Raw genomic sequence first — 99,493 nt, 5'->3', positions numbered from 1 at the left:
CGCGGGTCCAACTGAAATACGAGCTCGAAGCACCAAGTACGAACCGACCTCTGCGCCGGACGCCGCCCCTGAATTACACGCCCGTTTCATGGGTCGTGGGACGCGCGAAGCGCGGTGGAACAACTGAGATGAAGCGGCCCCTCGCCCAACCTCGCATCGCTGCACGCGAGCGAGTCTGGTCGGTCCCCCGGGGGGACGGCGATGCTTGCGGCATCAAGCCGCAAGCACATCGCCCGACGGGCCGGCTTGGGAGCGGCCCGGCGCTCGGCCCGAAACACATCAGCTTCACCCACTTCGGGTGGTACGCGGCAGCCGGCCTGCTGTGCGGCCTGGCACCGATGATGCCGGCCTTCGCGGCCAGCGCCACGGCCCAGGCCGGCGCGACCGTGGTGCTGCCCGCCAGCGTCAACGCCTGGCTGGGCGTGCCCGTCAGCGTGCAGGACCTGCTGCTGGCCCAGGACGCACCCGCCGGCCCCGCCACCGGCGCCCTGGTGCCGCGCGTGGCCAGTGCGTCGACACCGGCCAGCCTGCGCGCCCTGCCCGTGTGGATAGGCGCCGCCATCGAGAGCCGCCAGGCCTTCGGCATCGACATCGTGCCGGCAGCCGGCGCGGCCCTGCTGGCCCGAGGCCCGGCCGCAGCGGTGTCGGTGGCCGCCGCCGCGACCGGCGGTGATGGCGAGGCACCGCTGGTCATCACGGTCGCCTTCAACTGACCTGCCGATGCGCGTGCCGGCCCGCCGCCGTGCCCTGCACTGGGTCCTGCTGTTGGCCAGCGTCGCCGCGCCCGCGCAGACCCTGAACAACACCGCCGCCCTGTCCTTCGGCGCCTTCACCGCCGGCGGCGGCGGCACCATCAGCGTCGGCACCGGCGGCGCGCGCATGAAGACCGGCAGCGTCATCCTGGTCAACCAGGGCGGCGCGGCCAGCGCGGCGCAGTTCACCATCACCGGCACGCCGAGCGCGATGTTCGATATCTCGCTGCCGGCCGACGGCACCGTCTTCCTCAGCGACGGCGACAACGGCAGCATGGCCTTGAACGGCTTCGTCAGCAGCCCTGCCGCCGTGGGCGTGCTGTCGGGCGGCGGCACCCAGCAGATCAACGTCGGCGCGACGCTGAGCGTGGGCAGCTCGCAGGCCACGGGCAGCTACACCGGCAGCTTCAACGTCACCGTCAACTACCAATAAAGCCGGGCAACTCTGCCGCTATTACGCGCTTTGAAGCGCTCAAGTCCTGGCGACGATGGCGGCATGCGTGCATCGACCAAGCTCATCCGGCTGGCGGCCCTCGGGCTGCTGATGCTGCCCGGCCTCGCCTCGGCAGACCTGATGCTGTTCCCGACGCGCATCGTCTTCGACAAGCAGCAGCGCGCCGCCCAGGTCGAGCTGATGAACCAGGGCAAGAAACCCGAGACCTACCGCATCAATCTCGTCAACCGCCGCATGGGCCCGAACGGCGAGTTCATCGCCGTCGACCAGCCCGGCCCCGGCGAACAGTTTGCCGACGCGCTGCTGCGCTACTCGCCGCGCCAGGTCACCATCCCGCCCGGCGGCTCGCAGATCGTGCGCATCCTGCTGCGCAAGCCCGATGGGCTGGCCACGGGCGAATACCGTTCGCACCTGCAGTTCGACCGCGTCGCCGAGGCCACCGGCGCCAGCAGCGTCGAGGACGTTGCCAAGCGCGACGGCAAGACGCTCGGCGTCGTCATCCAGGCCCTGGTCGGCGCGTCCATCCCGGTCATCGTGCGCCAGGGCGACACCCAGGCCAGGCTAGACCTGACCGACCTGGCCGTGCAGCCCCCGTCCGCCCAGGGGCCCGGCGCCCTGTCCTTCCAGATGCGGCGCGAGGGCAACCGCTCCGTCTACGGCGACCTGCTCGCCACCTTCACGACGACGGCCGGGGTGACCTTCGAGGTCGCGCGCGCCGGCGGCGTGGCCGTCTACGCACCCAATGCGGCCCGGCGCGTGCAACTGCCGCTGCAGCTGCCGGCCGGCAACGCCCTGCCCGGCGGCACGCTGAAGCTGGCCTTCCACGAGCGGCCCGAATCCGGCGGCAAGCTGCTGGCCGAAACCAGCCTCTCTCTCCCCTGAGGGCGCCGGCGCCCCGCGCGCAACGCGCCATGGCCCTGTTCCGCACACGCCTCCTGGCCACGGCCCTGCTGCTCGCGCCGCTGCTGGCGCTGGCCGCACCCGACGACGCCCCAACGCCACTGCGCCGCCTGGAGGTGCAGCTCGACGGCCGCGCGCTGGCCGAGCCCATCGACGTCTTCCAGACCGACTACCAGGTGCTGCTGCCGCTGGGCACCGTGTCGCGCCTGCTCGGGCTGGACATCCGCGTGCAGACGGCCTCGGGCCGCGCCGCCGGCACGCTGCCCGGCTCGGGCGAGCCCTTCTGCCTGGACCTGGTCGACTCGACGATGCGCATCGGCGAGCGGCGCCTGGCCTTCGAGCCCCGCCTGGCCCAGGCCATAGGCAGCGACATCTACGTGTCCACGCAGTTGCTGGCGCGCTGGCTGAACCTGGAGCTGGCCGTCGACCTGCCGCATTGGCAACTGCGCCTGCGCGCCCGCGACGCCATCGCCGCCACACCGCCCCCGCCGCCCTCGCCTGCGGGGCCGCGCCGCCTCGACGACACCAACCTCCTCGTGCTGGAGGTGACGCTGGACGGCCAGGTGCTGTCCGACAGCTTCTCCGCCTACCAGGACGGCACGCAGACCCTGCTGCCGCTGGGCGAGCTGTCCCGCCTGCTGACGCTGGCCATCCAGGTCCGGCCCGACCGCGGCAGTGCCGAGGGCCGGCTGCCGCGCGAGCGCGGCTTCGCGCTGAACCTGGCCGAGTCGCTGGCCAGCGTGGGCGGCCGCGAGCAAGGCTTCGAGCCGCGCCTGGCCGGCGTCGTCGGCGACGACATCTACGTCTCCAAGCAGTTGCTGACGCGCTGGCTGCCGCTGGACCTGCAGGTCGACCTGGCCACGCTCAAGCTCAATGTCCAGCCGCGCGAGAAGCTGCCGCTGCAGCAGAAGTTGGAGCGCGAGCGCCTGGCCGCAGCGCTGGCCGGCCTGCAGCCCGCCGAGCGGCCCAACTATCCCTACGCCGCGTCCACGCCGGGGCTGATCGACGTGCCCTCCATCGACCAGTCCTTCGGCGCCGACGCCCGCTTCGGCCGCCATTCGCGCCAGTACAAGGCCGCCTACACGGCCTACATCACCAGCGACCTGCTCGGCATGGAGGGCTCGGCCTATGTGCTCAAGACGCAGGACAAGGCCCGGCCCGACCTGCGCCTGACGCTGGCCCGCAACGACCCCGATGGCGGCCTGCTGGGCCCGCTGCGCGCGCGTTCCGTTGCCTTGGGCAACCTCGCCCTGCCCAGCGTGCGCAACGTCATGCAGGGCAGCGCCAAGGGCAACGGCATGGCCGTCAGCAACCGGCCGCTGGAGCAGCCCAACAGCTTCGACCGCCACAGCCTGCGCGGCGACCTGCAGCCGGGCTGGGACGTGACGCTCTACTACAACGACCAGCTGCTGGGCTACCAGTCCTCGCGCGCCGACGGCCAATACGCCTTCGACGACCTGCCGCTGTCCTTCGGCGCCAACGAGTTCCGCCTCGTCTTCCACGGGCCGCTGGGGCAGCTGCGCGTGGAGAAGCAGAGCTTTCTGCTCGACCAGGCCAGCGTGAAACCCGGCGAGGTCTACTACACGCTGGCCTCGCAGGTGGCCGACGACGGCTCGGTGCGCAGCGTCGCGCAGGCGGACATCGGCCTGGGCAAGAAGTTCACCGGCAAGGTCGGCCTGGTGCGCCGGCCACGCCTCGTCAACGGCGTGGCCGCCGAGTCGCTGGACTATGGCCAGCTCGGCCTGCTCGCCTACCTCGACGCGATGATCGTCAGCGGCCAGCTCTCCACCATGCGCGGCGGCGGCGCCCTCGGCGAGCTGGGCGTGAAGACGCGCCTCGGCAGCTTTGCGCTGGACCTGCTGCACACCCAGCGCCAGGGCCGCTTCATCAACGACCAGTTCGCCGACGTGGCCGGCGGCGTGCGCCGGCGCGACGAGCTGCGCCTGCAGGGCAGCGTGCGCCTCGGCGGGCTGCCCCGTGTCGCACTCGACTTCAGCGCGCTGCGCAACGCGATGGAGGTCGGGCCCGAACATCTGCAACTGGGCCTGCGCACGGCGGCCATGCTCGGGGGCACGGCCATCTCCAACAGCCTGCGCTGGCAGCACAGCGGCGCCTTCACCGGCACCGACGGTGCGCTGCAGCTGAGCCGGCGCGTCGCCGACGTCGGCCTGAACGCGCAGTTCAACTACCGCCTGCAACCCGGCGCCAGCCTGCAGGCCATCGCCATCAGCGCCGACCGCACCCTGGCCGACGGCTACCAGGTCAATGCCGGCCTGCTGCGCAGCATGGACTCGGGCCTGACGCTGCTGTCCGGTGGCTTCAGCAAGAACCTCGGCAGCTTCGGCCTGGCCCTGAGCGCCAGCTACTCCAGCCAGCGCGAGCTGGCCCTGGGCCTGCAGCTCTTCGTGGCGCTAGACCGCGACCCGCGCAGCGGCCGCTGGCAGTTCGATGGCCAGCCGCTGGCTGGCAGCGGCGCCGTGTCGGCCCGCGCCTTCGTTGACCGCAACATGAACAGCATCCGCGACCCCGGCGAGGAGGTCGTGGCCAACGCCGGCTTCATCCTCAACGGCGGCGGCCGCCATCCACGCCTGACCGATGCCGGCGGCGTCGCGCTGCTGAACCGCCTGGCCCCAGGCCGTTACGCCGACATCGCGCTGGACCCGAGCACGCTGGAAGACCCGCAGTGGAAGCCGCTGGTGCCCGGCGCCCGCGTGCTGCCACGGCCCGGCCGCATCGAGCAGCTGGAGTTCCCGGTCATCACGACGTCCGAGGTCGAGGGCACCATCTACCTGGTCGAGGCCGACGGCAGGAAGCGCGGCATCGGCGACGCGCAGGTCGAGCTGGTCAATGGCGACGGCCAGGTCGTTGCGACGACGACCAGTTCAGCCGATGGCTACTACCTCTTCCACCAGGTCACGCCGGGCGCGCTGCGGCTGCGCATCGCGCCCGAGCAGGCGGCCAAGCTGAAACTGGTGGGCGCGCTGGAGAGAGCGGTGGAGGTGCCGGCCAACGGCGACTTCCTGAGCGGGCTGGACCTGGAGCTCAGGCTCTAAGGCAAGGTCCAGTGCTTGCACCGCGCCGTCGGCGCCGGCGCGGGGCGGCCTACCTGCTGCTGGGGCCGACGTGGTGAAGGCGCTGCGCCCGCAAGGCCTCGCGGTCGATTTGCAGCGCGAGTGAGGCGACGTCCGCCGCGCTGACGCCCACCGCGAGGAAGTGCGCCTGCCAGCCCGCCACCACCTCGGCCACATGGCGCAGCTCCTGCATCGCCTGGCCTTGCGTCAAGCCAAACGCAGCCACCTCGGAGAGCGCATTGGCAAGCGTCGAATCCGCCATGTCCCGGCCCACACGCATCTGCTGGTAGCCCAGCGCCTGGCCCGAGGGCAGCACGTCGAAGGCGGGCGACAGCGCGTAGTCGCCGGCATCGGTCATCAGCAGCACGTGGTTCTTCTCGTGGTCGTCGGTGTTGTCGATGAGGATGTTGAACACCATGCGGCGGAACAGCTCGCGCCGGTCGGCGGCGCTGCGCCCGCTCTCCACCACGCCGCGGCGGCGCAGCAGCTGGGCCAGCTCGGGGTAGCCCATGGACTCGCCCGCCGCGCGCAGCGCCACATGGGCGGACAGCGCATGCACGCGAGCGCCGCCCGGTGCGCGGTCGAAACGCCTCACCGCCAGCGCGTGCCGGCCACCCGGCAGCGGCAGCGCCCGCGTCTGGGCGACCGTGATGCCGGCCTGCGCCGCGAGCGTCATCGTGGCGTGCTCGACCAGCGGCGCATCCAGCACCTCGCCGACCTCGGCGAACTTCAGCACCCAGGGCTGGCCGTCGAGCTCGATCAAGGCCTTGGGGCGGGCGCCGCCCATGGTCGCGCCGGGCGCGATCAGGCGCTGCAGTTCGGGGGCCACCGGCTCGCCGGCCTGCACCTGGCGCACGAGCACGTCGATGGCCGCCAGCTCGCCCAACTGCGGCAGCGGACCGAAGGGGCGTGGCTGGTAGCGGTCGGCGGAGGTCGACACGCCCAAGGCGCCGAAACGCTGGTCACCGGCGAAAAACAGATAGTCCAGCAGCGCCAGACGAGGCGGTTTGTCGAGAAAGCGGATGACGCGCTCGCCCCAGCGGTCGGGTCGCGCATCGTCCACCGCGCCTGCAGCCGTCTCGCGCTCGGCAGGCAGCCATTCGTGGTCGCGCAGCGGCAAGTCCTCGCTGAGCGCAAAACCGTGTTGCTGCCAGCTGGCTGCGTAACGCAGCGACACGCCCTTGCTCGCCTGGACGACGGCCAGCGTGCCGACGAGCACGGGGCGCTGCGGCTGGCCCAGCCACCACAGGAACAGCGTCGGCGTGGGTGTGTAGGCCAGCGTCATGCGTCGCCCTTGCCGCCGGCTCCGGCCAGGCGCCGTGCGATGGATGGCGGCTTGCGGACGGCGCGCCACTGCGCGGCGCGCACCTCGTTCTCCAGCGCGCCGAGGTCATGCACGGGCGCGGCGATCTCGGCCAGTTCGCTGGAGCGGCCGATCAGCCACAAGGCCGTCGCATAGGCCGCCATCGACACCGAAGGATCGCCCCGCTCCATGCGCGCGAGCGTCGGCTCGGTCACACCGATGCGCAGCGCCCAATCCTTGCGCGACGCCAGCCGGCGCTTGCGGGCGATGGCCAGGTGCTCGCCCAGCGTGCGTAGCTGCGCCAGCACGAGCGGCGGCATCGCATCCAGTGCTTGGGAACGTTTCGGCATCCATTGATGTTATCAATTCAACCGAAAAACAAACATCTATTTAGTTTCAAGCAAGTGGGCAGCCAGGGCGAAGTCTTCCGGCCAGGTGACCTTGAAGTTGGCCATGGACGCCCGCACCAGCCGCGGCGCCAGGCCCAGCGCCTCGACGGCGCTGGCCTCGTCGGTGGCCGCAGCACCCATCGCGGTCAACGCCCTTTCCACCAGGCCGAGACGGAACATCTGCGGCGTCTGGGCCGCCCATTTGTCGCGACGGTCGACGGTGGCGGTGACGCGGCCCTCGGCGTCGCCGGCCTTCAGCGTGTCGGCAATCGGCTGGGCCAGCAGGCCGCCGACGGCGTCGTCAGCACAAGCGTCGATGAGCGCGTCCACCCACTCCGGGCGCAGCAGGCAGCGGGCGGCGTCATGCACCAGCACCCAGTCGTCGTCCGTCGCCCCGCGTCGCCTCAGCTCAGCCAGACCGCCGAGCACGCTCTCGGCCCGGCTCCCGCCGCCGACGCGGGCGACCCAGCCTTGGTGATGGGGCAATGCGGCCTCGAAGCGATCATCGTCCGGTGACAGCACCACCAGCGTATGCGCCACACGCGGCACGGCAGCGAGCGCCGCCAGCGTGTGGGCCAACATGGGTTTGCCGGCGATGTCCACGTACTGCTTGGGCATGCCGGCGCCGGAGCGTTCGCCGATGCCGGCGGCGGGGACGAGGGCGAAGAAGCGGGGAGTGGTCATCCCCGGGATTCTCAGCCTGTTGGATCGAGGCTCAGGCGTCGTGTCCAGGGTTCTGGCGCGCGAGACGCCGCAGCAAGCCCGGCCACGCCAACTCCGCCCCCGAGCCGCGCATGACCTTCTCGCTCTGCGCGCGGATGCCGGCCAGGATCTGCTGCGGGATGCGGATCAGCTCGCCGCCGCCCGCCTGCGCCGCGATCTGGATCTCGCAGGCCCGCTGCAGCATGAACATCTTCAGGAAGGTGTCGGCCGCGCTGCGGCCCAGCGTGAGCAGGCCGTGGTTGCGCAGCAGCATCAGCGAGGTCTTGCCGAGATCGCGCACGAGACGGGCCTTCTCGTCGGGGTTGAGCGCCACGCCCTCGTAGTCGTGATAGCTCAGCGACGCCAACGGAAACAGGCTGTGCTGCGAGATCGGCAACAAGCCCTCGCGCTGCGCGCTGACCGCCACGCCCGCCACCGTGTGCAGGTGCATGACGAACTGCGCGTCCTCGCGCGCCTCGTGCACGGCGCTGTGGATGATGAAGCCGGCCGGGTTGACGTTGTAGTCGCTGGGCGCGACCTTCTCGCCGGCGGGGTCCACTTTGACCAGGCTGCTGGCCGTGATCTCCTCGAACATCATGCCGTAGGGGTTGATCAGGAAGTGATGCGCCGGGCCGGGCACGCGGGCGGAGATGTGCGTGAAGATCAGGTCGTCCCAGCCGTGCAGCGCGGCCAGCCGGTACAGCGCCGCGAGGTTGCAGCGGACGGCCCATTCTTCGGCGGTGCAGGTCGGCGTCTGGCTCATGGATGTCTCCTCACGGGAAAGCGTTTTTGAGGATAGCGCCGACAATCGCGCAGCCCTGTCACCTCCGTTCCCATGCTGATCCCCGACCTCCGCCAGCGCCTGCGCGCGCTGGGCGCCAACCCCGACCACGAAAGCCGCGTACTGCGCCACTGGCTGCAGCTGCTGCCGCTGGACGGTGGCAAGCGGCCATTGCAGGGCTTCCTGCCCAAGGCGGTCATGCAGGCGCTGCCGGCGCTGATGACCGAGCTGGAAGGCCTGGTCGCGCTGCGCAGCGAGCACGCTGGCGGCGACGGCGAATCGGCGCGGCTGCTGCTGGGCTTGAACGACGGCCAGACCGTGGAGACGGTGCTGCTGCCGCGCGACGGCGTCTGCGTGTCCAGCCAGGTCGGCTGCGCGGTGGGCTGCAAGTTCTGCATGACCGGCGTGGACGGCCTCATCCGCCAGGTCGGCAGCGCCGAGATCGTGGCGCAAGTGGTGCTGGCGCGGCGCAAGAACGCCAAGCTGAAGAAGGTCGTCTTCATGGGCATGGGCGAGCCCTCGCACAACCTCGCCAACGTGCTGGACGCGATCACGCTGCTGGGCCGCGAGGGCGGCTTTGCGCACAAGCAGCTGGTGTTTTCCACCGTCGGCGACGAGCGTGCCTTCGAAGCGCTGAATGCAGCCGACGTGAAGCCCGCGCTGGCGCTGAGCCTGCACACGACCGACGCCGCCAAGCGCGCCGAGCTGCTGCCGCGCGCGCAGCGTTTGTCGCCCGAAGAACTCGTCGAAGCCGCCGACGCCTACGCCCGCGCCAGCGGCTACCCCATCCAGTACCAATGGACGCTGCTGGACGGCGTCAACGACGGGGCCGAGGAGCTGGACGGCATCGTCCGCCTGCTCAAGGGCCGCTACGGCCTGTTGAACATGATCCCCTTCAACAGCGCGCCCGGCCTGCCCTTCACGCGGCCGAGCTGGGAGCGCGCGCGGGCCATTGCGGCCGAGCTGTGCAGCCGCGGCGTACTGACCAAGCTGCGCGACTCCGCCGGTCAGGATGTGGAAGGCGGCTGCGGCCAGCTGCGCGCGCGTGAGGCGGTGGGCAGACCGGTGCGCGTGGTGAGGATTCACGCCTGACTTCACGGCTTAAAGAGGCAAACGCCACACCGGCAACTGCGGGTCGCCAAGCAGAATGCGCAGCGCCGCGCAAAGACGGCGCCCTACCTGGAAGAGACATGACTCAGCTCCAAGCCCTGGCCAGCGCCACGCGCAGCGCCCTGTTGATCGCCGCCACCACGGCCTGCCTTCAGGCCACGGCAGCCCCCACGGTCAACAAGTTCGAGCCCACGGCCCAGCTGGGCGGCAGCACGCTGCAGCTCAACGGCAAGGGCACGCGGGTGCGCCTGGTCTTCAAGGCCTACGACATGGCGCTCTACACGACCAAGCACGCGACCACGCCGGCCGAGCTGCTGGCGCTGCCCGGTCCCAAGCGCCTGCAGTTCACAGCGCTGCGCGAGCTTCAGGGCACGGAGTTGGGCCGCCTGTTCCTGCGCGGCATGGGCGACAACGCGCCCGCCGCACAGCTGACCCGCCACACGCTGTCCACCACGCGCCTGATCGAGATCTTCTCCGGCAAGCCCAAGCTGATGCCCGGCGACACCTTCGCGATGGACTTCATCCCCGGCAAGGGCACGCAGTTCTACATCTCGGGCCAGGCCCAGGGCGAGTCGGTGGGCGACGACGAGTTCTTCACGCTGGTGCTGCGCATCTGGTTCGGTGACGCGCCGGCCGACGCGAAGCTGCGTGACGCGCTGCTGGATGGCGGCAAGAGCTAGACCGAGAAACCCGCCTTCGCCAGCGGCAACTCCCTGATCCGCTGCCCCGTGGCGGCAAACAGCGCGTTCACCAGCGCCGGCGCCAGGCCGCCCACTGCCTCCTCGCCGGCGCCGCCCGGCTTCTCCTGGCTGTCGACGATCTGCACATCCATATTCGGCGTGGCGGCCAGGTCGAGCAGCCGGTAGTCGTGGAAGTTGGACTGCTGCACCGCGCCGCCGCGCACGGTGATCTCGCCATGGAAGGCCGCCGACAGCGCGAAGACGATGCAGCCCTCCACCTGGGCGCGCACGTTGCGCGGGTTGACCGCGATGCCGCAGTCGATGACGGTCCACACCTGGTGCAGCTTCACCTTGCGGCCGGCGTCCACGGACAGCTCCACCACATGCCCGACCAGGCTGCCGTTGGCGCGTGAGAACGCCAGGCCGCGGTGCCGCCCCGGCGCCGGCCCGCGCTGCCAGGCCGAGCGCTCGGCCAGCAGGTCCAGCACGCGCTGCTCGCGGCCACCCGGCGGCAGCAGACGGCGGCGGTAGGCCAGCGCATCCATGCGCGCGCCGTGGGCCAGCTCGTCCATCAGACATTCGTAGGCGAACACGTTCTGCGTCGCCGCCACTGCGCGCCAGAAGCCGACCGGCACGCCCACGTCGACGGTCGTGATCTGCATCTGGATGGCGGCAAGACGGTAGTAGTCGGGCAGGTCGCCGGCCGCGCTGTTGTCGACCGGGAGCGAGAACTCCCGCCACTCGCCCAGCCGCGAGTGCTGAAGGATGGACTGGCAGGCCGAGTCCACCCGCCAAGCCACGGGCATGCCGTCGCCGTCCAGGCCGGCCTTCACCTTGACCACGGCGGCGGGCCGGTAGAAGTCGTGCTGCATGTCCTGGGCACGGCTCCAGATCAGCTTGACCGGCGCGCCGCAGGCCTGGGCGATGCGGGCCGCCTGCAGCGCAAAGTCCAGCTCCATGCGCCGCCCGAACCCGCCACCCGCTAACGTCGTGTGCACGGTGACCGCTGCCGGCGGCAAGCCCAGCAACCTGGCCACCGCGTTCTGCGTGCCGGTCTGCGACTGGGTCGGCACCCACAGCTCCGCCTTGCCCTCGGAGACACGGGCGGTCGCGTTCATCGGCTCCATCGTCGCGTGCGCCAGGAAGGGCACGGCGTAGGTGCGCTCCACCGAGCGCCGAACCCGCCGCGTCGCCTGCGCGTAACGGGCCTTCACCTGTGCTGCCGTGGTGTTGGCGGGCAGGAAGGTCGCGCCCTCACCGCGCACCGCCCGGTGCAGCGCTGCCATGTAGCGGGCGCTGTCCGGCCGCCGGGCGCGCTGCAAGTCCCAGCGCGGCTGCAGCGCGTCCACGGCCTGCTGCGCCCGCCAGTACGAATCGGCCACCACCGCGACGGCGTCGTCCAGCAACACCACCTGGCGAACGCCGGGCATGCGCAGCGCGGGTGCGCTGTCCACGCCGGCCAGCCGGCCGCCGAACACGGGGCACTGCACGATGGCCGCGCTCAGCAGACCGGGCATACGCACATCGACGCCGAAGACGGCGCTGCCGTCGGTCTTGGCCGGGATGTCCAGGCGGGGCATGTCCCGGCCGATGTAGCGCAGGCGCTCGCGAGGCATCAGCGTTGGCTGCTCCGGCACCGGCTGGCGCGCCGCCTGCTCGACCAGCAGGCCATAGGCAGCGCGGCGGCCGCTGTCCCGGTGAACCACGTCGCCGTTGTCCGTATCGCAGTCGTTTGCGGCGACCTGCCACTCGCCGGCCGCTGCGGCGATCAGCATGGCGCGCGCCTGCGCGCCGGCACGCCGCAGCGGTTCCATCTGATACGCGACGCCGCCGCTGCCGTAGGTGCCGTACTCCGCCCAGTTCGGGTTGAAGTAGCGCTTCTCCAGCGGCGCCATGGTCAGGCTCACGCGGCGCCAGTCCAGGTCCAGCTCGTCGGCCAGGATCTGCGCAATGGCCGTGCCGGTGCCCTGGCCGATCTCGCTGGTGTTGGACAGCACCGTCACCGCGCCATCACGGGCGATGCGCACCCAGCCCTGCAGCTCCTGCCCACTCGCCGCGCCCGGCGCTGCGCCGAGCGGGGCGATGACCACCATCAGCCCACTCTGGAGCAGGCGTCGTCTGCCCAACTGAACACCGCTCATGCCGCCTCCACCGGCAGGCCGGCAGCCCGCTTGATGGCGCGCCGCACGCGGTTGTAGGTGCCGCAGCGGCAAAGGTTGGTCATGGCGGCGTCGATGTCCGCGTCGCTCGGCTGCGGTGTGGCCTTCAGCAGCGCGTCGGCGGCCATCAGCATGCCGGACTGGCAGTAGCCGCACTGCGGCACCTGCTCGGCGATCCACGCCTGCTGCAGGCGGTGCGAACGGTCCGGCGACAAGGCCTCGATGGTGGCCACGCGGGCCGCGCCCACCGCGCTGATGGGCACGGTGCAGCTGCGCGCGACCTGACCGTCCAACTGCACGGTGCAGGCACCGCACAGGCCGGCGCCGCAGCCGAACTTGGTGCCGGTCAGGCCCAGCGTGTCGCGCAGCACCCAGAGCAGCGGCGTGTCTGCCTCCACGTCCGCCTGCCGCATGTGTCTGTTGACGCTGATCGAGTAGGGCATCACGCCTCCGTGTCGTGGTTGATCGTGGCCAGAGGCAAGGTGATGGTGGCCACCAGCCCGCCCTCGTCGGCACGCGCGAGCGTGAGCGAGCCGCCGAAGCGCTCGCACACCGCCTGCGTGATGGCCAGGCCCAGGCCGCTGCCGGTGCCCGTGCCGCGCCGCCAGAAGCGCTCGGTGGCCATGGCCAGGCCTTCGTCGTCCAGGCCCGGGCCGGTGTCGGCCACCGCCAGGCGCACCTCGCCACACAGGCCGTCGACGTGCAGGTGGATATGGCCGTCCACGGGCGTGTGGCGGCGGGCGTTGTCCAGCAGGTTGCGCAGCGCGGTAACGGCCAGGGCTTCAGGCACGGCCACAGCGGCCTCCTCGCAGCGGTTGAAGACCTGCAGGCGTGGGTCGCCCGCCGGCGCGCAGTCGCGCACGGCCAGCGCCACCATGTCGGCCACGGCGGTGCGGTTCGTGCCCTCGCTGCCGCCATGCGCCTCCACCTGCGACAACGTCAGCAGCTGGCTCAATGCCGCCTGCAGGCGCGCCACGCCCTCATCGGCATGCGCCAGCGCGCGCACGGCGTCGTCGCCCTCGGACAGGCGCAGCACCTGCAGATGCACCTTGATGGCGGTCAGCGGTGTGCGCAGTTCGTGCGCGGCGTCGCTGGTGAAGCGGCGCTCGCGCTGCACGGTCGCGCGGATGCGGGCCAGCATGTCGTTGACGGTGTCGACGAAGGGCCGCAGCTCGCGTGGCCGGCCGCCGTCGGCAACCGGGGTCAGCTCGTCGATGGCGCGCGAGGCCAGCTCGCAGCGCAAGCGCTCCAGCGGCTGCAGCGCCTTGCCCACGGCCCACCACAACACCAGCAGCCCACCCAGCAGCGCCGCGCCGAACGGCGCCACGGCGGCCAGCACGGCGCTGTTCAGCAGCGTCGCGCGGTCACCAATGCGGTCGGCCGTGGTGATCGCCAGGCCCTGCGTGTTGATCGTGTAGGTGCGCCAGGTCAGGCCGTCTATCGTCTTGAACGCAAAGCCGGGCGCGGCGCCGTCGAGCAGCGCGCCGCTGGCGCCGGGCGTGCGCACCAGGATCTCGCCGCGCGCGCTGCTGACCTGGCAGACCAGGGGGCCGGTCAGCGTCAGCACGGGCTGCAGCGCCGCCCGCGTGTCGGCGCTCGCGCTCCACAGCGCCGGGTTCTGCGTCACCAGGTCCGACACCATGTAGGCCGCCGTGACCAGGCGGTCGTCCAGCATGCGCTGCATCTGCCGCTGGATGTCGCCATGCAGCCAGAAGGCGACCGCCCCCCACAGCAGGGCCAGCGCGCTGCCGATCATCAACAACAGGCGGACGCGCAGGCTCATGGCGAGTCCAGCGCGATGCGGTAGCCAAGGCCGCGCACCGTCTCGATTAGGCCGGCGTCCAGCTTGCGGCGCAGGTGGTGGATGTGCACGCTGACGGCATTGCTTTCGATCTCGTCGCTGAAGTCGTACAGCAGGCCCTTCAACTGCTCCGCGCTGAGGATGCGGCCCTGCGCGTTGAGCAGCGCGCTCAGCAGCGCCAGCTCGCGGCGCGGCAAGGGCACGACGCGGCCGTGCATCGTCACCTCGCCCAGGCTGGGCGTGACGCGCAAGGCGCCGCGCTCGATGACGTCAACGCAGCGGCCCGCCGCCCGCCGCGCGAGTGCGTGCAGGCGCGCCACCAGCTCGCTGAGGTCGAAGGGCTTGAGCAGGTAGTCGTCGGCCCCGCACTGCAGGCCCGCCACCTTGTCCGGCACGGCGTCGCGCGCGCTCAGGATCAGCACGGGCGTGGCGCAGCCCCGGGCGCGCAGGCGCCGCAGCAGCGCGAGGCCGTCCTCGTCCGGCAGGCCCAGGTCCAGCACGACGGCGTCGCAGGCCAGCGTGGCCAGGGCCGCCTCCGCATGAGCGGCTGTCGCCACCTGGTCCACCGTCATGCCATGCGCGCGCAGGCCGGCCAGCACGCCTTGCGCAATCAGCTCATCGTCTTCCACCAGCAAGACCCGCATCGCTCCTCCGTTGCCCAAAAGGATGAGGCGCGGACATTAACGGAACGTTATTGGCGCCTGCGGACTGGCTCATAGAATGCGCGCCCATGCGCCGCTGGTTCATCGCCCTGCTGACCTTGCTTGTCGCCGCCCAGTTGTCCTGGGCCGGCGCGGCGCTTTGCTGCGTCGATGAACTGGCCGAGCAGCAAGGCCAGCAGGTCGCGCTTGCAGACGCCGCGCCCGCCCATGCCGACAAGGCCGGCGAGGCGCACCCGGTCTGCGAGACCGGCCACTGCCATTGCCACCACGCTGCAAGCGCCACGCCTTCGGCCGATGGGCATGCGCTCGTGGCGCCACAGACGCTGGCGCCCGCCCCCACAGCGGCAGCGCCGCCCGCGTCACACATCCCTGCCGGGCTCGAACGCCCCAATTGGCTGCGCGCCTGATTCGGCGCGCCGCTTCCCCTCCCCTGCTGACCTGAAGCAAGGCACCCGCCGGGTGCCGGCTGCGCGCCGAACCGTCCGTTGTCCCAACAACCTGGAGAGTTCGATGCGAAGCCTTGTTGGCCTTCTTTGGATGACGCTGTTTGCCAGCGCATCCCATGCCCTGACCCTGGCCGAGGCGCAAGCCATGGCCCTCATTCACAACCCCGACCTCGCAGTCGCCCGCCTGGAGCTGCAAGCCCAGCAAGGCGCCGAAGCCCAGGCCGGCGCGCGGCCCAACCCCGAGCTGGGCGTGCTGCTGGAAGACACGCGCCGCGCCACGCGGACAAGCACCGTGCAGCTGTCCCAGGCCATCGAGCTGGGCGGCAAGCGCGCTGCGCGCCAGGCCGTCGCGGCGCAGGCCCGCGAGCAGGCGGCCGTGTCGCTCGCTGCCAGGCAGGCCGAGCTACGTGCAGCCGTGGCCGCCGCGTTCTTCGAGCTGCTCGGCGCGCAGGAGCAGCAGCGGCTGGCCGAGTCGTCGCTGGTGCTGGCCAGCAGCGCCGTGACGGCGGCGGACAAGCGGCTGCAGGCCGGCAAGGTGCCGCCACTGGAGCTGGCCAAGGCGCGCGTTGCCGAGGCCGGTGCGCGGGCCGAAGTCGCGCAGGCGCAGAGCGCGCTGCTGCTGGCACGTGGACGGCTGGCGGCCTTGTGCGGCCAGCAACTGCAAGCGGTGACGCAAGCCGATGGCGACAGCGCCGCCCTGCCCCACGCGCCGAGCGACCAACAACTGGGCGAATGGATGCTGGAGGCGCCCGCGCTGCGGCTGGCCCGGCTGGACATCGCCCGCCGCCAGGCCCTGAGCGACACGGAACGCGCGCGCCGCGTGCCCGACGTGACGGTCACGCTGGGCGCCAAGCGCGACGCCGAGCTGGGCCGCACGCAGGCCGTCATCGGCTTCTCGCTGCCGCTGCCCGTCAATGACCGCAACCAGGGCGGCCTGCTGGAGGCGTTGCGCCGCGAAGACCAGGCGCGCGAAGCGCTGGCCAGCGCGACGTTGAAGCTGCAGACCGACGTGGCCGACGCTAGCGCGCGGCTGCGGCTGGGCCGCGAGCAGGTGGCGCTGCTGCGTGACGACGCGCTGCCCACCGCGCAGGCGTCGTACGACGCGGCACTGAGGGGCTACGAGCTGGGCAAGTTCGCCTTCCTCGATGTGCTGGACGCCCAGCGAACGCTGTTCCAGCTGCGCCGCCAGTTGCTGCAAGGCAGCGCCGACACCCACCGCGCCGCCGCCGACCTGGACCGCTTGCTGGGCCGGTCCACCCAGAACGATCAAGAGGATTGAGCATGAACGCAAAGAAGAACGCCATCGCCATCGCGGCGGTGCTGGCCGTGGGACTGCTGCTGGGATTGGCCATCCTGCGCGGCGACAAGCACGGCGAGGACGGGCACGACGATCACGGCCATGAGCATGCCGAAGAGGTGCAGCATGCGCCCGCCAAAACGGCATCTACAGCGGCGTCGGCGCCAGCCGAAGCACCCCACCCCCGCTTCAGCGACGAGCAGCTGCGCCACAACGGCATCGCGCTGGCCGACGCCGGCCCGGCGCGCATCGCCACCCGCCTGCAACTGCTGGGCGAGGTGAAGCTGAACCAGGACCGCGCCGTCATCGTCACGCCGCGCCTGGCCGGGCTGGTGCAAGCCGTGCGCGCCAACGCGGGCGACCGCGTGAAGCGCGGCCAGGTGCTGGCCGTCATCTCCAGCCCCGCGCTGGCGGACCAGCGCAGCGAGCTGCTGAGCGCGCAGAAGCGACTGACGCTCGCGCGGACCACGCACGACCGCGAGAAGCGCTTGTGGGAGGACAAGATCTCCGCCGAGCAGGACTATCTGGCCGCGCGCCAGGCGATGCAGGAGGCAGAGATCACGGTCGAGAACGCGCGGCAGCGGCTGGCGGCCTTGGGCGCAACGGCCGGCGACCCGCAAGGCCTCACGCGGCACGAGATCCGCTCGCCGATCGACGGCGTCATCGTCGACAAGAAGCTCAGCGTCGGCGAGGCGCTGAAGGAGGACGCCGCCGTGTTCCAGGTGGCCGACCTGTCCAGCGTCTGGGTCGAACTGACCGTGCCGGCCAAGGACCTGAACCAGTTGGCCGAAGGCATGACGGCGCAGGTCCAGGCGACGACGTTCGAGGCGCAGGGCGAGGCCAGGCTGAGCTACGTCGGCGCGCTGGTCGGCGAGCAGAGCCGCAGCGCGACTGCCCGCCTGGTGCTGGCCAACCCCAAGGGCCTGTGGCGGCCCGGGCTGCCGGTGACGGTGGCGCTGACGGCCAGCGAGGCCGAGGTGCCGGTGGCCGTGGCGGCGGATGCGGTGCAGGTGCTGGACGGCGCCCGCGTGGTGTTCGTGCGCCAGGGCCAGCAGTTCGACGCGCGCCGTGTGGAGACGGGCCGCAGCGATGGCAGCCATGTCGAAGTGTTGAAAGGCCTCAACGCCGGCGAGCGCTACGCGGCGAAGAACAGCTTCCTCGTGAAAGCCGACATCGGCAAAGCCGCTGCGGAACACGCTCATTGAGGAACAACGATGTTTGAAAAACTCATCCGATTCGCCATCGCCCAGCGCTGGCTCATCATGCTGGCCGTGCTGGGCATGGCGGCGTTAGGCGTGTTCAGCTACCAGCGCCTGCCCATCGACGCCGTGCCCGACATCACCAACGTGCAGGTGCAGATCAACACCGAGGCGCCGGGCTATTCGCCGCTGGAGGCCGAGCAGCGCGTCAGTTTCGCCATCGAGACCGCGATGTCAGGCCTGCCCCGGCTGGAGCAGACACGCTCGCTGTCGCGCTACGGCCTGTCGCAGGTCACCGTCGTGTTCAAGGAGGGCACCGACATCTACTTCGCGCGCCAGCTCGTCAACGAGCGCATGCAGGAGGCCCGCGCGACGTTGCCTGCCGGCCTGGCGCCGTCGCTCGGCCCCATCGCCACAGGCCTGGGCGAGATCTACATGTGGACCGTGGAGGCCAAGCCCGGCGCGCTCAAGGCCGACGGCACGCCGTACACGCCGACGGACCTGCGCGAGATCCAGGACTGGATCGTCAAGCCACAGCTGCGCACCGTGCCGGGCGTGACGGAGATCAACACCATCGGCGGCCAGGCCAAGGAATACCAGGTCGCGCCTTGGCCGGACAAGCTGGTGGCGCATGGCATCACGCTGCCGGAGGTGGTGCAGGCGCTGGAGCGCAACAACGTGAGCGTGGGCGCCGGCTACATCGAGCGGCGCGGCGAGCAGGTGTTGATCCGCGTGCCGGGCCAAGTGACGGGCATGGCGGACATCGCCGACATCGTCATCCGTGGATCGGTGCGCGTGCGTGATGTGGCCGATGTGGGCTTAGGGCAAGAGCTGCGCAGCGGCGCCGCCACCGAGAACGGCCGCGAGGTGGTGCTGGGCACCGTCTTCATGCTGCTGGGCGAGAACAGCCGGCAGGTGTCGCTGGCGGTGGACCAGCGGCTGGAAGCCATCAACCGCAGCCTGCCCGCAGGCGTCATTGCGCAGACGGTGTACGACCGCACGACGCTGATCGACAAGGCCATCGCCACCGTGCGGACCAACCTGCTGGAAGGCGCGCTGCTGGTCATCGCCGTGCTGTTCGCCTTCCTCGGCAACCTGCGCGCGGCCGTCATCACGGCGGCGGTGATCCCGCTGTCCATGCTGTTCACGTTCAGCGGCATGGTGGCCAACAAGGTCAGCGCCAACCTGATGAGCCTGGGCGCGCTGGACTTCGGCATCATCATCGACGGCGCCGTCGTCATCGTTGAGAACTGCGTGCGGCGGCTGTCGCACGCGCAGGCTGCAGCGGGCCGGCTGCTCACGCGCCAGGAGCGTTTCGACGAGGTCTTCGCCGCCGCCCGCGAAGCGCGCCGGCCGCTGCTGTTCGGCCAGCTCATCATCATGGTGGTCTACCTGCCCATCTTTGCGCTGAGCGGCGTGGAGGGAAAGATGTTCCACCCGATGGCGTTCACCGTCGTCATCGCGCTGCTGGGGGCGATGCTGCTGTCGGTGACCTTCATCCCGGCGGCCGTGGCGCTGTGGATCGGCAACCGGGTCGACGAGAAAGAGAACCGCCTGATGGGCTGGGCCAGGCGTGGCTATGCGCCGCTGCTGGACCGCGCGCTGGCGCACCCGCCACTGGTGCTGACCATCGCCGGCGTGGCCGTCGCCTTGAGTGCGCTGCTGGCCACGCGCATGGGCAGCGAGTTCATCCCCAGCCTGGACGAGGGCGATATTGCGCTGCATGCCATGCGCATCCCCGGCACCAGTCTGACGCAGGCGGTGGAGATGCAGCGCGAGCTGGAGCGCACGCTGCTGCAGGCGCCCGAGGTAGCGCGCGTGTTCTCCAAGCTGGGCACGGCCGAGATCGCGACCGACCCGATGCCGCCCAACGTGGCGGACACCTTCGTCATGTTGAAGCCGCGCAGCGAATGGCCCGATCCCAAGCGCAGCACGGCGTCACTGGTCGATAGCCTGCAAGCCATTGCGGCGCAGGTGCCGGGCAACAACTACGAGTTCACGCAACCCATCCAGATGCGCTTCAACGAGCTGATCTCGGGCGTGCGCAGCGACGTGGCAGTGAAGGTGTTCGGCGACGACATGGCCACCATGGAGCGCACGGCGGAGCAGATCGCCAAGCTGCTGCAAGGCGTGGCCGGCGCAGCGGACGTGAAGGTCGAGCAGACGACGGGTTTGCCGCTGCTGACGCTGCAGCTGGACCGCGCCAAGCTCGCCCGCCTGGGCCTGAGCGTGGCCGACGTGCAGCAGACCGTGGCGGCGGCCATCGGCGGCCAGGAGGCCGGCGTGCTGTTCCAGGGCGATCGGCGCTTCGACATCCAGGTGCGGTTGCCGGACAGCGTGCGCAGTGACCTGGATGCACTGAAGCGCCTGCCCTTGCGGCTACCGAACGGCGCGCATGTGCAGCTCGGCGAGCTGGCGAGCTTTGACGAGGCGCCCGGGCCCAACCAGGTCAGCCGCGAGAACGGCAAGCGCCGCGTCGTCGTGACCGCCAATGTGCGCGGCCGCGACATCGGTTCCTTCGTGACCGAGGCGCAGGCGCGGCTGGCCGAGCGGGTCAAGGTGCCCAGCGGCTACTGGACGAGCTGGGGTGGCAGCTTCGAGCAGCTGCAGTCGGCCACGGCGCGGCTGAAGATCGTCGTGCCGGTGGCGCTGGGGCTGGTCTTCGTGCTGCTGTTCGCGATGTTCGGCAATGTGCGCGACGGCCTGCTGGTGTTCACCGGCGTGCCCTTCGCGCTGACCGGCGGCATCGTGGCGCTGTGGCTGCGCGACATCCCGCTGTCCATCTCGGCCGGCGTGGGCTTCATCGCGTTGTCCGGCGTGGCGGTGCTGAACGGGCTGGTGATGATCGCCTTCATCCGCTCGCTGCGCGACGAAGGCATGCCGCTCGAACGCGCCGTTCGGGACGGCGCACTGACGCGGCTGCGGCCGGTGCTGATGACGGCGCTGGTCGCGTCACTGGGCTTCGTGCCGATGGCGCTGGCCACCGGCACCGGCGCGGAGGTGCAGCGCCCGCTGGCCACCGTCGTCATCGGCGGCATCCTGTCGTCGACGGCGTTGACGCTGCTGGTGCTGCCGCTGCTGTACCGCTGGGCGCACCGGCGCGGGGTCACTCCGGCTTGAAGAGAACACAGCCACAGAGGCACGGAGGCACAGAGAGAAAGCGCTTGTTCTCTGTGCCTCTGTGTCTCTGTAGCTTGTTTTCTTGGATCTGGGCGTCAGGCGCCAGCGGCCAGCGCGGTCACTGCGCACGACCTCGCAGGCTGGCGAACCACGCTGGCGTCATCTCCACAGCCGGCGGTGATTCGGCACCGGCAAGCACTTGAACACGCAAGGCCTCCCGGCCTTGATCGCGCCGAATCAGCTCGCAGACGTACTCGCTGCCGCTCTCAAGGCCGCACTGGACCGCGCGTTGCTCAACGAAGTCGCGCATAGCCTGCGGCAAAAAGATGTTCATTCGTTGACCTCCGTTCGCAGCCTGACTCAACCGCGACTGTTCACCCACTCCATCACCAGTTCCCGCAACACCGGCAACGGCACCTGCCCCGCCGTCAGCACGACGCGGTGGAAGCCTTTGATGTCGAACTTGGCGCCCAGCGCTTTCTCGGCCTCGGCGCGCAGCTTGGTGATCTCCAGCTGACCGATCTTGTAGCCCAGCGCCTGGCCGGGCCAGACGATGTAGCGCTCGACTTCCGACACCACATCGCTCTCGGCCATGGAGGAGTTGTCCAGCATGTACCGAATCGCCTGCTCGCGCGTCCAGCCCTTGTGGTGCAGGCCGGTGTCCACCACCAGGCGCATGGCACGCAACTGCTCATCAGCAAGGCGGCCGTACCACTGATAGGGGTCGGTGAAGAGACCCAGCTCCTTGCCCAGGCTCTCGGCGTACAGCGCCCAGCCTTCCACATAGGCCGTGTAGTGGCTGCCGAAGCGGCGGAAGGCCGGCAGCGCCTGGTCTTCCTGCGCGATGGCGATCTGGAAGTGGTGGCCGGGCGAGGCCTCGTGCAGCGACAGCGTCTCCATGCCGAACATGGGCTGGGCCTTCAGGTTGAAGGTGTTGACGTAGAAGACGCCGGGGCGCGAGCCGTCGACTGCTGGCTGCTGGTAGGACGCACCGGCCGCACTCTCGGCGCGGAAGGCCTCGACCTCGCGGACCTCGTAGTCGGCCTTGGGCGTGATGTCGAAGAGCTTCGGGGTCAGCCCGTTGATCTTCTTCTGCAGGTCGCGGTAGCCGGCCAGCAGGTCCTCAGGTCTCGTGAAGTAGTACTTGGGGTCGTCGTTGAGGTGCTTGAAGAACGCCTTCAGGTCGCCCTGGAAGCCGACCTGGCGGCGCACGCCGTCCATCTCGCCGAGGATGCGCGCGACCTCCTGCAGGCCGATGGCGTGGATCTCGTCAGGCGACAGCGCCACGGTGGTCGACTGGCGCACGCGGTGGGCGTACCAGGCCTTGCCGTCGGGCAGCGCCGACCAGGCCGTGCTGGTGCGCGCCTTGGGCGTGTACTCGTCACGCACGAAGGCCAACAGGCGGCCGTAGGCGGGCAGCACCTGCTCGGCCAGCAGCTTGCGCATGGCGGCCGTGATGCGCTCGCAGTCGGCCGGCCCCACAGCGTCCGGGAACTTGTTGATCGGCCCCCAGAACAGGCTCTTCTCGGGGTCGGTCACGGCCAGCGCGGTCAGTTGCGGCAACACCTTCTCCATGACGGCGCGCGGCTGGGTCACGCCCGCCTTTAGGCCGGCGCGCATGTTGGCGATGGTGCCGTCGAAGGTGGGCACGGCCAGCGCCAGGCGCTTGAGCCAGTCGTCGTAGTCCTTGGTCGTCTTGAAGGGCTGGATGGACTGGCCCGTGCCCATCTGGACGAGGAAGTTCGGCAGGCCGCCGATCTGGCTGATGGGCTGCATCCACTCGGGGAAGCGGTCGCCGGCCAGGTCCTGCTCCAGGTCGAGCTTGAGGATGCTGTAGGAGATGCGGTCCTTGGGGTCGAGCTTGGCCTTGTTGAAGCCGGCCAGCGCTTTCAGCGTCTGCTGCAGCTCGCGTTTGGCCTGGGCGCGGTAGGCAGCCGTGGTGGTGTCGGGCAGGCGGTCGTTGTAGCGCGGGTCGCCCAGGGACGTGGCGAGGATGGGCTGGCGCTGCAGCGTCAGCTCCCATTCGGCTTCCAGCCATTGGTGGAAGCGTTGGCTCTCGGTGGTAGCAGCGAACGCAGGGAGGACGGAAAAGGCAAGGGACAGTGAGGTCGCAAGCAGGCTGATGGCGTGGCGGCGGCGCATGGAATCTCCGGTGGGAAGTGCCGCCATGCTATCCATGACCCCGGGCCGGAGCCAAAGGACACGGGCTCCTAGAATTCCGCCCAGCTCCGTTCCGGGGCTGTTGTCGTTTGTAGGCCCCCGATGTCGTTGCTACCGCTCGTCCAACCTGGCAAGAAGTTCACCCACCCCCGCCCCGTCGGCTCGGCCGATGCCCTGCTGCTCGCGCGCTTCGTGCAGCAGCAGCGCGACGCCGGCCGCATGGCCGCCATCTTCACGGCCGAGCCGGGCGACACGCAGCGGCTGGAGGACGAGCTGAAGGTGTTCGCGCCTGAGCTGAAGGTCGCCGTCTTCCCCGACTGGGAAACCCTGCCCTACGACAGCTTCAGCCCCCACCAGGACCTGATCTCCGAGCGGCTGGCGACGCTGTGGGAGCTGCTGCAGGCGCGCAAGACGAAGACCATCGACGTCGTGTTGATGCCGGCGTCGACCGCGCTGACGCGCCTGGCGCCACCGAGCTTCCTGGCCGGCACGACCTTCAATTTCAAGCAGAAGCAGCGGCTGGACGAGGCCTCGCTGCGCGCGCAGCTGACGCTGGCCGGCTACACCAACGTGAGCCAGGTCGTGCAGCCCGGTGAATACGCCGTGCGCGGCGGCCTGATCGACCTGTTCCCGATGGGCTCGGCCGTGCCCTACCGCGTCGACCTTTTCGGTGACGAGGTGGATTCCATCCGCACCTTCGACCCCGACAGCCAGCGCAGCCTCTACCCGGTGCCGGACGTGCGCCTGCTGCCTGGCCGCGAGTTCCCGATGGACGAGGCGGCGCGCAAGGCCTTCCGCAACCGCTGGCGCGAAAAGATGGACGGCGACCCGACCAAGTCGCGCATCTATCGCGACATCGGCGAGGGCGTCGCCTCGGGCGGCATCGAGTACTACCTGCCGATCTTCTTCGAGCAGACGGCGACCGTGTTCGACTACCTGGGCGATACCGCCGCGCTGGCCCTGCATGGCGAGGTGGACGAGGCCATCCAGCGCTTCTGGACCGACACCAAGGAGCGCCACCGCTTCCTGCAGCACGACCCCGAGCGGCCCATCCTGGCGCCGGCCGAGCTGTTCCTGACGATCGAGGACTTCTTCGGCCTGACCAAGCCGCATGCGGTGCTGTCGGTGCGCGGCATCGACCCCGTGGACTTCGCCCGGCCGCTGCCGGACATCAGCGTGGAGCGCGGCGTGCAGGAGCCGCTGGCGCGCCTGGAAGCGCACTTAAAAGCCACGCCGCACCGCGTGCTGCTGCTGGCCGAGAGCGAAGGCCGGCGCGAGAGCCTGCTGGAGCAACTGCGCGACCACAAGATCGAGCCGCCTTCGGCCAAGGACCTGGCCGAGTTCCTGGCGGGCGACGAGAAGTACGCCATCACCGCCGCGCCGCTGGCGTCGGGCTTCTTCTGGGTCGACGAGCACAAGCCGGTTCAGCTCTTCACCGAGACCGAACTCTTCGCCACGACGCCGACGACACGCCGGCGCCGCAAGCAGGAGCAGGTCAGCGACGTCAATGCGCTGATCAAGGACTTGTCCGAGCTGAAGGTGGGCGACCCGGTCGTGCACATCAACCACGGCATCGGGCGCTACCAGGGCCTGGTCAACATTGACCTCGGCGACGGGCAGAAGAGCGAGTTCCTGCACCTGGAGTACGCCGACAAGGCCACGCTCTATGTGCCGGTCGCGCAGCTGCATCTGATCGGCCGCTACACCGGCGTGAGCGCAGAGGAAGCCCCGCTGCACCGCCTGGGCTCCGGCCAGTGGGAGAAGGCCAAGCGTAAGGCCGCCGAGCAGGTGCGCGACACCGCCGCCGAGCTGCTCAACCTCTACGCACGCCGTGCCGCCCGCGAGGGCCATGCCTTCCGCTACTCGGGCCACGACTACGAGGCCTTCGCCGCGTCCTTCGGCTTCGAGGAAACGCCCGACCAGCGCGCCGCCATCCACGCGGTGGTCCAGGACATGATTTCGCCCAAGCCCATGGACCGCCTCGTCTGCGGCGACGTGGGCTTCGGCAAGACCGAGGTGGCGCTGCGTGCCGCTTTCGTCGCCGTCATGGGCGGCAAGCAGGTCGCCATCCTGGCGCCGACGACGTTGCTGGCCGAGCAGCATTACCAGAACATCGCCGACCGCTTCGGCGCCTGGCCGGTGAGGGTTGCGGAGATGAGCCGGTTCCGCTCCGCCAAGGAGATCAAGGCCGCGATGGAAGGCCTGGCCGACGGCACCATCGACATCGTCATCGGCACGCACAAGCTGCTGTCGCCCGAGGTCAAGTTCAACCGCCTGGGCCTGCTCGTCATCGACGAGGAACACCGCTTCGGCGTGCGGCACAAGGAGGCGATGAAGGCCATGCGCGCCGAGGTGGACGTGCTGACGCTGACCGCCACACCGATTCCAAGAACCCTCGGCATGGCGCTCGAAGGCCTGCGCGACCTCTCGGTCATCGCCACGGCACCGCAGCGCCGCCTGGCCATCAAGACTTTCGTGCGCGCGGAGAGCAGCGGCACCATCCGCGAGGCCGTGCTGCGCGAGTTGAAGCGTGGCGGGCAGGTCTACTTCCTGCACAACGAGGTCGAGACCATCGAGAACCGGCGCCAGAAGCTCGAAGAGCTGGTGCCCGAGGCGCGCATCGTCATCGCCCATGGCCAGATGCCCGAGCGCGAGCTGGAGCGCGTGATGCGCGAGTTCGTGGCCGGCAAGCACAACCTGCTGCTGTGCTCCACCATCATCGAGACCGGCATCGACGTGCCGGCCGCCAACACCATCATCATTGCCCGCGCTGATAAGTTCGGCCTGGCCCAGTTGCACCAGCTGCGCGGCCGCGTCGGCCGGTCTCACCACCAAGCCTATGCCTACCTGATGGTGCCGGACATCCAGGGCCTGACCAAGCAGGCCACGCAACGGCTGGACGCCATCCAGGCGATGGAGGAACTCGGCTCGGGCTTCTACCTCGCCATGCACGACCTGGAGATCCGTGGCGCCGGCGAGGTGCTGGGCGACAACCAGAGCGGCAACATGATGGAGGTCGGCTTCCAGCTCTACAACGACATGCTCAACGAGGCCGTGCGCTCGCTGAAGGCCGGCAAGGAGCCCGACCTGCTGTCGCCGTTCGCGGCCACCACCGAGATCAACCTGCACGCCCCGGCGCTGCTGCCCGACGCCTACTGCGGCGACGTGCAGGTGCGCCTGAGCCTCTACAAGCGCCTGGCCTCGGCCGAGAAGAACGAGCAGATCGACTCGATGCTCGAAGAGATCACCGACCGCTTCGGCAAGCTGCCCACGCAGGGCCAGACGCTGTTCGACACCCACCGCCTGCGCGTGCTGGCCAAGCCCTATGGCGTCAGCAAGATCGACGCGGCGCCGACGCTGATCAACATCAACTTCCGCCCCAACCCGCCCATCGACCCGATGCGGGTCATCGAGCTGGTGCAGAAGAACCGCAACATCAAGCTGGTGGGCAACGAGAAGCTGCGCGTGGAGAAGGCCTTGAGCAGCCCGCAGGACCGGGCGCAGGCAGTGCGTGAGGTGTTGCGGCTGCTGGGCGCGCCCGTCAAGGGCTAGCGCAGCGTTTCACGCTATCCGGCACTGATGCGGCCACGTCTTCGGCCCCCTGGCGTCGTTCACATCAAGGGCGGCCGCGCCCATCGACGATGGGTTCGCCCAGGTCGCCAGGCTTGAACGGCACGCGCATCGGGTCCATGGGCCGGATGGCCCCGTCCGCAGTGAACTCCATCCTCGCGAGCACCGTCTGGCGCTGAAAGCCGCCTCCTTCCGGCAGCGCATGGCGGTGATAGGCCGCATACCAGCGATCGGTACCCGGCACGTTGACGACGCTGTGGTGAGCCGTTCCCACGGCGCTGCCGTTCCTCTGCAGCACGATGAAGCCGTCCTGCGGCGACGTCACCGGCCCGAGCGGTGAATCGGCCGTGCCCCAGCCCACGCGGTAGTTGGGGCTGCGGGCATCGTCGATGGACCACATGAAGTAGTACTTGCCCGCACGCTTGAACACGACGGCACCTTCACGATGTTCCTTCAACGCGATGGTCTGCACCGGCCCGTCCAGCGTCACCATGTCGGGCTTGAGCCTGACGACATTGCCCATCTTGCCGTTGCCGAAATAGAGATAGGCCTGGCCATCGTCATCGATGAAGGGGAATGGGTCGATAGTGTTGGTTTGCACACCCATGCCCTTGGTGAGCAGGGGCTTGCCCAGCGCGTCGACGAACGGGCCTAGCGGCGACTTGGCGGTCGCAACGCCGATGGAACCCTGGGCGCAGAAGTACATGAAATAGGTGCCGTTGCGCTCGATGACATCCGGCGCCCAGGCCTCGATGCGCGCCCATCTCAGATCGTTGGCGACGTCCAGCACCTTGCCTTCGTTCTTCCAGTCGACCAGGTTCCTGGAGGACCACACCGAGAAGTCCGTCGTCTGCCAGTTGGGTTTGTCTGAGGTCGGATAGATGTAGTAGGTGTCGCCGAACACGCGGATGGCGGGATCGGCCGTGTAGCCCTCCAGCGCGGCCGGGGGCGCGGGCACGGGCACCACCGGCTGGGCTGACGGCTGCGCGCTCTCCAGGTTCCTGGCCAGCCACGCAGGCACCGCCAGCACCGTGCCGTGGCGCTGACCCTTCGCCACGGCGAGACCCTCCGACACATCGGTCCAGGTCAACCAGTCGGTGGTCTCGAAGGCGCCGTAGCGGGCGTCGGCGTAATGGTCCACATACAGCCGCACCTTGTCGCCTGCAACGGCCAGGGTCGGGCCTTCGACCCGCTTGCCGGCCACCAGCGGATTGGGCATCAGGCGGTAAGGCCCGAGGACGGAGTCCGCCACCGCCCAGCGAATGGCGCCCCAGGCCTTGGACTTCTGGCGGTCGCCCTCCTTGAACACCGCGATGTAGCGCTTGCCGCTGCGCACGAGGGTGGTGTCGATGTGATCGAAGCCGGGGTCGATCAGCAGCTGCGGCGCGCTGAAGGTCTCGAAGTCCTTCGTCGTGACGAAGTAGGTGCGGTTGTTCATCCGCTCGGAGGACGTGGTCTCCTTGAACCGTCCATCGATGTCGGACGACCACGTGATGACGTACTGTTGCCTGGCCTCGTCGAAGAAGGTTTCAGGCGCCCAGGCGTTGTTCGTGCCGGGCACCTTCTCAAGCAGGGGGAGGTACTGCTGCCGGGACCAGTTCACCAGGTCGCTGGACGACGCGTAGCCGATGCCCTTGTCCTTCCAGCCGGTCGTCCAGACCATGCGGAAGATGCCATCCGGCGCGCGCAGGATGTGCGGGTCGCGCATCAGGCCGCTGCCGACCGAGGGCTTCAGGAAGACCTTGCCCAGGTCCTTCCAGCTGCGGCCATCCTCGCTGGTCGACAGGTGCAACCCGTCCCCATTGCCCTGGAACGAGGTGAACACCCAGGTGTTGATCGGCCACTTGGTCTGCGCTGCGGCCAAGGTGGCGGACGCAGCGAGCAGGACGGCCGCACAGAACTTCAATCGGAACGAGGCAATGGGCATAGCGGCACTTTCAGGGAGGGTGCCCGGCGGAGGCGGCGACCCACTCGATCGCCGGACCGCGCGGCGGCATGGATAGTCACGAACGCCAGGCTCAGCGGGTGGCTGCGCCTCGCTGCAGGCCCTCAGGCCTTGGTGATCTGCACCTGCACCTCGCCCGCGCCCGCAAACACATGCCGCGACTGCTGGCCGATGCGGATGTCGTGCACGCCGGTGATCATGCCGGTGGAGATGACATCACCGGCCTTCAGCGTCTGGCCTTGCTGAGCCCGCTTGTTCAGCGTGAACGCCAGCGCACCGAGCGGGCCCGGCTTGATGCTGACCTTGCCGGTGCCGACCGACTGGCCGCCGATGAAGGTCTCGACATCGATGGTTTCCAGCTCGCGCCAGTTGGCGATCTCTGCACCGACGACGACGCCCCAGTTGTTGCCGAAGTCGGAGATGACCGCGCCCGGGCCGATGTCGTTCAGCGTCGCCAGCGGGCTGCTGGCGACTTCGACGCCGATGTGCATGGACTTGACGAAGGGCAGCACGGTGTCGGCCGTCCAGTCGGCCTTGCCGGCCGGCTGATCCTCGGCCACAACGATGACAACCTCCGCCTCCACGGCCGCGAAGCCGCCCTCGAACACCGGGCAGGTCGCCGTGCCGCCGGCCTCGACGTGATGCACATTGGGCGCGAACGCGGGGCCGATCAGGCGCTCCTCGGGGAACTGGGCCGCGAAGGCCGGGTTCACGCGGGCGACCTTCCAGCCCTTGACGGCGTCGGGCCAACGCGCGATCGCGGCGGCCTGGATCTCGTAGGCCTCGGCCAGCGTGGCGGGCGGCGTGCCGGGGTAGGCGTCGATCGCACGGCCGGCGGCGCGGGCGGTGGTGAAGGCTTCGGCGATCTGCAGGGTGGCGCTCATGGAGTTCTTTCTGTGCGCCGGCCGGCGCGGTGAAACATGCGGCCGGCAATGTACCGCGTCAAAACGAAACGCGGTTTTACTTTTCCGAAAGAGATCCTATCTGTCAGCCTGATCCATGCGCACCGCGAACAGCGCCAGCTCCACGTCATTGCGCACGCCGATCTTCTCCAGCACACGGGTGCGGTAGGTGGACACGGTGTTGGGCGACAGCACCAGTTGCTCGGCGATCTCGCCCACGCTGCGGCCGGCGGCGAGCAGCTTGAAGACCTGGTATTCGCGGTGTGACAGCAGTTCGTGCAGCGGCTGCTCGTCGTCGGCCCGTCCTCGACCTGGACCGCCCGCACCGACCGCACCAGCCAGTTGCTCGGCCACGCTGGGCGTGATGAAGAGCCGGCCGCGCGCCACGCTGCGCACCGCGTCGATCATCTGCTCGCTGTCCGCGCTCTTGTTCAGGTAGCCGGCCGCGCCGAGCTTGAGGCTGCGCACGGCGTACTGGCGGTCGGGGTAGGTCGACAGCATCAGCACCGGCAGCTTGGGGAACTCGGACTTCAACGCCTTCAGGATGTCCAGGCCGTCGCGCTGGGGCATGGCGATGTCCAGCAGCACCACGTCGACGCCACCCGCACGGACCTGCTGGATGGCATCCGGCCCGTTGGCCGCCTCGCCGACGACGCGCAAGTCCTCGGCCTCGGCCAGCACCTGCTTGATGCCCTGGCGGACGATGAGGTGGTCGTCGCAGATGAGGACGCGGATCATGTCGCGGCCTCCAGAGGCATGACGAGGCGAACCGTCGTGCCCCGCCCGGGAAAGCTCTCGATGCCCAGCCGCCCGCCGAAGTGCCCCGCCCGCTCACGCATGCCCAGCACGCCGTAGCTGCGCGCATCCGTCAGCGCCTCGGGCGCCGCGCCCACGCCGTCGTCGCGCACCTGCAGGTAGAGCACCGGCCCCGGCGGCGCGTCCACGTCGATGCGGATGGCGACATGGCTGGCGCGCGCATGCCGGGCGATGTTGGACAGCACCTCCTGGAAGATGCGGAACACGGCGATGGCGAGGCCACCCTCGGGGGGCACCACGTCGGCAGCGATGTGCATCTTGAAGTCCACCTGCCGCTCGTCGCTGCCGGCCAGCTGGAACTCCTGGGCCTGCCACTCCAGCGCCGCCCACAGCCCCTGGTGGTCGAGGATGCTGGGCCGCAGGTCCGTGATGATGCGGCCGACCGCCTCGACGGCCGTGTCCACCAGCCCGCCCATGCGCTGACATTTGCCCACCATGGGCTCGCGCTGCGCCGCATCGCCCACGCGGCGGGCCAGCCAGTCCAGGTCCATCTTCAACGCCACCAGCAGCGAGCCCAGCTCGTCGTGGATCTCACGGGCGATGCGCTTGCGCTCGGTCTCGCGCACGGCCTCCAGGTGGTGGGCCAGCTCGCGCAGCTCGGCCGTGCGGCCCGCCACGCGCTGCTCCAGCTCGTCGTGGCTGGCGCGCAGCAGCGCCTCGGCCTGGCGGCGGGCCGAGATGTCGACGAAGGTGACGACGGCGCCCTGCACCACGCCATGCTCGATGACCGGGTAGCTCGAATACTCGGCCGGGAAGGCGCTGCCGTCGGCCCGCCACAGCACCTCGTCGTCGATGCGGCAGGGGTCGCCGCGGCGGAAGGCGTTGAAGATCGGGCAGTCGCACTCGGGGTAGTGCGCGCCGTTCTCGCGCGAGTGGTGGATGAGCTCGTGCATGTTGCGGCCCAGCACCTCGTCCGTGCGCCAGCCCAGGGCCTCGCAGGCGGCGCGGTTGACGAAGGTGCAGCAGCCGGCCATGTCGATGCCGAAGATGCCTTCGCCCGTGCTTTCCAGCAGCAGCGAGGCGGTCGAGGGGTGTTCAAGGGCGAAGGGCATGCGCATGAGATTAGCAAGCTGCAAGCCTGCAAACACCAGGGATCGAATAAGGAAATAAGAAAACTATCCTTCCGCGAATAAGAGACTTTGGGCACTCTCGCGGCTTCGTTCATTCGACGGCCCCGCCATGTCCACCTTCCTGCCTTCCCGCCGTGCCCTCGTCGCGCTGCTTGCTGCTTCTGCTGCGCTGCCCGCCTTCGCTGCCGACCCGACGCTGCTGAACGTCTCCTACGACGTCGCCCGTGAGCTGTACAAGCAGATCAACCCGGCCTTCATCGCCGCGCAGAAGGCCAAGGGTCAGGTCGTGACCGTCAACCAGAGCCACGGCGGCTCCAGCAAGCAGATCGGTGCCGTCATCGGCGGCCTGGAGGCCGACGTGGTGACGATGAACCAGGCGACGGACGTGGACCAGCTCGCCAGCAGCGGCCTGACGCCGGCCGACTGGCGCAGCCGATTCCCCAATGCGGCAGCGCCCTATTCGTCGACGATGACCTTCCTCGTCCGCAAGGGCAACCCCAAGGGCATCAAGGACTGGGCCGACCTGGCCCGCCCGGGCGTGCAGGTCATCCTGCCCAACCCCAAGGTCACCGGCAACGGCCGCTACAGCTACCTGGCCATCTGGGGCAGCGTCATCGCCACCGGCGGCAGCGAGGCCCAGGCCCGCGAGCTGGTCACCAAGGTGCTGACCAATGTGCCCGTGCTGGACGGCGGCGGCCGCGGCGCCACGACGACCTTCACGCAGCGCGGCATCGGCGACGTGCTCGTCACCTTCGAGGCCGAGGTGGAGCTGATCGAGAACGAGTTCGGCAAGGGCAACTTCCAGCAGGTCAACCCCAGCATCTCCATCGAGACCGATGCGCCGGTGGCGCTGGTCGACAAGGTCGCCGCCAAGAAGGGCACGGCCGCGCTGGCCAAGGCCTACCTGGACTTCCACTGGAGCCCGGAGGCGCAGGAAATCATCGCCAAGAACAACTTCCGCCCGCGCGACCCGGCCATCTTCAAGAAGCACCAGCAGCGCTTCGCCAACATCAAGCTGTTCACGGTGGACCAGACGCTGGGCGGCTGGGCCAAGGTCAGCAAGCAGCACTTTGCCGACGGCGGTTCGTTTGACCAGGTGATGGCAAGCATCAAACGCTGACGCCTCGCCCGAGGCGGGACGGCTTGGCGAACTGAAGTCGGACACAAGCAGTCCCTGCGGACTGCTTGTGCCTACGGAAGGACATGGGCCTCTGGCCCATGGCAGGCCCGGCGCTCGGCCCGAAATGCAAACCACATAAGACCAATACATGGCTTCGTTCTTATCGATGAAGCGCCGCGTGCTCCCCGGCTTCGCGCCCACGCTCGGCTTCACACTGTTCTACCTGTCGCTGATCGTGCTGATCCCGCTGATCGCGGTGTTCGTCAAGTCGTCGGGCCACGGCTTCGAGGCCTTCTGGGCGGCGGCCACATCGCCGCGCGTGATGGCTTCGTACAAGCTCAGCTTCGGCGCCTCGCTGATCGCGGCGGGCATCAATCTCGTCTTCGGCCTCATCCTGGCCTGGTGCATCGTGCGCTATGAGTTCCCGGGCAAGAAGCTGGTGGACGCGCTCATCGACCTGCCCTTCGCCCTGCCCACGGCAGTCGCCGGCATCGCGCTGACGGCCCTGTACGCGCCCAACGGCTGGGTCGGCTCGCTGTTCGCGCCGGGCGGCTCGCTGGCCTTCCTGTTCGGCGACGACGGCCTCAAGATCGCCTTCACGCCGCTGGGCGTGCTGCTGGCGCTGATCTTCATCGGCCTGCCCTTCATCGTGCGCACCGTGCAGCCGGTGCTGGAGGACATGGAGACGGAGCTGGAAGAAGCCGCCGCCTCACTCGGCGCCCACCGCTGGCAGACCTTCCGTTATGTCGTGCTGCCCACGCTGCTGCCGGCGCTGCTGACCGGCTTCGCGCTGGCCTTTGCGCGTGCCGTCGGCGAGTACGGCTCGGTGATCTTCATCGCCGGCAACATCCCCATGGTCAGTGAGATCACGCCGCTGATGATCATTGCCAAGCTGGAGCAGTACGACTATGTGGGCGCCACGGCAATTGCGTCCGTCATGCTGATCGTCAGCTTCGTGCTGTTGCTCATCATCAACGGGCTTCAGGCCTGGACTTCGCAGCGGGGAGGCAGGAAATGAGTGCTGCCCTGCATCTCGCGCCGGCCCGCGCCCGCGCCAAGTACCAGGACAACCCCGCCACGCGTGAATCGCCCTGGGTGCGTCGCGCACTGCTGACCCTGGGCCTGGGCTTCTTCCTCATCTTCCTGGTGCTACCGCTGGTGGCCGTCTTCACCGAGGCGCTGCGCAAGGGCTGGGAGGTCTACTTCGCGTCGCTGGCCGACGAAGAGACCTTCTCGGCCATCAAGCTGACGCTGCTGGCCGCCGCCATCGCCGTGCCGCTGAACCTCGTGTTCGGCCTGGCCGCGTCCTGGGCCATCGCCAAGCACGACTTCCGCGGCAAGCAGTTGCTCATCACCTTCATCGACCTGCCCTTCTCGGTCTCGCCCGTCGTGGCCGGCCTGATGTACGTGCTGATCTTCGGTGCGCAGGGCTGGTTCGGCCCCTGGCTGCAGGCCAACGACATCAAGATCATCTTTGCCGTGCCGGGCATCGTGCTGGCCACCGTGTTCGTGACCTTCCCTTTCGTCGCGCGCGAGCTGATCCCGCTGATGCAGGCCCAAGGCCGCGACGAAGAGGAAGCCGCCACCGTGCTGGGCGCCAGCGGCTGGCAGACCTTCCGCCGCGTGACGCTGCCCAACATCAAGTGGGGCCTGCTGTACGGCGTCATCCTCTGCAATGCGCGGGCGATGGGCGAATTCGGCGCGGTGTCGGTTGTCTCCGGCCACATCCGCGGGCTGACGAACACGCTGCCGCTGCACGTCGAGATCCTCTACAACGAATACCAGTTTGCCGCCGCTTTCGCGGTGGCGTCGCTGCTGGCACTGCTGGCGCTGGTGACGCTGGTGATCAAGCAATTCATCGAGTGGCGCGCGAGCCAGTCGCACGGGAACGAATGATGGGCATCCAGGTTCAGAACATCCACAAGAGCTTCGGCAACTTCACCGCCCTGGGCGACGTGACGCTGGACTTCCCGCGCGGGGAACTCGTCGCGCTGCTGGGCCCCTCGGGCTGCGGCAAGACGACGCTGCTGCGCATCATTGCCGGCCTGGAGACGGCCGACCGCGGCCGCGTGCTGCTGGACGGCCAGGACGCGTCGGACACGCATGTGCGCGAGCGTCAGGTGGGCTTCGTGTTCCAGCACTACGCGCTGTTCCGCCACATGACGGTGTTCGACAACGTCGCTTTCGGCCTGCGCGTGAAGCCGCGCAAGGACAGACCAAACGAGGCCGAGATCAAGAAGCGCGTGACCGAGCTGCTCAAGCTGGTGCAGCTGGACTGGCTGGGCGACCGCTTCCCACCGCAGCTGTCGGGCGGCCAGCGCCAGCGCATTGCCCTGGCCCGGGCGCTCGCGGTCGAGCCGCGTGTCTTGCTGCTGGACGAGCCTTTCGGCGCGCTGGACGCCAAGGTCCGCAAGGAGCTGCGTCGCTGGCTGCGCCGCCTGCATGACGAGCTGCACATCACCAGCATCTTCGTCACGCACGACCAGGACGAAGCGCTGGAAGTGGCCGACCGCATCGTGCTGATGGACCATGGCCGCGTCGAGCAGGTCGGCACGCCGCAGGAGGTCTACGAGCGCCCGGCCACGCCCTTCGTCTACGGCTTCCTCGGCGCGGTCAACCGCTTCGTGGGCCATGCGCGCGGCGGCGTGCTGCACATGGGCGAGCATCAGCTGCCCGGTGCCGGCACGAACGTGGGCGGTGGTGAAGTGCAGGCCTATGCCCGGCCGCATGAGCTGCAGATCCTGACAGACGAATCGGCGCCAGGTCTTGCCGCGACGGTGGAGCGGGTGTTGTCGTTTGGCGCGAGTGCGCGTGTCGAGTTGATCGGGCCGGACGGGCAGCCGCTGGAGGCGGAGCTGACGCGGGCTGAGGCCGAGGCGCTGAGCCTGCAGGGTGGGCAGCGGGTACGGCTGAGTGCGGCGAGGTTGAGCTTGTTCGAGGCTGGGGCGGGGATCTGAAGTTTTCGTCGACGGCACGGATGGGGGTTGCTTTTGCAGCCAGCCGGTTTGACTCGCTACATTGCCGGGAGTCCCGCCCGGCGGCGGGGTAACTTTCTTCTGCGGCGCCAGAAGAAAGTCACCAAAGAAGAGGCGCTGAACCGCACACCAGCACCGCATGCATGAGCTACGCCGTGCGACAGCCGCTCGTTGAGTGGGCCGACGCGACCCGCTGCGCTCTCGCTGCTGTCCTTGTCACCAGCACCACCCATCGGACCGGCGGGCCGCTCAACGCGCGGCTGCACGCCGGGCTCACGAGGAAGACCGAACACAGCGTCGCTCGGGCGACGCGATGGCTCGCGCTCAACCCCGGTGGCGTCGCCCCAGCGACGCGGTATTGGCATTCCCTGGCAAGCCCGGCGTGCAGCCGGCGTTAACGGGCATGAAGAAGCGATGGATGGCACTCTTCACAGGGACAGCAGCGAGAGCGCAGCGGGTCGCGTGTGGGCGCAATGCCAGCGGACGTTTTCGCGCGCCGCTCATGGCGGAGTCTCGCTCGTATGCGGTTCAGGGCCTCTTCTTTGGTGACTTTCTTCTGGCCCCGCAGAAGAAAGTTACCCGGCCGCCGGGACGGACTCCCGGCAATGCTGCGATGAGGCACACCGCCCCGTAGATGCAACCACGAAGTCCCATCCTTGCCCCCCGCATGCCCACCAACGTTTTCATTCGTTCCCTAACGAACCCTCGCTGAGCACACTGGCGACTCCCCATCCAGGAGCCCCCATGAGCATCACCGCCATCAACGTCCGCAACCAGTTCCGCGGCACCATCAAGGAAATCATCGAAGGGCCGGTCGTGTCCGAAGTCGATGTCCTCACCCGCAACGGCGACATCGTCACCTCGGTCATCACGACGCGCTCGGTCAAGGACCTGAACCTCGAAGTCGGCCGCGAGGTGGTCGCGCTGGTCAAGTCCACCGAGGTGTCGATCGCGACGCTCTGACGCCATGAGCTACAAAGCCCCACGCATCCTCATCATCCCGGGCCTGCACGACAGCGGCCCGGCGCATTGGCAAACCTGGCTTCAGGGTCAGTACCGCGACGCCCGCCGCGTCACGCAGCGCGACGCCAGCCGGCCCGAACTGGAGCGCTGGGCCGAGCGCATCCAGCGCACGCTGGAGGTTGCAGGCACCGGCGAATGGCTGGCCGTCGCCCACAGCTTTGGCTGCCTGGCGCTGGCCCGCCACCTGGCCGACCACTCCGACTCACCCATCCGCGAAGCGCTGTTAGTGGCACCGGCCGAGCCGGACAAGTTCGGCCTCGCCGAGGCGCTGCCGCATCAGCGCCTGCCGCGCCGCTCGCGCCTCATCGCCAGCAGCAACGACCCCTGGATGAGCGCCGCCAGCGCCGCCCGTTGGGCCTACCGTTGGGGCAGCAGCTACAGCAACCTCGGCAACGTCGGCCACATCAATGCGGAGGCGGGCTTCGGGCCGCTGCCGGTGGCCCGGAGCTGGGTCGAGGCCGCGCGCGCGAGGGCCGCAGCCGAGCAAAGGCCCCGGCACGCGGAGTTCCACGAATGGGCCTTTGCCGTGTGACGTTCAGCCCAGCGCCGCCTTGAACACCGCCAACGTCCGCTCCCACGCCAGCTGCGCTGCCGCCGCGTCATAGCGCGGCGTTGTGTCGTTGTTGAAGCCGTGTTGCGTGCCGGGGTAGGTGAAGGCTTCGTAGCGCACGCCCGCCGCCTTCAGCGCGGCCTCGAACGGCGGCCAGGTCGCGTTGACGCGCTCGTCGTTGGCGGCGTAGTGGATCTGCAGCCTGGCCTTGATGCGCGGCACGTCTTCAGCCGCCGGCGCGCCGCCGTAGAAGGGCACGGCCACGGCCAACTCGGGCACCTGAGTCGCCACATGGCTGGACAACGCGCCGCCCCAGCAGAAGCCCACCACGCCCAGCTTGCCATTGGCATCGGCCAGCGTCAGCAGGCCACGCGCCGCAGCCACGATGTCGGCCCGCGCCTTCGCCGGGTCGAGCTTGGCAAACAGCGCCCGCGCGTCGTCTTCGTTGCCCGGGTAGCCGCCCAGCGGCGTCAACGCGTCGGGCGCATAGGCCACGTAGCCGGCCAGCGCGACGCGGCGGGCGATGTCCTCGATGTGCGGGTTCAGGCCGCGGTTCTCATGCACGACCAGCACGGCCGGCAGCTTGCCCGTCGCGTTGAACGGCTTGACCATGTAGCCCTGCACCTGGCCGTTGCCGTCCGGCGACGGGAAGGCATGGCGGCGAGTCGCCAGGCGCATGTCGTCCGGCTTGACCTGCTGGGCGGCCGCGAAGTTCGGGCTCAGCGCGGCGAGCAGCGCCGCCGCACCGGCCGGGCCGCCGGCAAACACAGCAGCCTGGTCCAGAAAGCCACGTCGGCTCAGGTCGCCGTGCACGTAACGGTCGAACAGCGGCCAGGCCTGGGGCGGGATGGGTTGAGTCATGCGCGTGCTCCTTGTTGGGACGGCCGACTTTAGGCGGCGCACTGCGGCCCGACTGAGCAAGAACCGAATAACCATATGGCGAATGGTTCGGCGACAGCATGAGCGCCAGTTCGCAGAATCGCCCCGCATGAACTTCCAGCAACTCCGTTCCGTCCGTGAGGCCCAGCGCCGCGGCTTCAACCTGACCGAAGTCGCGCAGGCGCTGCACACCTCGCAGCCCGGCGTCAGCCGGCAGATCCGCGAACTTGAAGATGAGCTGGGCATCGAACTCTTCGTGCGCGTCGGCAAGCGCCTGACCGGCCTGACCGAGCCCGGCGAGCAGGTGCTGCCCGTCATCGAACGCCTGCTGCAGGAGGCAGACAACCTCAAGCGCGCGGCCGACGACTTCGCCCAGGCCGGCAGCGGCCGCCTGCGCATCGCCGCCACGCACAGCCAGGCGCGCTATGCGCTGCCGCCCGCCGTCCGTGACTTCCGCGCCCATCACCCTGACGTGAGCCTGCACCTGCAGCAGGGCTCGCCGCAGCAGATCGCGCGGCTGCTGCTCGACGGCGAGGCCGATGTGGGCATCGCCACCGAGGCGCTGGCGCAATACCCTGAGCTAGTGGCCCTGCCCTGCTACCGCTGGACGCATTCGGTCGTCGTGCCGCCCGACCACCCGCTGCTGGACGGCCCGCTGACTCTGGCCCGCCTGGCGCAGTTCCCCATCGTCACCTACGAGCTGGGCTACACCGGCCGCTCGCACATCGACGACGCCTTCGCCGCCGCGCAGCTCACGCCGCACATCGTGCTGAGCGCGATGGACGCCGACGTCATCAAGACCTATGTGGAGCTGGGCCTGGGCGTGGGCATCGTCGCGGCCATCGCCTTCGACGAAGAGCGCGACCGCCACCTGCGCGCCATCGACGCCCGCCATCTCTTCGAAGACAACATGACCCGCCTGGCCGTGCGCCGCAGTGCCTATCTGCGCGACTACGTCTACGAGTTCATCCAGACCTTTGCCTCGCCGCTCAAGCGCGAGGTCGTCGATGCCGCCCGCCACGAGCTGCCGGTGCAGGAAGGCCGCGAGCCCGTGCTCGCTTGGTCGAAAGCCGCATGAGCTAGCGCGTTCTTCTTCGTTCACCGCATATCTCCGCCTCCCTAGAGTGAGGTCTCCCTTCCCAACTCCAACACCATGCGCCGCCTTCTCACCGCCCTCTCCCTTGCCGTCGCCGCCACCGGCGCCCTCGCACAAGCCACGCTGCTCAACGTCTCCTACGACCCGACGCGCGAGTTCTATCAAGACTTCAACAAGGCCTTCGCCGCCAGCTGGAAGGCCAAGACCGGCGAGACCGTCACCATCAAAGCCTCGCACGGCGGCTCGGGCAAGCAGGCACGCTCGGTCATCGACGGTCTGGAAGCGGATGTCGTGACACTGGCCCTGGCCTATGACATCGACGCCATCGCCGACCACAAGCTGCTGCCGCTGGACTGGCAGAAGCGCCTGCCCCAGAACGCCAGCCCCTACACGTCCACCATCGTGTTCCTGGTGCGCAAGGGCAACCCCAAGGGCATCAAGGACTGGAACGACCTGATCAAGCCGGGCGTCGAGGTCATCACCCCCAACCCCAAGACCAGCGGCGGCGCGCGCTGGAACTACCTCGCGGCCTGGGGCTACAACCTGAGGAACGGCGGCACGCCGGCGACGGCACAGGACTTCGTCAAGAAGATCTTCGCCAACGTCAAGGTGCTGGACTCCGGTGCCCGCGGCTCCACGACGACCTTCGTCGAGCGCGGCATCGGCGACGTGCTGATCGCCTGGGAGAACGAAGCCTTCCTGGCCGTCAAGGAGCTGGGCCCGGAGAAGTTCGAAATCGTCACGCCCAGCCTGTCCATCCTGGCCGAGCCGCCGGTGACCATCGTCGACAAGGTCGTCGACAAGCGCGGCACGCGCAAGCAGGCTCAGGCCTACCTGGAGTTCCTGTACGGCCCCGAAGGCCAGGAACTGGCCGCGCAGAACTACTACCGCCCGCGTGACGCCAAGGTCGCGGCCAAGTACGCAAAGACATTCCAGCCGGTCAAGCTGTTCACGCTGGGCGAGCTGTTCGGCGACTGGCGCCAGGTGCAGAAGGCGCACTTCGACGATGGCGGGGTGTTTGACCGCATTTATCTGAAGTGAGCGCGTCGCACTGACAGCAGCAACGGGATGTGAAGTCTTGTTGCGCGACTCGACAGCGCGCCTCGGGCGGCCTCATCATGGCGCCCGCCATGAGAAACCTCGCGCTCAGCGCCGCCCTGCTCCTCGGCCTGATCGGCTGCGCCACCGCGCCGCCAACGGCCAGCACCGCATACGGTCCAGCCCAAGACACGCTCTGGCTGGACCGTCTCACGTGGGGCGCCAGCCGCGCCGACCTGGCTGCCGTTCGCACACAAGGCCGCGCCGCCTGGCTGGACGCCCAGCTGGCACCACACGCCCCCGCCCCGCTGCCCGAAGCCGCCCAGGCGCAGATCCAGGCCCTGGCCATCACGCAGACAGACCTGCTGCCGCTGGTGCAGCGCATGGAGGCCCAGCGCAAGGCCGCCGATGCGCTGACCGACGACGCCGCCAAGGCCGAAGCGCAGAAGAACTACCAGCAGGCCCTGACCAAGCTGGCCCGCGAGGCCTCGGCGCGGGCGCTGCTGAACGCGCTGTACTCGCCGCGCCAGGTGCAGGAGCAGCTGACGTGGTTCTGGTTCAACCACTTCAACGTCCACCAGTACAAGAACAACCTGCGCGCCATGGTGGGCGACTACGAGCAGGGGCTGCGCGAGCGCGCCCTCGGTCGTTTCCGCGACCTGCTCGGCTACACGGCCCGCCACCCGGCCATGCTGCGCTATCTCGACAACGAGCAGAACGCCGCCAACCGCATCAACGAGAACCACGCCCGCGAGCTGCTTGAGCTGCACACGCTGGGCGTGGGCGGCGGCTACAGCCAGCGCGACGTGCAGGAGCTGGCCCGCGTGCTGACCGGACTGGGCGTGAACCTGACCGACAACAAGCCCAAGCTGCCGCCACAGCGCGAGGCGCTCTACCGCCGCGATGGACTGATGGAGTTCAACCCCGCGCGGCATGATTTTGGCGAGAAGACCTTGCTGGGCATCACCGTCAAGGGTGAGGGTGATGCCGAGCTGGACCAGGTGCTGAACCTGCTCGCCAGGCACCCGAGCACGGCGCGATTCGTGTCCCGCAAGCTGGCCCAGCAGTTCGTCGCCGACGAGCCGCCAGCGGCATTGGTCGAGCGCATGGCCGAGCGCTGGCGGCAGACCGATGGCCGCATCGCCGACGTGCTGCGCACCATGGTGCAGTCGCCCGAGTTCGAGGCCTCGCTGGGGCGCAAGTTCAAGAGCCCGACGCACTACGTCGTCTCCGCCGTGCGGCTGGCCTATGCCGACAAGGTGGTGCTGAACACCGGCCCGATGATCGGCTGGCTCTACCGCCTGGGCCAGGCGCCCTACAACCGGCAGACGCCGGACGGCTACCCGATGGACGAGAACGCCTGGGCCGGGCCGGGCCAGATGACGACGCGCTTCGAGATCGCCCGCGCCATCGGCAGCGGCAGCGCGGGGCTGTTCAAGGTGGAGGGCGAGGCCAGGGACCGGCCGGCCTTCCCGATGCTCGTGCAGCCCCTGTACTACGAAGGCATCGCGCCACGCTTGGCCGCCGCCACGCAGCAGGCGCTGAGCCAGGCCACGTCGCCGCAGGAATGGAACACCTACCTGCTGGCCTCCCCCGACTTCATGCACAGGTAAGCCCCAAGCCCGATGAATCGCCGTCTATTACTCCAACTCGGCCTGGGCGCCGCGCTGCCCCTGCGGCTATGGGCTGCCGCACCCGAGACGCCGCGCCTGCTCGTCGTCTTCCTGCGCGGCGCCTACGACGCCGCCAACCTGCTGGTGCCCACGTCGTCCAGCTTCTACTACGAGGCCCGGCCCAACATCGCCATCGCCAAGGCGGCGGCGCTGCCGCTGGATGCCGACTGGGGCCTGGCGCCGGCGGTGGCCGACAGCCTCCACCCGCTGTGGCTCAAGAGCCAGGCGGCCTTCGTGCCGTTTGCCGGCAGCAAGGACACGTCGCGCAGCCACTTCGAGACGCAGGACCACATCGAGCTGGGCCAGCCGGAACAAGGCTCGCGCGACTTCCGCAGCGGCTTCATGAACCGGCTCGCCACGGTGCTGGGCGCAGGCTCGCGGCTTGAGGCCATGGCCTTCACCGACCAGGTGCCGCTGATCCTGCGTGGCGAGCGCCCCGTGGCCAACCAGGCGCTGCGCGACGTGAACAAGCCGGGCATCAACGCGGCACAGGCGGAGGTCATCGCCAGCATGTACGCCGGCACCCGGCTGCACGGCGCGGTGCGCGGCGGCTTCGAGGTGCGGGAGGAGGTGTCACGCGAGATGGCTGGTGACAAGGCGGCCGAGATGGAAGCCGCCAGCCGCGGCGCCATCGCCGCCAAGGGCTTTGCGCTGGAGGCGCGCCGCATCGCCCGGCTGATGCGCGAGCGCGTCACGCTGGGCTTCATCGACGTGGGCGGCTGGGACACGCACGTGGGCCAGGGCGGCGCCACCGGCCAGCTCGCCAACCGCCTGGGCGAGCTGGGCCGGGGCCTGGCGCTATTCGCCAACGAGATGGGGCCGCAGTGGAACAACACGGCCGTCGTCGTCGTCAGCGAGTTCGGCCGCACCTTCCGCGAGAACGGCAACCGTGGCACCGACCACGGCCACGGCAGCGCCTACTGGGTGCTGGGCGGCGGCGTGCGCGGCGGGCGCATCGCGGGCGAGCAGGTGGCGGTGAACGCCGCCACGCTGCACCAGAACCGCGACTACCCGGTGCTCAACGAGTACCGCGCGGTGCTGGGCGGGCTGTTCAGGCGCATGTACGGATTGAACGACGCGCAGCTGGCCCAGGTCTTCCCTGGCGCCAGCGCGCGCGATCTCGGGCTGGTTTAGGCGTTCTTCGTCCAGCGGTCCACGACCGCCTTCACACGCTCGCCGAACACCTTCGCCGTGGCGATGTCGCCCGGCACCATCTCGTCGGCCGACGCATCGCTGGGCGTCTGCGTGATCAGGCCCGCATAGCCGCCCAGGTTGTTGATGTCGTCGCGCGTGGCGGCCTTGTGGTTGGGCGCCTTCAGGCCCATGCCCACCCAGATCATGCTGTGCTGCTGGCTGAGCGTGTGCAGGTACTGCATCGTGCCCTGCTTGTCGCCATTCAGCGTGGCCGAGTTGGTGAAGCCTGCGGCGATCTTGTCCTTCCAGAGCTGGGCATACCAGGGCTTGCTGCTGGCATCGGCCACCTTCTTGAACTGCCAGCTCGGGCCGCCCATGTAGGTCGGCGTGCCGAAGATGACGCCATCGGCGGCGGCCAGCGCGGCCCAGTCGGCCTCGGTGATGTTGCCCTCGGCGTCGATGGCGATCAGCTCGGCGCCGGCCGCGCCGGCCACGGCCTCGGCGACCTTCTTCGTGTGGCCGTAGCCGGAGTGGTAGAGAACGACGATCTTGCTCATGGTGGATTTCCTCAGGGTGGGGGGACGGGAAAGATTCAAGCGGCGAGGTCGAAGACCAGCACTTCGGCGTCGTGACCAGCAGTCAGCGCGAGGCGCGATGCTTCACGAACCTGCAACGCATCACCCGCCGTCAGGTCTTGCCCGTTCACGGTAAGCGAACCGCGCACGACGTGGATGTAGGCGATGCGGCCGTCTGCCAACGCCAGTTCGGCCTGTTCCGCGCCGTCGAAGAGACCGGCGTACAGCTTCGCGTCGGCATGGATGGTCACCGAACCGTCGGCACCGTCGTTGGCCGCCACCAGGCGCAACTTGCCGCGCTTGGAAGCCGGGTCGAAGTGCTTCTGCTCGTAGCTCGGGGCGATGCCGCGCTGGTCCGGCATGATCCAGATCTGCAGGAAGTGCGTCGTCTGGTCCTTGGCGTGGTTGAACTCGCTGTGCATGACGCCGGTACCGGCGCTCATGCGCTGCACATCACCGGGGCGGATGACGCCGGCGTTCGCGCCACCGGCTTCACCGTTGCCCATGCTGTCCTTGTGCGCCAGCTCGCCGGAGAGCACGTAGCTGATGATCTCCATGTCGCGGTGGCCGTGCGTGCCGAAGCCCTTGCCGGCGGCGACCTTGTCCTCGTTGATGACGCGCAGCGGGCCAAAGCCCATGCGTGCAGGGTCGTAGTAATCGGCGAACGAAAAGCTGTGGAAGGACTTCAGCCAGCCGTGGTCGGCGTAGCCGCGGTCGCTTGACTTGATGAGTTGGGTGGTCATGCTGGGCTCCTGTGTTTGCTTGCGATGGAGTCAATGTAGGAGCCGCGCCCCCGCTCATCGACAGCGAGGCTTGGCGACACCATTCAAATAGACTGAACCAATGTCGACCGCCCAAGAAAAGCGCCGTGCGCTGACCCCTGAAGCCCTGTCCATGATGGACACCATCGCCCGCACCGGCAGCTTTGCCGCCGCCGCGCGCGAGATGGGCCGCGTGCCGTCGGCGCTGACCTACTCGGTGCGCCAGTTGGAGGACGCGCTGGACGTGCTGCTGTTCGACCGCAGCTCGCGCCAGGCCGTGCTGACCGCCGCCGGCCAGGAGCTGCTGGTGGAGGGGCGCCGCCTGCTGCAGGAGCTGGACGCCGTGGCCAACCGCGTGCGCCGCATCGCCACCGGCTGGGAGAGCGAGCTGACCATCGCCGTGGACGACGCCATCGCACGCCGCGCGCTGTTCGACCTGATGGACGCCTTCTACGCCGAGAAGATCGACGGCGGCGGCCCGCCGCCCACGCGGCTCAAACTGCGCGTGGAAGTGCTGGCCGGCACCTGGGAGGCCTTGCTGCACGGCCAGGCGGACCTGGCCATCGGCGTGCCGGCCCAGCTGCAGAGCGCCAACATCCACTGCGAACCCAGCGGTGAACTGGAGTTCGCCTTCTGCGTGGCGCCGCACCACCCGCTGGCCAACCTGGCCGAGCCGCTGACGGCCGGCCAGATCGCCGAGCACCGCATCATTGCCGTGGCCGACAGCGCCCGGCTGCTGGCGCCCATCACGGTGGGCATGCTGCCCGGGCAGGACGTGCTGACCGTGCCGTCGCTGGCCACCAAGCTCGAAGGACTGCTGCGCGGCCTGGGCTGCGGCTCGCTGCCGGTGCCCATGGTGCGGCGGCACATCGACGCCGGCCGCCTTGTGCGCAAGGCCACCTACGAGGGCCGGCGGACGGGCCAGATGCACTACGCCTGGCGGGAAACCGGCCATGCGCCGGGCAAGGCGCTGGCGTGGTGGCTGGACAGGCTGCGCAGCGAGACCACGCGCAAGGCGCTGCTGGAACAGCACGAAGGGCTGCTCCTTTGACGGCTGTGTATCGCGGCCGGTTCGCCCCCTCGCCCACCGGCCCGCTGCACGCCGGCTCACTGGTGGCCGCGCTGGCGAGCTGGCTGGACGCGCGAGCGAACGGCGGCCAGTGGCTGGTGCGCATCGAGGATGTCGACGGCCCGCGCTGTCCGCCAGGGACGGGCGAGTTCATCCTTGGCCAGCTTGCCGCGCTGGGCCTGCAGCCCGACGAACCGCCCGTCTGGCAGTCCCGCCGCAGCCACCTCTACCAGGGCGCGCTGGACCGCCTGATTGCCTCGGGCCACGCCTACGGCTGCGCCTGCACGCGGGCCGAGATAGCCGCAGCAGCGGGCCCTAGACCGAAGCACGGCGAGCTGGTCTACCCGGGCACCTGCCACCATGGCACGAACGGCCGGCCCGTGCGTGCCTGGCGCTTCCGCGTTGAAGGCCATGTCGACTGGCAGGACCGCCGCCTCGGCGCGCAGTCGCAGGACCTCGACGCGCAAGTCGGCGACTTTGTGTTGAAGCGCGCCGACGGCCTGTGGGCCTACCAACTCGCCGTCGTCGTGGACGACGCCGAACAAGGCATCACCGATGTCGTCCGCGGCGAGGACCTGGCCGACAACACACCGCGCCAGATCGCGCTGCAGCGGGCACTCGGCGTGGCGACGCCGCGCTACCTGCACACGCCGCTGGTGCTGGCGGCGGACGGGCACAAGCTGTCCAAGCAGAACGGGGCGGCGGCGCTTGACCTGAGCGACCCGCCCGCACAGCTGCAAGCGGCAGCCGCGCGGTTGGGGTTGGCGCTTGAGGCCCAGCCACGAACAGCCGCCGAGGCGCTTGCCGCAGCACTGCAGCCATGGCGCGCCAAGTTCAGCGCAAGCTCTTGACGGCCCAGACCGCCAGCAAAGCGGCGCCCATCAGCAGCTGAAGCCACCACGCCACCTGGCAGACCCGCGCGAGACCCGTCAGTTGCCGCTTGATGCGAGCCAGCGCGCCGAAGCCCAGCACAACACAGAAGGCGACGGCCCAGGCAAACCACGCGATGCCGATACCGATGCAGCCGAAGTTCTCGCAGCGAATGCGCCAGATGCCCACCACACCGGCAACAAGCGCCAGCACCAACGCCAGGTGAATGACGACGAGCGCCTGCGCGACTCGAATGTTCATCCCGGCAATCCGTTGTCAGGCGGGGCGTCGGCCGCCGAACAGCCTCGCAAACCAGCCCAGGCGCTCGGGTTCGGCGGCCGGCCTGGCGACACCCAGTTCGCACAGCCTGTCCTCCACCGCCGTCAGCCCGACGCTGCGCGCCGCCTGCATGGGCGTGGCGGCGTCGAACTCGGACGGCAGGTCCGGATTCGCGCCGTGCGCCAACAGATACAGCGCTACCTCCTGCTGCCTGGCCAATATCGCAGCCACCAGCGGCGTGGACAGGAACTCCGGGTGCGCGTAGTTGATGTCCACGCCGGCCTTGACGTGGTACTCCACCAGCGCGAGGTCGCCTTCGCATCCCGCCTGGTACATCTCCTTCCAATTGCCTCCTGCCGGCATGTGCTGACCTCGTTTGAATGATGGCCTGCGCACTCTACGTGCGGCCTGCCAGCCCCACGCGGTGACAATCCCCGGCTTTTCCCAACTCAAGGATCGACCATGAACACCACGCCCACCGGCCTTCAGTTCGAAGACAGCGTCGAAGGCGACGGCAAGCAGGCCGCAGCCGGCCAGGACGTCACCGTGCACTACACCGGCTGGCTGTGGGTCGACGGCGCCAAGACCACCAAGTTCGACTCCAGCAAGGACCGCGGCGACCCGTTCGAGTTCGAGCTGGGCGCGGGCATGGTCATCAAGGGCTGGGACGAGGGCGTGCAAGGCATGAAGATCGGCGGCAAGCGAACGCTGATCATCCCGGCCGGCCTGGGCTATGGCGCGCGCGGCGCCGGTGGCGTGATCCCGCCGAACGCGACGTTGTGCTTCGACGTGGAACTGCTGGGAGTGGCCGGCGGCCCCGAGGCCGTGGAGCTGACGCTGCAGACCACGGCCAGCGGCCTGCAGTACGAGGACCGCACCGTCGGCGACGGCGCCGAAGCGGCCTCTGGCCAGCGCGTGTCGGTGCACTACACCGGCTGGCTCTACAAGGACGGCCTGCGCGGCAAGAAGTTCGACTCCAGCAAGGACCGCGGCCAGCCCTTCAAGTTCCACCTCGGTGGCGGTGAGGTCATCCAGGGCTGGGACGAAGGCGTGCAAGGCATGAAGGTGGGCGGCACGCGCCTGCTGGTGCTGCCGCCGGAGCTGGGCTATGGCGCGCATGGCGCGGGTGGCGTGATCCCGCCGAATGCGACGCTGCTGTTCGAAGTCGACCTTCTGGCGGTATGACGCCCCTCGCCCAGTTCCGCACCGCTGGACGCGGGCGGGCCTGGTCGGTCCCCCATGGGGACGGCGATGCTTGCCGGGTTGACCGGCAAGCACATCGCCAGACGGGCCGGCTTGGGGCGGCCCGGCGCTCGGCCCAAACCACCCCAGGCCTCCTACTCAGAGATCGGCGCAGAACATCGTCGTGCGTGGCGCCAGCTGCGTCACCCGCCACGGCAGGATGCGCGAGTCCATGTCGTCCACAGGCCCGGTAACCGGGCGGCCGGCCAGCCAATCCTTGAGCTTGGGCAGGGGCATGGGCCGGGCGACCAGGTAGCCCTGCACCTCGTCGCAGCAGATCTCGCGGACGATGGCCAGCTCACGCTCGGTCTCCACACCCTCCGCCACGGTGCGCATGCCCAGCACGCCGGCCATCTGCACGATGGTGCTGACGATGGCGCGCGCATCGTTGTGCTCCGACAGCGAGCGCACGAAGGAGCGGTCGATCTTCAGCGTGTGGAACGGGAAGGCGCGCAGATAGGCCAGCGACGAGAAGCCGGTGCCGAAGTCGTCCAGCGCTACCTGCACACCCAGGTCGCGCAGCGCATGCAGCCGCCGCAGCGCCGCCTGGGCGTCTTCCAGCATCAGCGACTCGGTGACCTCCAGGTGCAGCAGCGACGGCCCCAGGCCGGCGCGCACCAGCACGCGCTCGACGCTGTCGACAAAGCCGGGCTCCATCAGCTGCAGCGGCGACACGTTGACGGCCACGCTCAGCCCGGGCAGGTCGCGCGCCGCAAGGCAGGCCTGCTGCAGAGCCAGCGCGCCCAGCTCATGAATGAGGCCACAACGCTCGGCCGCCGGAATGAACTCGCCCGGCGACACCGAGCCCAGCACCGGGTGCTCCCAGCGCATCAGCGCCTCCACACCCAGCGCGCGCAGGCTGTGCGAATCGACCTTGGGCTGGAAGTGCAGCTCGAACTGGCCCTGCCCCAGGCCCTCGCGCAAGGCCTGCTCCACCGTGTGCATGCGCCGGCTGGCGGCGCCCAGCGAGCTGGCATAGACGACGCTGCGGCCTCGGCCCGAGCGCTTGGCGTCGTACAAGGCCAGGTCGGCGTTGACCATCAGGTCCTCGACGTTGGCAACGCTGGGGTCCAGCCGCGCCAGGCCCACGCTGGCGCCCACATGCAGGCGCTTGGGGCCTACCTCGATGGGTTCGCTGAGCTTGTCGATGATGAGCGCCGCCATGGCCTGCGGCGCGCGCTTCGGCGACTCGCCCAGACGCAGCATGGCGAACTCGTCACCACCCAGCCGGCCGACGAGGTCGCCCTCCTCCGCCAGCGCCAGCAGCCGGCCCGCGACGGCGCGCAGCACCTCGTCGCCGGTGGAATGCCCGGAGCTGTCGTTGATGACCTTGAAGTGGTCCAGGTCGATGGACAGCAGCCAGCCCGGCCGGCCCAGCGCCATGGCCGCATGGGCGGCGTTCATCAGGCTGCGCCGGTTCGCCAGCCCGGTCAGCGCGTCGTGCTCGGCCTGCATGCGCAGCTGGTTCTCGAAGCGCTGGGCCTCGGTGATGTCGGCAATGACGCCGCGCCAGCCGCCGCCGGCTGCCCCCGCGATGGGCTTGGCGCTCAGCGCCCACCAGCGCGCCTGATCGCCCCGGCCCAGCTGCAGCTTGATGTCGCGGAACGGCCGACCCAGCGCCCAGGCCGCCAGCAGCGGCGCGGCCTGCTGCGAGCGGGCGGCGAACCATTGGGGCAGCTTCACCTCGCCGAGGCGGTCTTCCGTGGTGCCCAGCAGGCTGGCCAGGCGCGCGGAGCGGTGCACGATATGGCCCGCCGCATCGGTTTCCCACAGCGCATCGCTGGCGTTCTCCTCGAAATCCCGCAGCAGCAGCGACACCACCTGCTGCTGGCGCACATGGGAGAAGCGCGCCCGCAGCAGCGCGGTGGACTGCCTCGCCAGCGCCATGGCCGCCAGCGAGACGACGCCGGCATAGCTCAGCAGCAGCACCGCCACGGCCAGGAAGATGGGCTCGCCCGCCCGCCACAGCGCCAGCAGCGCGCCGGCCACGATGAGCCAGGTGTAGGCCAGGCTGGCCCAGGGCAGCATGGCCAGCGCGAAAGCACCGGCACCGAGCATGCCGGTCACCAGCGTGGCGATCAGCACGCGCTCCGCCGGCGCTGCCGGCACGAACCACAAGACGGCCGCCAGGCCCCAGCACAGCCCGAGCAGCGCGGCATGCCAGGTACCACGCCGGTACGCCTTGCTCGATGCCCGGCCACCCACGCGCTTGCGCCTGGCCCACCAGCCGGCGATGCCAAAGGCCGCCAGCAGCGACAGCAGGCTCAGCCAGGCCGCCAGCCAGACGCCGCCGGCGCGGCCCACGGCCAGCCACACCAGGCCCCCAGCGATCAGGTTGGCACCCATCAACAGCGGCGTCAGCCGCATCAACTGGCCGAGATGTTCCGCGCGAATCCGCGCGGACTCCACGTCGCCTTCAACGTAGAGTTCGAACGTCCGCCGCAAACGCCTGCCTATCCCTTCAGCCCGCGTCATGAATGCGCTTTCCGCTGCAATGCTTCTCGTTGCGCTGCATGGTAGCGAGCGACTTCACCACGATGTCATGCACGGCTGGTCTTCTGCGTGGCGTTTGCATCATCTGCCTGCCACTTGAATGGAGCACCCCGCCATGTCCGTGACCGACCAACGCCGTTCCCCTCGCGTCGAGTTCTTTCTCGTCCCCGCCGAACATGAGCAGTTGCCGGTCTGGGTCATCAAGCCCGAGGGCCTGTCGGACGCGCGCGGTGGCGTCGTCGTCAACCTCAGCGAGGAAGGCCTGCAGATCCTCACCTCCGCCGAGCCGCTGCTGGACGCGCAACACTACGAACTGCGCCTGCTGCTCGGCGAGGACGAGGGCGTGCCCCTCTTCAGCGCCTCGGTGCGCCGCGTCTGGAGCCGGCCGCTGAGCAAGATCGTGCAGCTGTGCGGTTTCGAGTTCGAGTCGCCCAACTCGCAGGCCGAGGAGTTCCTGCGCGCGCAGACGGTGCAGATCACCGCGCGCAAGTGGGTGCGGTGTGTGCTCGTCGAGCGCATGACGGCGCTCGCTTGAGCAACCGTCCGGCGGCCCCTCTGGCGGGCCGCACCGGACTGGGTTAGCGTGGCTGCGGGGCAAGGTAGCCCCGCCAGCGCCCACGCCCATGCTCGAACCCGACCTCCTGCTGCGCTACTGGACCGGCGGCCAATGGGCCGCCAACGTGCTGATGCTGATGCATCTGCTGGGCGCCATGCTGCTGGGCCTGCTGCTGGGCTACGAGCGGGCCTACCACGGCCGTGCGGCGGGCATGCGGACCTACGCGCTGGTGTGCATGGCGTCCTGCGCCGTGACCATCCTCGTCGGCTACCCCGACCAGTGGTTCGGCGGCCACGTGGCGGGCGGTGGGCTGCCGCAGTTCACCGACCCGACGCGCGTCATCCAGGGCGTGGTGACCGGCATCGGCTTCCTGTGTGCCGGCGTCATCATGCGCGAGGGCATGAACATCTCGGGGCTGACGACGGCGGCCTCCATGTGGGCGGCCTCGGCCATCGGCATCGTGCTGGGCATGGGCTTCTATTTCGCGGCCATCACGCTGACGCTGCTGTGCGCCACGCTGATGATGTGGGGCGCGAAGCTGGAGAGCCGGCTGCCCTCCCACCCGGCCATCGCCGTGACGCTGCGCGGCGAACCCGGCCGGCGCTTTACGCAGGCCGAACTGGCGGAGTTCGCCGATGGCCTGGGCTACCGCTTCGCACCCGGCTCACTGAGCATCGAGAAGCAGGGCGACCATGAGGAATGGCGCTTCGTCTGCACGGCCAAACAGAACTTCAAGGGGCAGACGCTGTGCCGCTTCACCGGCCGGCTGCATGAGTTGCACGGCGTGGCGGGCTACCGCGTCACCCACGCGCGCAACTAGAGCAGGCTCACGGCGGCCAGGTTCAGCAGCGAGGTCTCGCGCATCAGCCGCACGAAGTCGGCCAGGAAGGGCTTGACCGCCAGGCGCGGCGTACTGACGGCGTAGAGCCGGCCCGTCAGCCCTTGTTCACCGATGCGCTGGCGCGCCACATAGCCGCGGGCCAGATAGCCCTCCACCGCCCACAGCGGCAGCGCCGCGATGCCGCGGCCGCTGGCCACCAGCTGCAGCATGGCCACCGTCAGCTCGCTGGTGCGGCGTGGCGGCGTGATGCCGGCAGGCCGCAGCACGCGGCGCACGAGGTCCAGCATCTCGTCGGGCACCGGGTAGGTGATGAGGGTGTGGCCCGCAAAGTCGGCTGCCTCCAGCCAGGACTTGGCCAGAAGCGCATGGCCCTTGGGCAGCAGCGCCACGATCTCGAAGCTGAACAGCGGATGCACGACGACGCCGGTCTCATCGGCGTCCACGTCCGACACGATGGCCAGCTCGGCGCGGTCCTGGTGCAGCAGGCCCACGGGGTCGGCCTGGAAGCCCGACACGATGTCCAGCTCCACCTCCGGCCAGCGCTCGCGGAAGGCGTCCATCGCCGGCATCAGCCAGTCGAAGCAGGTGTGGCACTCCACGGCGATGCGCAGCTGGCCGGCCGAGCCGTCCACCAGCCGGCGCACGTCGCGGTCCGCTTCGTCGACCCGGGGGAGCACGGCGTCCGCCAGCTTCAGCAGCCGCTGGCCGACAACGCCGAACACGAGCGGGTTGCTCTTGCGCGCGAACAGCTCGGCGCCGTAGTGCTCCTCCAGCGCCTTCAGCTGATGGGACAGCGCCGACTGCGTGAGGTTCAGCAATTGCGCCGCGCGGGACAGGTTGCCGGCCTCGCGCAGGGCGACCAGCGTGCGCAGATGGCGCAGTTCGAGCGGCGTTTGCATGAGCAGGACTGTTGATGAACACGAAAACGTTTCGTTTGATTCATTGTGCCGGACTCTCGATCATCACGAATCGAATTCAGCATCACTCGATTCCACATGATCAAGACTCATATCCTCGGCTTCCCCCGCATGGGCGAGCACCGCGAACTGAAGACGGCGCTGGAGCGCCACTGGCGCGGCGAACTGCCCGCTGACGCACTGGAGGCGCAGGCCGCCGCGCTGCGCGCCCGGCACTGGCAGCTGCAGCTGAACGCGGGGTTGGACCATGTCACCGTGGGCGACTTCGCGCTCTACGACCACGTCGCCCACCTGATCCAGCTGTTCGGCTGCGAGCCTGCGCGCTTCGGCTTCACGGCTGACGAGACGCCGCTGCAGCGCTACTTCGCGATGGCGCGCGGCACGGTGGCACGGGCCTGCTGCGGCGGCGCGCACGGCGACGGCACGGCGGCGCTGGAGATGACCAAGTGGTTCGACACCAACTACCACTACCTGGTCCCCGAGTTCGGCACCGACACCGAGTTCAGCCTGCACGCGGAACGCCTGCTCGCCGAGGTCGACGAAGCCATCGCGCTGCCCGCCAGCCCCAAGGTCGCGCTGCTCGGGCCGGTGAGCTTCCTGTTCCTGGGCAAGAGCAAGCAGGACGGCTTCGACCGCCTGGCGCTGCTCACGCGCCTGCTGCCGGTCTACGAGCAGTTGCTGACCCGCCTGGCGGCGCGCGGCGTGACCTGGGTACAGCTGGATGAACCCATCCTCGGCCTGGACCTCACACCGGCTTGGGCAGAAGCGCTGCGTCAGGCCTACGCCCGCCTGGGCGTCGTCGGCCAGCCGCTGCTGCTGGCCAGCTACTTCTCGCCGCTGGCCGACAACCTGGACCTGGCCTGCGAGCTGCCCGTGGCCGGCCTGCATGTGGACGCGGCGCGCGCGCCCGAGGAGCTGCTGCCCGTCGCCCGGCGCCTGCCGCTGGACCGCGAGCTGTCGGTGGGCATCCTCGACGGCCGCAACATCTGGCGCAGCGACCTCGACGCCGCACTGACCCAGCTGCGCCAGGTGCAGGAGCTGCGCGGCGGGCGGCTGTGGGTGGCGCCGTCGTGCTCGCTGCTGCATGTGCCCTTCAGCCTGCGCCACGACGCCGCGCTGGACACGGAGCTGCAGGGCTGGCTGGCCGGCGCCGTCGAGAAGCTGGACGAGCTGCGCGTGCTCAAGCGCGCGCTGTGGGGCGATGAGGCCAGCGTGGCCCGCGAGCTGGCCGAGTCGCGCATCGCGCGTGCCCACCGCATCGCCAGCCGGCGCGTGCGCAACGCCAGCGTCGCGGCGCGACTCAAAGCCCTGTCGCCCGAAGCCGACCAGCGCCACTCGCACTTCCCCACCCGCCAGGCCGCGCAACGCCAGCGCCTGCGCCTGCCGGCCTTCCCGACGACCACGATCGGCTCCTTCCCGCAGACACCCGAGATCCGCGCCGCCCGCGCCGCGTTCAAGCGCGGCGAGCTGTCCGAGGCGGTCTACCGCGAGGCCATGCTGCGCGAGATCGAGCTGGCTGTCGCCAAGCAGGAGGCGCTCGGCCTGGATGTGCTGGTGCACGGCGAGGCCGAGCGCAACGACATGGTCGAGTACTTCGGCGAACAGCTGTCAGGCTTCGCCTTCACGGCCAACGGCTGGGTGCAAAGCTACGGCTCACGCTGCGTGAAGCCGCCGGTGCTGTTCGGCGACGTGTCGCGACCGAAGGCGATGACGGTGGACTGGACCGTGTTCGCACAGAGCCTGACGAACAAGCCCATGAAGGGCATGCTGACCGGCCCAATCACCATCCTGCAATGGTCCTTCGTGCGCGACGACCAGCCGCGCGCCGACACCGCGCTGCAGATCGCGCTGGCCATCCGCGACGAGGTGGCCGACCTGGAGGCTGCCGGCATCGCCGTCATCCAGATCGACGAACCTGCCATCCGGGAAGGTCTGCCGCTGCGCCGTGACGCGTGGGGGCCCTACCTCGCCTGGGCCACGCGCGCCTTCCGCGTGTCCGCCAGCCCGGTGCGCGACGACACGCAGATCCACACCCACATGTGCTACTCGGAGTTCAACGACATCCTCCCCGAGATCGCCGCGATGGACGCCGACGTCATCACCATCGAGACGAGTCGGTCCGACATGGAGCTGCTGCGCGGCTTCGGGCAGTTCAAGTACCCCAACGAGATCGGCCCCGGCGTCTACGACATCCACTCGCCGCGCGTGCCGGACACGGCCGAGATGCTGCGGCTGCTGAAGAAGGCCGCCGAGGTCATTCCGCCCGAGCTGCTGTGGGTCAATCCGGACTGCGGGTTGAAGACACGGGGATGGGCGGAGACTGAAGCCGCGTTGGGGCGGATGGTGGAGGCGGCGCGGGCCTTGAGGCGGGACGCATTGACGGTGGGGTGATGCGCAGCTCGGTAGGTTGGCGGTGAGCTTGCGAACCCCAACATTCCGGCTACAGACAATGTGGGGGTTCTCACCCCAACCGGGCTATCCCCATGCCAGCACCTGTCTCGTCCGCAGCCGTCCTCTACGCAAAAGACCTGGCCTTGGTCAGTGGGTTCTATTCAGCCATCGCGGAGCTTCCCGTCACCGAGTCCGAGCCTGGCCATGTCGCCCTGGAGGCGAATGGTTTCCAGCTGGTCGTGGTCGCCGTTCCGCCCCACATCGCAACAACCATCCAGATCCAATCACCACCGGTACGTCGCGAGGACACGCCCATCAAGCTCGTCTTCTTCGTGCGCAGCCTCGCAGCGGCCGCAGTCAAGGTGGCCCGGCTTGGCGGCCAGATGAATCCCCCCGAGCAATCATGGCAATTCCAGGGCGCGCAGGTGCTCGATGGACATGACCCTGAAGGCAATGTCTTTCAGCTTCGGCAAGCTGCGCGTTAGCCAGGCAGGTTGGGGTGCGCGCGCGAACCCCAACTTCGAGGGCACAGACAATGTTGGGGTTGCCACCCCGACATGCCGGGCTGGGCGACAGGACCAGACAGCGGCAGCTTGATGCTGCATGCAGCCGTAAAGTTGGTGCCCATGCACAAGACGTTTGCCCTGTGGGCCCTGACCCTTGCCACTTCCACACAGGCAGCCACGCTGCTGCCGCCACAGGTACTCAAGATCATCGACGATATGAAGGCTGAATGCCGCAGCGCGGGGGCAAGCCGGGTGCATCGGCGGGCCTGGTGCACAGCGCCGACCTGAATGGAGATCGGCGCGCAGACCACGTGATCCACGATGCCGTGTTCGAGTGCGCAGGCGCGGACTCGCTGTTCACCGGTGCTGGCGGTGGCCAGGTACAGGTCTTCATCACGGCCGCTGACGGCAGCGCGGCGCTAGCCTTCGAGCATGCAGCCAACGGGGTGCGCATCGAGAGCGGTGAAGTCTTGCTGGCCGTGGGCGGCTCGCTCTGCGGCCAGAAGGTCGCCGAGGACACCCCGCGCAGCGCACTGCAAGCCTGCTGGCGCCCGCTGCAGTGGCAGGCCGCGCAGCGCCGGCTCGACTTTGCGCCGCTGTCTCGCATCAAGGCCTACCGTTGAAGGAAGCGTCGTTGGCCCGCATGCTGGAGGCGGGGCGCGAACTGCGCAGGGAACAGGTCAGCACCTGAACAGCAGGAGCGGCGACTTCGCCTAGCATGTGGTCAGAAGAGCAAGCGGATGGGGCTCCCGCCGTCGGGGGCCTAGCCGTTCAACCACAGGGAGTCGCCCCACCATGTTCCTGACGCTACTGGCCGTCACGTTTGTCATCGCCGTGCTCGTCGCGGCCATCGTCGCGTGGCTGTTCTCCAAGCCCATCAAGGGCATCCTCAAGCGCATCATCGCGGACGACATCAGCGGCGCCTGGAATCGCTACATCATCTTCGCCATCTTCGTCGTCGGTATCTCAAGCGGCACACGGATCTGGCAACTGGAGCGCTACGTCACGCCGGAAGCGACCGACAAGCCCGGCCGACTGCTGACGCTGACGACGGAACGCTGGGTGCTGGAGCTGTACCGCACCGTCATTGAGTCGCTGCAAGGCATCGCCTGGATGCTGCTCGTGTTCTTCCTTGTTGCGCTCGTCGCTTACGTGATCGTCCGCGCGTTCGAACTGAAGCGCGGCTAGGCTTCGGCGCGGGGCAGCCGAATTAGAGATCGCTGATGCACCAAGCACAGAGCACGTGGCAGGCGCACTGCACGCTATATGGCCGAGCCGATGATCTGTTCCGCAAGCGCCAGTTCAAGCTGGCGTTGCGAACCTTCAAGCAGGCACTGCTGCTGGCACCTCGCGATGTCGACACCCAGTGGGCGATAGCGAACTGCTACAGCGAAATGTGCCGCCCGCTTCAGGCCGAACGCTACTTTCGGCGCGCACGAGCGCTGGCCGAATGGCCGCAACGCGGCGTTCTTCTCTACAACATCGCCAATGCGAAGTTCGATCAACGTAAGTTCGGGGCCGCTGCCAGGCTCTACCGCCTGGTACCACGCTCGTCAGCCGCCTACTCGAAGGCCCGACGAAACACCTTGGTTGTTTGCCGACTGCTGGCCCAAAAAGGCCGCGCCAATCAATCAATCGCCGGATAGTCGCCCAACCCATCCGGCCACGGCGTCAGGATCTCAAAGCCGTCCTTCGTGACGGCCACCATGTGCTCCCACTGCGCCGACAGCGACTTGTCGCGCGTCACCACCGTCCAGCCGTCGTTCAGCTCGCGGATGCCGGCAGCGCCTGCGTTGATCATGGGCTCGATCGTGAAGATCATGCCCTCCTGCAGCTTCAGGCCTTCGCCCGGCCGGCCGAAGTGGTTGACGTGAGGCTCGTCGTGATAGACGTCGCCGATGCCATGCCCGCCGTACTCTCGCACGACGCTGAAGCCGGCCGCGTGCGCGACCTTCTGGATGGCGTGGCCCACGTCGCCTAACGTCGCGCCTGGGCGCACCTGACGGATGCCGGCGCGCAGCGCCTCGTAGGTCGTCATCACCAACCGGCGCGCCAGCACATTGGTCTCGCCGACGATGAACATGCGGCTGCTGTCGCCGAACCAGCCGTCCTTGGTCAGCGTCACGTCGACGTTGACGATGTCGCCCTTCTTGAGCGTCTTGTCCTTGCTCGGGATGCCGTGGCAGACGACGTGGTTGGGCGAGATGCAGGCCGTCTTCGGGTAGCCGTGATAGCCGACGTTGGACGGGATGCACTTCAGCTCATTGACGATGTAGTCGTGGCAGATCGCGTCCAGCTCGTCGGTCGTCACGCCGGGCACGACGTGCGGCTTCAGCATCGCCAGCACCTCGGCGATGAGGTGACCCGCCTCGCGGGACTTGGCGACTTCGTCGGGTGTGCGCAGCTTGAGGCTCTTCATGCCCGCGCTCCCTTCGCCTTGGCCGGCTGAGCCCAGCCCGCCGCGCGCGCGAGGTCCAGCCCGCCTTCCTGTTCTGCCCGGATCAGCAGTTGGCAGATGTCGCTGTGGCTCAGCTGCGGATGCAGTTCGGCCAGCATGCCGATGCGCATCCAGTGCTCGGCCTGGGCATTGATGGAACGCGACAAGGCCTGGCTCGCAACGCGCAGGCTCTCGTGCATCGGATCGGAGATTTTGACGATTCCCATGCCGGCACTATATACGATTCATATACGAATCGTATATTTACCGAGGTCACCCGGCCACGAGGCTCGCCACTGCGGCGCCCACGGTCGCGGTGCTGGCATCGCCACCCATGTCGGGCGTGCGCGGGCCGTCCTGCAGCACGGACTCGATGGCGGCCATGATGGCCGCGCGCGCGGCTTCGAAGTTGGCGTCGCCCTGGCCCAGGAACTCCAGCATCAGCGCGCCGGACCAGATCATGGCCACCGGGTTGGCGATGCCGCGCCCGGCGATGTCCGGCGCGGAGCCATGCACCGGCTCGAACAGCGACGGGAAGCGCCGCTCCGGGTTCAGGTTGGCCGACGGCGCGATGCCGATCGTGCCGGTGCAGGCCGGGCCCAGGTCCGACAGGATGTCGCCGAACAGGTTGGAGGCCACCACCACGTCGAAGCGCTCGGGCGTCAGCACGAAGCGGGCGGTCAGGATGTCGATGTGGGACTTGTCCCAGCGCACGTCCGGGTAGGCCGGCGCCATGGCCTCGACACGCTCGTCCCAGTAGGGCATGGAGATCGCGATGCCGTTGGATTTGGTGGCGGAGGTCAGGTGCTTCTTGGGGCGCGAGCGGGCCAGTTCGAACGCGTACTTCAGGATGCGGTCGGTGCCATGGCGGGTGAAGACGGATTCCTGCAGCACCGTCTCCCGCTCGGTGCCCTCGAACATGCGGCCGCCCACCGATGAGTACTCGCCCTCGGTGTTCTCGCGGATGACCATGAAGTCGATGTCGCCCACCTGCTTGCCCGCCAGCGGGCAAGGCACGCCGGGCATCAGCCGTACCGGGCGCACGTTGGCGTACTGGTCGAACTGGCGGCGGAACTTCAGCAGCGAGCCCCACAGCGAAATGTGGTCGGGCACCTTGTCGGGCCAGCCCACGGAGCCAAAGTAGATGGCGTCGAAGCCGCGCAGCTGCTCGAACCAGTCGTCCGGCATCATCTTTCCGTGCTGCAGGTAGTGGTCGCAGTGAGCCCAGTCGAAGTGGGTGAACTGCAGGTTGAGGCCGAAGCGGCGCGACGCGGCTGCAAGCACGCGCAGGCCTTCGGGCATGACCTCCTGGCCGATGCCATCCCCGGCGATGACGGCGATGCGATGTGTCATGGGCATGCTCCTGTGTGGTGATCGTGGCGGCAGCTTATCGACAACGGTTCACCGCACAATCACCCGACCCGTTGACCCCGCGACCACGAAACGTGAACACCACTCCCCTGCCCCAACTCGACGACCTGCGCCTGTTCTGCGGCGTGGCGCGGCACGGCAGCTTCGCGACGGCGGCGCGCACGCTGGGCGTGTCCAAGGCGCTGATCAGCAAGCGCATCGCGCTGCTGGAGGCGGCGCTGCAGGTGCGGCTGTTCCACCGCACCACGCGCAGCGTCACGCTGACGCCGCAGGGCGAGCTGGCGCTGCCCTGGGCGCGCCGCATCGCCGAGGACGTGGACCTGCTGGGCGAGGCGCTGTCGCAGGAGCGCATCGCGCCCGCCGGCCAGCTGCGGCTGTGCAGCAGCACGGGCTTCGGCAGCCGGCATCTGGCGCCAGCGTTGTCGGCGCTGGCCACGCAGCATCCGCAGTTGCACATCGAGCTGGAGCTGCTGGACCGGCCGGTGGATCTGATCGAGGAAGGCTTCCAGCTCGACATCCGCTTGGGTCATGTGCACGAAGGCCATGTCACCGCGCGGCGCGTGGCCGGCAACCGCCGCGTGCTGTGCGCGTCGCCCGCCTACCTGGCGCGGCACGGCACGCCGAGCACGCTGGACGAGCTGCGCACGCACCGCTGCATCCCCATCCGCGAGCGCGACCAGGACTTCGCCCGCTGGGACCTCGTCGGCCCCGAGGGCGCGGCGTCGGTGCGCGTGTCGGGGCCGCTGTCGGCCAACCACGGCGGCGCCGTGCGGCAATGGGCGCTGGACGGCCACGGCATCATCCTGCGCTCCACCTGGGACGTGCAGGACGACCTGGCGGCCGGGCGGCTGGTGCATGTGCTGCCAGACCACCACCAGCCGGCCGATGTGTGGGCCGTGTGCCCGTCGCGGCTGTCCGCATCGGCCAAGGTGCGGGTGTGCGTGGAGTTCCTGGCGGACTGGTTCAGCCGCGCGGGGCTGGCGGCGTGACGACGGCGGCTTCGTAGATCTGCACGAACTCGGCCGGCATGCGCTTCGGGCGCCCGCTGCTGATCTCGATACAGACCAACACCCAGCGCCCGCGCACCAGCGTCGCGCCATCACTCGCGCGCTTCAGCTGGAAGCGCCGCTCCATCGTCAGCTTACCGTCGCTGCCCGTCAGCCAGGTGCTCAGCACCAGGGCCTCGCCTTCGAAGGATGGCAGCAGGTAGTCGTAATGCCCCTCGCGAATGGCCATCGCGCGGTCCAGCCGGCGGTAGTCGGCCAGTGACAGGCCCAGCGCCTCGGAGTGCGCCCAGCCGACCTGCTCGCACCACTGCACGTAGACGGCGTTGTTGGTGTGGCCCAGGCCGTCGATGTGTTCGGCCGCGGGCGTGAGCGCCAGCGTGAACGGCGACGGCAGGTCCCAGTCAGTCATAGACCGAGACTTCGGGCCGCCGCGCCAGCACCGCAATCGGCGGCGCCCAGCGTTCGCCGCGCGGCTTCTTGCTGGTGACGAGCGTGATCTCGCTGGGCTCGAACACCTCGACGTTGTGCGTGATCGGCGTCGTCAGCAGGTACTGGGCGCGCGTCGAGCGCAGGAAGTGGCCGACGAGCTGGATGTTGCGCACGTCCAGGTGGGCAAAGGGCTCGTCGATGAAGACGAAGCCGCCGGGCGTCTCGTCATCCTTCATCAGGCCCACGAGCAGGATCAGGCTCTTCAGCACCTGCTGGCCGCCCGAGGCCTCGCCGTCGTTCAGGCCCACCTCGCCCTTGCCGTCGAAGTTGAACTTCACGTGCAGGCCGGCCTGGGCCAGCACCGTGTCGTCGTTGTCCAGGTGCGGCAGCACGGCCTCGGCCGTCGTGCCCGCCAGCTCACCCAGCTCGGCGACGTTCTTCTTGTAGCGGCGCACCGTGGCGCGCATCACGTCGATGTAGCGCTCGCGGGCGTTGAAGGCGGCGATGCGGGCCAGCTCGTTGCTGGCGCGGCGGTCGCTGAGCTGCGTGTCCTGCTCGTGCACCTGGGCGGCCATGCGGGCATGGCGGTCCACGACGCTGGCGTCCACCTCCCAGTGGCCGGTCTGCAGTTCCTGGTCGACATGGTGGGCGCGGATCTCGGCCTGGCGGGCGTTCTCGAACTCGTCGCGCAGCGCAGCCAGCGCGATGGGCGTGACCCAGGACTTGGGGAACTGGCCCTTTTGCTTGCGTGACTCCTGCGAGGCCTTGCGCAGCGCCTCGCGCCTGGCCTCGTGTTCACGCAGACGGCCAGCAGCCGAGCCCTCGCCGTCCTTCAGCGCGATCTGCGCGCCTTCATAGGCCTGCTCGCTGCGCGTGGAGTCGCGTACGACGCGGTCGTGCTCGCTGTCCAAGGCACTCATGCGCGAGGCGGCTTCAGCGCGCGCCTGGCGCAGCACCGGCAAGCGTGCGCGGGCTTCGGCGAACTCGTCCGAACGCTCGCTCAACTCCTGCGCCGCCTTGTGGCCCACGGCCGCGCGCTGCACGTCCTTGAACTGGCGCTCGACCTCGGCCTGCGCCTTGGCGATGCGGCTCAGCTCGCCGTCCCAGCGGGCCAGCTCGGCCTCCAGCGCGGCGCGGCGGGAATCGACGGCGGACGCGCCAAACTGGTGGTCGCGCGGCTCGACGAAGACGCTGCGACCGCCCCGGCCGTCGCGGTAGTAGGCGTCGGTGGTGATCCATTCGCCGCCGACCTGGGCGCCCTCTTCCGTCGATGTGACGCAGCGGATGCCGCCCAGCTGGCGCGCCAGCCACGCCGGCAGCGGTGCGCTGACGTTCAGCGCCGCCAGCAGCGAGCCGGCCGGCGCCTGGCCGACGGCCTGTGTGTCGGCCACGACGTAGTGGCGGTAGCGCTGCTTGGCGGCGATGTCGAAGGCGCGGCCTTCGTCGCTGCGGTGCTTCAGCACGACGACCCAACGCGACGGACGCAATAAACCTTCGGCGGCGGCACGCCAGGTCTCGTCGGCGATGTCGATGCTGTCGGCGACGAGGTAGTGGGCGATGCCGGCATCGTCCAGCGCGCGCTTCATCGGCGCGACCTCGGGCGGCGGCGGGGGCAGGCGCTTGCCGCTCAGCTCGCCCAGCTGCGTCTGGGCGCGCGAGGCCTTGTCGCTGGCGCGGGTGTAGTCGGCGCGCAGGCGCTCGCGCTCGCCGGCCAGCTCCTGCATGCGTGCGGTCAAAGCGGCGGCGTCGGCCTCCACGTCGGCCAGCGCCTTCAGCTCGTCCTCACGCTTGACCAGTGCCTCGGCAGGCCGCTCGGCCTCGCGGGCAGCGTCGAACGCCGCACGGGCTTCGCGGCGCTCGCCTTCCAGCGCCTTCAGCCGCTGCTTCGCCGCTTCCTGCGCCGTGAACAGGCTGTGCAAAGCCGCGCGCTTGTCGCTCAGCGCTTTCACGTCGCCGGAGGCGAACAGGCGTTGGCGGTGCAGCTCGCGTGCATCGCGGGTGATGCGCTCGCGCGCCTCGCTCCAGCGCAGCACGGGCAGCACCTCGGTGGCCAGGCGCTCACGCTCCAGCACCTTGAGCTGGTACTGGCGGTGGCTGTTGACGCGGTTGGCCAGGTCACTGAGCTGCGCCTGCGTGTGCGCCAGCTCGGCGCCGGCCTGTTCGACCTCCTTGCCCAGCTGCTGCTGATGGCTGCGAGCCTGCTCGTAGCGGTCCAGCACCTCCTGGTCGCCGAACACCTCGAAGACGAGACGCAGCAATTCCTTCGGCGACAGCTCGCAGAGCCGGTCGGTCTGGCCCTGCTCCAGCGCCAGCACGCGGCCGATGGCGCGCGTGAGGCCGGCCGCTTCCAGCCGCTTCTTCCACGCCTCGATGCCCAGCCAGTCGCGGTCGCCCTTCTCGGCGAGCTGCTCGATCTCGTGCACGCCGTCCAGGATGGTGTAGCGGCGCACCCAGTCGCCGCCATGGCGCTCGATGCGGCAGGCCAGCGTCACCTGGTCGGCGTACAGCAGCGAGCTGGCAAACGGCCGGCTGCTGTTCTGGCGCGTGCGCGGCCGGTTGTCCACCAGCGCGCGCAGCCAGGCCGTCTCGGCGTTGGCGTGGCGGGCGTAGGTCTTGTAGGTGCGGCCACCCGAGCACTCCAGGCCCAGCAGCGTGCGCATCGCGTCCAGCAGCGTGGTCTTGCCCGAGCCGTTGGGGCCGGCGATGGTGATGATGGCGCCGTCCAGCGGCAGCGTAACGCGCTGGCAGTAGTCCCAGTGCAGCAGTTCGAGCGATTGCAGGTGGAACATCAGTCGTCAATGTCTTGTTGTTCGGCCTGGTCGGGGCGCGGCAGCGGGTGACCGGCGCGGGCCAGCACGTCGCCCATGGCGCCATCGAGGATGCGCGGCGCCAGCAGGTCGTAGTCGATCAGCAGGTCCAGCAGCGGGCCCTCGGCAATGTCCTCACCCCGGCGTGTGACGAAGCCGTGGCGCTCCAGCAGCTTGAGGTTGGTGTCCAGCCGCAGCTTCTTGCCGAGCTGGTCACCGAAGTCGGCCAGCAGGCTGCGGTAGCTGATCAGCGGCGCGACGCTGGCGGCCTGCGGCATGGGCTTGTCGGTGGCGAACATCTCGCCCTGGCCGGCGTGGATGGCATCGCTGCGCGCGACCTGGCGCTGGCGCTTGGGCAGCACGATGAGGCTCCACAGCACGACGAGCAACGCCACACCATCGCGCGGCAGGTCGAGGTTGTTGTTGGCGGCCAGGCCGGTCTCGCCGAACACGGCGCTCTCGGCCGGGCGCAGCAAGGCGACCGAGATGTGGTCGGCATGCACGTTGTCCACCAGCTGCAGGCCGACGCCGGCCAGCCGAGCGCCGAGCTGGTTCCACAGCTCGGTGTCGATCAACGCGCGTTTCACGAGCGGGTGGCTGCGCGGCAGCCAGCGCCGCGCCAGCAGTTGCGCAGCAAGTTGCTGGGAGTCGTCGAGTGGGCTCATGGGGTATCCGGAGTGAGGACGCCGCGGCTCATCCATCGGACGAACTCGTCGTCCACGGGGCCTTGTTCGGCGGACCAGCGCACCGACCACGGCTGGCGGGCCATGTCGCCGGTGGCGCCCTTCAGGTGGCGGGCTTGCGCGTCGCCCAGCAGCGGCAGCAGCTGGGCACGGTAGGCGGCGCGGGCGTAGCTGTCACCGAGGATGGCGGGCGCCAGGTCGCGCTCAACCGGCTCGGCCGCCCAGGCGCTCAGCAGCGCCTGCATCTGGTCCATGTCGGGCGGCAGCTGCATGACGGCCAGCTCGCCGGTTGGCGCGGCCTGGCCTTGCGGCAGCGCGGCGGCCTCGGCGGGCCTGGGGCGGTCGCGCTCGAACTCGGCTTCCGCCGTGTCGACCAGGTCGCGCTGCGCCACCAGCACCGGGTGCACCGGCCGCTCCCAGGCGCCGTTGATGAGCGACGCCAGGTCACCCTGGCTCTGCAGCCAGCGGCGCACGTCGGTCGTCGTGATGCCAGTGGAGCCCAGCGTCACGCGCTGGCGGTCCGCCTGCTGCAGCGCGCGGTTGAACTGGCTGGCCATCGCCAGCAGCCGCGCCTGCGCCAGGCCCAGCTCGCGAGCCAGGCGCTCCAGTCGCGCATCACCGGCGGCTTCGGCCTGCGCAATGATGGCGCCCAGCGCCTCGCCGGCGCGGTCCACCAGCGTCAGCGCCTTCTCGAAGCGCGTGCGTGCGCGGCGCAGCGCGAACTCGCTGCCGCTGGCGATGGCGTCGGCAAACTCGTCGTACAGGCGTGACAGCTGCGCCAGCAAATGCTGCAGCTGCGCCGGCTGCAGGGTGCCCAGCTGGTGGGCACCCGCCACGCCGGCCAACAGCGAAGCCAGGTCGCCGTCGGGCGACTGCTCCTGCGTCAGCGGCTGCAGCAGGCCCACGACCTGCTGGGCCAGCGGCGTGACGGCATAGGTCTGCGCGGTCGCGTCCCAGGCCAGCAGCTCGGCCTCGCGGAAGCGCTTGAGCACGCCGTCCAGTACTTCATCGCGCAGCACATGGAAGGCCTGGTTCAGCGCCTCCCGCGTCAGGCGCGACTCGCGCAGCGCCATCAGCTCGAAGAACACCCACAGCCGCAGCCGCGTCAGCGCCGCAGAGCCCTGGAACAGCGCCCGCAGCGCGGCCTGCAGCGCGTCCTGGCGCTCCAGCTGCCACCACAGCAGCGCCTCGGCCGGCGCGGTGCCGTCGCGGAAGTAGTCCTCCACGCGCAGGGCGTCGTCAGTGTCGGGAATCGGCGTGGGCAGGGACATGGGGCGCGGATTATCAGTTCAGCCGGTTTGAGCGCTGCCGGCAGCTCGCTTGAACCTCGGTGCGGCGGCGCCGGCCTAAGCTGGACGCATCATGAAGCAACCCACCTTCTTCCTCTCCCACGGCGGCGGCCCCTGGCCGTTCATGGACGGCGACTACCGGCGGGCGCATGCCCGGCTGGAGGCCTCCCTGCAGGCGCTGCCCGCCACGCTGCCCGAGAAGCCGAAAGCCATCCTGATGATCTCGGCGCACTGGGAGGAGGACGCCTTCACGGTGATGACCTCGGCCGCGCCCGGCATGCTCTACGACTACGGCGGCTTTCCGGCGCACACCTACGAGGTGGTCTACCCGGCGCCGGGCGACCCGGTGCTGGCCGAGCGCGTGGTCGCGCTGATCGAGGCCGCCGGCCTGCCCGCCGCGCGCGACGCCCAGCGTGGCTTCGACCACGGCGCGTTCTGCACGTTGGTGCCGATGTACCCGGACGCCGACGTGCCGGTGGTGCAGCTGTCGCTGAAACGCGGCCTGAACCCGGCCGATCACTTGGCGCTGGGCCGCGCCCTGGCACCGCTGCGCGACGAGGGCGTGCTCATCCTCGGCAGCGGCTTCAGCTTTCACAACCTGCGGCTGTACGGTGCGCAGGGCCGGGAGCCGTCAGCCGCATTCGACGACTGGCTTCAATCCGCCCTGCCCTCGCCAAAGGATCGCGACGCACGCCTGCAGGCCTGGGCCCAGGCGCCGGCCGCGCGCATCGCCCATCCGCGCGAGGAGCACCTGCTGCCGCTGATGGTGGCCGCCGGCGCGGCCGAGGGCGACACGGCCAGCAGCAACTATCACGAGACCGGCTTCATGGGCGGGGTGACCGCGTCGAGCTTCAGGTTCGGCTAGACGTGATGCGCCGCCACCGTGCGGCGCTCGCCGATTAGGAAGGCGTCGGCCACCAGTTGGAACGGCCGCCAGTCGACGTCCGACTGACCCGCCGCGCACAGTTCGGCAAAGCGTGCGTAAAGGCGCGGGTACTCGCCCGCCAGTGCGTCGTCGGCAGCCACCGGCTGGCCGTCGATCTCCAGCATGCCGCCGCCATGCGACAGCCGCAGCCGGCCGGTCGTGGCCACCAGCTCGATGTCCCAGGTCTGCTCGCCCTTCTGGCGGAAGTCGAACACCGTGTCCACCGCGACACCGCTCTCGGTGCGCAGGTCCAGTCGCGCGGCGATGGGCGCCTGCTGGTTCTCGGGAAACTCCAGCAGGGCCTTGCTGACGACCACTTCCTCGGCCAGCACCTCGGTCAGCACCGACAGCGCGTTGATGCCGGGGTCGAACACGCCCAGGCCGCCCGCGTCGAAGATCCATTGCTGGCCCGGGTGCCAGTGGTGCACGTCTTCCTTCCAGGCGATGGTGCCGCCAGTCAGCGTGCGGCACTTGACCCAGTCACGCGCCGCGTCCACGCCAGCGGCGAAGCGCGAGTGCCAGGTCTGGAACAGCGTGCGGCCATGGCGGGCCGCCTCGGCCTGCAGCAGCGTGATCTCGCGCGTCGTGGCCGCGGGCGGCTTTTCCAGCATCACATGCTTGCCGGCGCGCAGCGCGGCCAGCGCCGCCTGGAAGTGCGCCTGGGGCGGCGTGCAGATGGAGATGGCGTCCAGCTCGGGCACTGCGGCCAGCATGGCCTCGACGCTGGTGAAGCTGGCCACGCCGTCCACGCTGGCGTTGCGGCTGGCCGTGGCCACCAGCTCGAAGCGCGGGTCGGCGGCGAGCGCCGGAATGTGTTGATCGCGGGCGATCTTGCCGATGCCTACCAAGCCCAACTTCAGTGCCATGCTGTTCCCAGAAAATGCTGTCGCGTCGCGCGCTGCGCCGCAGTGTTGACATTGCACGCGGGCCCATCGCCCACGTAGTTTCATCTTACGGTCCGGTCATCCGGCCACCCACTCACACTCATGACCGAAGCCCTGATCCAAGCCCTTGCCACCTGCCACCGGGACGGCACCCGACTGCGCGCCGCCGACTGGGCTGGCGCCGTGCGCGACGAGGCCGATGCCTATGCGGTGCAGGACGGCGTCGCCCGCGCTTTGGGCTGGCCGCTCGACCGCTGGAAGTCCGGCGGCGCCAGCGCGCAGGGGCCGTTCAGCCATTCGCCGGTGAACCCGGTGGCCGGCACGGCACTGCTGGGCGTGGAGGCCGAGGTGGCGCTGCGCGTCGGCGCGGATGGCTCGCCCGAGGCCATGTGCATCGCCGTCGAACTGGTGGCCTCGCGCTGGGCCGAGGGCCTTGATGCGCCGGCGCTGCTGCGCATGGCGGACTTCCAGAGCAATGCCGGCCTGCTGCTGGGCCCGTGGCAGCCGTGGCGCGCGCTGGACTGGGCGAATGTGGCGTGGCGCCTGGCCATGCCCGGCCAGCCGGAAATCGTCCGCACGGGCGGGCATTCGCTGGCCGACCCGGCCGGCGTGCTGCCCGCCTGGTTGAAGCACGCCACGCGGAACGGCGGCACCATCAAGCCCGGCACCGTCGTGACGACGGGCGCCTGGGGCGGGCTGCACGCATGGACCGGCCCGGTGCGCGGCACGCTGGCCTTCGAGGGACTGGGCGAGTTCGCCTTCAGCGCAGCGGCGTGACGGTCACGCCCGGCGGCGGCACCCGCGACACGACGCCATCTGCCGAGACGCGGAACAGCGCGTCCTGGACGACGGCGGGCGCCTTGTCGTCGGCCAGCGTTGCACCCAGGTAACGCATGTACAGGCCGTCGCCACCGCAGCCGAAGCCCAGCTCGCCAAAGCCCGTGCGGTCCGTCATCAGCTGCCCCAATTCGGTGGGCGTTAGGTCGACCTTGCGCAGGCCAGCCCCCTCACCGATCAACAAGGCGATGGCGGTGGCGCGCCGGTGCTTGGGCGACATGCTGGCCAACAGCGTGTAGCCGCGCTGGTCGCAGATGACGTTGTAGGTCATCGCGATGTCGCTGGCGTTGCGCAGGTGCATCGTGCGGATTTCCAGCCGCACGACGGGCTCTTCGGCCAGGGCCGTGAACGGCAGGGTCAAGGCGAGCAGCGATGCGAGCAGTTTCATGGGGTCAGCGCAGCAGCGGCGTGAAGACCGCGACAAAGGCCGCGATGTTGACGACCACCGTCAGCCAGTAAAGCCGCCGGAACTCGCGCTTGACGCTCTTGTGGCGCAGCAGATGCTGGGCCAGCAGCGCACCGGGCCAGCCGCAGGCCAGGGACAGCGCATGCAGCGAGCCCTCGGCCACGCGCCAGTCGCCGCGGGTGGCGGCACGCTTGTCCATCCAGTAGACGATGAAGGTCGCCGTGCTCATGGCCGAGTAGGCGCCCCAGAACCAGTTGGGAACACCCCACAGCAGGTGGCAGACCAGCACGAAGCAGGCAAAGGCCGGGATCAGCAGCAGCGCGCGGCCGTCGTCACGCGGCGCGGGCGATGGCGGCGCGGCGCGCGGCTCCAGGCTTTGCACGTCGACGGCGCGCTTCTTGCCCTGCGCGTCCTGCCCTTCGCGGTAGCTCAGGCGTTCGCCGATGAAGGGCCGCTGCGGCCGCAGGCCGAAGGCCTTGATGTGGACGAAGAGCTTGGCGCCGCCGCCCTCGGGCGTGATGAAGCCATAGCCCTTGGCGTCGTCCCACTGGCTGAGGCGGCCACTGGCCCGGGCTGATGCTGATCTCATGTTGGGACCGGACTGTGCCAGAGGCCCGCGCCGGCCCGGCGCCGCCGCCGCTACGGCGTAACCGGAGAGATGCGGAACATCAGCACGCCATGGCTGGCCACCGTGCCGCCATGGCGGCCGGCGACGTTCTTGGTCTTCGCGCCCGACCATAGGTCATGCACGTCGGCCTTCAGCTTGGCCGGCAGGTCGATCTGGTCCCAGGTCACGGCCATGTCGGCCGGCTTGTCGCCGCGGTTGAACAGCACGACGGCGCGGTCGCCGCCGGCCAGCTGACGCACCCAGATCTCCAGGTCGCCCTGGCGCCAGATGCGGCGACCCTGACGGCCGAGCGGGTCCTGGTCGACCTTGATGACTTCGGCGTTGGTCAGGATGCGCTTGGTGGCCTCGTCCATCTTGGACAAGTCGTTGCCGGCGATCAGCGGCGCGGCCAGCATGGCCCACAGCGAGAAGTGGCTGACGTACTCCGTGTGCGTCATGCCGCCGTTGCCGACCTCCAGCATGTCGGGGTCGTTCCAGCCATTCGGCGCGGCCTCGCTCCACAGGTCGGCATTCATGTCGAGGATGTCGAGCATGCCGTGCGACCACTCCTTCTTGCCCTTCCAGGCATCCCAGATGTCGCCCGTGGTGCGCCACAGGTGGCCGACCGGGGCGGCCCAGCGGCCAGGGCGGCTGTTGCCCCATTCGCAGATGGAGAAGACGATGTCACGGCCCGATTCGCGCAGTGCCTTGGCCATGATGGTGTAGGCCGCCTCGGGGTTGCGCGGGCCGGTGTAGCACCAGTCGTACTTCAGGTAGTCCACGCCCCATTTGGCGTACTGGCGCGCGTCCTGGAACTCATGGCCGGCGCTGCCCGGGCGGCCGCCGCAGGTCAGCGCGCCGGCGTCGGAGTAGAGGCCGAACTTCAGGCCCTTGCTGTGCACGTAGTCGGCCAGCGCCTTGATGCCGCTGGGGAAGCGCTCGGGGTCGGCCTGGATGTTGCCATCCTTGTCGCGGCTCTTCTGCCAGCAATCGTCGATGACGATGTACTGGTAGCCGGCGGCCTTCATGCCGGAGGCGACCATCGCATCGGCCTGTTCGCGGATCAGCTTCTCGCTGACATCGCACTTGAACTTGTTCCACGAGTTCCAGCCCATCGGCGGCGTCGGCGCGAGGTTGGGCTTGGGGGCGTCGAGCTTGAGGGTTTCGTGGCCGATCTGCGCCTGCGCGGCTGAAGCGGCGGCGCAGGTCAACACGGCCAGCAGCGCATGGCGCAGCCAGGTTGATGTCATGGAGAACTCCGTTGGGGGGGGGGGGACTAAACGGTGCCGCGGCGGGCTTCGAGTTCGGCGCGGATCTCGTGCATGCGCTGCTCCGTCAGGAAGTAGCGCGACACGACGACCAGCGCGATCAGCAGGCCGACGATGGGGATGCCGGACAGGCAGACACGAATCAGGAAGATGGCCTCCTCGCCCTGCACGGGCAGCTTGGCGTTGAAGCCCGTGAAGGCCAGCACCCAGCCCGAGGCGCTGTTGCCCAGGGCCAGGCCGACCTTGCTGATCCACGAGCCGCAGGCCGCGAACGAGCCCTCGCGGCGCTGGCCACTGGAGAGTTCATCGTGGTCGATGACGTCGGCCATGGCCGAGCCGTAGATCGTCCAGAAGCCCGCGCCGATGAAGGCCACGCCGCCGCTGGCGAACAGCTGCAGCCAGGGCAGCTGCGGGTTGTAGAAGAACCAGTCGCCGATGAAGGCGGCGATGCCCAGCCACAGCACGGTCATCAGCGCATTGCGCTTGCCCCAGCGCTTGGCCACCCAGCCCGCGAAGGCGATGCCGACGAGGCCGCTGACCAGGCCGGCCACGCCCATCAGCGAGTTCCACTTGGTGGCCTCCACGACGTCGCCGCCGCAGACGTAGTAGACGGTCGCGTAATAGCCCAGCAGGCCCACCATCGCCGTGGCCATGTTGTAGGTCAGCATAGTGCCCAGCATCAGGCGGAAGGGCTTGTTCTTCAGCGTGCGGTAGAGGGTGTCCTTGAAGGGGACGCGCTGCCGGCTCTTGGCGACAAAGCTCTCGTAATAGCGCTCGCGCGTCAGCGAGAAGATGACGATGGCCAGCACCACCAGGATGCCGCCCAGGATGGCGGTGTAGACCTGGGCACCCAGCAGGATGTCGGGCTTACCGCTGGCGTCGTGGAAGAAGTAGAGCGTCGTGAACTGCGCGGCGACGAACATGCCCAGCTCCGGAATCTTCTGGATCGCGTTCTTGATGGACATCACGCGCGTGCGCTCGTGGTAACCCGGCGTGAGTTCGGCGCCCAGGCTGTTCCAGGGCATCGCGAAGCAGCTCATGACCGGCGCGTACAGGCAGGTCGAGACGAGGAGGAAGATGAAGTATTCGGTATCGCTCCAGCCCCGACCGACGGCGAACAGCAGCGGCAGGCCGATGCCCGTCAGGATGCCGCCGACGAGGATGAAGGGGCGCCGCCGGCCCCAGCGGCTGCGGGTGTTGTCGGAGATCCAGCCGAACATCGCGTCGGACACCGCATCCGCAAAGATCTTGATGCCCATGGCCATCGAGATCAGCTGCGGCGCCACACCCAGGCCGATGTTGAAGACGTGGAAGACCAGGGACTGGTAGAGCCAGTGACCCCACATGTCGTGGAAGGAGCCGAGGCCGAAACCGACCTTCTGCGACGTCGGCACGCGGTCGGCGTCCGACGTCGTCGTGCTGGAGGCTGCGGGCGCGCCCGGGCGCTGCGTCAGGGGCAAGGTGGCCCCGTCACTGTCGGCAATCACGTTCTCTGTCTCCTCGGCCGCTTGCTGCGACGCGTTTTAGTAAACAGAGATATTTTCGTGCGACTGCTGGACTAATGGAAAGCGGGTAAGACCTGAGAGAGATCAGCGCGGCTCGGCGGTGGCCGGCTGGCGTTTGGCCTTGCGCGCTGGCGCCGCAGCGGCCACGGGCGCGGCGATGCGCGAGCTTTCGCGCACCACCAGCTCCACCGGCAGCGAGGCCTCGCTGGGCTCCACGTCGCCCTCGACAAGCGCCCGGGCCGCCATGTGGCCCAGCGCTTCCTTGTCCATCTTGACGGTGGACAGCGGCGGCTTGCAGTGGGCGGCTTCCTCGATGTCGTCGTAGCCGACGAAGCGGATGTCCTCCGGCACGCGCAGGCCGCGCTCCCGGCACAGCTCGATGGCGTACATGGCCGTCGAGTCGTTGTAGGCAAAGACGGCGTCGGGCGGCTCGGGCAGCGCCAGCAGCCGGCTCATCGCATCGCGGCCGGATTCGCGGTAGTCCATCACCGGGTCGAGCGTGACCTCGTAGTCGGGGTCGAACAGCCGCCCGGCCTCGAACAGCGCGCGGCGGAAGCCCTTGGCGCGCAGCGACACCGAGTAGTGAGTCGGCGGCCCGAAGATGGCCGCCACGCGCTGCGAGCCGCCCTCCAGCAGGTGGCGCGTGGCCAGCCAGGCGCCCAGCTGGTTGTCGTCGTTGATGCAGCGCACGCCGGGGTAGAAGTGGTCAACGAGCACCAGCGGCAGCTCGCAGCGGCGCACGGCCTCCATGGTCTCGGGGTCGAAATAGCCAGCGCCCAGCAGCGCATCGACCTCATGGCGGCGCACCTGGCCGGCGATGTCGTCGCCCGCCACCACCGACATGATGCTCAGCGGCACGCCGGCCTCGCGGCAGGCCGTCTCGGCGCCGTGCAGCACATAGGAATAGAACGGGTTGTTGGCCAGCGAACCGAGGTGGCGGCTGTAGATGAACAGCATGCGGCGCGGCTTGCCGGTGCGCAGCTTGGCCGTGTCGTAGCCCAGTTGCTGCGCCACTTCGAGCACCTGGCTGCGCGTCTGCTCGGACAATCCCGGCTGGCCCTTGAGTGCGCGCGAGACGGTGCCGATGGACACCCCCGCCGCCTGGGCCAATTCCCGAATCGTCACCCCCCGCTTGTCGGCCATGCCGCGAACTCCGCTGTTGTTTAGTGCTTCGAAAAGCGCCGCGATTGTGGCACTGCCGCCGAGGTGACGCCCCTCAGCGCCCGTTTCACCGGCCACCCACCGGGTTGGGCGGGGTGATGCGGGATCGTCCTCGTTGCCGATTGTTCACTAAACAATTATTGTTGCCTAGAATAATTCTCTCCCTTTCCCGCTGCCGATGCCTCCCTGCTCCATTGCCGTCCTGGGCGAAGCCCTGGTGGACGAATTCCATGACGGCCCCGTGGCCGGCGGCGCGCCGTTCAACGTCGCGCGGTCGCTGGCCACGCTGGGCGTGCCGGCCGTTTTCATCAGCCGCATAGCCGCTGACGACGACAACGGTCGTCTGGTGCTGGACAGCGCGCGGCGCTATGAACTCGCCGACCAAGGCCTGCAGCGTGACGAGACACGCGCGACCGGCCGCGTCAGCGTGCACGAGCGCCCGGGCGGCGGCCACAGCTTCGAGATCCATGCCGACGCGGCCTGGGATCACCTGGACCTGGAACCCGCCCGGGCGGCGCTGGCCGGCGCTCAGGCCGAGATCCTCTACTTCGGCAGCCTGGTCCAGCGCCACCCCGTGTCGCGCGCCGCCATCCGCGCGCTGGCCAAGTCCTTCACCGGCCTGCGCTTCCTGGACCTGAACCTGCGCCCGGGCACCGACAACCCGCAGTTCGCCGCCGAGTCGCTGATGCTGGCCGACTGGGTCAAGGTCAACGACGAGGAACTGGCGCGGCTGGCCCACTGGTTTGGCGCTGCCGGCGTTGAGCCTGCGCAGGTGGCATCGCTGATGGATCGCTTTGCGCTGCAACGCGTGGTGCTGACCTGCGGTGCCGACGGCTGGCGCTTCTACGGCCCAGGCGGTGTGCTGCTGGCACAAGGGCCGGGCGAGCCGCAGCCCCACGTCGTCGACACCGTTGGCGCGGGCGACTCCTTCACCGCGCTGCTGCTGGCCGGCCTTGCTCTTGATCGTGACCTGCCGGCCACGCTGGTGCTGGCCAACCGCTACGCCTCCTTCATCTGCGGCGTGCGAGGGCCTCTGCCGGCCCACCCGCAAGCCCTGACCCCGTGGCGCGACGCCCTGCAGGCGCTGCCGCCGTCTTCCTGACCTTCGACGCTCAATCCATGGCCCTGACTACCTCGCCTGTCGCCTCCTTCGCCGACCTCGTTTCTCCGCCGGCCGGCTCGGCCATGCGCCGCCCCGGCTTCATCTTCGGCGCCGGCACCTCGTCCTACCAGATCGAAGGCGCGGCCCACGCGGACGGCCGGCTCGAATCCATCTGGGACCGCTTCTGCGCCACGCCCGGCAAGGTGCTGCGCGGCGAGAACGGCGACGTGGCCTGCGACCACTACAACCGCCTCGACGAAGACCTCGACATCCTGAAGCGCCTGGGCGTGGACGCCTACCGTTTCTCCATCGCCTGGCCGCGCGTCATGGACGAGGCCGGCAAGCCCAACGCCAAGGGCATTGATTTCTACAAGCGCCTGCTGGACGGCCTGGGCGCGCGCGGCATCAAGGCCTTCGTCACCCTCTATCACTGGGACCTGCCCCAGTACCTGGAAGACCGCGGCGGCTGGCTGAACCGCGACACCGCCTATCGCTTCGCCGAGTACGCGGACCTGATGAGCCGCGAACTGGCCGGGCGCGGCGACGTGGCCGCCTGGACGACGCACAACGAGCCGTGGTGCTCGGCCTACCTGGGCTACGGCGACGGCCACCACGCGCCCGGCCTCAAATCCAACCGCTGGGCCGCCCAGGCCATGCACCACCTGCTGCTGGGCCACGGACTGGCGCTGCCCATCCTGCGCGCCAACGCGCCGCAGGCGCTGCACGGCATCGTCATCAACTGCGCGCCGGGCTATGCCGACAAGGACACGGCCGAGGACCGCGACGCCGCCTTGCTGTTCGAAACCTACCAGAACCGCTGGGTGCTGGACCCGCTGCTCAAGGGCGAGTACCCCAAGGACCTGTGGCGCCTGTGGAAGGGCTGTGAGCCGCTGGTGCTGGACGGCGACATGGACATCATCAAGCGCCCCATCGACTACCTCGGCATCAACTACTACAGCCGCGCCGTGCTCGCCTCCAAGGGCCCGGACACCATCGACTGGGTGCGCCACCCCGAGGTGGAGCGCACGACGATGGACTGGGAGGTCTACCCGCAAGGCCTGCAGGACTTGTTCGAGGCCTTCAAGCGCGACTACGCGAACCTGCCGCCGCTCTACATCACCGAGAACGGCATGTCGAGCCACGACAAGGTCGAAGGCGGCGAGGTCAACGACCTGCAGCGCCAGGCCTATCTGAAGAGCCACTTCGCCGCCTGCTCGCGGGCGATGGACAACGGCGTGGACGTGCGCGGCTATTTCGTCTGGTCGCTGATGGACAACTTCGAATGGGCCTTCGGCTACGAGCGCCGCTTCGGCCTCGTGCACGTGGACTTCGAGACGCAGAAGCGCACGCTCAAGCGGAGTGCGCTGGCCTACGCGGACTTCTTGAAAGAACGCGCAGGCCGCTGAACCTCAGCGCGTGCCGACCAGGTGGCGCAAGTAGGCCGCGTGGTCCGGCATGCCGTCCACCGTCTTCGAGATGGCCATGTGCAGCCGCTTGAAGTGCTCCCGCAGCGTGGCCTCGTCCACCTGCGCCAGCAGCGGGTCCAGCGCCTCCGGCTTCATGCCCAAGCCCAGGTAGAGCGAGTACCACGAGTCCTCGCCGAAGCTGTCACGATCCAGGATGACGACGCGGCCGTTGCGGCGGAAGTTGTCCATCTGGTGGGCCAGCGTGTCCGGGATGGGCATGGCCGCGCAGTAGCGCCAGAACTCGCTGTCGTCGCGGTGGGTCTCCTTGTAGTGCAGGATGATGAAGTCGCGGATGGACTCGTACTGGCGCGACATGCGGCGGTTGTATTCGTCCACCAGATGCGGCTCGCACTTGCGGTCCGGGAACAGCTCCACCAGCGCACTGACGCCATGGATGACCAGCGACAGACTGGTCGATTCCAGCGGCTCCAGGAAGCCTGAGGACAGGCCGACGGACACGACGTTCTTCTCCCAGATGCGCTTGCGCATGCCGGTCTTGAAGCGCAGCTGGCGCGGCTCGCCTTGCGGGGCGCCGTCGAGGTTGCTCATCAGCACGCGGCCGGCATCCTCGTCGCTGGTGTAACCGCTGCAATAGACATGGCCATTGCCGGTGCGGTGCTGCAGCGGGATGCGCCACTGCCAGCCCGCGCTGCGTGCCGTTGACGTCGTGTACGGCGTCAGCGGCAGCACCTTGTCGCAGGGCACGGCCTGGGCGCTGTCGCAGGGCAGCCAGTGGGTCCAGTCTTCGTAGCCGACCTTGCACACGCCCTCGATCAGCAGCGCGCGGAAGCCCGAGCAGTCAATGAAGAGGTCGCCCTCGATGCGCCGGCCGTCGGCCAGCGTCACGGCGGTGACGAAGCCGTCGCCGGGGCGCAGCGACACGTCGACGATGGTGCCCTCCTCGCGCTTGACGCCGCGCGCGATCGCGTAGTCGCGCAGGAAGTTCGCGTACAGGCCGGCGTCGAAGTGGAAGGCGTAGGAATACGAATTGGCGGCCGACGGCGGCCCGTCCACGGGCGGCACGAAACGGTTGCGCTGCGCCATCACGCTGGCGGTGGACCATTCCTCGTAGCTGGGCATGCCGCCCGCGCGGTTCAACCGCATCCAGTGCGCCACCGACGAGCGGTTGACGATGGGCGGCCCGAAGCCGCCGAAGCCATGGAAGAAGCGGCTACCGAGGTGGCCCCAGTCCTTGAACTCGATGCCGAGCTTGAAGCTCGCCTGGGTCTTGCGCATGAACTCGGCGTTATCGAGTTCCAGCGCATCGTTGTAGTAGCGGATGCTGGGCAGCGTGGCCTCGCCGACACCGACGGTGCCGATGTCGGCCGACTCGACCAGCACGATCTCGCAGCCCACGGGGTTGGCGGGGCCGCCGGGCTGCGTGCCGAACATCTGGCTGAGCGGTGCGGCGGCCATCCAGCCGGCGCTGCCGCCGCCGACGATGACGATGCGGCGAATGGTTTGGTCGTTCATGCGCGCATCTCCATCGCGGGTGCCTTGGCATGCCTGTTGATGAACGCGCCGTGGTCGGGCATGGCGTCCACGGTCTTGGCGATGGCCGTGCGCAGCTGGGCAAAGTGCCCTCGCAGCACCTGCTCGTCGATCTGCGCTAGCAGCGGGTCATGGCGCTCCGGCCACAGCCCCAGGCCCAGGAACAGCGACACCCAGGAGGGCTCGGCAAAGCTGTCCGGGTCCAGGATGGCGACGCGGCCGCTGCGGCGGAAGATCTCGATCTGGTGCGTCAGATCGTCGGGGATGGGCATGGCCGCGCAGTAGCGCCAGAACTCGCTGTCGTCGCGTGTGGTCAGCTTGTAGTGCAGCACGATGAAGTCGCGGATGGACTCGTACTGCCGGGTCATGCGGCGGTTGTATTCGGCCGCGAGTTGGGCGTCGCAGCGGCGGTCTGGCAACAACTCGATGAGCCGACCGATGCCGTCCATGATGAGCTGGATGCTGGTGGACTCCAGCGGCTCCAGGAAGCCCGACGACAGGCCGATGGCGACGACGTTCCTGTCCCAGGCCTTCCTGCGCATGCCGGTCTTGAAGCGCAACTGGCGCGGGTCAGCCTGCGCCGCGCCGTCGAGGTTGCGCATCAGCACCTGGCCAGCTTCCTCATCGCTGGTGTAGCCGCTGCAGTAGACGTGGCCGTTGCCGGTGCGGTGCTGCAGCGGGATGCGCCACTGCCAGCCGGCGCTGCGGGCCGTGGACGTGGTGTAGGGCGTCAGCGGCTCCACGCGCGCGCAGGGCACGGCCTGGGCGCTGTCGCAGGGCAGCCAGTGGCTCCAGTCGTGATAGCCGGCCTTGCACACGCCTTCGATCAACAGCGCGCGAAAGCCCGAGCAGTCGATGAACAGGTCGCCCTCGATGCGCCGGCCGTCGGCCAGCGTCACGGCGGTGACGAAGCCGTCGCCGGGGCGCAGCGACACGTCGACGATGGTGCCCTCCTCGCGCTTGACGCCGCGTGCCATCGCGTAGTCGCGCAGGAAGGCGGCGTACAGGCCGGCGTCGAAGTGGAAGGCGAAGGAGTAGGCGTTGGCAGCGGACGCCACGTCGCCGTCCGGCGGCACAAAACGGTTGCGCAGCGCCATCACGGTGGCGGTGGACAGGTCTTCGTAGCCCATCCCGCCAGCCTGGCCATGCACGCGCAGCCAGTGGGAAACGGAGGAGCGGTTCAGGATGGACGGGCCGAACTCGCCGAAGCCGTGGAAGAAGCGGTTGCCGAGGTGGCCCCAGTCCTTGAACTCGATGCCCAGCTTGAAGCTCGCCTGCGTCTTGCGGATGAACTCCGCGTTGTCCAGCTTGAGCGAATTGTTGTAGTAGCGGATCGTGGGCAGCGTGGCCTCGCCGACGCCGACGGTGCCGATCTCGGGCGACTCGACCAACACGATTTCGCAGCTCGCGGCGTGGTCGCCGCCGCCCAGCAACTGGCCCAGCGGCGCTGCCGCCATCCAGCCCGCGGTGCCGCCACCGACGATGACGATACGGCGCAGCGGTCCGCCGTCAGGCATGCGTTGTTTCTCCATGGGAGCCCTCTCGTTGTCGGTACGACACTAACCCAAAAAAAAGGCCCGGCGCCGCAGCGCCAGGCCTGTGTGGAACCGGGAAAAACCCGGCTTCGTTCAGTAGTTCAACCGTGCCGACACCGTGTAGCGCGGACCCGAAACAAACCAGGTCCGGCCCGTGAAGCCGATGTGCTGCTGCATCAACTGCTTGTAGACCGCGTCGGTCAGGTTCTGACCTTCGAGCGAGAACGTCAGCTTGTCGTTGAACTTGTACTGCACGCCGGCATCCAGCTGGCCAAAGTCAGCCGTCCAGATCGGCAGGCCCAGCGGCATGTTGTTGCGTCCGTACTGCGGGCTCTGCGGATTGGCATTCAGGCCGTTGGTCTGGTTGGGGCCGGTGTTGTCCGGGAAGGCCACGCCGTTGTGGAACTTGCCGCGCCATGAGTAGGCCACGCGCGCCGAGATCGGGCCGTGGTCATACAAAACAGCCAGGTTGAACGCCTTGCGCGACAGGTTGGGCAGCGGGTGGTCGCCGTAGGCCTGACCGTTGGTGTCGCAACCGTTGACGAACAGGCTCAGGTTGCGGCCGTCAGCGGCGCTGCTGCACCACTCGTTGCCACCGACGGCGTTGTAGCGCTTCTGCTTGCTGTCCACGTAGGTCATGTTGGCCTGCACACCCAGGCCTTGGAGCAAGCCCGGCAGCCCGGTGAAGAAGTGCTGCACGGCAAACTCCACGCCGCGCGCCCAACCCTTGGCACCGTTCACCTGCGTCGAGTAGGCGAACTCGTACACCTTGCCGGTGTTGTCCGGCGCCGTCAGGATGCCGACCTGGTTGACGATCACGTCCTTGAGCCGCTTGTTGAAGGCAGCCATCGTCACCGAGCTGGCCTTGTCGATGTACCACTCGGCAGACACGTCGAACTGGTCGGACTTGACCGGCTTCAACATCGGGTTGCCCAAGGCCTGGCCGCGGTTGCGGAGATCGTCCACATAGTTTTGGCGATCCCCCGCCTGATCCACGATGGTCCGGACAGTGGCGCTGCCGGCGTCGAGGATCAGGTTCGGCTGCAGCGCACTGATGTCAGGGCGTGCGACCGCCTTCGCGTACGCAAACCGCAGCTGCATCTTGTCGTTGAACTTCCAACGCAGATTCAGGCTGGGCAGAACGTCCGTGTAGCTGTTGCTTGTCTCGAGCGGCTGCCGGTAGCCGGTGAACACGGGAATGGGGCCGCCGGTCAACGGGCCGGTCACGGCATCGGTCGCTTGATAGTTCAGCGACTGGTAGCCCGCCGCGTCGTACTTGGTGTTGACGACACGAAGACCCACATTGCCGTCGACAGGCACGTTCCACTCATCGAACCCGAAACGCAGCTGCGCATAGGCCGTCTTGGTGGTTTCGTGCTGCGTGTTGTCGCGCGCCGAGACCGCACCGGGCACGGGCGGGGTGAACGCCGGGTTGCAGCTGTTGCTGGGATTGCCGCCCTTCGAGATCTTCTCGGCCTTGTACTCCTCGCACAGCGTGGTGTAGTAGCTGTGCAGTTCCGAGTAGGAGCTGGGGTAGTTCGCGGCCACCGCCATCGTCGGCAGCACCAGCGATGCGACGTTGTTCTTGCCGTTCATGAAGTTGTTGAACGGCTTGACCTGCGTTTGACCGCCGAAGCGATTGAGGTAGGCCAGGCTCTTGATCGGGTGCCAGTCCCAGCTCTGGCCAACGGCCCCCTGGTCGAACTCGGCGGATTGCCAAGTCTGCGACACCGCCTGCCAGTTGTACCAACGGGGCACCTTGTTGACCACGTCACGGTCGGTGAAGCGCAGGCCGAAGCGCACGTCATGCAGCACCGGGTGGTCGAAGGCGTACTTGACGTCGCCCTTCCACGCCTTTTGCTTGGCCTTGCTCTCCGACAGCCTCTCCATGGTGAAGCCCCAGTAGTACTTGGAGGGGTCGGCCAGGTAAGCCTGGTCCGCCGCATCCAGCACCAGGCGCGGCAGGTCGCCGGTCATGTCCAAGGTTTGCTTGGGCATGTTGATACCGGTCGCCACGGTCGAGTCGATGGTGTTTGTCTCTGACTCGATGAACTGGAAGTCGTTGGCAATCCGCCACTGGGTAGTGGGCGTCCACACCAGATTGAAGGTCGTCTCCTTCGTGTCCGAAGCACTCCTGGAAAAGCGCGTATTGGCATTGAAGGGAATGCCGCCCTTCGGGGGATCGGTGAGGGTGCCTTTCAGCAGCGCGCCGTTGCTGCCCCACGTCGCATCCGATACGACCGACGAGTACGGGTCCGCCTGGCTGGCGATGGAGCTTTCATCCCAATAGAAGTCGTACTTGGAACGGAAGTAGGTCATCGCAGCCTGCAGCGTGTCCTTCTTCCACTGGCCGGCGACATACGTGCCCCGGCGGGCGCGGTCGTAGGCCAGCGTCTGCCAGCCCATCGCCTTGGGGAACCATTGGTTCTCTGTCGTCGGCCGGTAGTAGGCGTTGTTCGAGTCGGCCGGGTTGGTCCAGCGATCCACTCTACGGAAGTAGGGGTCGACGGCCATGCCATCGGTGCGAGTCGAGCTCTTGGAGTCGGCCGCGTGGATCAGCAGACCGATCTTGCCGATGTCGGTGTTCCAGGTGTTGGACAGCAGGCCGGAAACGGTCGGCTTCTGGTTGTCACGCAGCACGTTCTTCGTGAGCGACACACCCAGGCCCGCCTTGAAGCCGTTGTAGTCGAAGGGCAGCGCGGTGCGCAGATTGACCAGGCCGCCGATGGCGCCTTCGATCTGCTCTGCGGACGGGTTCTTGTAGACGTCCACGCCGGCCATCAGCTCGGGCGGCACGTCTTCGAAGCTCAGGCCCCGACCACCATTGGCGGAGAAGCTCTCACGGCCATTGAGCTGCGACGACACATAGGTCAGGCCACGGATGATGACGCCCGAGCCTTCGACGGAGAAGCGCATCGGGTCGCCGCGCGCCATCACGCGGTCCATGGACACGCCGACGATGCGCTGCAGCACCTCGCTGACGGAACGGTCCGGCAGCTTGCCGATGTCGTCCGCAACGATGGAGTCGACGATCTCGTCGGAGTCCTGCTTGAGCTTCTGCGCCGACTGCAGCGCTGCGCGCTGGCCCGAGACGATCACCGTCTCCAGCGTCTGTGCCTTGCCCGGTGCGGACGCCGCCGCAGCGGGCGCCTGCTGTGCCATCGCCGGCAGGGCCAGAACCATCAAGGCCTGGGCCGCTGCTAGCGACAGCGTGGTTTGCTTGAAATGTCTCATCCTCGTTTGCTCCTCTTTGGTGGGAAACATTCGGCCTTTGCGGGGCTTCCTGTGGTGACTGCCGGCTGGTTCGCCAACGTCGTTTTGGTAACGGTAACAAATGCTGTGCCCAATCACATCAGGGCAATCAGCGACAGGGGATTCACTCATTCCGCCTGGAGTGCGCCTCCTCTATCTGTGCCGCGAACCTGCCACGCCGCATGGTCCAGCGCGACGGCACGGATGACGTTTGTTATCGCTATCCTCGAATGAACGCGGCGCGCTGCGCCGGGCACGAGATCGATGAAGTTGTCCTCCAACGCCAGGCCGTTGCCGGCAAGCCACAGCCCCTTGACCGGACGATCGGTATGCAGCAACAGCGACTGGCCCTCAAGCTCCACAGTGATGCGCGCGCCGCCCAGGCGGTAGAACCTGAACGGCTCGGTCCAGGCGCAGTCGCGCGCGAGTTCGCGGCCGTCGCCGTCCAGCGCACACAGCTCCGCGACGACCGGGCCCTCGAAGGCCGGCAGCGGCTGCAGCAGCTCGACGCTCGACGACGCCGGCGCCTCCTGCGTCAGGCTGGCGCTGGCAAGCTGCCGGCCGTCCAGCGCGAAGACGCGCAGCTGCAGCGCCAGCGCCAGGCCTCGCATGCCGCCGTTCATGACGGCCAGCCGCGCCTGGCCCGCTTCCAGCCGCACCGCAACGGCCAGTGGCGCCAGCGCACGGCGCACCGCATGCCAGGCCGGCTTGACCGTGCCGGCCGAGTCGATCAACGCCCAGCTCGTCACCGGCCAGCAGTCGTTGAGCTGCCAGACCAGCGCGCCGCCCACCGCGCGCGCGCCGGGCTTTTGCCAGCGGCGGCGGAAGTCCTGGTAGGCCACGCGCATCGCCTCGGCCTGCACGAACTGCGTCGCGTAGACGTGATCCGCCAGCGTCGGGCCCACGCGCAGGTTGTCGGCGAGGTAGACCGCCAGGCGGCGATGGCCGTCCGGCCCGGTGGGCGAACCGGCCTTGTTGTGCCACTGCACGGTGCGGCTCTCGGGGAAGCGCTCGTCCTCGGGTAACACCGATTCCAGCAACGCCAGCGACGGATACGACTGCATGCCGAACTCGCTGACGAAGCGCGCCTGCACATCCCCGTAGCGCTGGTAGGGCAGCATCTGCTGGTGCCAGACCTCCCAGCTGTGGCGGTCGCCCACGGTCACGTCGGAGGACTTCACATCGGCACCAGGTGTGAACGGGCTGCCCGGCCAGTAGGCGCGGTCTGGGTCCAGCGCGGCGCAGACCTCGGGCAGCAGCTTTTCGTAGATCGCCCGCGCCTCGAAGCGCTCCGCCGGGATGCCGGGGCCGGCCAGGCCCTGGGACTCGGCAATCATGTAGTCCTCGTTGTTGCCGCACCAGAGCGCCATGCAGGCGTGGTGGCGCAGGCGCTTCACTGCGGCCTCGGCCTCGGCGCGCACACTGGCCTGGAAGGCCTCGTTGGCCGGGTAGATGCCGCAGGCGAACATGAAGTCCTGCCAGACGAGGATGCCCAGTTCGTCGCAGGCCTCGTAGAAGGCCTCGTGCTCGTAGATGCCGCCGCCCCAGATGCGCAGCATGTTCATGTGGGCCGCCGCCGCCTGCGCCACGCGCTCGCGGTAGCGGGCCGGCGTGATGCGCTCCAGCAGGTTGTCGTCGGGTATCCAGTTGGCACCACCGGCGAAGAGATCCTGGCCGTTGACCTCGAAGTGGAAGCTTGAGCCCGCCTCGCCCTCGACCGGCGCCTGCACCAGGCGCAGCGTGCGCAGGCCGATGCGGCGGCTGTCCTGGGCCAGCACACGGCCCTGGTCGTCCTGCAGCTGGGCCACCAGCGTGTACAGCGGCTGCGCGCCCAGGCCCAGCGGCCACCAGAGCTGGGCGTCGGTGACGGCCAGCGTGGCGCTCACATCACCAACCGCCGGCACGACACGCGAGGCCACGCAACGACCCAGCGGGTCCAGCAGTTCAAAGTTGCAACGCGCGCAGGCACCTTGCAGCCGGGCTGCCACCTGCAGCGTCGCCGTGCGTGCGGCCACATCGATCTCGCTGCGGCAGTGCAGGTCGGCCACCCGCGCCGCGCCGCTGTCCCGCCGCACAGCCCGCCACGGGCCGCAGGTGATCAGCTCCGGGCCCCAGTCCCAGCCGAAGTGGTACTGCGCCTTGCGGGCGTGCAGGCGGGCGCTGTCGCCGTTCCAGAGCGCGCGCTTGCCATGCACCGCCTCGACCTTGCGGGCCTCGGCCAGCGCCGGCTCGAAGCACAGCAGCAGCTCGTTGCGGCCCGGCTTCAGGCGCGAGCGGACATCAACACGCTGCGGCACGAACATGTTGTCGGACTGCAGCAGCTTCTCGCCGTTGAGCCAGACCGTGCAATAGGTGTCCAGGCCGTCGAAGACCAGCTCCTCTCGCTCGGCCAGCTCGCCACCATCGAAGCCCAGGCGCCAAGCCCAGCGACGCTCGGCCACCCAGGCCAGCTCGGCCTCATTGCGGCCGTAGAACGGGTCGGGGATGCGCCCGGCCGCCAGCAGCGCGCCATGGGCCGTGCCGGGCACGGCGGCGGGCAGCCAGGCGTCGGCTGGCAACGCTGTCAATGCAGCGCCGTCGAGGCCGTCGGGCACCTCGGCCAGCAGCCAGCCGTCATGGAGTTCAGTCAGTCGTTGAGAGTTCACGTCGTGTCAGTCGTCAGTCGCACAGCCGGCCTGCGGCGGGAGACTCCGGCGGGCCGCGAAGCGCTCCGCCATGCGCCGCGCCCAGGTGGCTTGCGGCCCGTCTCCTGCTCCGCCCACCGGCAAAGCTAAACATTGTTTTGTTGCGCATTCTGTTTCTCTATATTTGCGACCGCACTCGGGGATAGTCCCGATGTTTTGCACACGACACACTCGGCGCCGGCGCCAAAACTGCGCCCATAATCCCTGCCGTTTAGTAAACAACTAGAGACAACGTGGTTCCAGCGACCACGCTCAAGCGCCCGGGCGCCGCCGCCGAGCCGAACCTGCCGCTGCAACTCGGCCAGGGCGCCAAAAAAGGTTTGATATGGACTGGTTGAAAGGATTGGGCTTGGCCGTGTCACTGATGCTTCCGGTGATCGCCCACGCGGAACCGCGGCTGCAAGCGGTCATGAAGCGGCTGGAGGCTGGCGAGCCCATCACGCTCGCCACCCTGGGTGGATCGATCACCACCGGCTACGCGGCCCAGCCGCCACGCGAGAAGGGCTGGGCGGCGCTGCTGGCGAAGTCGCTCGGGCCCAAGGTCAAGCTGATCAATGCCGGTGTCAGCGGCACAGACTCGGCGGCCGGTGTGCAGCGCCTGCAGTCCCAGGTGCTGGACAAGTCGCCCGATCTCGTCATCGTCGAGTTCGGCGTCAACGACCAATGGCTGGACCCCGGCGTGCGCGGCAGCAGCTACGAGGCCATCCTGCGCAAGCTGCTGGCCGCGAAGAAGCCACCCGCCGTGGTCGTGCTGGGCCTGACCCAGCAGGGCAACCAGGCGCGTGACGCGGTGGAGATCCAGTTGAAGCTGGCGGCCCACTACGGCCTGACGGCGCTGGACTTCGGCCGCTGGATGCAGGCGCGCGTGGAGACCGGCCAGGACCGCTGGGCGTCGCTCTACGACGAGCCGGTGCACCCCAACGGCATGGGCCACCAGCGCATCGCGCTGGCGCTGGCCGAGACGCTGCGCGCTGCAGCACGAACACCTGCCGTCGCTGCAGCGCCCGTGCCCGAACCGCTCCACGGCCGTGCGCATGAGTTCACCCGCTTGTTGACCGGCGACACGCTCAAGCCCTACCAGGTGCGCGGCTTCGAGCGCGGCGGCGAGGTACACCCCGAATGGACCGGCCAGCAGCCCGGCTGGGTCAGCAAAGCCAACGATGCCGAGGCCCGCTTCCTCGTCTACGGCAGCGAGGTCGCCGTCTTCCACGCCGAGAGCGAGCACTACCGCAACCTCGAAGCCCGCGTGGACGACGGCCCCTGGGTCACGTTGCAAGGCCATGTCGCCGACCGCAAGGGCTACCTCGGCTGGCACTACAAGGTCGTCGGCCGCGACCTCGAACCCACCGCCCACCTGCTGCAGGTGCGCGTGAAGCGTGACGAATGGGCCGGCAGCGGCCGCCCGGCCAGCCTCCTGGCCGTCATGTCGGCCGGCATCCTGCCGCCCGCGCTGCGCGCCAGCGACTTCGTGCGCGAGTCGCCCACCAACCGCCCCGGCCTGATCCCCGCCAACGATCCCCAACTGCGCTGGGTGGGGCGCGTCGGCGCCGGGCCCCTGCCCTCGTCCAAGCTGATGGCCTGGAGCGGCAGCGAGCTGCGGGCACGCTTCACCGGCCGCGATCTGGCGCTGGAGTTCTCGTCCACGCACTGGGGCACCAGCCACTTCACGGTCGAGATCGACGGCCGCGTGAACCCGCTGGCCGTGCCCGGCAAGGACCACACCGTCTGGCGGCTGCGTGAGCCGCTGGCCGACGGCGAGCACACGCTGCGTCTGGTCAAGCGCACCGAGGGCTCCATGGCCGAAGCCAGCTTGCACGGCCTGCGCCTGGCCGAAGGCGGCAAGCTGCTGGCCCCGCCGCCGGCCCGCCCGCTGACGCTGGCCTTCTACGGCGACTCCATCACCGCCGGCGCCTGCAACGGCGACGTCGCCGACGACCAGTACGACGACCTCTACCCCCACGACGGCACGCGGGCCTACGGCGCCGTGGCCGCAGCACGGCTGGGTGCGGACTATGTCGGCATTGCCATCAGCGGCATCGGCATCACCGCCACCTGGCACGACCTGCTCATGCCCGACGTGTGGAACCGGGTCGCCCCGCGCAAGGACGCGGCCGTCGCGCCGGCCGACGTGCGTGCGCCCGATGTCGTGCTGCTCAACCTGGGCCAGAACGACCATGGCTTCCCGGCCTCCAAGGGCCAGCCGATCGCTGCAGACTTCGGCCCGCGCTACCTCGCCTTCGTGCGCCAGCTGCGCGGCCGCCACCCGCAGGCCAAGATCGTGCTGCTGATGGGCGGCATGTCGGCCCCGCGCGAGCAGCCCGCCATCCCGCAGGCCGTGGAGCGCGCCGTGCAGACGCTGCGCGGCGAAGGCGATGCCAAGGTGTGGAGCTACCGCTTCGCGGCGTTTGCCTGGGCCCATCCGCGCATCGACGTGCATGCGCAGATGGCCGACGAGCTGACCCGTTTCCTGAAAGACGAGGTGTTGAAATGAGCGTTCCCGACATGCGCCAGCCCGACGCGCTGTGGGCCCACATGCGCCACACGCTGGCCTTCTACGCGCCGCGAGTGAAGGACGAGACCGGCGGCTGCTTCCAGTTCTTCAAGGACGACGGCACAGTCTATGACCGCCGCACGCGCCACCTGGTGAGCAGCACCCGGTTCGTCTTCAACCATGCGCTGGCCTGGCGCTGGTTCGGCGGGCCGGTGGAAGACGTGGCGCATGCGCTGGCCTTCGTGAACCAGGCTCACCAGCAACCGCAAGGCGGCTATGCCTGGGTACTGGACTGGCAGGACGGCCGCGCCAGCGTCACCGATGGCACCAACCACTGCTACGGCCTGGCCTTTGTGCTACTGGCCAACGCGCATGCCGCCGAGGCCGGCGTGGCCGGGGCGCGCGAAGGCATTGCCGCGACCTTCGCGCTGATGGAGCAGCGCTTCTGGGAACCGGCCCACGGTCTCTACGCCGACGAGGCCACGCCGGACTGGCAGGTCGGCCCCTACCGCGGCCAGAACGCCAACATGCACGCCTGCGAAGCCATGCTGGCCGCCCACGCCGCCACCTGTGAGGCTCGCTACCTGGACCGTGCGTTGACCCTCGCCACGTCCATCGCCCAACGCCAGGCGTCCAAAGCCGACGGCCTGGTCTGGGAGCACTACAAGACCGACTGGACGCCCGACTGGGACTACAACCGCGACGACAAGACCAACATCTTCCGGCCCTGGGGCTTCCAGACCGGCCACCTGACGGAGTGGGCCAAGTTATTGCTGATGCTGGAGCGCCGCCTGGGTAGCGCCGCGCCGGGCTGGCTGTACCCGACCGCCCGCCACTTCTTCGACACCGCCATGAAGCACGGTTGGGACGAGATCTACGGCGGCCTGGTCTACGGCTTCGCCCCCGGTGGCGAGGTCTGTGACGGCGACAAGTACTTCTGGGTGCAAGCCGAGAGCCTCGCCGCCGCCGCCTGGCTGGCCCAGCGCTCGGGCGACGACGCCTACTGGCAGTGGTACGACCGCCTCTGGACCTACGCCTGGCAGCACTTCGTGGACCACGAGCACGGCGCCTGGTACCGCATCCTCAGCAACAACAACGCCAAGCTCACCGACGAGAAGAGTCCTGCCGGCAAGACCGATTACCACACCATGGGCGCCTGCCAGGACGTGCTCGCCGCGCTGGGCGTGCAGCCACCCGCCCGACAAAAAGGAGACGACAAATGAAGCGATTGATTGGCGCCACGCTGCTGGCCGCCGCCCTGGCCGCCCAAGCCGCACCGCCCAAGCTCGAATGGCAGGGCATCAGCCTGTCCAGCGCCGAATGGGGCGAGAAACTGCCCTTCCCCGGCGTCTACGGCAGGGAGTACGTCTACCCCAGCGTCGCCAGCACGGCCTACTACCAGGCCAAGGGCATGAACCTGATGCGCATCGCCTTCCGCTGGGAGCGCCTGCAGCCCACCTTGATGGGCGAGCTGGACTCGACCGAGCTGGGCCGCCTGCGCGAGTTTGTCGACGGCACGACCGCACGGGGCCTGCATGTGCTGCTGGACCCTCACAACTACGCGGCCTACAAAAACGTGCATGTCGGCAAACCCGAGGTGCCCTTCGCCGCCTTTGCCGACTTCTGGCGGCGCCTGGCGCTGCAGTTCAAGGACAACCCCAAGGTGCAGTTCGGCCTCGTCAACGAGCCGCGCGAGATGCCCACCGAAACCTGGGCAGAAGCGGCACAGGCCGCCGTCGACGCCATCCGCGCCGCCGGCGCGAAGAACCTCATCACGTTGCCCGGCAATGGCTACACCGGCGCCTGGAGCTGGTTCGAGAGCAAGTGGTACGGCACGCCCAACGCCGAGGTCATGGGCAAGGTGCGTGACCCGCTGGACAACATGGTGTTCGAGGTGCACCAGTACTTCGACAAGGACGGCTCGGGCACGAACACCGAGTGCGTCAGCCCCACCATCGGCGTCGAGCGCCTGCAGCGCTTCACCGCCTGGCTCAAGGCCAACAAGCGCCGCGCGCTGCTGGGCGAACTGGGCGGCGGCGCCAACCCCGTCTGCGAGCAGGTCATCCGCAGCGCGCTGCAGCACCTGCAGGACAACGCCGACGTCTGGACCGGCTGGCTGTGGTGGGCCGGCGGCCCGACCTGGGGCGACTACTTCCTGTCGCTGGAGCCGGGCAAGGACGGCAAGGACAAGCCGCAGATGCGCTGGCTGGAACCCTTCCTGAAGCAGCAATAGAAAAGCGGGCCGAGGCCCGCTTTTGCTTTTCAGTGGTTCAACTCAGCGACCGAAGCCGCCCTTACGCGGGCCGCCGAAGCCAGGCTTGGGGCCGCCAAAGGAAGGCTTGCCACCGGGCGTGAAGGGACGGTCACCGCGCGGCGCAAAACCACGATCGTCACGGGGCGCAAAGCCACGCTTGTCGTCACGCGGCGCAAAGCTGCGCTCGTCACGCGGCTGGAAACCACGGTTGTCACCATGCGGCTGGAAGCCACGGTCGTCACGCGGCGCAAAGCCCTCGCGACGCGGCTCGCCACCGAAAGGCGGACGGCCACCGGCGTTGAAGTTGCCACGCGGGCCATCTTCACGACGGAAAGGCTTGTTGCCGAAGCCGGGACGGCCGCCGAAGTTGCCGCGCGGGCCACGGTCGTCGAACGAACCGGCCGGGCGCGCCGCGAAGATGCGCGGCTCGGGCGTCTTGGGCTCCAGGCCTTCGATCTGCTGCACCGGGATGGTCTGGGTCGTGAACTGCTGGATGCGGCGGATCATGGACACGTCGTCACGCAGGCCCAGCGTGATCGCCAGACCCTGGCGGCCGGCACGGCCGGTGCGGCCGATGCGGTGCACATAGTCCTCGGCCTTCATCGGCAGGCCGTAGTTGATGACGTGGCTGATGGTCGGCACGTCGATGCCGCGAGCGGCAACGTCGGTGGCCACCAGCACGCGCACTTGCTTGCTGCGCAGGGCTTGCAGCACGCGGTTGCGCTTGCCTTGCGGCATGGCGCCGTGCAGCGGGGCGACCGAGTGGCCGATCTCGGCCAGGCGCTCGGCCAGCCAGTCGGCGTCACGCTGGGTGCTCGTGAAGACGACGGCCTGCTCCATTTCCGGCAGCGCCAGGATGGATTCCAGCAGCTGGTCCTTGTGGTGGGGGTTGTCGGCCCAGTGCAGGCGCTGCTCGATGTTCTCGTGCGTGTCGGTGTGGTTGGCGACTTCGATGCGCTGCGGGTCCTTCAGCAGGTTCTGCGCGAGGCGGCCGACGTGGCCGGCGAACGTGGCGCTGAACATCACCGTCTGGCGCTCGGCCGGGGTGTTGCCGGCGATCATCGTGATGTCGTCGATGAAGCCCATGTCCAGCATGCGGTCGGCTTCGTCCAGCACCAGCATCTCGACATTGCCCAGCACGCACTTGCCGGAGTTGATGTGGTCGATCAGGCGGCCGGGGGTCGCAATCAGGATGTCCAGCGGGCCCATCAGCTGGCGGATCTGCAGCGGGTAGGGCATGCCGCCCAGCACCGTCGCGACCTTCAGGCCAGGGATGAAGCGACCGTAGGTCTGTGCGGCCTTGGCGACTTGCATGGCCAGCTCACGGGTGGGCGCCAGCACCAGGATCTTGGGGCCGTAGACCTTGCCCTTTTCGCGCTTCTTGCTGTCGTCGGCACGCGCGGCCAGGATCTTCTCCAGCGCCGGCAGGATGAAGGCAGCGGTCTTGCCCGAGCCGGTGCGCGCCGAGACCATCAGGTCCTTGTTGGCGATGGCAGCGGGGATGGCGAGCGTCTGTACGTCGGTGGCGTTCTCGTAGCCGGAATCTTTCACGGCCTTCAGCACAACTTCGTTCAGGCCCAGGGTATCGAAACTCATTTCATTCTTTCAGTCAAAGCCCGTCCATGCCGCCCAAAATTCAGTGAGGGCGGCACGCGGGCGCTGAACAGCTCATGCCGTTCAACAGTCAAAGTCGCTGGGAGAAAGCTCGTGTCGGGCGGCTCGGGCTGCAGATTGCAGTCGGTTGCGGCACGGGGGAACAGTCAAAGCGACGGCTTCATCGCCGCCGACCGATCCACGAGGGGTGTTCGAGAAGCCGTATGAACTACGGGCCGAACGAGGTCAGAGGAGACGTACGATGCCCGGCCTGAGCCGAGCGAAGCCGCGACTGTAGCATGCTTTCAGGGTTTTCACCAAATGGACTCAGCTCAGCAGACCAGCATCAAGCCAGCCGCGCAGGCTGTTGAAGAAGGCCAGCCCGTGGGCGCGGGCCAGGTCGTCCCGGGTCAGGCGCGCTTCCTTGATGCGGCCCTGCGCCAGCAGCTCGGCGCGCAGCACGCCGGGCAGCAGGCCGGCGGCCAGCGGCGGCGTCAGCCATTGGCCGTCGATATGCAGGGCCAGGTTGCCGAAGCTGCACTCGGTCAGCTCGCCGGCCTCATTCCACAGGATGACGTCGAAGGCCTCGGCCGGCTTGGCGAAGGCGTAAAGCTCGCGGCGCGTGGTCTTGTGGGCGAGGAATTCGGCACGTGGGCCCAGCGTAGTGACGGGGCCGTCGGCCAGCGCCAGCTTCACCGGTTCGGTCGTGGGCGTGAACGCGCTCAGCGTGTGGGCGAGACGGCCCTCGCCGTCGCAGGTCAGGCGCAGGCGCCAGCAGCCTTGTGGGTGGGCTGCCGCGACCGCTTTGAGATGAGCGCGTGCCTCGGTCAGCGAGAAGCGCAGGCCGAAGTGGCGCGCCGTGCGCTGCATGCGGGCCAGGTGGGCGTCGGCCCGAACTGCCACCCCGGCCTCCAGACGCAAGGTTTCCAGCGCCTCGACGGGCGCCTCGGCGCGGGCGAGAAAGCGCGACTTGGCCCGCCACTCGGCGATCTCGGCCGCCGGCTCGCTGTCCAGCGTGATGGCGCTGCCGATGCCGCAGGTGAGCTTGTCGCCACCGAACTCGGCAGTGCGGATGGGCACGTTGAACGTCGCGATGCCGCCCGGCTGGATCAGCCCGAGCGCGCCGCAATACCAGCCCCGGGCCGACGGCTCCAGCTCGCGGATGACCTGCATCGCCCGTACCTTGGGCGCGCCGGTCACCGACCCGCAAGGGAACAGCGCCGCAAACGCGTCCGCCAGCGTCAGCCCGGCGCGGCTGACGGCGGTGACGGTGGACGTCATCTGCCAGACGGTCGGCAGCGCATGCAGCTCGAACAGGCGCGGCACGCGCACGGTGCCGAGCTGCGCGACGCGGCTGAGGTCGTTGCGCAGCAGGTCCACGATCATCAGGTTCTCGGCACGTTCCTTCTCGCTGGTGCGCAGATGGGCTTGAGCCGCCTCGTCGTCGACGCGGTCGCGCCCGCGCGGCGCGGTGCCCTTCATCGGCTGGGCGGCCAGCAGCCAGCTGGCCTTGGCGCCGGGCACGGGGCGCCAGTCGAAAAAGAGTTCCGGCGACACGCTGGCCGCGCCGGCCTCGCGCAGGAACAGGTTGAAGCCGCCCGGCTGGCTGCCGTGTAGCGCGAGGAAGAGCTGCTCGGGATCGAGCTTGCCCGCCGCCGTGCGCAACCGCGTCGTCAGGTTGACCTGGTAGCAATCGCCGGCGCGGATGTAGTCGCGGATGCGCTCGATGGCGGCGGTTGCGTCGGGCTCGTCATCGCGCCAGCCGAGGAAGCCGGTGTGTGTCGCACCACTTTCCGGCCACGGCTCGGGCGCGGTGTCGAAGACGGCGAACTCGGCCAGCGGCGCGGCACTGGCATGAGTCGCAAGAACCTTGTCGAAGGCCGCCGCAGCTTCGTAGCGCAGACCGCCCAGCACCCAGGCGCCCGCTCGTGCCACAGCCTCGGCCTCGGCGATGACGGCGCGGACTTCATCCAGCCGTGTCGCCCGCAGCCAGCGCACGGGCGGCGCGTTCCAGCAGCCGCGCAGCCGCTCGCCATCCTCGCGGGCCAGCGGGTGGCGGGGGAAGTCGAAGGCGGCGTGCAGCACGCTCGCTGAAAGGGTCAGCCCAGGTTCAGGAAGTGAGTGCGGTAATGCACCAGTTCCTCGATGGACTCCTGGATGTCGGCCAGCGCCGTGTGCGCCTGGGCCTTCTTGAAGCCCTCCAGCGCCGACGGCTTCCAGCGCTTGGCCAGCTCCTTCAGCGTGGACACGTCCAGGTTGCGGTAGTGGAAAAAGCTCTCCAGCTCCGGCATGTAGTTGGCGAGGAAGCGGCGGTCCTGGCAGATGCTGTTGCCGCACATGGGGCTCTTGCCCTTGGGCACGTATTGCTTCAGGAAGGCGATGGTCTGCGCAGCGGCATCGGCCTCGGAGACGGTCGACGCCTTCACGCGGTCGATGAGGCCGCTGCGGCCATGGGTGCCCTTGTTCCAGGCGTCCATCTTGTCCAGCGTTTCGTCGCTCTGGTGCACGGCGAACACGGGGCCCTGCACGCGCTGCTCCAGGTTGGCATCGGTGACAACGACGGCGATCTCGATGATGCGGTCGGTGTCCGGGTAAAGACCTGTCATCTCGAGGTCGATCCAGATCAGGTTGTTTTCGCTGAGGGCAAGGGTGTCGGACATGGTGGGCTCGCTTGAACAGCGGGAAATTGTCGCAGCCTAAACTCGACGCCTATGTCGCCCACGCTGTTGTCCCTTGCTTTTGCGGTCGCACTTGCGGCTTCCCTGCTCGTCAAGTTCTGGCTGTCCTCGCGCCAGGTCCGCCATGTCGCGGCCCACCGCGGCCGCGTGCCGGCGGCATTCTCCGGCAGCGTGACGCTGTCGGCCCACCAGAAGGCGGCGGACTACACAATCGCCCGCTCCCGCTTCGGCCTGCTGGCGCTGGCCTTCAACGCCGTCGTGCTGCTGGCCTGGACGCTCTTGGGCGGGCTGAATCTGCTGAACGGCTGGGTGCTGCAGGCGAGCCAGTCCTTGCCCGAAGGCTGGCAGACGATAGGCTACCAACTCGGCCTCGTCGCCGCGTTTGCACTGATCGGCTCGCTGCTGGACCTGCCCTGGGAGCTGTATTCGACCTTCAAGATCGAGCAGGCCTTCGGCTTCAACCGCATGACGCTCGGCCTGTATGTCGGCGACATGCTCAAGGGCCTGTTGCTGGCCGTGGTGCTGGGCCTGCCGCTGCTGGCGCTGATCCTGTGGCTGATGGGCGCCGCCGGCCCGCGCTGGTGGCTGTGGGCCTGGGGTGTGTGGATGGGCTTCCAACTGCTCGTCATGGTGCTCTACCCGACCGTCATCGCACCGCTGTTCAACAAGTTCGAGCCGCTGACCGATGTAGCGCTGAAAGAGCGTGTCGAGCGGCTGATGGCCCGCTGCGGCTTTGCGGCCAAGGGGCTGTTCGTCATGGACGGCAGCCGGCGCTCGGCGCATGCCAACGCCTACTTCAGCGGCTTCGGCCCGGCAAAGCGCGTCGTCTTTTTCGACACGCTGTTGTCCAAGCTCAACGGCAGCGAGCTGGAGGCGGTGCTGGCGCACGAGCTGGGCCACTTCAAGCACAAGCACATCGTCAAGCGCATCGTGCTGGCCTTCGCGATGAGCCTGGCCGGCTTTGCGCTGCTGGGCTGGCTGGCGCAACAGCCGGCCTTCTACCTGGGCCTGGGCGTGCAGCCGAACCTGGGGGCGCCGAACGACGCGCTGGCGCTGATGCTGTTCCTGCTTGCCGGCCCGGTGTTCGGCTTCTTCGTCACGCCGCTGGCCAGCCACTTCTCGCGCCGCGACGAGTTCCAGGCCGACGCCTATGCCCGCGCGCATGCCAGCGGCGCCGATCTGTCCGCAGCGCTGCTCAAGCTGCACGAGGACAACGCCGGCACACTGACACCAGACCCGGTCTACGCCCGTTTTTACTACTCGCACCCCCCGGCCGCTGAACGCCTCGCTGCCCTCGCCACATGACTGATCTGCTGCTTGCCCAATGTGACCCCAAGGCCGCGCTGCTGGACGCCGACACGCGCGCCCGCGTGCTGGCCGCCCTGCCCGGCTGGCTGCCCGACCCCGAGGCCAAGCTGATCGGCCGGCGCTTCGGCTTCGCCAACTTCTACCAGGTCATGGCCTTCGTCGACGCGGTCGCCGAAGTCGCGCATGCGCAGGACCATCACCCCGAGATGCTCGTGAGCTATGACGCGTGCACCGTCAGCTGGACAACGCACTCGCGCGGCGGGCTGACCTTGAACGACGCCATCTGCGCGGCACAAGTGAGCGCCCTGCCCGAAGCGACCGGCGGATGAGCAAGTTCCAGGCGCTGGACCTGGGCTTGGTGGTGCGCGGCCACGGCCGCCACTACATCGTCGAGGACGCCGACGGCAAGCGCTTCGTCTGCCACCCGCGCGGCAAGAAGAGCGAGGCGGTCGTGGGCGACCAGGTGCGCTTTGCCGACTCCGGTGACGAAGGCGTCATCGAGGCCGTCGAGCCCCGCCGCAACCTGCTGTTCCGCCAGGACGAGTGGAAGACCAAGAGCTTCGCCGCCAACCTGGACCAGCTCCTCGTGCTGGTCGCCGTCGAGCCGGTGTTCAGCGAATCGCAGCTGACGCGCTCGCTGATCGCCGCCGAGTCCGCCGGTATCCGCATGGCCATCGCGTTGAACAAGACCGACCTGCCCGGCACCGATTCCGCACGCGAGCGCCTGGCGCCCTACCGCGCGATGGGGCTGCAGATGTTCGAGGTCGCGCTGAAGGCCGACCCGGAGGGCTCCCGCGCGACGCTGGACCCGTGGCTGAAGGATCAGCGCACCTTCGTGCTCGGCCCCAGCGGCACGGGCAAGAGCACGCTGATCAACCTGCTCGTGGAGGACGCCAAGGCCCAGATCGGCGAGATCTCGCAGGCGCTCAATTCCGGCCGCCACACGACGACGACGACGCAGTGGTACTGGACCGACGAGACGCGCACGACGGCGCTCATCGACTCGCCCGGCTTCCAGGAATTCGGCCTGCATCAAATCCTTGCGGCAGAGCTGTGGCGGTGGATGCCCGACCTGCGCGAGCACGCCACCTGCCGCTTCGCCAACTGCTCACATATTCACGAACCCGACTGCGGCGTGCGCAAGGCGGTCGATGCGGGCTTGATCAGCGCCGGCCGATACCGCATATACGGCGAAATCCTCGAAGAACTCCAACGCAAGACCTGGTGAACACCGCCCTCAATACCCGTTGCCTTGCCACCCTGGCCGCCGCGCTACTGACGGCCTGTGCCGCGCCCAGCAAGGCGCCACCGCCCGCTGCAGACGGCTGGCAGCCGCTGGCCTTGCCGGGCAAGAAGCCCACCCGCTACCAGTGGACCGAGAAGGACGGCCGCCTCGCGCTGGAGGCCTCGTCCGAACGCTCAGCCAGCATCTGGCGCAAGCGCATGGAACCGTCGCCGGGCAGCGTCGGCGAGGTGAGCTTCTCGTGGTGGGCCCAAGGCCTCATTCCCAATGCCAGCGTGGCCGATGTCGACCGCGAGGACGCCGTCGCGCGGGTCATCTTTGGCTTCGGTGGCGATATCGACAGCCTGCCGATGCGCACGCGCATGAAGTTCGAGCTGGCCCAGGCGCTGACCGGCGAGGTGCCGCCCTATGCGACGCTGATGTACGTGTGGGACAGCAAGCTGCCGGTCGGCACGGTCGTCGTCAACCCGCGCAGCGACCGCATCCGCAAGATCGTCATCGACTCCGGCCCCGCCGAGTTGCGCCGCTGGCGGGACCACAAGCGCGACCTAGCCTCCGACTTCCGGCGCGCCTTCGGCGAGGCGCCCGGGCCGCTGCTGTCCATGGCCGTCATGACCGACAGCGACAACAGCCGCGCCTCGGCGCGCACCTGGTACGGGCCGGTCAGTGTCGGGGGGGCGGCTGCAGCGGCAGCGGCGGTGCCGCCGGCGCCTTGACCTCGCGCGCCTCGATGTCCACGACATCCCCGTCCGCCGGCGCCTGAGGCCGGCGCTGCGCCCAGGGGCTGCGGTTCATGCGGAACTGCATGTTGGGCTTGCGGCCGGTCAGCAGGCTCAGCAGCAGGATGGTGACGAAGGCGACCACCGCGAACAGGAAGAACGCGAGACCGACGATGGCCCCGACGATCAGGATGAGCCAGCGGAGAAGCAGACGGAAGAACGACATGGCGGGATTGTGACGGCGGGCGCTAAAGCCCCGTGCCCGCGTATGTGCTTCTCATGGGTCCACGGCGCTGCGGATGACGCGAACTTGTTCCGGGCCGAGCGCCGGGCCGCTCCCAAGCCGGCCCGCGATGGCGATGTGCTTGCGGCTTGATGCCGCAAGCATCGCCGTCCCCCCCGGGGACCGACCAGACTCGCTCGCGTTCAGCGATGCGAGGTTGGGCGAGGGGCATCAATTCAGCCGCGCCCCACGTAGGGCATCTGCGTCGCCATCACCGTCATCGTCTGCACATTGGCCGACAGCGGCAGGCCGGCCATGTAGACGATGGCGCGGGCGACGTCTTCGACATCCATGCGCGGCTCGACGGCGATCTGGCCGTTGGCCTGGGGCACGCCGCGCAGCATCTTCTCGGTCATCTCGGTCGCGGCATTGCCGATGTCGATCTGGCCGGCCGCAATGTCGAAGGCGCGGCCGTCCAGGCTCAGCGACTTGGTCAGGCCCGTGATCGCGTGCTTGGTCGCCGTGTAGGGCGCCGTGTTGGGCCGGGGCGCATGGGCCGAGATCGAGCCGTTGTTGATGATGCGGCCGCCACGCGGGCTCTGCGCCTTCATCAGCGCGAAGGCGGCGCGGGCGCACAGGAAGCTGCCGGTCAGGTTGGTGTCGACGACAGCGCGCCACTGCGCCACGGTCAGCTCGTCGATGGGCACGGCCGGCGCGCCCGAGCCGGCGTTGTTGAAGAGCAGGTCCAGCCGGCCGAAGCGCTCGCGCAGCGTGGCGAAGGCGGCGTCGACCTGGGCCTCGTCGCCCACGTCGGCGGGCAGGACAAGCGCATCGGGCAGGGTCTCGCGCAGCGCCGCCTCGCGGCGGCCCATCAGCGCGAGCGTCCAGCCTTCGGCGGCCAGCGCACGCGCGACCGCGCGGCCGATGCCGGAGCCGGCGCCGGTGACGACGGCAATGCGTGGCGTGCTCATGTCACTGACGCTTGCCGTTGAAGCTGCCACCGCCGCCGCCGGTGCTGGGCTGGCCGGTGCGCATGTCGCCATAGCGCCAGTTGCCACTGATGATGCCGGCGCGCGGGTCGACCTGGCCGACAAACATCGCCATGCCGTTGGAGGCGATGCCGCCGAGGTTGACGGCGCCGTTGTCGTCCACCTGGCCACGCACCGTGAAGCCACCCATCGTCGCGCCGCGGCCCTGGCCGGTGACCTCACCCCGATCGCCGATGGTGATGAAGAAGTCGCCCTGCTCGGCGCCGCTGAAAACCACGCTGTACTGGCCCCACCGGCCCGCGCGCGGCACCGGCGCCGGCGTGTACGCCACGGGCGCCGCCGGCGGCTGGGCGATGGCGCCGCCAACCACCGGGCCGACCAGCGTGCGCTGCACCCAGCCGCTGAAGTTGGAGGCATCGACACGGATGAAGCCGTTCTTGGCTTCGCCGGTGGCGACCAGCTCGTCGCTGCGGTTCAACGTCGCCACGACCGCGCTGTCACGGCTGGGCTCGGCGTAGGCCTTGACGTTGGCGATCTTGGCCGCCAGCAGCTGGCCGGCCTGCTGCGGCGCCTCGGCGCGCGTCGAGGCGGCGGCATTGGCATCGCCCGCTGCGCTGCTGGTGCGGATCAGGTTGGCCTGGTCGCGGATGCTGATGACGATGCGGTTGTAGTTGTCGAGGAAGCTGGCGGCAACGACCTTGCCCTCGGGCGTGCTGGTGTAGCCGCCCAGGCCGCCCACCACGCCACCACCGAAGCCCCAGCCGCCGATGGAGAAATCGGTCTTGCTGGCCTTGCCCTCGGCCGCCGCGACCTGGATGCTGGAGCGCACGTCCGAGACCAGGATGCTGGTGGACGCCTCCTTGAACTTCAGCCCGCCCGCCAGCGCGCCCAGGATGCCCAGCCGGCCGCCCAGGAAGCCGCCGATGCCGCCGGTGTTGCTGGAGCCGATCTGCACGGTGGGGGTCAGCACGAAATCCGCTGCCTGCATCTGCCCCTGGCCCAGGTTGGACTCGGCGCGCAGTTCGCCACCGGCCGCCAACGCGCGCTCCTGCTGCAGGTTCTGCATGGCCTGGCCGCGCTCGACCACGTCGAAGCAGCCCGACTGCTGCACCATCATGCGCAGCAGCGCGGCGGGCGAGCCCAGGCCGTACTGCGACAAGTGGCCCCATCCATGCTGGGGCTCGGCCACGGCGAGCGCGCCGAACTTCTTGCTGCACTTCTCCACGGTGGAGCCAGCGTCCTGGGCCTGGGCCGCCAGGGCGCCCGTCGCCATCAGCAGAGCGAACATGAGTTTCATTGCAGCAGCCTCCGTTGAATCTTGAAGGCCGCAATTGTGCCCAGACCGGCCCGGCCGAGGCAGCCACAAAAAGGGGTCAAGGGCGCAGCACGAGGCGGTGTTGCGTTTCGCCGGGCAGGAAGGCCAGTGGCTCGCCGGCCAGCCAGGCCGCATGGTCGCTGCGATAGAACGGCGACATCGGGTGGCCGCTCTGGCCGCCGGGGATGACGAGGATGCCGCGCTCCTCGTGGCCGGGCGAGACCACCATGCGCTGGCTCTGGCCATGGCCATGGTTG

88 protein-coding genes and 1 pseudogene (1 of these 89 only partly in view) are annotated in these 99,493 nt (G+C 69.0%); 44 read left to right on the top strand and 45 right to left on the bottom strand.

Annotation, left to right across the window (positions count from 1 at the left end; all coding sequences use genetic code 11):
* The first annotated feature begins 128 nt into the window (after positions 1–128).
* The 4 genes from ACG00Y_RS07600 (at position 129) to ACG00Y_RS07585 (ending at position 5,159) form a co-directional block, all read left to right on the top strand.
* Complete coding sequence (locus ACG00Y_RS07600) at positions 129–713, top strand: hypothetical protein (RefSeq protein ID WP_394477479.1); 585 nt, start codon at positions 129–131, stop codon at positions 711–713.
* Between the two features lie 7 nt (positions 714–720).
* Positions 721–1,185, top strand: a complete 465-nt coding sequence (locus ACG00Y_RS07595; protein ID WP_394477477.1) for a DUF4402 domain-containing protein — start codon at positions 721–723, stop codon at positions 1,183–1,185.
* 63 nt (positions 1,186–1,248) lie between these two features.
* Entirely contained in the window at positions 1,249–2,088 is an 840-nt protein-coding gene (locus ACG00Y_RS07590; protein WP_394477475.1) for a fimbrial biogenesis chaperone, read from the top strand.
* 29 nt (positions 2,089–2,117) lie between these two features.
* Complete coding sequence (locus tag ACG00Y_RS07585; RefSeq protein ID WP_394477473.1) at positions 2,118–5,159, top strand: hypothetical protein; 3,042 nt, start codon at positions 2,118–2,120, stop codon at positions 5,157–5,159.
* A 49-nt stretch (positions 5,160–5,208) separates the two neighbouring features.
* Here ACG00Y_RS07585 and ACG00Y_RS07580 read toward each other — a convergent pair whose 3' ends face one another.
* From ACG00Y_RS07580 to ACG00Y_RS07565, 4 genes are read right to left on the bottom strand one after another with little or no spacing between them, the layout of a single operon-like run.
* Positions 5,209–6,462, bottom strand: coding sequence for a type II toxin-antitoxin system HipA family toxin (locus ACG00Y_RS07580; protein WP_394477471.1), 1,254 nt, complete (start codon positions 6,460–6,462; stop codon positions 5,209–5,211).
* Entirely contained in the window at positions 6,459–6,830 is a 372-nt protein-coding gene (locus ACG00Y_RS07575) for an XRE family transcriptional regulator (RefSeq protein ID WP_394477469.1), read from the bottom strand. The genes ACG00Y_RS07580 and ACG00Y_RS07575 overlap by 4 nt, the downstream gene beginning before the upstream one ends.
* A gap of 36 nt (positions 6,831–6,866) precedes the next feature.
* The gene (gene ispD / locus ACG00Y_RS07570; protein ID WP_394477467.1) at positions 6,867–7,553 is read right to left on the bottom strand and encodes a 2-C-methyl-D-erythritol 4-phosphate cytidylyltransferase; all 687 of its coding nucleotides are present in this window, start codon (positions 7,551–7,553) and stop codon (positions 6,867–6,869) included.
* 31 nt (positions 7,554–7,584) lie between these two features.
* On the bottom strand, positions 7,585–8,334 hold the full coding sequence (locus tag ACG00Y_RS07565) for a class II aldolase/adducin family protein (protein ID WP_394477465.1): 750 nt from the start codon (positions 8,332–8,334) through the stop codon (positions 7,585–7,587).
* A 72-nt stretch (positions 8,335–8,406) separates the two neighbouring features.
* On the opposite strand from ACG00Y_RS07565, the gene ACG00Y_RS07560 reads away from it, so the two are divergent.
* Both ACG00Y_RS07560 and ACG00Y_RS07555 read left to right on the top strand, forming a co-directional pair.
* A complete protein-coding gene (locus ACG00Y_RS07560) occupies positions 8,407–9,444 on the top strand; it encodes an RNA methyltransferase (protein WP_394477463.1) in 1,038 nt (345 codons plus the stop codon).
* Positions 9,445–9,542: 98 nt separating this feature from the next.
* Positions 9,543–10,142: a chalcone isomerase family protein gene (locus ACG00Y_RS07555; protein WP_394477461.1), complete on the top strand. Its 600-nt coding sequence runs from the start codon at positions 9,543–9,545 to the stop codon at positions 10,140–10,142.
* Here ACG00Y_RS07555 and ACG00Y_RS07550 read toward each other — a convergent pair.
* From ACG00Y_RS07550 to ACG00Y_RS07535, 4 genes are read right to left on the bottom strand one after another with little or no spacing between them, the layout of a single operon-like run.
* On the bottom strand, positions 10,139–12,235 hold the full coding sequence (locus ACG00Y_RS07550; protein ID WP_394477459.1) for a xanthine dehydrogenase family protein molybdopterin-binding subunit: 2,097 nt from the start codon (positions 12,233–12,235) through the stop codon (positions 10,139–10,141). The two genes, ACG00Y_RS07555 and ACG00Y_RS07550, sit on opposite strands and share 4 nt — an antisense overlap.
* A 44-nt stretch (positions 12,236–12,279) precedes the next feature.
* Entirely contained in the window at positions 12,280–12,744 is a 465-nt protein-coding gene (locus ACG00Y_RS07545) for a (2Fe-2S)-binding protein (RefSeq protein ID WP_394477457.1), read from the bottom strand.
* Positions 12,744–14,084 carry an ATP-binding protein gene (locus ACG00Y_RS07540; RefSeq protein WP_394477455.1) on the bottom strand — a complete coding sequence of 447 codons (1,341 nt, stop codon included), beginning with the start codon at positions 14,082–14,084 and terminating at the stop codon, positions 12,744–12,746. The genes ACG00Y_RS07545 and ACG00Y_RS07540 overlap by 1 nt, the downstream gene beginning before the upstream one ends.
* Complete coding sequence (locus tag ACG00Y_RS07535) at positions 14,081–14,746, bottom strand: response regulator (protein WP_394477453.1); 666 nt, start codon at positions 14,744–14,746, stop codon at positions 14,081–14,083. The genes ACG00Y_RS07540 and ACG00Y_RS07535 overlap by 4 nt, the downstream gene beginning before the upstream one ends.
* 86 nt (positions 14,747–14,832) lie before the next feature.
* On the opposite strand from ACG00Y_RS07535, the gene ACG00Y_RS07530 reads away from it, so the two are divergent.
* The 4 genes from ACG00Y_RS07530 to ACG00Y_RS07515 all read left to right on the top strand — a co-directional run bounded on the left by ACG00Y_RS07530 (position 14,833) and on the right by ACG00Y_RS07515 (position 20,826).
* A complete protein-coding gene (locus ACG00Y_RS07530; protein ID WP_394477452.1) occupies positions 14,833–15,171 on the top strand; it encodes a hypothetical protein in 339 nt (112 codons plus the stop codon).
* Positions 15,172–15,274: 103 nt separating this feature from the next.
* Positions 15,275–16,489, top strand: a complete 1,215-nt coding sequence (locus tag ACG00Y_RS07525; protein ID WP_394477450.1) for a TolC family protein — start codon at positions 15,275–15,277, stop codon at positions 16,487–16,489.
* A 2-nt stretch (positions 16,490–16,491) separates the two neighbouring features.
* Positions 16,492–17,712: an efflux RND transporter periplasmic adaptor subunit gene (locus tag ACG00Y_RS07520; protein ID WP_394477448.1), complete on the top strand. Its 1,221-nt coding sequence runs from the start codon at positions 16,492–16,494 to the stop codon at positions 17,710–17,712.
* Between the two features lie 9 nt (positions 17,713–17,721).
* Positions 17,722–20,826 (top strand): efflux RND transporter permease subunit, encoded by a 3,105-nt coding sequence (locus ACG00Y_RS07515; RefSeq protein WP_394477446.1) that lies wholly within the window; start codon positions 17,722–17,724, stop codon positions 20,824–20,826.
* A gap of 118 nt (positions 20,827–20,944) precedes the next feature.
* Here ACG00Y_RS07515 and ACG00Y_RS07510 read toward each other — a convergent pair whose 3' ends face one another.
* A complete protein-coding gene (locus ACG00Y_RS07510; RefSeq protein WP_394477444.1) occupies positions 20,945–21,160 on the bottom strand; it encodes a ribbon-helix-helix domain-containing protein in 216 nt (71 codons plus the stop codon).
* Between the two features lie 26 nt (positions 21,161–21,186).
* Positions 21,187–22,968, bottom strand: coding sequence for a DUF885 domain-containing protein (locus ACG00Y_RS07505; RefSeq protein WP_394477441.1), 1,782 nt, complete (start codon positions 22,966–22,968; stop codon positions 21,187–21,189).
* A gap of 120 nt (positions 22,969–23,088) precedes the next feature.
* Between ACG00Y_RS07505 and mfd the strand changes: the two genes are divergently transcribed.
* Positions 23,089–26,538, top strand: coding sequence for a transcription-repair coupling factor (gene mfd / locus ACG00Y_RS07500; protein WP_394477439.1), 3,450 nt, complete (start codon positions 23,089–23,091; stop codon positions 26,536–26,538).
* 64 nt (positions 26,539–26,602) lie between these two features.
* Here the strand turns inward: mfd and ACG00Y_RS07495 are convergent, their stop codons facing one another.
* From ACG00Y_RS07495 to ACG00Y_RS07480, 4 genes are all read right to left on the bottom strand, one after another.
* Positions 26,603–28,483, bottom strand: coding sequence for a glycoside hydrolase family 43 protein (locus ACG00Y_RS07495; RefSeq protein WP_394477437.1), 1,881 nt, complete (start codon positions 28,481–28,483; stop codon positions 26,603–26,605).
* Positions 28,484–28,605: 122 nt separating this feature from the next.
* Entirely contained in the window at positions 28,606–29,385 is a 780-nt protein-coding gene (locus ACG00Y_RS07490) for a 2-keto-4-pentenoate hydratase (protein WP_394477435.1), read from the bottom strand.
* Between the two features lie 96 nt (positions 29,386–29,481).
* Positions 29,482–30,141: a response regulator gene (locus ACG00Y_RS07485; protein ID WP_394477433.1), complete on the bottom strand. Its 660-nt coding sequence runs from the start codon at positions 30,139–30,141 to the stop codon at positions 29,482–29,484.
* Positions 30,138–31,271: a PAS domain-containing sensor histidine kinase gene (locus ACG00Y_RS07480; RefSeq protein WP_394477432.1), complete on the bottom strand. Its 1,134-nt coding sequence runs from the start codon at positions 31,269–31,271 to the stop codon at positions 30,138–30,140. Before ACG00Y_RS07480 ends, ACG00Y_RS07485 begins: the two co-directional genes overlap by 4 nt.
* A gap of 127 nt (positions 31,272–31,398) precedes the next feature.
* Here ACG00Y_RS07480 and ACG00Y_RS07475 point away from each other — a divergent pair, with 127 nt between their 5' ends.
* The 6 genes from ACG00Y_RS07475 to ACG00Y_RS07450 all read left to right on the top strand — a co-directional run bounded on the left by ACG00Y_RS07475 (position 31,399) and on the right by ACG00Y_RS07450 (position 36,939).
* A complete protein-coding gene (locus ACG00Y_RS07475) occupies positions 31,399–32,409 on the top strand; it encodes a sulfate ABC transporter substrate-binding protein (RefSeq protein WP_394477430.1) in 1,011 nt (336 codons plus the stop codon).
* Between the two features lie 148 nt (positions 32,410–32,557).
* Positions 32,558–33,427, top strand: a complete 870-nt coding sequence (cysT, locus tag ACG00Y_RS07470) for a sulfate ABC transporter permease subunit CysT (protein WP_394477428.1) — start codon at positions 32,558–32,560, stop codon at positions 33,425–33,427.
* Positions 33,424–34,305, top strand: a complete 882-nt coding sequence (gene cysW / locus ACG00Y_RS07465; protein ID WP_394477426.1) for a sulfate ABC transporter permease subunit CysW — start codon at positions 33,424–33,426, stop codon at positions 34,303–34,305. Before cysT ends, cysW begins: the two co-directional genes overlap by 4 nt.
* Entirely contained in the window at positions 34,305–35,366 is a 1,062-nt protein-coding gene (locus tag ACG00Y_RS07460; RefSeq protein WP_394477424.1) for a sulfate/molybdate ABC transporter ATP-binding protein, read from the top strand. The genes cysW and ACG00Y_RS07460 overlap by 1 nt, the downstream gene beginning before the upstream one ends.
* A gap of 762 nt (positions 35,367–36,128) precedes the next feature.
* Positions 36,129–36,347 carry a TOBE domain-containing protein gene (locus ACG00Y_RS07455; RefSeq protein WP_056272894.1) on the top strand — a complete coding sequence of 73 codons (219 nt, stop codon included), beginning with the start codon at positions 36,129–36,131 and terminating at the stop codon, positions 36,345–36,347.
* A gap of 4 nt (positions 36,348–36,351) precedes the next feature.
* A complete protein-coding gene (locus ACG00Y_RS07450) occupies positions 36,352–36,939 on the top strand; it encodes an RBBP9/YdeN family alpha/beta hydrolase (protein ID WP_394477422.1) in 588 nt (195 codons plus the stop codon).
* Between the two features lie 3 nt (positions 36,940–36,942).
* Here the strand turns inward: ACG00Y_RS07450 and ACG00Y_RS07445 are convergent, their stop codons facing one another.
* Positions 36,943–37,818, bottom strand: a complete 876-nt coding sequence (locus tag ACG00Y_RS07445) for a dienelactone hydrolase family protein (protein ID WP_394477420.1) — start codon at positions 37,816–37,818, stop codon at positions 36,943–36,945.
* 127 nt (positions 37,819–37,945) lie between these two features.
* Here ACG00Y_RS07445 and ACG00Y_RS07440 point away from each other — a divergent pair, with 127 nt between their 5' ends.
* The 4 genes from ACG00Y_RS07440 to ACG00Y_RS07425 all read left to right on the top strand — a co-directional run bounded on the left by ACG00Y_RS07440 (position 37,946) and on the right by ACG00Y_RS07425 (position 42,777).
* Positions 37,946–38,914: a CysB family HTH-type transcriptional regulator gene (locus ACG00Y_RS07440; RefSeq protein WP_394477418.1), complete on the top strand. Its 969-nt coding sequence runs from the start codon at positions 37,946–37,948 to the stop codon at positions 38,912–38,914.
* Positions 38,915–38,989: 75 nt separating this feature from the next.
* Positions 38,990–39,973: a sulfate ABC transporter substrate-binding protein gene (locus ACG00Y_RS07435; RefSeq protein ID WP_394477416.1), complete on the top strand. Its 984-nt coding sequence runs from the start codon at positions 38,990–38,992 to the stop codon at positions 39,971–39,973.
* An 89-nt stretch (positions 39,974–40,062) separates the two neighbouring features.
* Positions 40,063–41,583 (top strand): DUF1800 domain-containing protein, encoded by a 1,521-nt coding sequence (locus tag ACG00Y_RS07430; RefSeq protein WP_394477414.1) that lies wholly within the window; start codon positions 40,063–40,065, stop codon positions 41,581–41,583.
* Between the two features lie 12 nt (positions 41,584–41,595).
* Entirely contained in the window at positions 41,596–42,777 is a 1,182-nt protein-coding gene (locus ACG00Y_RS07425) for a DUF1501 domain-containing protein (RefSeq protein ID WP_394477412.1), read from the top strand.
* On the opposite strand, the gene ACG00Y_RS07420 is transcribed toward ACG00Y_RS07425, so the two are convergent.
* A complete protein-coding gene (locus ACG00Y_RS07420; protein ID WP_394477410.1) occupies positions 42,774–43,334 on the bottom strand; it encodes a flavodoxin family protein in 561 nt (186 codons plus the stop codon). The genes ACG00Y_RS07425 and ACG00Y_RS07420 overlap by 4 nt on opposite strands.
* A gap of 35 nt (positions 43,335–43,369) precedes the next feature.
* Positions 43,370–44,095, bottom strand: coding sequence for a pirin family protein (locus tag ACG00Y_RS07415; RefSeq protein ID WP_394477408.1), 726 nt, complete (start codon positions 44,093–44,095; stop codon positions 43,370–43,372).
* Between the two features lie 100 nt (positions 44,096–44,195).
* On the opposite strand from ACG00Y_RS07415, the gene ACG00Y_RS07410 reads away from it, so the two are divergent.
* Positions 44,196–45,164: a LysR family transcriptional regulator gene (locus tag ACG00Y_RS07410; protein WP_394477407.1), complete on the top strand. Its 969-nt coding sequence runs from the start codon at positions 44,196–44,198 to the stop codon at positions 45,162–45,164.
* Positions 45,161–46,033: a tRNA glutamyl-Q(34) synthetase GluQRS gene (gene gluQRS, locus ACG00Y_RS07405; protein ID WP_394477405.1), complete on the top strand. Its 873-nt coding sequence runs from the start codon at positions 45,161–45,163 to the stop codon at positions 46,031–46,033. Before ACG00Y_RS07410 ends, gluQRS begins: the two co-directional genes overlap by 4 nt.
* Here gluQRS and ACG00Y_RS07400 read toward each other — a convergent pair.
* Positions 46,017–46,313: a hypothetical protein gene (locus ACG00Y_RS07400; RefSeq protein WP_394477403.1), complete on the bottom strand. Its 297-nt coding sequence runs from the start codon at positions 46,311–46,313 to the stop codon at positions 46,017–46,019. The two genes, gluQRS and ACG00Y_RS07400, sit on opposite strands and share 17 nt — an antisense overlap.
* 15 nt (positions 46,314–46,328) lie before the next feature.
* Positions 46,329–46,694 carry an ankyrin repeat domain-containing protein gene (locus tag ACG00Y_RS07395; protein WP_394477400.1) on the bottom strand — a complete coding sequence of 122 codons (366 nt, stop codon included), beginning with the start codon at positions 46,692–46,694 and terminating at the stop codon, positions 46,329–46,331.
* Positions 46,695–46,793: 99 nt separating this feature from the next.
* Here ACG00Y_RS07395 and ACG00Y_RS07390 point away from each other — a divergent pair.
* Positions 46,794–47,138: pseudogene (locus ACG00Y_RS07390) on the top strand (FKBP-type peptidyl-prolyl cis-trans isomerase); the annotation flags it as partial.
* 24 nt (positions 47,139–47,162) lie between these two features.
* The gene (locus tag ACG00Y_RS07385; RefSeq protein WP_394477506.1) at positions 47,163–47,516 is read left to right on the top strand and encodes an FKBP-type peptidyl-prolyl cis-trans isomerase; all 354 of its coding nucleotides are present in this window, start codon (positions 47,163–47,165) and stop codon (positions 47,514–47,516) included.
* A gap of 156 nt (positions 47,517–47,672) precedes the next feature.
* Here ACG00Y_RS07385 and ACG00Y_RS07380 read toward each other — a convergent pair whose 3' ends face one another.
* Positions 47,673–49,982 carry a putative bifunctional diguanylate cyclase/phosphodiesterase gene (locus ACG00Y_RS07380; protein WP_394477398.1) on the bottom strand — a complete coding sequence of 770 codons (2,310 nt, stop codon included), beginning with the start codon at positions 49,980–49,982 and terminating at the stop codon, positions 47,673–47,675.
* A 199-nt stretch (positions 49,983–50,181) separates the two neighbouring features.
* Between ACG00Y_RS07380 and ACG00Y_RS07375 the strand changes: the two genes are divergently transcribed.
* Together ACG00Y_RS07375 and ACG00Y_RS07370 are read left to right on the top strand one after the other, a co-directional pair.
* Positions 50,182–50,601 (top strand): PilZ domain-containing protein, encoded by a 420-nt coding sequence (locus ACG00Y_RS07375; RefSeq protein WP_394477396.1) that lies wholly within the window; start codon positions 50,182–50,184, stop codon positions 50,599–50,601.
* An 88-nt stretch (positions 50,602–50,689) separates the two neighbouring features.
* Positions 50,690–51,442, top strand: coding sequence for an MgtC/SapB family protein (locus ACG00Y_RS07370; protein ID WP_394477394.1), 753 nt, complete (start codon positions 50,690–50,692; stop codon positions 51,440–51,442).
* On the opposite strand, the gene ACG00Y_RS07365 is transcribed toward ACG00Y_RS07370, so the two are convergent.
* A complete protein-coding gene (locus tag ACG00Y_RS07365; RefSeq protein ID WP_394477392.1) occupies positions 51,439–52,362 on the bottom strand; it encodes a LysR family transcriptional regulator in 924 nt (307 codons plus the stop codon). The genes ACG00Y_RS07370 and ACG00Y_RS07365 overlap by 4 nt on opposite strands.
* A 96-nt stretch (positions 52,363–52,458) precedes the next feature.
* Between ACG00Y_RS07365 and metE the strand changes: the two genes are divergently transcribed.
* From metE to ACG00Y_RS07340, 5 genes are all read left to right on the top strand, one after another.
* Positions 52,459–54,771, top strand: a complete 2,313-nt coding sequence (metE, locus tag ACG00Y_RS07360) for a 5-methyltetrahydropteroyltriglutamate--homocysteine S-methyltransferase (protein WP_394477391.1) — start codon at positions 52,459–52,461, stop codon at positions 54,769–54,771.
* 92 nt (positions 54,772–54,863) lie between these two features.
* Positions 54,864–55,256 carry a VOC family protein gene (locus ACG00Y_RS07355; protein WP_394477389.1) on the top strand — a complete coding sequence of 131 codons (393 nt, stop codon included), beginning with the start codon at positions 54,864–54,866 and terminating at the stop codon, positions 55,254–55,256.
* Positions 55,257–55,504: 248 nt separating this feature from the next.
* Positions 55,505–55,900, top strand: coding sequence for a hypothetical protein (locus ACG00Y_RS07350; RefSeq protein ID WP_394477387.1), 396 nt, complete (start codon positions 55,505–55,507; stop codon positions 55,898–55,900).
* A 172-nt stretch (positions 55,901–56,072) separates the two neighbouring features.
* Complete coding sequence (locus ACG00Y_RS07345; RefSeq protein ID WP_394477385.1) at positions 56,073–56,465, top strand: hypothetical protein; 393 nt, start codon at positions 56,073–56,075, stop codon at positions 56,463–56,465.
* A gap of 35 nt (positions 56,466–56,500) precedes the next feature.
* Positions 56,501–56,923 (top strand): tetratricopeptide repeat protein, encoded by a 423-nt coding sequence (locus ACG00Y_RS07340; RefSeq protein ID WP_394477384.1) that lies wholly within the window; start codon positions 56,501–56,503, stop codon positions 56,921–56,923.
* Here the strand turns inward: ACG00Y_RS07340 and map are convergent.
* Genes map through ACG00Y_RS07325 form a run of 3 tightly spaced genes read right to left on the bottom strand, consistent with a single transcriptional unit; the run spans position 56,905 to position 59,073 of the window.
* Positions 56,905–57,696 carry a type I methionyl aminopeptidase gene (gene map, locus ACG00Y_RS07335; RefSeq protein WP_394477382.1) on the bottom strand — a complete coding sequence of 264 codons (792 nt, stop codon included), beginning with the start codon at positions 57,694–57,696 and terminating at the stop codon, positions 56,905–56,907. The genes ACG00Y_RS07340 and map overlap by 19 nt on opposite strands.
* A complete protein-coding gene (locus tag ACG00Y_RS07330; RefSeq protein ID WP_394477380.1) occupies positions 57,693–57,941 on the bottom strand; it encodes a ParD-like family protein in 249 nt (82 codons plus the stop codon). The genes map and ACG00Y_RS07330 overlap by 4 nt, the downstream gene beginning before the upstream one ends.
* 46 nt (positions 57,942–57,987) lie before the next feature.
* Complete coding sequence (locus ACG00Y_RS07325) at positions 57,988–59,073, bottom strand: tartrate dehydrogenase (RefSeq protein WP_394477378.1); 1,086 nt, start codon at positions 59,071–59,073, stop codon at positions 57,988–57,990.
* Positions 59,074–59,159: 86 nt separating this feature from the next.
* Here ACG00Y_RS07325 and ACG00Y_RS07320 point away from each other — a divergent pair, with 86 nt between their 5' ends.
* Complete coding sequence (locus ACG00Y_RS07320) at positions 59,160–60,074, top strand: LysR family transcriptional regulator (protein WP_394477376.1); 915 nt, start codon at positions 59,160–59,162, stop codon at positions 60,072–60,074.
* Here the strand turns inward: ACG00Y_RS07320 and ACG00Y_RS07315 are convergent.
* From ACG00Y_RS07315 to ACG00Y_RS07300, 4 genes are read right to left on the bottom strand one after another with little or no spacing between them, the layout of a single operon-like run.
* On the bottom strand, positions 60,049–60,501 hold the full coding sequence (locus tag ACG00Y_RS07315; protein ID WP_394477375.1) for an acyl-CoA thioesterase: 453 nt from the start codon (positions 60,499–60,501) through the stop codon (positions 60,049–60,051). The genes ACG00Y_RS07320 and ACG00Y_RS07315 overlap by 26 nt on opposite strands.
* Positions 60,494–63,310: an ATP-binding protein gene (locus ACG00Y_RS07310; RefSeq protein ID WP_394477374.1), complete on the bottom strand. Its 2,817-nt coding sequence runs from the start codon at positions 63,308–63,310 to the stop codon at positions 60,494–60,496. Before ACG00Y_RS07310 ends, ACG00Y_RS07315 begins: the two co-directional genes overlap by 8 nt.
* Entirely contained in the window at positions 63,310–63,993 is a 684-nt protein-coding gene (locus tag ACG00Y_RS07305) for a hypothetical protein (RefSeq protein WP_394477371.1), read from the bottom strand. Before ACG00Y_RS07305 ends, ACG00Y_RS07310 begins: the two co-directional genes overlap by 1 nt.
* Entirely contained in the window at positions 63,990–65,282 is a 1,293-nt protein-coding gene (locus ACG00Y_RS07300; protein WP_394477370.1) for a hypothetical protein, read from the bottom strand. Before ACG00Y_RS07300 ends, ACG00Y_RS07305 begins: the two co-directional genes overlap by 4 nt.
* Positions 65,283–65,373: 91 nt before the next feature.
* Between ACG00Y_RS07300 and ACG00Y_RS07295 the strand changes: the two genes are divergently transcribed.
* Positions 65,374–66,165, top strand: a complete 792-nt coding sequence (locus ACG00Y_RS07295; protein ID WP_394477368.1) for a DODA-type extradiol aromatic ring-opening family dioxygenase — start codon at positions 65,374–65,376, stop codon at positions 66,163–66,165.
* Here the strand turns inward: ACG00Y_RS07295 and ACG00Y_RS07290 are convergent.
* Positions 66,162–67,091 carry a Gfo/Idh/MocA family protein gene (locus ACG00Y_RS07290; protein WP_394477366.1) on the bottom strand — a complete coding sequence of 310 codons (930 nt, stop codon included), beginning with the start codon at positions 67,089–67,091 and terminating at the stop codon, positions 66,162–66,164. The two genes, ACG00Y_RS07295 and ACG00Y_RS07290, sit on opposite strands and share 4 nt — an antisense overlap.
* Positions 67,092–67,211: 120 nt before the next feature.
* Here ACG00Y_RS07290 and ACG00Y_RS07285 point away from each other — a divergent pair, with 120 nt between their 5' ends.
* Entirely contained in the window at positions 67,212–67,886 is a 675-nt protein-coding gene (locus ACG00Y_RS07285; protein WP_394477365.1) for a 2-keto-4-pentenoate hydratase, read from the top strand.
* Here ACG00Y_RS07285 and ACG00Y_RS07280 read toward each other — a convergent pair.
* The 5 genes from ACG00Y_RS07280 to ACG00Y_RS07260 all read right to left on the bottom strand — a co-directional run bounded on the left by ACG00Y_RS07280 (position 67,870) and on the right by ACG00Y_RS07260 (position 72,875).
* Positions 67,870–68,334 (bottom strand): hypothetical protein, encoded by a 465-nt coding sequence (locus tag ACG00Y_RS07280; protein WP_394477363.1) that lies wholly within the window; start codon positions 68,332–68,334, stop codon positions 67,870–67,872. The two genes, ACG00Y_RS07285 and ACG00Y_RS07280, sit on opposite strands and share 17 nt — an antisense overlap.
* Positions 68,335–68,338: 4 nt before the next feature.
* A complete protein-coding gene (locus ACG00Y_RS07275; protein ID WP_394477361.1) occupies positions 68,339–68,941 on the bottom strand; it encodes a DUF1294 domain-containing protein in 603 nt (200 codons plus the stop codon).
* 50 nt (positions 68,942–68,991) lie between these two features.
* Complete coding sequence (locus ACG00Y_RS07270) at positions 68,992–70,209, bottom strand: glycoside hydrolase family 27 protein (RefSeq protein WP_394477359.1); 1,218 nt, start codon at positions 70,207–70,209, stop codon at positions 68,992–68,994.
* Between the two features lie 26 nt (positions 70,210–70,235).
* Positions 70,236–71,714, bottom strand: a complete 1,479-nt coding sequence (locus ACG00Y_RS07265) for an MFS transporter (protein WP_394477357.1) — start codon at positions 71,712–71,714, stop codon at positions 70,236–70,238.
* A gap of 102 nt (positions 71,715–71,816) precedes the next feature.
* Positions 71,817–72,875 carry a LacI family DNA-binding transcriptional regulator gene (locus ACG00Y_RS07260; protein WP_394477355.1) on the bottom strand — a complete coding sequence of 353 codons (1,059 nt, stop codon included), beginning with the start codon at positions 72,873–72,875 and terminating at the stop codon, positions 71,817–71,819.
* A gap of 196 nt (positions 72,876–73,071) precedes the next feature.
* On the opposite strand from ACG00Y_RS07260, the gene ACG00Y_RS07255 reads away from it, so the two are divergent.
* Both ACG00Y_RS07255 and ACG00Y_RS07250 read left to right on the top strand, forming a co-directional pair.
* Entirely contained in the window at positions 73,072–73,995 is a 924-nt protein-coding gene (locus ACG00Y_RS07255) for a PfkB family carbohydrate kinase (protein WP_394477353.1), read from the top strand.
* Positions 73,996–74,012: 17 nt separating this feature from the next.
* Positions 74,013–75,401 (top strand): GH1 family beta-glucosidase, encoded by a 1,389-nt coding sequence (locus tag ACG00Y_RS07250; RefSeq protein WP_394477351.1) that lies wholly within the window; start codon positions 74,013–74,015, stop codon positions 75,399–75,401.
* A 3-nt stretch (positions 75,402–75,404) separates the two neighbouring features.
* On the opposite strand, the gene ACG00Y_RS07245 is transcribed toward ACG00Y_RS07250, so the two are convergent.
* From ACG00Y_RS07245 to ACG00Y_RS07230, 4 genes are all read right to left on the bottom strand, one after another.
* Positions 75,405–76,934, bottom strand: coding sequence for a tryptophan halogenase family protein (locus tag ACG00Y_RS07245; protein ID WP_394477349.1), 1,530 nt, complete (start codon positions 76,932–76,934; stop codon positions 75,405–75,407).
* A complete protein-coding gene (locus ACG00Y_RS07240; protein WP_394477347.1) occupies positions 76,931–78,484 on the bottom strand; it encodes a tryptophan halogenase family protein in 1,554 nt (517 codons plus the stop codon). Before ACG00Y_RS07240 ends, ACG00Y_RS07245 begins: the two co-directional genes overlap by 4 nt.
* Positions 78,485–78,580: 96 nt before the next feature.
* Positions 78,581–81,721: a TonB-dependent receptor gene (locus tag ACG00Y_RS07235; protein WP_394477345.1), complete on the bottom strand. Its 3,141-nt coding sequence runs from the start codon at positions 81,719–81,721 to the stop codon at positions 78,581–78,583.
* A 146-nt stretch (positions 81,722–81,867) separates the two neighbouring features.
* On the bottom strand, positions 81,868–84,384 hold the full coding sequence (locus ACG00Y_RS07230; RefSeq protein ID WP_394477343.1) for a glycoside hydrolase family 2 protein: 2,517 nt from the start codon (positions 84,382–84,384) through the stop codon (positions 81,868–81,870).
* A gap of 403 nt (positions 84,385–84,787) precedes the next feature.
* Here ACG00Y_RS07230 and ACG00Y_RS07225 point away from each other — a divergent pair, with 403 nt between their 5' ends.
* From ACG00Y_RS07225 to ACG00Y_RS07215, 3 genes are read left to right on the top strand one after another with little or no spacing between them, the layout of a single operon-like run.
* Entirely contained in the window at positions 84,788–86,914 is a 2,127-nt protein-coding gene (locus ACG00Y_RS07225) for a GDSL-type esterase/lipase family protein (protein ID WP_394477504.1), read from the top strand.
* Positions 86,911–88,137, top strand: coding sequence for an AGE family epimerase/isomerase (locus ACG00Y_RS07220; RefSeq protein ID WP_394477341.1), 1,227 nt, complete (start codon positions 86,911–86,913; stop codon positions 88,135–88,137). The genes ACG00Y_RS07225 and ACG00Y_RS07220 overlap by 4 nt, the downstream gene beginning before the upstream one ends.
* Positions 88,134–89,147 carry a glycoside hydrolase family 5 protein gene (locus ACG00Y_RS07215; RefSeq protein ID WP_394477339.1) on the top strand — a complete coding sequence of 338 codons (1,014 nt, stop codon included), beginning with the start codon at positions 88,134–88,136 and terminating at the stop codon, positions 89,145–89,147. Before ACG00Y_RS07220 ends, ACG00Y_RS07215 begins: the two co-directional genes overlap by 4 nt.
* Before the next feature lie 42 nt (positions 89,148–89,189).
* Here ACG00Y_RS07215 and ACG00Y_RS07210 read toward each other — a convergent pair whose 3' ends face one another.
* The 3 genes from ACG00Y_RS07210 to orn all read right to left on the bottom strand — a co-directional run bounded on the left by ACG00Y_RS07210 (position 89,190) and on the right by orn (position 93,421).
* Complete coding sequence (locus ACG00Y_RS07210; RefSeq protein WP_394477338.1) at positions 89,190–90,764, bottom strand: DEAD/DEAH box helicase; 1,575 nt, start codon at positions 90,762–90,764, stop codon at positions 89,190–89,192.
* 324 nt (positions 90,765–91,088) lie between these two features.
* A complete protein-coding gene (locus ACG00Y_RS07205; protein WP_394477336.1) occupies positions 91,089–92,846 on the bottom strand; it encodes a chorismate-binding protein in 1,758 nt (585 codons plus the stop codon).
* A gap of 14 nt (positions 92,847–92,860) precedes the next feature.
* On the bottom strand, positions 92,861–93,421 hold the full coding sequence (gene orn, locus ACG00Y_RS07200) for an oligoribonuclease (protein ID WP_394477334.1): 561 nt from the start codon (positions 93,419–93,421) through the stop codon (positions 92,861–92,863).
* Between the two features lie 51 nt (positions 93,422–93,472).
* Between orn and ACG00Y_RS07195 the strand changes: the two genes are divergently transcribed.
* The 4 genes from ACG00Y_RS07195 to ACG00Y_RS07180 are packed head-to-tail and all read left to right on the top strand — an operon-like array spanning position 93,473 to position 96,706.
* Positions 93,473–94,744 (top strand): M48 family metallopeptidase, encoded by a 1,272-nt coding sequence (locus ACG00Y_RS07195; protein WP_394477333.1) that lies wholly within the window; start codon positions 93,473–93,475, stop codon positions 94,742–94,744.
* Positions 94,741–95,076, top strand: a complete 336-nt coding sequence (locus tag ACG00Y_RS07190; protein WP_394477331.1) for a 4a-hydroxytetrahydrobiopterin dehydratase — start codon at positions 94,741–94,743, stop codon at positions 95,074–95,076. Before ACG00Y_RS07195 ends, ACG00Y_RS07190 begins: the two co-directional genes overlap by 4 nt.
* Complete coding sequence (rsgA, locus tag ACG00Y_RS07185; protein ID WP_394477329.1) at positions 95,073–95,975, top strand: ribosome small subunit-dependent GTPase A; 903 nt, start codon at positions 95,073–95,075, stop codon at positions 95,973–95,975. Before ACG00Y_RS07190 ends, rsgA begins: the two co-directional genes overlap by 4 nt.
* Entirely contained in the window at positions 95,972–96,706 is a 735-nt protein-coding gene (locus ACG00Y_RS07180; protein ID WP_394477327.1) for a DUF3047 domain-containing protein, read from the top strand. Before rsgA ends, ACG00Y_RS07180 begins: the two co-directional genes overlap by 4 nt.
* Here ACG00Y_RS07180 and ACG00Y_RS07175 read toward each other — a convergent pair.
* The 4 genes from ACG00Y_RS07175 to ACG00Y_RS07160 form a co-directional block, all read right to left on the bottom strand.
* The gene (locus ACG00Y_RS07175) at positions 96,654–96,935 is read right to left on the bottom strand and encodes a hypothetical protein (protein WP_394477325.1); all 282 of its coding nucleotides are present in this window, start codon (positions 96,933–96,935) and stop codon (positions 96,654–96,656) included. The genes ACG00Y_RS07180 and ACG00Y_RS07175 overlap by 53 nt on opposite strands.
* Positions 96,936–97,168: 233 nt before the next feature.
* The gene (locus ACG00Y_RS07170; protein WP_394477323.1) at positions 97,169–97,903 is read right to left on the bottom strand and encodes an SDR family oxidoreductase; all 735 of its coding nucleotides are present in this window, start codon (positions 97,901–97,903) and stop codon (positions 97,169–97,171) included.
* A 1-nt stretch (position 97,904) separates the two neighbouring features.
* Positions 97,905–99,218 (bottom strand): CsgG/HfaB family protein, encoded by a 1,314-nt coding sequence (locus tag ACG00Y_RS07165; protein WP_394477321.1) that lies wholly within the window; start codon positions 99,216–99,218, stop codon positions 97,905–97,907.
* 76 nt (positions 99,219–99,294) lie between these two features.
* A protein-coding gene (locus ACG00Y_RS07160; RefSeq protein WP_394477319.1) for a penicillin acylase family protein crosses the window boundary here: on the bottom strand, positions 99,295–99,493 show its 3' portion. It continues 2,162 nt past the right edge of the window; the window shows 199 of its 2,361 coding nt (coding positions 2,163–2,361); the start codon falls outside the window, past its right edge; it ends in the stop codon at positions 99,295–99,297.

The organism is Pelomonas parva (assembly GCF_043555835.1).
GTDB lineage: Bacteria > Pseudomonadota > Gammaproteobacteria > Burkholderiales > Burkholderiaceae_C > Pelomonas > Pelomonas parva.
Note: the sequence above shows the minus strand (reverse complement) of the source record. Positions and strands in the feature narration are given on the sequence as shown.

Bases quoted from the DNA above. Each gene is read 5' to 3' on its own strand.
- ACG00Y_RS07600 (WP_394477479.1), top strand. From the start codon at position 129: ATGAAGCGGCCCCTCGCCCAACCTCGCATCGCTGCACGCGAGCGAGTC.
- ACG00Y_RS07595 (WP_394477477.1), top strand. From the start codon at position 721: ATGCGCGTGCCGGCCCGCCGCCGTGCCCTGCACTGGGTCCTGCTGTTG.
- ACG00Y_RS07590 (WP_394477475.1), top strand. From the start codon at position 1,249: ATGCGTGCATCGACCAAGCTCATCCGGCTGGCGGCCCTCGGGCTGCTG.
- ACG00Y_RS07585 (WP_394477473.1), top strand. From the start codon at position 2,118: ATGGCCCTGTTCCGCACACGCCTCCTGGCCACGGCCCTGCTGCTCGCG.
- ACG00Y_RS07580 (WP_394477471.1), bottom strand. From the start codon at position 6,462: ATGACGCTGGCCTACACACCCACGCCGACGCTGTTCCTGTGGTGGCTG.
- ACG00Y_RS07575 (WP_394477469.1), bottom strand. From the start codon at position 6,830: ATGCCGAAACGTTCCCAAGCACTGGATGCGATGCCGCCGCTCGTGCTG.
- ispD (WP_394477467.1), bottom strand. From the start codon at position 7,553: ATGACCACTCCCCGCTTCTTCGCCCTCGTCCCCGCCGCCGGCATCGGC.
- ACG00Y_RS07565 (WP_394477465.1), bottom strand. From the start codon at position 8,334: ATGAGCCAGACGCCGACCTGCACCGCCGAAGAATGGGCCGTCCGCTGC.
- ACG00Y_RS07560 (WP_394477463.1), top strand. From the start codon at position 8,407: ATGCTGATCCCCGACCTCCGCCAGCGCCTGCGCGCGCTGGGCGCCAAC.
- ACG00Y_RS07555 (WP_394477461.1), top strand. From the start codon at position 9,543: ATGACTCAGCTCCAAGCCCTGGCCAGCGCCACGCGCAGCGCCCTGTTG.
- ACG00Y_RS07550 (WP_394477459.1), bottom strand. From the start codon at position 12,235: ATGGTGGTCATCGCCCCGCTCGGCGCAGCGCCGGGCGCGGCGAGTGGG.
- ACG00Y_RS07545 (WP_394477457.1), bottom strand. From the start codon at position 12,744: ATGCCCTACTCGATCAGCGTCAACAGACACATGCGGCAGGCGGACGTG.
- ACG00Y_RS07540 (WP_394477455.1), bottom strand. From the start codon at position 14,084: ATGAGCCTGCGCGTCCGCCTGTTGTTGATGATCGGCAGCGCGCTGGCC.
- ACG00Y_RS07535 (WP_394477453.1), bottom strand. From the start codon at position 14,746: ATGCGGGTCTTGCTGGTGGAAGACGATGAGCTGATTGCGCAAGGCGTG.
- ACG00Y_RS07530 (WP_394477452.1), top strand. From the start codon at position 14,833: ATGCGCCGCTGGTTCATCGCCCTGCTGACCTTGCTTGTCGCCGCCCAG.
- ACG00Y_RS07525 (WP_394477450.1), top strand. From the start codon at position 15,275: ATGCGAAGCCTTGTTGGCCTTCTTTGGATGACGCTGTTTGCCAGCGCA.
- ACG00Y_RS07520 (WP_394477448.1), top strand. From the start codon at position 16,492: ATGAACGCAAAGAAGAACGCCATCGCCATCGCGGCGGTGCTGGCCGTG.
- ACG00Y_RS07515 (WP_394477446.1), top strand. From the start codon at position 17,722: ATGTTTGAAAAACTCATCCGATTCGCCATCGCCCAGCGCTGGCTCATC.
- ACG00Y_RS07510 (WP_394477444.1), bottom strand. From the start codon at position 21,160: ATGAACATCTTTTTGCCGCAGGCTATGCGCGACTTCGTTGAGCAACGC.
- ACG00Y_RS07505 (WP_394477441.1), bottom strand. From the start codon at position 22,968: ATGCGCCGCCGCCACGCCATCAGCCTGCTTGCGACCTCACTGTCCCTT.
- mfd (WP_394477439.1), top strand. From the start codon at position 23,089: ATGTCGTTGCTACCGCTCGTCCAACCTGGCAAGAAGTTCACCCACCCC.
- ACG00Y_RS07495 (WP_394477437.1), bottom strand. From the start codon at position 28,483: ATGCCCATTGCCTCGTTCCGATTGAAGTTCTGTGCGGCCGTCCTGCTC.
- ACG00Y_RS07490 (WP_394477435.1), bottom strand. From the start codon at position 29,385: ATGAGCGCCACCCTGCAGATCGCCGAAGCCTTCACCACCGCCCGCGCC.
- ACG00Y_RS07485 (WP_394477433.1), bottom strand. From the start codon at position 30,141: ATGATCCGCGTCCTCATCTGCGACGACCACCTCATCGTCCGCCAGGGC.
- ACG00Y_RS07480 (WP_394477432.1), bottom strand. From the start codon at position 31,271: ATGCCCTTCGCCCTTGAACACCCCTCGACCGCCTCGCTGCTGCTGGAA.
- ACG00Y_RS07475 (WP_394477430.1), top strand. From the start codon at position 31,399: ATGTCCACCTTCCTGCCTTCCCGCCGTGCCCTCGTCGCGCTGCTTGCT.
- cysT (WP_394477428.1), top strand. From the start codon at position 32,558: ATGGCTTCGTTCTTATCGATGAAGCGCCGCGTGCTCCCCGGCTTCGCG.
- cysW (WP_394477426.1), top strand. From the start codon at position 33,424: ATGAGTGCTGCCCTGCATCTCGCGCCGGCCCGCGCCCGCGCCAAGTAC.
- ACG00Y_RS07460 (WP_394477424.1), top strand. From the start codon at position 34,305: ATGGGCATCCAGGTTCAGAACATCCACAAGAGCTTCGGCAACTTCACC.
- ACG00Y_RS07455 (WP_056272894.1), top strand. From the start codon at position 36,129: ATGAGCATCACCGCCATCAACGTCCGCAACCAGTTCCGCGGCACCATC.
- ACG00Y_RS07450 (WP_394477422.1), top strand. From the start codon at position 36,352: ATGAGCTACAAAGCCCCACGCATCCTCATCATCCCGGGCCTGCACGAC.
- ACG00Y_RS07445 (WP_394477420.1), bottom strand. From the start codon at position 37,818: ATGACTCAACCCATCCCGCCCCAGGCCTGGCCGCTGTTCGACCGTTAC.
- ACG00Y_RS07440 (WP_394477418.1), top strand. From the start codon at position 37,946: ATGAACTTCCAGCAACTCCGTTCCGTCCGTGAGGCCCAGCGCCGCGGC.
- ACG00Y_RS07435 (WP_394477416.1), top strand. From the start codon at position 38,990: ATGCGCCGCCTTCTCACCGCCCTCTCCCTTGCCGTCGCCGCCACCGGC.
- ACG00Y_RS07430 (WP_394477414.1), top strand. From the start codon at position 40,063: ATGAGAAACCTCGCGCTCAGCGCCGCCCTGCTCCTCGGCCTGATCGGC.
- ACG00Y_RS07425 (WP_394477412.1), top strand. From the start codon at position 41,596: ATGAATCGCCGTCTATTACTCCAACTCGGCCTGGGCGCCGCGCTGCCC.
- ACG00Y_RS07420 (WP_394477410.1), bottom strand. From the start codon at position 43,334: ATGAGCAAGATCGTCGTTCTCTACCACTCCGGCTACGGCCACACGAAG.
- ACG00Y_RS07415 (WP_394477408.1), bottom strand. From the start codon at position 44,095: ATGACCACCCAACTCATCAAGTCAAGCGACCGCGGCTACGCCGACCAC.
- ACG00Y_RS07410 (WP_394477407.1), top strand. From the start codon at position 44,196: ATGTCGACCGCCCAAGAAAAGCGCCGTGCGCTGACCCCTGAAGCCCTG.
- ACG00Y_RS07400 (WP_394477403.1), bottom strand. From the start codon at position 46,313: ATGAACATTCGAGTCGCGCAGGCGCTCGTCGTCATTCACCTGGCGTTG.
- ACG00Y_RS07395 (WP_394477400.1), bottom strand. From the start codon at position 46,694: ATGCCGGCAGGAGGCAATTGGAAGGAGATGTACCAGGCGGGATGCGAA.
- ACG00Y_RS07375 (WP_394477396.1), top strand. From the start codon at position 50,182: ATGTCCGTGACCGACCAACGCCGTTCCCCTCGCGTCGAGTTCTTTCTC.
- ACG00Y_RS07370 (WP_394477394.1), top strand. From the start codon at position 50,690: ATGCTCGAACCCGACCTCCTGCTGCGCTACTGGACCGGCGGCCAATGG.
- ACG00Y_RS07365 (WP_394477392.1), bottom strand. From the start codon at position 52,362: ATGCAAACGCCGCTCGAACTGCGCCATCTGCGCACGCTGGTCGCCCTG.
- metE (WP_394477391.1), top strand. From the start codon at position 52,459: ATGATCAAGACTCATATCCTCGGCTTCCCCCGCATGGGCGAGCACCGC.
- ACG00Y_RS07355 (WP_394477389.1), top strand. From the start codon at position 54,864: ATGCCAGCACCTGTCTCGTCCGCAGCCGTCCTCTACGCAAAAGACCTG.
- ACG00Y_RS07350 (WP_394477387.1), top strand. From the start codon at position 55,505: ATGCCGCAGCGCGGGGGCAAGCCGGGTGCATCGGCGGGCCTGGTGCAC.
- ACG00Y_RS07345 (WP_394477385.1), top strand. From the start codon at position 56,073: ATGTTCCTGACGCTACTGGCCGTCACGTTTGTCATCGCCGTGCTCGTC.
- ACG00Y_RS07340 (WP_394477384.1), top strand. From the start codon at position 56,501: ATGCACCAAGCACAGAGCACGTGGCAGGCGCACTGCACGCTATATGGC.
- map (WP_394477382.1), bottom strand. From the start codon at position 57,696: ATGAAGAGCCTCAAGCTGCGCACACCCGACGAAGTCGCCAAGTCCCGC.
- ACG00Y_RS07330 (WP_394477380.1), bottom strand. From the start codon at position 57,941: ATGGGAATCGTCAAAATCTCCGATCCGATGCACGAGAGCCTGCGCGTT.
- ACG00Y_RS07325 (WP_394477378.1), bottom strand. From the start codon at position 59,073: ATGCCCATGACACATCGCATCGCCGTCATCGCCGGGGATGGCATCGGC.
- ACG00Y_RS07315 (WP_394477375.1), bottom strand. From the start codon at position 60,501: ATGACTGACTGGGACCTGCCGTCGCCGTTCACGCTGGCGCTCACGCCC.
- ACG00Y_RS07310 (WP_394477374.1), bottom strand. From the start codon at position 63,310: ATGTTCCACCTGCAATCGCTCGAACTGCTGCACTGGGACTACTGCCAG.
- ACG00Y_RS07305 (WP_394477371.1), bottom strand. From the start codon at position 63,993: ATGAGCCCACTCGACGACTCCCAGCAACTTGCTGCGCAACTGCTGGCG.
- ACG00Y_RS07300 (WP_394477370.1), bottom strand. From the start codon at position 65,282: ATGTCCCTGCCCACGCCGATTCCCGACACTGACGACGCCCTGCGCGTG.
- ACG00Y_RS07295 (WP_394477368.1), top strand. From the start codon at position 65,374: ATGAAGCAACCCACCTTCTTCCTCTCCCACGGCGGCGGCCCCTGGCCG.
- ACG00Y_RS07290 (WP_394477366.1), bottom strand. From the start codon at position 67,091: ATGGCACTGAAGTTGGGCTTGGTAGGCATCGGCAAGATCGCCCGCGAT.
- ACG00Y_RS07285 (WP_394477365.1), top strand. From the start codon at position 67,212: ATGACCGAAGCCCTGATCCAAGCCCTTGCCACCTGCCACCGGGACGGC.
- ACG00Y_RS07280 (WP_394477363.1), bottom strand. From the start codon at position 68,334: ATGAAACTGCTCGCATCGCTGCTCGCCTTGACCCTGCCGTTCACGGCC.
- ACG00Y_RS07275 (WP_394477361.1), bottom strand. From the start codon at position 68,941: ATGAGATCAGCATCAGCCCGGGCCAGTGGCCGCCTCAGCCAGTGGGAC.
- ACG00Y_RS07270 (WP_394477359.1), bottom strand. From the start codon at position 70,209: ATGACATCAACCTGGCTGCGCCATGCGCTGCTGGCCGTGTTGACCTGC.
- ACG00Y_RS07260 (WP_394477355.1), bottom strand. From the start codon at position 72,875: ATGGCCGACAAGCGGGGGGTGACGATTCGGGAATTGGCCCAGGCGGCG.
- ACG00Y_RS07255 (WP_394477353.1), top strand. From the start codon at position 73,072: ATGCCTCCCTGCTCCATTGCCGTCCTGGGCGAAGCCCTGGTGGACGAA.
- ACG00Y_RS07250 (WP_394477351.1), top strand. From the start codon at position 74,013: ATGGCCCTGACTACCTCGCCTGTCGCCTCCTTCGCCGACCTCGTTTCT.
- ACG00Y_RS07245 (WP_394477349.1), bottom strand. From the start codon at position 76,934: ATGAACGACCAAACCATTCGCCGCATCGTCATCGTCGGCGGCGGCAGC.
- ACG00Y_RS07240 (WP_394477347.1), bottom strand. From the start codon at position 78,484: ATGGAGAAACAACGCATGCCTGACGGCGGACCGCTGCGCCGTATCGTC.
- ACG00Y_RS07235 (WP_394477345.1), bottom strand. From the start codon at position 81,721: ATGAGACATTTCAAGCAAACCACGCTGTCGCTAGCAGCGGCCCAGGCC.
- ACG00Y_RS07225 (WP_394477504.1), top strand. From the start codon at position 84,788: ATGCTTCCGGTGATCGCCCACGCGGAACCGCGGCTGCAAGCGGTCATG.
- ACG00Y_RS07220 (WP_394477341.1), top strand. From the start codon at position 86,911: ATGAGCGTTCCCGACATGCGCCAGCCCGACGCGCTGTGGGCCCACATG.
- ACG00Y_RS07215 (WP_394477339.1), top strand. From the start codon at position 88,134: ATGAAGCGATTGATTGGCGCCACGCTGCTGGCCGCCGCCCTGGCCGCC.
- ACG00Y_RS07210 (WP_394477338.1), bottom strand. From the start codon at position 90,764: ATGAGTTTCGATACCCTGGGCCTGAACGAAGTTGTGCTGAAGGCCGTG.
- orn (WP_394477334.1), bottom strand. From the start codon at position 93,421: ATGTCCGACACCCTTGCCCTCAGCGAAAACAACCTGATCTGGATCGAC.
- ACG00Y_RS07195 (WP_394477333.1), top strand. From the start codon at position 93,473: ATGTCGCCCACGCTGTTGTCCCTTGCTTTTGCGGTCGCACTTGCGGCT.
- ACG00Y_RS07190 (WP_394477331.1), top strand. From the start codon at position 94,741: ATGACTGATCTGCTGCTTGCCCAATGTGACCCCAAGGCCGCGCTGCTG.
- rsgA (WP_394477329.1), top strand. From the start codon at position 95,073: ATGAGCAAGTTCCAGGCGCTGGACCTGGGCTTGGTGGTGCGCGGCCAC.
- ACG00Y_RS07175 (WP_394477325.1), bottom strand. From the start codon at position 96,935: ATGTCGTTCTTCCGTCTGCTTCTCCGCTGGCTCATCCTGATCGTCGGG.
- ACG00Y_RS07170 (WP_394477323.1), bottom strand. From the start codon at position 97,903: ATGAGCACGCCACGCATTGCCGTCGTCACCGGCGCCGGCTCCGGCATC.
- ACG00Y_RS07165 (WP_394477321.1), bottom strand. From the start codon at position 99,218: ATGAAACTCATGTTCGCTCTGCTGATGGCGACGGGCGCCCTGGCGGCC.